Origin of the sequence: Bilifractor sp. LCP19S3_H10, assembly GCF_052119185.1 — a bacterium.
Lineage (GTDB): Bacteria > Bacillota > Clostridia > Lachnospirales > Lachnospiraceae > Bilifractor.
In genome coordinates, this window is sequence record NZ_JBQKFT010000009.1 from 1 (window position 1) to 115343 (window position 115343).

Genomic DNA, 115343 nt, shown 5'->3' on the forward strand with positions numbered 1-115343 from the left:
TTTGGAACGTGCGCCCGCCGGGCGCACCAACGAGATAAAACACGCTGCGCGAGTTTTATCTCGCTATCGCGACGCTCGCCGCACACGAATACTTCGCATTCGGCTGCGGCTGACTGTTCGCGTAAAAAGACTGCCGTATTATTCTCTATCTGAGAACAATACGACAGCCTTAAGTTTTCACTGGTTGAATTTGTGTCGGGTTATTTCGCGTAATCGGTTACGCGACTTTCACGAATTACATTGACCTTGATCTGTCCCGGATACTGCATACTGTCCTCAATCTTCTTGGCAATATCGCGAGCAAGCAATACCATGTCGGCATCGCTTACCTGATCAGGAACGACCATAACACGTACTTCTCTACCTGCCTGAATTGCAAAAGACTTCTCTACACCCTTAAAGGAATTGGTGATGTCCTCAAGGTCCTTTAATCTGTTGGTATAAGCCTCCAGGGTCTCGCGGCGAGCTCCTGGTCTGGCTGCGGAAATAGCATCTGCTGCCTGAACGATGCAGGCAATCAAGGACTGCGGCTCAACATCTCCGTGGTGAGATTCTACCGCATTAACGACAATGGCGGGTTCCTTGTATTTCCGGCAAAGATCCGCCCCGATCTGTACATGAGACCCTTCGACCTCATGGTCTATAGATTTGCCTATGTCGTGAAGAAGACCGGCTCTCTTGGCCATACGGATATCCAATCCGATCTCTCCGGCGAGAAGGCCGGAAAGCTGAGCAACTTCAATTGAGTGCTTCAACGCATTCTGACCGTAGCTTGTACGGAAAGTCATGCGGCCGAGGAGCTTTACAAGCTCCGGATGAATGCCATGGACTCCGACTTCAAGGAGTGCGGATTCACCTTCCTCACGGATTCGATTGTCAACTTCCTTCTTGGCTTTTTCAACGGTCTCTTCGATGCGTGCCGGATGGATGCGTCCGTCAACGATCAGCTTCTCCAGAGCGATCCGCGCTACTTCTCTCCGGATCGGATCAAAGGATGAAAGCACGACAGCCTCCGGTGTATCATCAATAATGAGATCTACACCGGTAGCCTGTTCGAGGGCCCGGATGTTTCTGCCCTCACGGCCTATAATACGTCCCTTCATTTCATCGCTTGGAAGCTCAACCACAGAAATCGTAGACTCGGATACATGATCCACAGCACATTTTTCAATTGCTGTCACTACATATTCCTGTGCCTTCTTGTCCGCGTCTTCCTTCGCTTTGTCTACATAATCCTTGTAGAGCTTTGCCGCATCAATCTTTACTTCGTCTTCAACAGATTTTAACAGAAATTCTTTTGCTTCTTCGGAGGTCATGCCGGAGATTTTCTCCAGCTCCTGTACGCGTTGGTTTTGTAATTCATCAACCCTTTTTTCTTTTTCGAGTAATTTCGCTTCCTTTGCTGAAAGATTTCCCTCGCGCCGCTCCAGATTATCTGCCTTTTTCTCGACAGATTCCTCTTTTGCGAGCACTCGTTTTTCATACTTCTGCAATTCCGCCCGGCGTTCGCGATTTTCCTTCTCTCTTTCATTTTTCAGCTTCAGGTTCTCCTCCTGAGCCTCGAGAAGGGCTTCGCGCTTTTTAGTTTCAGCAGTTTTCAGTGCCTCATCTATGATGCCTCGAGCCTGTTCCTCGGCAGTGCCAATTTTGGTCTGATCTTCGCGGACCTTTTTTGCGACTGCCAGTTTGCTGACTAGCGGAACTGCAATAAGCAGAGTAACAATCACAGCAATGACCGCGACAATCACATGGATGATTATCGGGTTAATCATTACAAATGTACCTCCTTATTTTGTTGTCACAGTTCAATACCAGTATTTATTTTATACATTTTTCACAATATTGTCAACGCTGTGATGGACGAATTGTCAAAAACTGACTGAATTGAATTGTCAGAAAGACATGCGGTGAGACTTGAAACTGATGAGTAATTGAAGCTATCTTCCGGATGCTTCCTGAAAGGTTCGGAGAGCCTTCCAGATTTCAGACGAAGGGAATCCCTTCCGTGCCAGAAAACCATACGTCCTGCGGAGCTCTTTGTCATCCATTGCATGAGGTTCTCCAGCCTTTTTGAGTATGAGCTGATCAATCAGCTCTTGCTCATCGTATGGCACTTCATCAAATGCCTGACTGATCTCCTCTTCCGTGACACCTCTATCCTCAAGCTCGCGCCGGATCATATTCCGGCTTTTGCGAAATTTCATGGATGAAATATAATTCTCCGCGTATTTTTCATCGTTAACATATCCGAATGACTGACAGTATTCGATCGCCTTGCTGGTCTGCTCCTCCGGAAAGCCTTCTTCCAGCAGCCGGGTTCGAAGCTCCTGCCTGGTTCTGCCCTTATACAGCAGAAGCTTCATTGCTCTTGCGGCTGCTTTTCTGGAATCATCGGTCAGTACAGGAGGCTTCGGGGAGTCCGGAAACTCTCCATTAAGATTGTTCGTAAAAGTTACAGCATTCCATTCTTTCATAAATCTTCTCCGCCTCCTGACAATGCGATTGGATTGTCTTACTGTTCTTCAGAATCTGTCGTTGCAGACGCAATGTCGGCGGGGGCTGTCTCTGAGGCTGCTCCATCCGTCGGAAGACCGTATGCCTCACGAACCTTGCTCTCAACTTCTGACATCACCTCGGGGTTCTGAGCCAGGAACTGCTTCGCATTTTCACGTCCCTGCCCGATCTTTTCGCCAAGGTAAGAATACCATGCACCACTCTTGTTGATAATTCCGAGATTAGCGGCAAGATCCAGGATATCTGCCTCTCGGGATATGCCCTTTCCGAACATGATATCGAACTCTGCTTCCTTGAAAGGCGGAGCTACCTTATTCTTCACCACTCTGACACGTGTATGGTTGCCGATTACCTCGCCGCCCTGCTTTAGAGATTCAATTCTGCGCACATCAAGACGAACCGAAGCATAAAACTTCAGCGCGCGGCCGCCGGTGGTTGTCTCTGGGTTTCCGAACATAACGCCGACCTTTTCGCGCAGCTGGTTGATAAACACGACAACACAGTTCGTCTTACTGATCGCCGCCGTGAGCTTACGACATGCCTGAGACATCATTCTTGCCTGCAGACCCACGTGGGAGTCACCCATTTCTCCGTCGATCTCAGCCTTCGGAACGAGTGCGGCAACCGAATCGACGATGATAATGTCGATGGCTCCGGAACGAACCATTGTCTCGGTGATCTCAAGTGCCTGCTCGCCGGAATCCGGCTGAGAAATGTACAGATTATCGATATCTACGCCGATGTTTTTCGCGTAAACAGGGTCGAGGGCGTGCTCGGCATCGATAAATCCTGCGATCCCGCCCCTCTTCTGCACCTCTGCGACCATATGAAGAGCTACCGTGGTCTTACCGGAAGATTCCGGCCCGTAGATCTCCACGATTCTTCCTCTCGGAATACCGCCGACGCCGAGAGCGATATCAAGACTCAGGGATCCTGTCGGAATCGCTTCGATATTCAGATTCGCGCCCTGGTCGCCGAGCTTCATAACCGCACCCTTTCCAAACTGCTTTTCGATCTGACCGAGAGCGGCGTCAAGCGCACGCTGCTTGTCCTGATTCTGATTTGAACTATTATTAGATGCCATGATAAAATCGTCACTGATAACGCAGAAAAAGGATGAATCCCGGGTCAGCCGGGCCGTCCTGTATCTGCCGTTTTCGAGTGGACTCTCCTTTCCTGTGAGATCATGTCCTGAGGGAATCAAACGTCAAAAACGAACATTTGTTCGCACACTGGTTATTATACTACACTACTTTCAAAACGTTGTCAATGCATTTAATTGTACAATGGAGTGCTAACGGGGCGTTAATAATACTAAGAAGAGAAAATGAAAGGTATAGACAGCTTAAGAGAAACAGGGATGCTGGATAACAAATGGAGATGAAGAAAAGAAAGCATGAATAAGATCATGCGGTTCGAGATGTGATTCTATTATATCTTTAGAAAACAACTTCGTCAATGTAAAAATAAGCTCTTCGAAAACGCTTTCCAGGCTCGTCGCACGCGAAGCGCACGAAAGAGCCTGGAAGCGATTTATCAGTAGCCGATGAGCCAGTCATAGAGCTCCTGATATTCCAGTGCGGAACGATACCAGGAGAAATCAGCAGCCATTGCCCGGTCGATGATTTTGTTCCACTCTCTTCGCTTGTCATAATAGATACGCTCTGCATACCGGATAGTTCCCAGCATTTCATGTGCATTGTAGTTTGCGAAGGAAAAGCCGGTTCCTGTGCCTTCATATTCATTATACGGCTCTACGGTGTCCTTGAGACCTCCTGTCTCGCGGACGATCGGTACCGTTCCGTAGCGCAGAGCCATCAGCTGGCTGAGACCGCACGGCTCAAAGAGCGACGGCATGAGAAAGGCATCACAGGAAGCATAGATCTTGTGTGAGAGGTCATTCGAATAATAAATGTTCGCGGATACCTTCTTGTCATACTTCCATGCAAAATGGCGGAACATGTTCTCATATTTCGGATCACCGGTTCCGAGAACGACGAGCTGAATGGCATCCTGGCAGATCTCGTCCATCATGTAAGCGATCAGGTCGAGACCCTTCTGGTCGGTCAGGCGGGATACAATTCCGATCATCATTACCTTCGGATCAATCTCGAGTCCAAGCTCTTCCTGAAGCGCGGTTTTATTCTTCTGTTTTTCCTTTCGGAAATTCTTTGCGTTATAATTCTGAACGATAAGCGAATCTGTTTCCGGGTTGTAAACGTCATAATCAATGCCGTTGACGATACCCCGCAGATCGTGCGCACGGGCGCGCATCAGGCCGTCAAGGCCCTCTCCGTAAAACGGTGTCTTGATTTCCTCGGCGTAGGTTTTGCTCACGGTGGTGATGGCGTCTGCATAGACAAGCCCGCCCTTCAGGTAGCTGCCGTCCTTGTTGTATTCCATTTTGTCCGGTGTGAAATAGTAGTCTGAAAGGCCCGTGATGCTCTTCATCGTCGCGGTATCCCAGATGCCCTGGAACTTCAGGTTGTGAATGGTCATCACGCTCTTTATACCACGGAAAAATTCGTTGCCCTGGAACCGTTCATGCAGATAGACGGGAATCAGTCCGGTCTGCCAGTCATGGCAGTGAATGACATCCGGGCGGAAATCGATGATCGGGAGGATTGACAGAACAGCCTTGGAAAAAAACGCAAACTTTTCAAGATCCCAGGGCATGCCGCCATAGATCTGATCACCTGCAAAATGCTCCTCATTATCAATGAAATAATAGGTAATGCCCTCGTATTCCATCTTGAAGATACCTACGTACTGCTGTCTCCAGTTGAGATCCATGTAGAAATTGGTGACATATTCCATCTGGCTGGAATATTTCTCGGCGATCTTTGTGTATTTCGGGATTACCACCCTGCAGTCGTAATATTCCTTGTTCAGACATTTCGGAAGAGAACCGACAACGTCCGCAAGTCCTCCGGTTTTGATAAACGGGACACACTCAGATGCTGCAAATAGTATTTTCTTCATCGCTTCTGAAAAACCTCCTCGGGCAATTGAATAATTTCCGGAATTCTCCTCTCGTCTGAGGGAAAATTCCGGATTCTGGGACGCGGCTGTTAATAGTAAAATGCGTCTGAACCAGAGCCTGCAGGAAAAATCATCATTATGCATGATATAATGCCGTGCAGTCTAAAAAGATTTGTATATTTTTATTATATCTGTTCTTCCTGTGAAAAACAACAGGACTTTGTGTCCTTTCCGGCATAGCTCTTCCGTATGGCTTCTCTTACGGGAAGTATCATGGACGGAGATACCGAAAGCTCATCAACGCCCATCTGCAGGAAGGTTTCGGTCAGGGAGGTGTCTGCACCGAGCTCACCGCAGATGCCGACCCAGGCGCCGCCGGCATGGCCATTCTCTATGACCTTCTGGATCAGCCGGAGCACTGCCGGATGATGCGGGTTATAGAAGCGGTCCAGTTTGTCATTCTGACGGTCCATGGCAAGTGTATACTGTGTGAGGTCATTGGTTCCGATGCTGAAGAAGTCCACCATCCTGCCAAGCTCATCGGATATGATCGCTGCGGCGGGAGTCTCGATCATAATACCTTCTTCCACATTACCAAAGGGAACTCCGTCGGCGGACAGCTCTGCACGTACAGCTGCCGAGATCTTCTTGATCTCTTCAACCTCCTCCGTGGAGGTGATCATCGGATACATCACGGAGATGGTTCCGTAGGCACTTGCACGGTAGATGGCACGGAGCTGAGTCTTAAAAATCTCCGGACGGGTCAGACAGATGCGAATGGCACGGAAGCCGAGCGCAGGGTTGTCTTCCTTATCGAGATGGAGATAATCCGCCTGCTTGTCGGCACCAATGTCGAGTGTGCGGATGATGACTTTTTTGCCGGCAAGTGTCTGCGCAACGGCTTTGTAGGCTTGAAACTGCTCTTCTTCTGTGGGCATGCTGTCACGCCCGATGTAGAGAAATTCACTTCGGAACAGTCCGACACCGCCTCCGTCATTTGCCAGAACAGAGGCAAGATCCTTAAGGCCTCCGATATTGGCGTACAGATTGATCTTCCTGCCGTCAACAGATACGTTATCCTTTCCCTTCAATTCCTGGAGAAGACGCCGTTCCTCCAGATCCTTGTCCTGTTTTGCTGTCATCTCATGGATAATTTCCTCATCCGGATCCAGGTAGAAGGTACCAGTATGTCCGTCAACGACGGCCATTCTTCCGTCCCAGGAAGGATCAACCGGAATATTGATGAGTGCGGGAATATTCATGGTCCTTGCAAGGATTGCAGTGTGGGAGTTCGCGGAGCCGAATTTTGTTACAAATGCGAGGACCTTATCCTTGTCCAGCTGAACGGTTTCACTGGGCATGAGATCGTCGGCAGCTATGATTACCGGCTGATCGAAGGTGGCCGTCGTATCTTTGCCGGAAAGCACAGAAATCACCCGCTCGGAGATGTCCTTCATATCTGCGGAGCGAGCTTTAAAGTACTCATCTTCCATTTCGGCAAACATTTTGGAGAAATTTTCGCCGGTAACTGCGGTCGCGTATTCGGCATTTACTTCTTCGTTTTCTATCATGTTGTGCACGGAATCGTTGAAGTCATCATCCTCAAGCAGCATTGCGTGAACTTCAAAAATAGCGGCATTCTCTTCTCCAACTTTCTTCACTGCGTCATCGTGAAGCTTTTTGAGCTGCTCGATGGCTTCCTTTCTCGCCTTATCATATCGCTCAATTTCCGCTGCGGTGTCCTCGATTTTGAAGCGTTTCACGATATTTTCCTTTTTTCCGTAAAACATGATTCTTCCGATTGCGACACCCTTGAAAATGGCTTTTCCCTCAAATTTTTCCATATGCCCCTATATCCTTTCTAAAACAAACCGGTCTTATGTCTGTTGAACGGTCATACCACACCACAGGCTGTATTCGTCTGTGACACAATATGTATAAAGCCAGCTGCACTCGTTGCATGGCAACTCTCGCAGCTGGCTTTATACATACTTATGAATTCCCGGGCAGACCTCTGCGAAGAGGAAGATTAAAGATTGTCCTTAAGGAATGCTTCCAGTCCGGAAGCAGCAGTTTCTTCATCCGCGCCTTCAACGATCACTTCGATTTCATCGCCCTGCTTCACACCGAGCCCCATCAGCTGGATCAGTTTCTTCGCTCCTGCCTGCTTTCCGTGTGCTTTGATGGTGATATCAGAGCTGTATTTCTTTGCTGCGGCAACCAGATCACCTGCCGGTCTTGCGTGAATTCCAACAGGATCCGTGATGACATATTTAAAACTTTTCATGGTATCTGAACCTCCTGAACGAATAATGAATAATAGAATATGAAACAGCCTCGGGTAATTTCTTTCATTATAACCTAAGACAGGATTATCGTTAAGCACTTTATATTAAAAGTTTATCGGGCACCTTAAGGCAGTTATACCAGATTCATATTGGTTTCCATCGTTTTCATCTTCCACCCGGTGACTGCGGCAAGATCGCAGCTGAACCTTACATTGAGATTCTGATGGTCTCCCGTGTATGCAGGGTAGAATCTCGATGTAATGACATACTCGCCATCGTTGACGTAGATTTCAAGCAGTGAGGAATCTACAAGAATTCTGAGGAATTCAATGTCCGGAATGATCACCTTGCGTTCCTTCCGCCCGAACCCTGCGGAATCGCTGATAGTGAGACGCAGCACATCCTCCTGGTATGACAGCACTGCTCCGTCTCCGAAACAGATACTCCAGTCCAGATCTCCGGTTCCTTCGAGAAAAGAAATCTCGAAATCTCCGGCTCCGTCAGGAAGAATCATGCTCCCGTGCGGCATTACCGGCGTCTCATCATACCGCAGATCCTTCAGCTCCTCGACGGGGTTCTGGTGAATGATTCCATTCTCAAAGGAGAGCTCTCTTGGAACGGTGAGGCAGTTCTCCCATCCTTTGCCCGCCGGCTCGGCGGTCGGATTGGCGTAAGGAGCATCCGGCATTCCTACCCAGCCTATGAAGAGACGGCGTCCCCGTTCATCGACAAAGCTCTGGGGCGCATAGAAGTCAAAGCCGTAATCCCATTCACGGAAATCATGAAGGTATTGGGCGTCATTGAGGGAACCTTCCACGGTGAAGTAACCGGACTGATAAATGTTCTGATACCGGTATTCTTCTTCCGGAAGCCCCTGGGGACAGAGTGAGAGGAAGGTCTTGCCGCCAAGGCAGAAGTAATCCGGGCATTCCCACATGTATCCAAAACGCTTCTCCGATGTGAGCGCTTTCAGAAAGTTCCAGCGAACACCGTCGTCACTCTGATAGAACAGTACCTCTCCGAAGTCAGTGTCGGCGGAGAGATCCGGCCCCTTGACCCTGGCGCCGAGGATCATATAGTATGTGTCCCCCTCTTTCCAGACTTTGGGGTCACGTACGTGACAGCTGCAGTTTTCCGGGTAGTCACGATTCGTCAGCAGACAGTTCTTCTCGCCGAAATTATTGCCGTCGGTTTCAACCAGAATCTCGTTGGCCTGTCTTCCGCTGTAAGTATAATCGTGATCCCCCGGCTCTTTTACATTGCCCGTATAGTAGAGGCGGATGTGATCCCCTTCCGTGAGAGCGGATCCGGAATAACATCCGTTACAGTCTATCGGATCTGTTGGCCAGAACGGAACGCCTGTGTATTTCAGATGAAGCAGATCTCTTCCGGCATAATGTCCCCAAGTTCTGGCAAATCTGCCATCCGGTCCCGGGGTGTTTGGTGAATACTGGAAGAAAATATGATAAATTCCCTGAAATTGACACAGGCCGTTCGGATCATTCAGCCAGCCGTCCGGAGGCATCAGGTGATACTGAAGCCTCCAGCCTTTTCTGTCTCTCAGCATACCTTGAGGACCTCATCTCCAGGCTTTACGGGACCGGTCTTCAGAGCCTTCACATCATTGTAATCGTCGCTGTTTGTGACAATAACAGGAATTGTGGTCTTGTATCCGGCAGCGCGGATCTTGTCCATGTCAAACTCGAGAAGAAGGTCGCCTTTCTTCACGGAATCTCCGGAATTCACATGAGCTGTGAAGCCCTCTCCTTTCATATTCACGGTGTCGATGCCGACGTGAATCAGAACCTCGACGCCGCTATCAGACGAAACGGCAACGGCGTGCTTTGTGTCAAATACCATATCGACGGTTCCATCGAAGGGCGCAAAGATTTTACCGGAAGACGGGCGGATCGCCATGCCCTTGCCGAGCGCCTCGGATGCAAAAGTCGGATCCTCTACCTCTGAGGATGGAATGGCTTCGCCTTCTGCCGGAGCATAGACAATGGTCTCCTTGACCGGAGATTCTACTGCCTGCTGCACATCCTTTTCCAGCGGATCGGCAGCCTTTGCGGCTTCAGGAGCAGCTTTTGCAACCGTCTCCGGGTCTTTATACAGAATGAAGGATATAATGAACGCTACCGCAAAGGATGCGATCATGACAATGGCATACTGCAGCCAGAAATCCGTGGTGATCAGGAACCCGAACAGACCGGTGATTCCGTATGCGGTTGCCTTGATTCCGAACAGAGATGCAATCATGCCTCCGATCGCGCCTCCGAAGCAGCCGGCGATAAATGGTGTGCGGTAACGGATGTTTACACCGAAGATTGCAGGCTCTGTAATTCCCAGAAACGCGGAAAGAGAAGCCGGGAGTGCCAGCGATTTTGTTTTTTCGCTTTTGGTCTTGAATGCGACAGCCATGGCTGCTGCTCCCTGTCCGACGTTAGCGGCGGTGGCAACGGGCATCCAGATATTTGCCGGAGGATCCTGGCTGACCATCTGTGCCTCAATCATATTGTACATATGATGGAAGCCGGCTACAACGGTGAACGCGTAGAAGAAGCCGATCAGCAGACCGCCGATTCCGAACGGAAGGCCGATCAGTGTCTGAGCCGCAAGGAGAATCCAGTCCTCGACCACCTTGAAGATCGGTCCGATGATTGTCATGGTCAGAACGCCGGTAACCAGTACGGTAACAAGCGGAGTTACGAAGAGATCGATGATCTCCGGCACATGTTTGTGAAGCCACTTCTCAAGCGTACTCATGAACAGGATGGCGATGATGACGGGGATGACATGTCCCTGATATCCGGTCTGCTGTATAGTCAGGCCAAATACCTTCCACACCGGGATATCAGCGGCCTTCATTGTAGCAACGCTCCATGCGTTAATCAGATTCGGGTGAATCATGATGAAGCCGATAACTGCGGCAAGATACGGATTGCCGCCGAACTTCTTCGCCGCGCTGACAGCAATCAGGATCGGAAGCATGGACAGAGCCGCGCCTGCGAACAGGTTGATCATGTTGTAATAATCGCTGCCCGCAAGGTTCGGGAATGCATTCGCGAGGCCGCCGAGAATACCGTTCAGAAGTCCGGATGCAACGATTGCGGGAATGATCGGAACGAAGACATCACCGAGAGTCTTGATCGCGCGCATGAACGGGTTCTGCTTTTGAGCAGCCGCCTCCTTCGCGGTCTCCTTCGTTCCTGCTTCAACACCGGAGATGCTGATGAATTCATCGAATACCTTGTTTACGGTTCCTGTGCCGAAAATGACCTGAAGCTGACCGGACGCCTCAAAGCATCCCTTCACGCCTTCTACATTTTCAACGGCTTCCTTGTTGACCTTGCTGTTGTCCTTGATGACAAGTCTCAGCCTCGTAGCACAATGAGCGGCGGAGGCGACGTTGGATGCGCCGCCGATATTGTCCAGAACGCCCTGCGCTGCTTTTCTGTAATCCAGTGCCATATTTCTTTCCTCCTTGTAGGTAGTGTGCGTCAGATCTGGGGCGGTGCAGCCGGCTAAACGTGTGTCCGGTTGGGTAATCTCCTGACATATTCTGCCGCCGTTAACAGACAGAAAACGGAAAGCGGAGTGCCCTGCCGCAGAGGCTGTGCACAAATGTGGAATCGTTCTCACATGCTTTCATTATATGGCTTTCTAAATTTTTTGTAAACTAAAACGGGAAAGAATTAATACATGAAAATAGAGGGACATTTTGGTGCAACTTTCACAGTCAGCAGTCGGTATTCGGGAGGCGGATGGATTCTCCGCTGGTGAGCTTGCATCCCATCCGGACAGCTCTGTTGTCCTGTTTGCTGCCCGAGAGAAGACCCAGGAGGAGTCGGGCGGTCTCCTTTCCGCTTGTCTTATAGTAATAGTGGACGGTGGAAAGGCGCGGTGTGACGACCTGTCCCTTCTCTGAATCGCCGATTCCGGTGATTTGAATATCTTCTGGAATGCGGTACCCTCTTTCACGGAGGCAGACCATGGCGCCGACCGCTATGCTGTCCGTGGCGCAGAAGATGGAATCCGGGTCCGGATAACGGCTGAGCAGTTCCTCGGCAGCCTCATAGCCGGATTGAATACGAAAGCCGGTTACAACCATCGCTTCAGGCGGAACAGCGATTCCGGCCTCGCTCATGGCGTCGAGAAATCCCGCTTTGCGGTTGTGTCCCGCTGCCTCATCCAGTTCAGTTACCCCGATGTATCCGATCCGTTTTCCGGTTCTGGCCAGAATCTCCGCCTGCTGCTTTGCGGCTTTGTAGTCATCAAAATAGACACACGAGCATGTGCTGCAGTGCTGTCCGAGAACAACTACGGGGAGCGGATACTCCCTGAGGATGTCGTCATGCTCCTTTGTCCATATCGTACCGATGAGTATGACCGCATCGACACTGCCGTTCGCGGCAAAAAGCTTCAGATATTTGATCTCCTCCTGCTCCTGGTTATTCGTATTGGCCAGAAGTACCTCATAGCCTGCTTTTGCGAGGACGGTCGTAATGCCGTCGATTTCCCGGCTGATCGAATCGGAATTCAATTTTGGGAGAATCACACCGATCAGATTTGTGCGCTTGGTTCTGAGCATCTGAGCCTGTCTGGAAGGCTGATATCCGGTCGATTCGATGACGGACCGGATACGGTCCGCTTTTTCCCGGCTTACATAGCCGTCATTGAGGTATCTTGATACGGTGGTTCTTGAAACACCGGCCATTCTTGCAATTTCATTGATTGTCATAAGCTGTCGTCCTTTAGGTAAGAGTAAGGCGTGGAATCCATTCCACAGAAAGATTATACCTTTAACCGCGTGTGGTATGCAATCGGGAAGCGAATAAATCTGAAATTCTTCCGCCTGCTGCATGTCCGGACAGTGCAAGGATCAGGAATTCTGCTGGATGTGGTTATTCGCCATTCAGAAATTTCCGGAGTTCAACAATTCGGTCACGCAGCTCTGCAGCCATTTCAAAGTTGAGCTCCGCTGCAGCCGCCTTCATCTGTTTTTCCAGTTTCCGGATGAGTTTCTCGATTTCAGAAGGAGACATGGATTCTGGGTCCTTCTCCAGCTTTTTCTCATCGGCGGCTACATCTCTGGCAATGCTGATCAGGTCGCTTACCTTTTTGTGAATGGTCTTCGGCGTAATGTGATGCTCTTCGTTGTACTTCTGCTGAATCGCTCTTCTTCGCCTGGTTTCATCGATGGCGCTCCGCATCGAATCGGTGATCGTGTCGGCATACATGATGACATGGCCCTCCGAGTTGCGGGCTGCGCGGCCGATCGTCTGGATCAGGGAGGTTTCCGAGCGGAGGAAGCCTTCCTTATCGGCGTCCAGAATTGCGACCAATGTGATTTCAGGGATATCAAGCCCCTCTCGCAGAAGATTGATGCCGACGAGAACGTCAAAAACATCCAGACGCATGTCACGGATTATTTTGGTCCGCTCCAGAGCGTCGATGTCGGAGTGCAGGTAGTTCGCCCGTATGCCTGCCTCCTTCAGATACGTAGTCAGATCTTCCGCCATCCGCTTGGTAAGAGCGGTTACCAGGACTTTGTGGTGGCCGCTGACCTCTTTTTTCACCTCGCTGATCAGATCATCGATCTGTCCTTCCACCGGCCGTACCTCAACCTCGGGATCCAGGAGACCGGTGGGACGGATGATCTGTTCCGCCCGCAGCATCTCATGGTTTGCTTCATATTCTCCGGGGGTTGCGGAGACAAACAGGATCTGATCAATTTTGTTCTCAAATTCTTCAAAACTGAGAGGACGGTTGTCCAGGGCAGACGGAAGCCGGAATCCGTAATCGACGAGTGTTGTCTTCCTGGAACGGTCTCCGGCATACATGGCTCCGATCTGGGGGATGGTCCGGTGAGACTCATCGATGATGATCAGAAAATCATCCGGGAAGAAATCCATGAGTGTATAGGGCGGTTCTCCCGGTTTCAGATTCGACATATGGCGGGAGTAATTCTCGATTCCGGAGCATACACCGGTTTCACGAAGCATTTCAATGTCGAAATTTGTCCGCTCCTCGATCCTCTGTGCTTCCAGGAGCTTATCCTCGCTTTTAAAGTAACGAACCCTTTCTTCGAGCTCTTTCTCAATCGCCTTTGTCGCACGGTTGATTGTCTCCTGGGGCATCACGTAGTGAGAGGCCGGAGCTATTGAGACAAAATTGAGCTCCTGCTTTACCTGTCCGGTGAGCAGATCAAAGCGTTTGATCGAATCAATTTCATCACCGAAGAATTCGACGCGGATACCGATATCGCTTTCGTCTGCGGGGACAATGTCGAGGACGTCCCCATGTACCCGGAAGGTGCCGCGGTGAAAATCGATTTCATTTCGTTCATACTGAATATCGATCAGTTTCCGGATGACGTCATCGCGGTCGATTTCCATGCCCGGGCGAAGGGGGATAATCATTTTCTCATAATCCGCAGGGCTCCCCAGACCGTATATACAGGAAACGGAAGATACTACAATGACATCTCTGCGTTCGATCAGTGAGGAGGTGGCAGAGAGACGCAGCTTGTCAATCTCCTCATTTCGGGAGGAATCCTTCGCAATATAGGTATCAGAGGACGGAACGTAGGCTTCCGGTTGATAATAGTCGTAATAGGACACAAAGTATTCCACAGCATTTTCAGGAAAAAATTCCTTGAACTCGCTGTAAAGCTGCGCGGCCAGCGTTTTGTTGTGCGCAATGATCAGTGTCGGTTTCTGAAGTTTTTCGATGACATTTGCCATCGTGAAGGTTTTTCCGGATCCGGTAGCGCCAAGAAGCGTCTCGCACTGATTCCCCTCCCGGAATCCTTTTACCAGTTTGTCAATCGCCTGCGGCTGGTCGCCGGTGGGCTTGTATTCAGAATGCAGCTTGAACTCGGGCATACGTATTTCCTTTCTGCAGTTTCTGCCTTTTTATAATTCTATTAATTATCCTGTATTTTTGTCGGGCGTTTCGCCGGAGAATTGATCAAATAGTTTTTCCGGTCTTCTTATGAGCGGGATGAGGTGTCTGATACATTCCCGTCTGCTGCGCCGGAGACGGAGGTAACATTTTCCGTACCATCCTGGTCCGGATCAGAACTGCTGTAGTTTTTCGTTGTTCCTCCGTTTTCCTTTATGACCTGATCTGCTGACTTTCCGGAGAGCTCTTCCCTGATTACAGCGGATGCCTTCTCGAGCTGAATGTCTGATGAGGTATCCTTATCCGCTTTAACGGTAATGTTCGGCGTGATGCCGTTGCCGTTTACGTCATGGTGGTCCGGTGTGTAATAATGTGTTGTTGTGATTTTCAGGACGCTTCCGTCCGAGAGTGTATAGGAGTCCTGTTCGATTCCCTTTCCATAGGTGACGGTGCCGACGGCAATGCCGACATTGTAATCCAGTACGGCTCCGGCAAACATTTCGGATGCGCTGGCGGTGTTTCCGTTGACCAGAAGAACAACGGGAAGACTCGTCCGGTGGTCCGTGTCATTGTCCCGCTGCCGCTCTTCTCCATTGCGATCCTGTTCATAGACCAGCGGTCCCTCCGGCATGAAGATCCGGAGTGTGTCGCAGCACGCGCTGACCAGTCCGCCGAGGTTGTCCCGAAGATCGATGATCAGTCCCTTCATGCCCTGCTGATTGAGGCTGTCGAAGGCATTCTGAAACTGGACGGAAGTAAGGCGGTTAAAGCTGGTAATCTGAATGTACCCAATATCGCCGTCCAGCATGCTGCCGGTCACGACATCGCGGGTCAGCGTTTCCTTCGTCAGAGTGACTTCTCTGGGATTCCCGCCTGACGCAGATACGACGGTCATAGTGACCTGATCGCTGTCACTGTTCTGGATCAGCGAGACCGCGTCTGAGGAGGTCATATCCTCCGTGCCTTTTCCGTTCAGCACGGTGATCAGATCTCCCTCTTGAAGTTCCGCCTTTTCAGCCGGAGAATTTTTCATCACAGATTCAATCTTTAAAGCTTTGTCCTCTTCACTTTTTGAGATTGTAATTCCGATTCCTTCCATCTTGCCATCGTTCGACATTTTTATTTTGCTGTATTGCTCCGCCGTGTAGTAGGTGGAGTATTTATCCCCGAGTCCGGTTACGAGCCCGAGATACATGGTGTCTGTCTCAGCCTGCTCGTCAATATCATTCAGATAATATCGCCGGATGATATCCTGGATCTGACGCGTTTTCCGGTAGGCGGAAAGGCTCGTGGGACTGGAGGGAGCGGCAAGTGGTCCGAGATTGAGATAAACGGAAAAGAAGACTGCCCCCGAGAGGACCGTTACCAGGACGCCTGCGAAGAAAGGCTTCCAATTTCTGTATAATTTTTTTAGAAGACGAGTTAAAAAAGAATGTGTATCCGGATGATTGCTGTTATTGTCTGCCATTTGTAAACCTGCCTGAATTTTTGGATTGCGTGTGATAGGAAAACCCCGTCTTTTTCCGTCCGGATTAATGAAAAATCAGATGGAAAAAGGCGGGGTGATATTGTGGCGGTCCGACTCTGCCTGAGATAGCGGCAGCGTCCGGGCATGATTATACTTTCAGATGCTTGTGGATCGCTGCCAGGGATCCGATCAGGGCGATTCCGACGCCCAGGATAATTCCGACCGGAAGGAGAATACGGTAAACGGAATTAACCGGAAGCAGTCCGTTCATAAAGCTGCTCAGTACGCTGAAACGTGAGAGTATGTAGCTCACCGCCTTATTGTATACAAAATATATAATCACAAGCGGAATGGCAGCGCCGATCAGCCCGATCAGGATACCTTCAAGAATAAACGGAAGCCGGACGAACGCGTTCGTCGCTCCGATCAGCTTCTGTATGGCGATCTCCTCTTTTCTGACATTGATACCGACGGTGACGGTATTGTTAATCAGGAATGCAGAGACAACGAGAAGCACAAGGATGATGATGATGGATATTGTAGCAATGAGACGGTTCATCGTTGACAAGGTCGTGGATGCCTGCTCACTCTGGTTGACCTGACGGACACCGTCCAGTCCCTTGATGTAGCTGACCAGCTTGTCCTGCTGCTCGATATTATTCGGGTAAACCTCGAAATGAGCGGAGTTCGCCAGAGGATTGTCGTTGTTATTTCTCCATCCCTCTGCAGCCTCCTCGTTGCCGCTGAAGTATCTGGCGGAAAAGCTTTCCCAGGCTTCATCCGCGGATACATAGCGCATTTCCTTGATCATATCCGTCTGGCTGCTGATCTCGGCGCCGATACGGTCAATTCCTGCCTGGTCCACATCCTCATTAAAGAAAACGGTGATGCCTACATTTGTCTCTACATTCCGGAGAATATAGGAGAAGTTCAATACGATCGAGAAAAATACGCCGAATATGAATATACATGCTGCCATTGTCGCAATGGAGGCCAGGGAGAACATTTTGTTTCTGACGATGTTCTTGGCACCCTGTCCGGCATTGTAAAAGATACTTCTAATCTTCAATATAACCACCTTCCTGTTCGTCGCTTACAATGACGCCTTTTCTCAATCGGATTACTCGTTTCTTCATTTTGTTAACGATTTCCCGGTTATGAGTAACTACTACAACGGTGGTTCCCCGCATATTGATTTCTTCAAGAAGCTCCATTATCTCAGCGGAATTCTTCGGATCAAGGTTACCGGTCGGTTCGTCCGCTAGTAGGATATCCGGACGATTGACAAGAGCCCGGGCAAGCGCAACTCTCTGCTGCTCTCCTCCGGAGAGCTCATTTGGATAGGAACGGTACTTGGTGGCAAGACCGACCAGAGTGAGAACCTCCGGCACACGCTTCTTGATGATGCGGTTCGGTTTCTCGATCACACGCTGGGCAAAAGCGACATTCTCATATACATTTCTGTCCTTGAGAAGACGGAAATCCTGGAATACAACGCCGATCCCTCGGCGATATTTCGCAATCCTGCTGCTTCTCATCCGGTTCAGATTGTGTCCGTTAATGGTAATCTTTCCGGATGTCGGACTGAGTTCCTTCAGCATCAGCTCGATCAGGGTTGTTTTTCCGGATCCGCTGTTGCCGACAATGAATACGAACTCTCCCTTTTCGATGTTCAGAGATATATGATCGATCGCAGGGTTCTGTCCTTTTTCATATATCTTTGTAACATTATCGAATGTTATCATTTATACTCCTCCTGCTGTGTGGCCGGAGAGCCGGACATTAGTAGTCCAGTGTCTCCATATACTTCATATACTTCACGACCATGAGCGCAATCTTGAATGTGATGGCATCCTCAAATACTCTCAGGTCAAGACCGGTGCTCTTCTGTAGCTTGTCCAGCCGGTATACAAGGGTGTTTCTGTGAATATAAAGCTGTCTGGATGTTTCTGACACATTCAGATTGTTCTCAAAGAACTTATTGATCGTGGTCAGGGTCTCCTCATCAAAATCATCCGGGGATTTATTTGCGAAGATCTCCCGAATAAACATCTTGCACAGAGGGATGGGAAGCTGATAGATCAGGCGGCCGATTCCAAGCTGATTATATGCGTAAACATCCTTTCCATCGGAGAAGATCTTTCCTACGTCCATGGCCATCTTGGCTTCCTTGTAGGATCTGGATACCTCCTTCAGTTCTTTGACGATAGTGCCAAACGCAATATGAACCTCTCCCTCCGGATCTCTTCCTACGGCGTCCAGAATGGAATTCGCGAACTTCTCTGCCTCCGGGTAGTCGTCATCCTCTTCCAGTTCCTTTACGATAATTATGCTCTTCTCATCAATGGCCGTGATGAAATCAGAATTCTTGCCATTTATGGTATTCCTGATATTTTCAAGATTTCCCGGATGATCCTTTTCCTGAGAAGCCTCCAGAATGTAGACCACTCTTCTGGCGTCAGGGGTGATATGCAGTTTTTTGGCGCGATTATAGATATCGACAAGGAGAAGATTGTCCAGAAGCAGATTCTTGATGAAGTTGTCCTTATCGAAGCGCTCTTTATATGCGGTCAGCAGACTTTGCAGCTGAAATACGGCCATTTTTCCGACCAGAAGGTTCTCGTCGCCGGATCCCTGGGCAAGCAGAATATATTCGAGCTGATGTTCATCGTACACCTTGAAAAACTGTACGCCGCGGATCGTCTGGGAATCTGCCTGTGACTGGGCAAAATCAAGCAGATCATCTTTTGCCGCGTCCGCCTGGGAGGATGTAGAGACCAAGAGCTTTCCGGCAGTATCATATACACCGAAATCCATCTTGGAGATGTTTTTGAGTCCCTCAATCGTGCTCTGCAGAATCTGGTTCGAAATCATTTTGCTACCCTCTTTCATTCTAAGCTGCCGGAAACCGCGCCTCTACTCATTTAATCTGATCAAAACGCAATTAAACAAGTACATTCTATAATAAATGACACAAAAATGGAAGCATATTTGTGCATTATTTTGGATTACGCGATTTTCAAGGTCCGACGGCCTAAAACCAACGTTCGAATTGTAACACTTTCGTAAATATATTGCAACCTTTACATGCAGAAGACAAAATATAGCGGGGTGGTGGTTCGTACAGATGGTCATGCGTGATTTCTCCGCCCCGCGAGAGGTATAAAGCCAGCTGCTGCCGCGCGGTTATGCGGCGGCAGCAGCTTTTATCCTGACTGTCATATGAAATTCAGACTCTTGCCTGTAGGAATTTATGAAACGCGGGCTTTTGACTCGGCGGTTTTATGAAAATCCGTCTTATACCTCGAAGAGAAGGTCTCCATAAGAGGGCATAGGCCAGAGAGATTTATCAACAATCTGCTCCAGTTCGTCGATCGGTCTGCGGAGAGCCTCCATCGCCGGAGTCACCTTGTCATGGCAGAACTTCGCCTGATCTCTTCCTCTTGCCATTGTATTCGCCTGTCCGTCCACTTCAGAAAGAGCCCGGAGCGCATTCATGCTCTCCCGAAGAAGAGTGCTGGTCTTCTGAAGCAGTTCGGTCTGCACAGAAACCTCATCGACACCGGCAGCACGCACTGCATTGATGGAATCCGCAAGGACGGTGGTATACCGTACGACAGCCGGAATCAGACGCTTGCTGGCGATGTTGATCATTGCCTTCGCCTCGATATTGATTGTCTTTGCGTAGTTCTCGTATTTGATTTCAGCACGGGACTCAAGTTCAGTCCTGGTGAAGACATGGAACTTTTCGTACATGCGGATCGTCTGCTCTGTGACGAGCTCCGGTATCGCGTCTACTTCGCAGGTGATATTGGGAAGACCTCTTCTGGCAGCTTCCTTCACCCACTCGTCAGAGTAGCCGTCGCCGTTGAAGATGATGCGCTCGTGCTCCGTAAAATTCTTCTTGATCAGATCGTGAACCGCCAGCTGGAACTGATCCGCTTTCTCCAGGATATCACAGGCGTCGGAAAAAGCCTCCGCTACGATCGTATTCAGTACGACATTCGGCTCTGCAATGGAATCCTGAGAACCAACCATGCGGAATTCAAATTTATTTCCGGTAAAGGCAAAGGGTGAGGTGCGGTTCCGGTCGGTCGCGTCTTTGTACAGGTCCGGCAGACTGGATACGCCTGTGGAGAGTCGTTCGCCTTTCAGACTTCGTTTTGCGTCTCCGGTGCTGATCAACTGCTCCACGACATCCTCGAGCTGTTCACCGAGGAAAATAGACAGAATAGCCGGCGGTGCTTCATTCGCGCCGAGTCTGTGGTCGTTTCCGGGATCTGCCGCGGATTCTCTGAGAAGACCTGCATGTTCGTCTACAGCCTTTACGATACAGGAAAGAATCAACAGAAACTGGATGTTTTCATGAGGGGTTTTGCCCGGATCCAGCAGGTTGATTCCGTCATCGGTGGTCAGAGACCAGTTGTCATGCTTTCCGGATCCGTTGACGCCCTCAAAAGGCTTCTCGTGCAGAAGACATTTCAGACCATGTTTTCTGGCAACCCGTTTGAGCGTCTGCATCACAAGGTGGTTGTCGTCCGTTGCTACGTTAGCCTCGGAATAAATGACAGCAAGCTCATGCTGTCCCGGTGCTACCTCATTATGTTCTGTTTTTGCTGTCACGCCCATTTTCCAGAGCTCAATATCGACGTCCTTCATGAAAGAAGCGATTCGGGGCTGAATGATTCCGAAATAATGATCATCCATCTCCTGCCCCTTCGCAGGCATGGTTCCGAACAGAGTGCGGCCGGTATAGATCAGATCTTTTCTCTGCAGGTATTTTTTCTCATCGACAATGAAATACTCCTGCTCTGCTCCGATGGAAGGAGTCACCTTTTTGGAGGTCGTATTGCCGAACAGTTTCAGAAGACGGAGAGATTCCCGGTTGATCACTTCCATGGATCGAAGCAGCGGCGTCTTCTGATCCAGAGCTTCTCCGGTATAGGAACAGAATGCTGTCGGAATGCAAAGAGTGGCTCCACCTGCATCCTGACGGATAAAGGCCGGAGAAGTGCAGTCCCACGCCGTATATCCCCTTGCCTCGAAGGTCGCGCGCAGTCCTCCGGAAGGGAAGGAGGAAGCATCCGGCTCTCCCTTAATCAGCTCCTTTCCGGAGAAGCTCATCAGGGTTTTCCCGGAAGGAAGCGGCGAAGTGATAAAAGAATCATGCTTTTCGGCAGTGAGTCCGTTCAGGGGCTGGAACCAGTGGGTGTAGTGTGTAGCGCCCTTCTCGATCGCCCACTCTTTCATTTCGTGTGCGATGACATCTGCGGTATCCAGATCCAGATCGCCACCCTCATTGATGATTTTCTTCAGTTTTGCGTAAACCTTTTTCGGCAGACGCTCCTGCATGGTTTCATCATTGAATACGAGTTCGCCGAAGATGTCGGCCGGGTTTACATAGGGATTATAATCGTCTGTCATGACTTCCTCCTGCTTGTCTGGAAATTGTTTCTGTCAGCTGCAGCCCGGGCAGTTACAGAAAATGATGACTGCAAAAAGACTGCCGCACTAATGCGGCTAGTGCGGCAGTCTTTGTATATACGCGAAATCTGAACCGCATCCCACCGCAAAGCGGCCGGGTGAGTCAGACATCGCGATAGAGAGATAAAAACCCGCACAGCGCGCTTTTATCCCATTTTTCATGCTTTGTCTACGGAACCGAAGAGTCTGATCTTCTCTTCTACCTTAGCGCAGATTGCCTCAGCGCCGGGTTTCAGGAGCTTTCTGGGATCGAATCCTTTACCCTGCTGATCCTTGCCGGCCTCAATGTATTTACGGGTCGCTTCCGCGAATACAATCTGGCATTCGGTATTTACATTGATCTTGGAAACGCCAAGAGAGATGGCCTTTGTGATCTGATCATCCGGAATACCTGTGCCTCCGTGAAGTACAAGCGGCATGTCACCGGTCTTTGCCTTGATCGCTGCCAGAGTGTCGAAGGAAAGTCCCGGCCAGTTTGCGGGATATACACCGTGGATGTTGCCGATGCCTGCAGCGAGGAAATCTACGCCGAGATCCGCAATTTTCTTGCACTCTTCTGGATCTGCACATTCGCCCATACCTACGACACCGTCTTCTTCTCCACCGATTGCTCCGACCTCAGCCTCAATGGAAAGGCCAAGCTTATGAGATACGGAGACCAGTTCCGTTGTCTTCGCGTAGTTCTCGTCAAACGGAAGGTGAGAGCCATCAAACATGATGGAAGTAAATCCGGCCTTGATGCAGGCGTAGCAGGCATCATAGTCGCCGTGATCCAGATGAAGCGCAACCGGAACCGTAATTCCGAGAGATTCATCCATTGCCTTAACCATAGCAGCAACTGTCTTATAGCCTGTCATGTACTTTCCGGCACCCATGGAGACACCGAGAATAACCGGGGAGTTCAGCTTCTGCGCTGTCTCAAGGATTGATTTCGTCCATTCCAGATTGTTGATATTGAACTGGCCTACTGCGTAGTGACCGGCCTGTGCTTTTTTAAGCATCTCAGCTGCGTTAACTAACATATCTTATCCTCCTTAGGATTACTGCGTACATTGTTACTGTGTACCGTTTTGATAGAAGAAGTAACACTGTCTGATTCTGACTCTGCGTGAGCTTGTATACAGACGGATACTGATCTTCTGACGCACCCATTATATACTAAATAGTTTGGCTATTGCAATAGCTTGTGAATTATATGTCAAAAAATGGCGACAGTTTTGCTGTTCAATGCTTCTCGGCCACATTGTTCTGGTCCGGATAGGTCTTGTTCCTGCGGTTCAGGAACAGATTAAGCTTCTTATAGCAGTTTTCAATATTGACATGGTTATGAGAGTCCCCATATTCGCCGTCCAAAGTCCAGGCAATCTCTTCAGATGAATCAATCACAATACGGTGTGCCTTCAGCTTGTCCACTAGGGGCGAGCTGTTCTCATTGATATTCAGAAGATTCTGGACGATCTCATTGACCTCGATGGGGTTTGTCGGTGTGCGCACAAGTGTCACCTCGAAGAGGCCGTCATTCATGTCGACCGATGTGCCGGTCAGATTCCGCATGCCGCCGACAACACGTGTGTTTGTGATCATTCCGTAGGTGTAGTTGCCCTCGATCCGGCGCCCATCTGCCTGAATGACCAGGTGATAGCTGGGGATCCGGAAGACCTCCTTACCTGCCTGCAGAAGATATGCGAGATGACCGAGATTGTTCTTCAATGTCTGATCGGTCTCATAGGAAACGTTTGTAAACATGCCGAATGCAGCGACATAAGTGAAAAACTTGTCGTTGAAAGCTCCGACGTCACACTGATACAGGTCGCCGAGAACAATATCGCGGGCGGCCTGGAGCATGTCACGCGGAATTGCCAGGCTGTTGGCAAAGTCATTTGTGCTGCCGGCCGGGATGTATCCCACGGGAAGTCCGGGTATTGTGTCCATTACACCGTCTACCACTTCGTCGAGGGTACCGTCTCCACCGCTGCAGACTACACAGTCACTCATAGCGGCGTAATTCCGCACAAATCGTGTGGCATCCCCCACCGCCTGCGTGGGGTGAGCAATCACATCATATCCGCCCTTCGTAAAAATATCGATGATGTCCGCGAGCCGGTCCTTGATCATTCCCTTGCCGGAATGCATATTGTAAACAAACAGGAGTTTCTTACCCATAAACAGTCCTTCAATAAAATATTCCTTGATAAATGATAACAGTAGGTTTTTAGTGACAGAACAATAGACAGCAGATCCATGAGAAGCGGAACGGAAACAGAAAGCTGACTGTAATGATCAGAATAAAACTGACAGCTGTATAGATCAGAATAATACTGACTGCTGTAATGATCAGAATTAAGCTGACATTTAAACAGATATCTGTAATTTTCAGGGAGAGATATTACTGTAAATTATAATAATAGCTATTTTACATCAAGAGGATTTCTGTTTCAATCAGTCATAAAAAGAGAAAAATTAAAAAACAATAAAAACGATAAAAAGACCGCATTCACAAGGAATGCGGTCAAAACAGCTGTTACGACGCAGCGTATTATACAAGCTCGATCAAAACTTCCATTGCTCCGTCGCCCTTGCGCTGACCGATCTTGATGATTCTGGTATAACCACCATTGCGGTCTGCATATTTCGGAGCGATTTCATCGAACATTTTTGCTGCCATGTCGACAGTCTTTGTATTGGCCTTTCTGCCCTTCGCCTCTGCCGGAACTTCAGTAATCGGATAGAATACCTTGTTCATCTGACGACGTGCATGAAGTCTGGAAGGAAGATCTTTCTTGAGTTCTTTCTGAACCTCAGTATAAACGGTAACCTTCTTTCCGTTCTCTACCTTCTTCACACGCTTGCCATCGGCGTCCTTCTGCGGAACTTTTGCGGTGACGGTAACGGTCTCAAAATTGTCCTTCTCACGAACCGCAAGAGCGATGAGGCTCTCCGCGATCTTGCGGATCTCACCGGCCTTGGTCTCAGTTGTGCGGATCTTTCCGTGATAAAGCAGGTTTGTAACCTGGTTTCTGAGAAGAGCTTTTCTCTGAGATGATGTTCTGCCAAGCTTTCTGTATTTAGCCATTTCTGTAATTCCTCCGTTATTTGTGGAACGGATGCTCACGCTGCTTTGGACTTACTGAACATCCGCTTTAATCTACAAATAGAACACGTTCACCCTGCACTTCCGGTCTTACGGGTTAACTGTATATCTGTAAAATAATAAATTGATTCTTACTGTTCTTCACTCGGGGCAAGGGACAGTCCGAGCTCATTCAGCTTCGCGAGAACCTCTTCAAGGGATTTACGTCCAAGATTCCGGACCTTCATCATATCCTCTGAGGTCTTGCTGCAGAGCTCCTCTACGGTATTGATACCGGCACGCTTCAGACAGTTATAGGAACGAACGGAAAGCTCAAGCTCGTCGATGTTCATCTCAAGAACTTTCTCTTTCTCGTTGCTCTCTTTTTCAATCATGACTTCTGCCGTCTTTGCATTCTCAGAGAGGTCGATGAAAAGCTTCAGGTGCTCACTGAGAACCTTTGCGGCAAGACTGACAGCCTCATCCGGACCGAGTGTTCCATCCGTGTAAACATCCAGTGTCAGCTTGTCATAATCGGTCACCTGCCCGACACGGGTATTTTCAACCGTCATGTTGACACGCTCAACCGGTGTGTAAATCGCGTCAACCGCAATTACTCCGATCGGCATATCATCGGTCTTGCCCTTGTCAGCGCCTACATATCCGCGGCCGTTTGTGATTGTGAGCTCCATGTAGAGCTTGCAGTCAGCACCGCCATTGAGATGCGCAATCACCTGATCCGGGTTCATGATCTCAATATCCTGGTCAACCTGAATATCAGAAGCGCGTACGACGCCTTCGCCTTCATACTCGATGTATGCGACCTTCGGCTCGTCGGAACTGCTGTTATTCTTGATGGAAAGGCTCTTAAGGTTCATGATGATTTCAGTTACATCCTCTTTTACGCCCGGAATGGAACTAAACTCATGCAGTACACCTTCGATCTTTACCTGGCTGACAGCAGCTCCCGGCAGGGACGAAAGCATGATTCTGCGAAGAGAGTTTCCAAGGGTCGTGCCGTATCCGCGCTCCAGAGGTTCAACGACAAATCTGCCGAATTTCTTATCTTCTGAAATCTCGCTAATTTCAATTTTGGGTTTGTTAAAATCAAACACCTTCAAGTCCCTCCTTCTTATACACGGTCGTCCGATTTCCTGCAAATAACTCTTTATTCATCAAGTGCATGTGTGATCAGTGAATTTCAGAGATTACTTGGAGTACAGCTCGACGATCTGCATCTCGTTAACCGGAACATCGATCAGATCACGTGCCGGAACCTGAGCAACTGTGCCCTGCAGAGCCTCTGCATTTACAGTCAGCCAGGACGGAACAACGCGTCCGGATGTTGCGTCAGCGATATCTTTCATCCGCTGGGTGGATTTCTTGCTTTCCTTGATTTCGATAACGTCTCCCGGCTTTACCTCATAAGAAGGGATATTTACAACCTTGCCGTTAACGGTTACGAACTTGTGATCTACCATCTGTCTTGCTTCTTTTCTTGTTCTTGCGAATGCAAGACGGAAAAGAACGTTGTCAAGACGAAGCTCAAGCAGAGCCATCAGGTTCTCACCTGTCTGACCCTTCATGCGGTCAGCCTTTGCATAGTAGTTACGGAAAGGCTTCTCAAGCACTCCGTAAATGAATTTTGCTTTCTGCTTTTCACGCAGCTGTGCGCCGTACTCGGAAATCTTGCGGCGGTTATTTCTCAGCTGACGATTGGATTTCTTATCAATTCCAAGATATGTCGGATCAAGTCCAAGGGATCTGCATCTCTTCAGGACCGGTGTTCTATCTACTGCCATTTATATATGACCTCCTGTTGTCAATCAGACTCTTCTACGTTTCGGCGGACGGCATCCGTTGTGCGGTACCGGGGTAACATCACAGATACTTGTAACTTCAAGTCCTGCTGCAGCCAGTGCGCGGATTGCCGCCTCACGGCCTGAACCAGGTCCCTTTACGAATACGTCAACACTCTTTAATCCATGAATAAGAGCTGCCTTTGTGGCAGTCTCTGCAGCCATCTGTGCCGCATATGGAGTAGATTTCCTTGAACCTTTAAAGCCAAGCCCGCCGGCACTTGCCCAAGACAGCGCGTTACCTGCAGTATCGGTCAGAGTAACGATTGTGTTGTTGAAAGATGCCTGAATATGAGCCTGTCCACGTTCAACGTTTTTCTTAACGCGACGCTTTGTCGCTTTCTTTACTGCTTTTGGCATAATAAAAACTAACCTACCTTTTCCAAATTAATCGCTTTATCTTCTGATTGTCAAAATGTTCTATCGGAACTGTCAGCAACAATTATTTCTTCTTGTTGGCAACTGTTCTTCTCGGGCCCTTGCGTGTTCTTGCATTGGTCTTTGTCTTCTGTCCGCGAACAGGAAGTCCCTGTCTGTGACGTTTTCCACGATAGCAGCCGATCTCCTGAAGACGCTTGATGTCCATTGCCGTCTGACGTCTCAGATCACCCTCAACAGTAACCTGAAGCTCTTCGATTGCGGCAGCAAGGTTCTTTACTTCTTCGTCTGTCAGATCTCTTACACGTGTATCCGGATTAACTCCAGCCTGCGCAAGGATACGATTGGAAGTTGTTCTTCCAATTCCATAGATATAGGTAAGACCTATCTCTACACGTTTGTCTCTTGGTAAATCTACACCAGCTATACGAGCCATGTGCGTTTCCTCCTTTGATTCTGACCAGTCATGATTTGCTGAAATTCAGCTGGTCTGGTTAATACCATCTTAAATGGGATGTCGGTATGATACATCCAGCTGCCCAGACGTCGGCAGCCTTTCCTTTCCCGGTCACGACGGCGCCGGTAAGGTTTTAAGCGATATTATAAGGGATCAATCCCGGAGCAAATACCCTGTTCCGGTGATGTCCGCCGGAGGTATCCTGACGCAGCCAGTCAGGTCTCACTTTATAATATCAGTTCCGCATAAGCAGAAGGTCAGATTGATTAAAGGGAATCAACCCTGTCTCTGTTTATGCTTTGGATTCTCACAAATGATACGAATACTGCCTTTTCTCTTGATAACCTTGCATTTCTCGCAGATCGGTTTTACAGAAGATCTTACCTTCATGAGTATCCTCCTTTCCTTTGATGAAAGCATAATTGATATTGCCTGTACCTTAGCGGCCGCCCTACGGTGGGTTAGTCCTTATAACGGCACAAAAAGATACGTATAGCATTGTATCATTGAGGCTAGATTTATGCAAGAGAAAATTACTGAAATTTAAAGGATTTTTTCGTGTGAAATGCCGATAGACAGGAAGCGGCAGTATCATCTTGAAATGCAAGAGAAGATAATAATGAAAGCAATGTAATAATGTGAAGAAGAAGGAACTGCCAAGATCAGGAAGCTGCAAAATTAGGGAACTGCACTAATTAAGGTAATATCAGATATTGTTTATAGACGAAAAACGGGGCTTTCTGCCGTGACGTCCGCCTGGACTGCTCCGTCAGAAAGGCCCCGCAGGGACGATTATTTATCTCTCCAGATAATTCTGCCCTTGTCAAGATCATAAGGGGAAAGTTCCAGTGTCACCTTGTCACCGGGAAGGATACGGATAAAATTCATCCGCAGCTTGCCGCTGATATGAGCAAGTACTACATGCTTGTTCTCAAGTTCAACACGGAACATCGCGTTCGGAAGTTTTTCGAGCACGACGCCTTCTACTTCAATTACATCTGCTTTTGACATTAAAGTTCCTCCTTGCATTTAAGTGCATCTCTGATATCGGTGTCGGTCAGGGTCTGCTGTCTCAGGATCATGGACTCCAGAGACGTCGCGGTTTGAAAACATGGCTGGATGTGTATCCGTTTCTTCTTTTTCGGATGAGCCAGATTCCTGCACGCTCCGTCCGTCAGCCAGATGTCGCCGCCTGATACTTTTGCTACGATGTACAGCTTTCCCTTGTCGTGTCCTGCAAGGCTTCTGGCATACATTCCTTCCTTCAGCTGTCTCATAAATTACCCCTTACTCATTTGATGAGAGAGTCAGAATCTCAGGCTCCCCCTCTGTAATGAGGATAGTATTCTCGTAGTGAGCCGCAAGTGATCTGTCTTTTGTTACAACGGTCCAGCCGTCGTCGAGCCATTCAACCTCATAAGACCCGGTGGAAATCATCGGCTCGATCGCGAGAGTCATGCCCGGCTGAAGACGAATTCCACGTGTCTTCTGGGCAAAGTTCGGAATCTGAGGATCTTCATGCATCTCTTTGCCGATGCCGTGTCCGCAGAGATCCCTGATGACTCCGTATCCTTTGCTCTCCGCATAAGCTCCGATGGCAGTACAGATATCATTCAGGTGAAGACCTGCTCTGGCATAACGAATGCCCTCGAAAAAAGACTGTCGTGTGACATCTATCAGATCCCTGGCCTCACTGCTGATTTCTCCGACCGCGTATGTTCTGGCTGCATCCGAATGGTATCCGTCATAGATCAGACCGGCATCCAGACTGATAATATCTCCCTCCCTGAGGATTCGTTCTCTGCTTGGTATCCCGTGAACAACCTCTTCGTTGATTGAGGTGCAGACGGATGCCGGATAGCCGGAATAATTCAGAAAGTTCGGAACTCCTCCCAGATCCCGGATCAGTTTCTCACCTGCCTCGTTGATCTCCCAGGTAGAAACGCCCGGCCGGATCATCTCCCTCAGCCCTGCGAAGACGTCCTGCAAAAGACGGTTTGACTTGCGCATTGCCTTAATTTCAATTGAATTCTTGATGGTTACTGACATAATCTGCCCCAACTGCTTTATTATACAGAATCAGCCCAGTTTTGCAACGATATCGGCAAAAACTTTGTCAATATCCTGTGTGCCGTCTACAGAGAACAGGACGCCGGCTTTTGAATAGTAATCGATCAGGGGCTGTGTCTGTGCATGATAGACGTTCAGTCGTTTCTGAACCGTTTCCGGTTTGTCGTCGTCGCGAAGTACGAGTTCTGCTCCGCAGTTGTCACAGACCCCTTCTTTCTTCGGCGGATTGTAGACAAGATGATAGGTGGCTCCGCACTTCAGGCAGGCGCGTCTTCCCGACATACGGCTGACGATGTTCTCATCCGGCACGGTGACATCAATTGCATAATCGATTTTCTCTCCGCGGGCCTCCAGAGCCTTGGTGAGAGCTTCTGCCTGAGGAATTGTCCTCGGGAAACCATCCAGAACGTATCCATTGGAAGCATCCGGCTGTGAGATTCTGTCCACAACGAGATCGCAGGTGAGCTCATCTGGTACCAGAAGTCCCTGATCCATGTACTCCTTTGCTTTTCTGCCCAGCTCTGTTCCCTCTTTAATGTTCGCACGGAAGATATCTCCCGTGGAAATATGCGGAATTCCATATTTTGCGGCGATTTTCTTGGCTTGTGTTCCCTTACCTGCGCCAGGTGCGCCCAACATGATGATTTTCATTACGTGTACCTCCCGGATATGATGGTATTATCTGAATTCTGTCTTTCTGCGCAGAAATCAGCGCAGACCGACCATTATTTTATTATTGTATACATTTTGCGAGAAGGCGTCAAGACAACGAGATAAAACACGCTGCGCGAGTTTTATCTCGCTATCGCGACGCTCGCCGCACACGAATACTTCGCATTCGGCTGCGGCTCACTGTTCGCGTAAGTAAAAGGAGCCGCAGATATCTGCAGCTCCTCCGAAAACTATTTTATGATTTCATTATTCTGAAAGGAATCCCTTGTAATTGCGAACAAGCATCATAGATTCCACCTGTGTCAGTGTCTCCAGAATGACGGATACGATAATGATCAGAGAAGTTCCGCCGAAAGATACATCTGCGTTGAACAGGCCATTAAATATGTAAGGAATCACACAAACGATAATCAGACCGACAGCGCCGATGAAGATTACATATTTAAGAACGGAATTCAGATAGTCTTCGGTAGCCTTTCCCGGCCGGATACCCGGGATGAAACCGCCCTGTTTCTTCATGTTGTCTGCAACTTCAATCGGATTGAAGGTAATTGAAGTATAGAAGTAGGCAAAGAAGATAACAAGCAGGACATAGAGCACGAGCCCCAGAGTAGAGAACCAGTCTGAAGTATCAAACCAGTTGCTTGAACTGAGCATCTTTATGATCTTGCCGCCCCATCCTGCAGGGGATTTTCCAGTAAAGGCAACGATGATTCCCGGGAAAGACATAATGGATGATGCAAAGATAATCGGAATTACACCACCGGTGTTTACTTTCAGGGGAATACTGGAAGACTGACCGCCAATAAGACGCCGACCGACCATTTTCTGAGAATACTGTACCGGTATTCTCCTTTCTGCCCCGTTCAGGATAAGCGTAAGAACGACAATTGCCAGGATAATAACCGCAATTACCACCCAGGCAACCGCTGCTTTCGCAATGGTCTTGCCCTTTACAAAGTTATCGTAAAGAGTGATCATATCCTGCGGAACGCGGGACAGGATGTTGATCAGAAGTACGATGGAGATACCATTTCCAACGCCTTTGTCATTGATCTGTTCACCGATCCACATCAGGAAACAGGAGCCTGCCGTAAGGCTGGCAACGACGACAATGACGTTTACGACATTAAGATCGAGGATCAGCTCATTGCCGAATCCGATACACATTGCGACAGATTCAAATAAGGAAAGAGCCACGGTAAGGTATCTGGTGATGCGGTCAAGCTTTTTCCTGCCCTCTTCGCCGTCCCTTGTCATCTCCTCCAGCGCGGGAAAAGCGATGGTCAGAAGCTGTACAATAATGGAAGCAGTGATATAAGGCGTAATACTTAACGCGAGGATGGAAAAGTTGGTAAATCCACCACCCGTGAATGCGTTCAGAAAGTTGAACGCATCCGTCGAGTTGCTGCTGAAATAGTTTGCAAAAAACTTGGTGTCCACACCGGGAACCGGAACCTGAGAAGCCAATCGTATGATGACAAGCATGAGAAACACATAAAAAAGTCTCCGCCGTATTTCCTTGATTCGGAATGCATCACGCAATGTCTTTAACATCAGATCACCTCAATTGTTCCACCGGCTGCTTCGATTTTTTCTTTTGCACTTGCGCTGGCTGCGGTAACCTTAACATTGAGCTTCTTTGTAAGCTCGCCGTTTCCAAGGATCTTAACACCATCGCGCGGATTGGAGACAATACCTCTCTCAACGAGTGAGGAGATTGTCACTTCTGAACCGTCTTCGAATCTGTTGAGAACATCTACATTAACGGCAACGATATCCTTGCTGTTTCTGCAGGTGAAGCCTCTCTTCGGGAGACGTCTGTATAAAGGCATCTGACCGCCTTCAAAACCCGGTCTCGGTGCTCCGGAACGAGCCTTCTGTCCCTTGTGTCCCTTACCGGCAGTTTTACCATTTCCTGAACCATGTCCACGGCCTCTGCGGAAGTTGTCGCTCTGTCTGGAGCCCTCAGCAGGGCTTAAATTTGATAAGTCCATTTGGTACCTCCTTCCAATTACTCTTCAACCTTGAGCAGATAGCCGACCTGACGAATGATGCCGCGAGTGGACTCGTTGTCAGGCAGCTCTACTGAGTGGTTTAATTTTCTGAGTCCGATTCCCTCTACGATCTTTCTGTGTTTCGGAACACAACCGATTGTAGAGCGAACCAGTGTAACTTTGATTTTCTTATCCGCCATCTTAACTGTCCTCCTTATGCCTGAATCTCATCAACAGATTTTCCGCGGAGTCTTGCAACTTCTTCAGGAGTCTTCAGAGCCTTCAGTCCCTCAAGCGTAGCAAGAACTACGTTCTGCTTGTTGTTGGAACCAAGACATTTGGTACGGATGTTCTGAATTCCGGCAAGCTCAACGACAGCACGGGCTGTGCCGCCTGCGATGATACCGGTACCTTCGGGAGCTCTCTTCAGAAGAACGGAAGCGCTTCCGTAATTTCCGATAAAGTCATGAGTGATACTGTTGTTCTCATCTCTTGCGACAGAGATCAGATGCTTTACAGCGTCCTCTCTTCCCTTGCGGATTGCCTCGGGAATCTCAACTGCTTTTCCAAGGCCTGCACCTACATGACCATTGCGATCGCCTACGATAACAAGTGCGGTAAAGCGGGAGTTACGACCACCTTTTACAGTCTTGGAGACTCTCTTGATGGATACTACATTATCTTCCAGCTCGAGCTGGCTGGGATCAATGATTACGTGTCTCATATTCTGTGTTCTTCTCCTTCCTTAGAATTTCAGTCCTGCTTCTCTTGCACCGTCAGCAAGGGCCTGTACTTTACCGTGATAAATATAACCGCCACGATCAAATACTACCTCGGTGATGCCGGCTTCGATTGCCTTCTTGCCGATCACTGTACCGAGATATTTTGCTGCAGCTACATCATTTGTCTTCTCAAGCTCGCTCTTGACATCCTTCTGAAGTGTAGAAGCGGATACAAGAGTTTTGCCCTGACTATCGTCAATGATCTGTGCATAAATGTTCTCATTGCTGCGGAAGACAGAAAGACGCGGTCTCTCGGAGGTTCCTGCGATGTGATTGCGCAATCTTCTATGTTTTTTCTGGCGAACCTGTGCTCTGGATACTTTACTAATCATAATCACACTCTCCTTTAATTATTTCTTACCGGTCTTGCCGACTTTACGTCTGATTACTTCATCCGCATATTTGATTCCCTTGCCCTTGTAAGGTTCAGGTGCTCTCTTGCCTCTGATCTCAGCAGCGTACTGTCCGACTTTCTCTTTGGAGATACCCTTAACGGTGATATTGTTGCCGTCAACAACAGTCTCAATACCATCCGGGTCTTCCATCTCTACCGGGTGAGAGTAACCCAGGTTCAGAACCAGTTTCTTACCCTGTTTTGCAGCACGATAACCAACACCGTTGATCTCAAGCTTCTTCTCAAATCCCTCGCTGACTCCGACTACCATGTTGTGGATCAGGGAACGGGTCAGTCCGTGAAGAGCCTTTGTTGATTTCTCATCGTTAGGTCTTGTTACTACAACTGCATCATCTTTTACTTCAATTGTCAGAATCGGTGCCATAGTTCTTACAAGCTCACCCTTAGCGCCCTTGACTGTAACTACATTGCCCTCTCCGACATTTACCGTTACCCCTGCAGGTACCGGCACTGGCATTCTACCAATACGTGACATTGCCAATTTCCTCCATTAACTTAGATTTTCGGGAAGCTCTGTGCGAGCCCCCTGTTTTCAGTTACATTTCGTAAAAGGTGTGTATAACCTGCTTACAAACATAATTCAATGCGGCAGAATGCCGCGTCCTGCATTACCATACGAATGCAAGAACCTCACCGCCGACCTTAAGCTTTCTGGCTTCCTTGTCGGTGATTACTCCCTGGTTGGTGGAAAGGATTGCAATACCCAGTCCGCCGAGAACCTTCGGAAGCTCATCCTTATTGACGTAAACACGAAGACCTGGTTTGGAGATTCTCTTCATACCAGTGATGATCTTCTCGTTTCTATCAGCACCGTATTTCAGTGTAATGTGGATGTTTTTGAACGCACCCTCGTCAACAAGATCATATTTCTCGATATATCCTTCGTTAACAAGAATATCAGCGATGGAAATCTTCATTTTAGATGCAGGAACATCAACAGTATCATGTTTTGCTGCGTTTGCATTACGAATTCTCGTAAGCATATCTGCAATCGGATCGCTTATTGACATTTTACATTTCCTCCTTTCTTTACCAGCTTGCTTTCTTTACGCCCGGGATCTCTCCCTTATATGCTAACTCACGGAAACAGATACGGCAGATACCGTATTTTCTTAATACAGAGTGCGGACGTCCGCAGATTCTGCAGCGTGTGTATGCTCTTGTGGAGAATTTCGGTTTCCGTGCCTGTTTGATTTTCATTGACTTTTTAGCCATGAATTCGATTCCTCCTCAATTACTTTGCGAATGGCATGCCAAACTGTGCCAGTAACTCACGTGCCTCTTCATCTGTCTTTGCGGTAGTAACAAAGATGATGTCCATTCCTCTTACCTTGTCGATCTTGTCATAATCGATTTCTGGGAAGATCAGCTGCTCTTTGATTCCCAGAGCGTAGTTTCCTCTGCCGTCAAAGGCATTCGGATTTACGCCGCGGAAGTCACGTACACGGGGAAGTGAGAGGTTGATCAGACGATCAGCAAACTCATACATACGCTCTCCGCGAAGAGTAACCTTGCATCCGATCGGCATTCCCTCACGGATCTTGAAGTTTGCAACGGATTTTTTCGCTTTTGTAACAACGGGTTTCTGGCCGGAAATCTTCTCCAGATCGGATACGGCAGAGTCAAGGAGCTTAGCGTTCTCCTTGGCTTCACCGACACCCATGTTGATGACGATTTTGGCGAGTTTCGGCACTTCCATGACGTTCTTGTAACCGAACTTCTTTGTCATGGCATCAACAATCGTATTACTGTATAACTCTTTATATCTGCTCATGTTTTATGCCTCCTCTCCTCAATCAATCACTTCGCCGGTCTTCTTGGCTACGCGTACTTTCTTGTCTCCGTCGAACTTATATCCGATACGTGTTGTCTTGCCGTCTTTCAGGTAAGCAACATTGGAAATGTCGATCGGAGCCTCTTTGTTGATGATGCCGCCCTGCTGGTTTGCAGCATTCGGTTTTACGCTCTTTGTGATCATGTTGATGCCTTCAACAAGCACGCGATGATTCTTTGCGTCAACAGAGAGAACTTTTCCTTCTTTGTCTTTATCTTTTCCGGCGATTACGCGGACGGTATCGCCTTTTCTAATCTTAACTGACATCGACGTCCTCCTTATAATACTTCCGGAGCTAAGGAAACAATCTTCATAAACTGTTTATCACGAAGCTCTCTGGCAACCGGTCCGAAAATACGTGTACCTGTTGGAGTTTTGTCATCCTTGATAATTACTGCTGCGTTCTCATCGAACTTGATGTAGGAACCATCCTTGCGGTGTACGCCCTTTACGGTACGTACAACAACTGCCTTCACTACATCACCTTTCTTAACAACGCCGCCTGGTGTTGCATCTTTGACCGAAGCAACGATGATATCACCAATATTTGCATATCTTCTGGTAGAACCGCCCATAACACGGATGCAAAGGATCTCTTTGGCACCGGTATTATCAGCAACTCTTAATCTGGTTTCCTGCTGAACCATTCTGGTAAACCTCCTTTAGCAATCCTGATTATTTCGCTCTCTCAATAATTTCAACCAGTCTCCATCTCTTGTCCTTGGACAGCGGTCTGGTCTCCATTACACGCACGGTATCGCCGATTTTGCACTCGTTATTCTCATCGTGTGCTTTCAGCTTGTATGTCTTTTTTACAATCTTGTGGTAAAGCGGATGCTCAACGTGATCCTCGATTGCAACTGTGATGGTCTTGTCCATCTTATCGCTGACAACCTTGCCGACACGTGTTTTTCTTAAATTACGTTCTTCCACGATCTGTCTCCTTTCAATCGTTACGAATTTCTGACCTGAAAAAATCAGTCAGCGGACTTCGCATTCTGCGCGATGATAGTTGAAATTCTGGCAATGTTTCTGCGAACTTCGGTAATACGTGCGGTATTATCGAGCTGATTTGTAGCATTCTGGAATCTCAGGTTGAAAAGCTCTTTCTTCGCTGCAACAAGCTCGTCATTCAGCTCGGCTGCGGATTTTGTTCTTAAATCTTCTACGTACTTTTTACTCTTCACTTGTTTCACCGCCTTCTACTTTCTCACGGGCAACAATCTTGCAGGTGCAAGGTAATTTATGCATAGCAAGACGAAGCGCCTCACGAGCAGCTTCTTCCGGAACACCAGCAATCTCGAAGATAACGCGACCCGGCTTAACAACAGCTACCCAGTACTCTACAGAACCTTTTCCGGATCCCATTCGGGTTTCAGCAGGCTTTGCTGTGACTGGCTTATCCGGGAATACCTTGATCCAAACCTTACCGCCACGTTTTACGTATCTGGTCATAGCTACACGGGCAGCCTCAATCTGGTTTGACTTAATCCAGCAGGGCTCGGTAGCAACAAGTCCATACTCACCCTGTGTTACGGCATTGCCTCTCAGGGCTTTGCCTTTCATAGAACCACGGAACTGCTTTCTATGTTTTACTCTCTTTGGCATTAACATAATTATTTATCGCTCCCTTCCTTATGATTCTTGGTTGGAAGTACTTCACCGTTGTAGATCCATGCTTTTACGCCGACTTTTCCGTATGTGGTATCTGCCTCAGCAAAACCGTAATCAATGTCTGCGCGAAGGGTCTGAAGCGGGATCGTTCCATCACTGTAGAACTCTCTGCGGGCGATATCAGCGCCGCCGATACGTCCGGAGATGCTGGTTTTGATTCCCTTTGCTCCTGCGCGCATTGTTCTCTGCATAGCGGATTTCATCGCGCGTCTGTAGGACATACGGTTCTCAAGCTGAAGAGCGATGTTCTCAGCAACGAGCTGAGCGTCGCGGTCCGGTCTCTTTACCTCTTTGATATCAACGACAAGCTTCTTGTCTGTGAACTGCTTGAGCTCTTTCTTAACTTTCTCGATCTCAGCGCCGCCTTTTCCGATTACCACACCAGGCTTGGAAGTGTAAACGGTGATTTTAACGCGGTCAGATGCTCTTTCGATCTCGATCTTGGACACACCGGAGGTGTACAGTCTCTTCTTCAGGTATGTGCGGATCTTGTAATCCTCTGCCAGGTTGTCTGCAAAATCAGCTTCTGCATACCACTTGGAATTCCAGTCTCTAATAATTCCGACTCTTAATCCGTTTGGATTTACTTTCTGTCCCATGCTTTCCTCCTCTTATCGCTCATCAAGGATAACAGAGATATGGCTTGTACGTTTTTCAATTCTGTACGCACGTCCCTGTGCTCTTGGCTGAATTCTCTTCATCGTCGGTGCCTTGTTTGCATAGCACTCAGCTACATAAAGATTTGTTCTGGAAAGACCGTTGTTGTTCTCTGCGTTTGCGACAGCGGATTCCAGCAGTTTCTTGATAACAGAGGAAGCATATCTCGGGCTGTAAGTCAGAATGCCAAGAGCGGTCTCGACATCCTTGCCGCGGATTGCGTCCAGTACGAAGCAGGCCTTCTGAACAGACATTCTTGCGTAAGAAAGCTTTGCGGACGGTCTGGTTTCTTTATTTTCATTTCTTTCACGTTTAATCTGGCTTCTATGTCCCTTTGCCATTTCAAATAACCTCCTTTCGATCTACAATTACGCTCCGGTTCTCTTCTCGGTCTTCTCATGTCCTCTGTAGGTTCTGGTTGCTACGAACTCTCCGAGTTTGTGGCCTACCATATCCTCGGTGATATATACCGGAACATGCTTTCTTCCGTCGTGAACCGCAATTGTAAGTCCAACGAAGTTAGGGAATATTGTAGAGCGACGAGACCATGTTTTAATGACTGTTTTGTCGCCGGACTCGACAGCCTTATTAACGGCTTTCAGTAAGCTCTCATCAGCAAACGGGCCTTTTTTTAATGAACGAGCCATCGTTTATCCTCCTTAATTATAACGTCTTACCGTTTCTTCTGCGAACGATCAGTTTGTTAGATGCTTTGTTTTTCTTTCTGGTCTTAAGACCCATAGCAGGCTTACCCCAAGGTGTGCAGGGACCCGGACGTCCGACCGGAGCCTTACCTTCACCACCACCGTGCGGATGGTCGTTCGGGTTCATGACAGATCCACGAACATGAGGACGAATGCCCATATGGCGGGATCTTCCGGCTTTACCGATATTTACCAGGTTGTGATCACCGTTTCCGATGATACCGATTGTTGCACGGCACTCAAGGGATACCATACGCATCTCACCTGACGGAAGTCGAAGGGTGGCATAGCCGCCTTCCTTTGCCATCAGCTGCGCTCCTACTCCGGCAGAGCGAACAAGCTGTCCGCCTTTGCCTTTGTGCAGCTCAACGTTATGTACCATAGTACCAACCGGGATGTCCTTCAGCGGCAGGCAGTTTCCGGGGCGAACTTCAGCGTTGCTTCCGTTCATAACCTTCATGCCGACCTTAAGGCCTTCCGGTGCGAGGATATATGCTTTTTCACCGTCTGCATAGCAGATCAGAGCGATGTTTGCGGTACGGTTCGGATCGTACTCGATCGCTTTTACAACTGCTGGAACATCATCCTTGAATCTCTTGAAATCGATGATTCTGTATTTTCTTCTGTTCCCACCGCCGTGATGTCTTACGGTGATTTTTCCCTGATTGTTGCGGCCAGAAGTCTTCTTCAGTGATACGGTAAGGGATTTCTCCGGGACGGTCTTTGTGATCTCCGCGAAATCCGATCCGGTCATATGTCTTCTGGAAGGTGTATATGGGTTATAAGATTTGATTCCCATTACAGTATCTCCTTTCGATGTTTGTTATCGCGCGTCGCCGCGCATAAACTGTATATTTACAGGCCCTCGAAGATCTCTATTTCCTTGCTGTCTTCGGTGAGTGTCACAACGGCCTTCTTGGTGGCAGCTGTCTTGCCGACATTCGTGCCGCGGCGTTTTGTCTTGCCCGCGTAGTTAACGGTGTTGACCTTCGCAACCTTAACTCCGTCGAACATTTTCTCAACAGCTTCCTTAACCTGAGATTTTGTAGCGTCCGGATGAACAAGGAAGGAATATCTCTTGTCACTCATCTGGCTCATGCTCTTCTCGGTGATTACCGGACGGATGATAACGTCATAGTACTGAACGGATGCCATTATGCGTACACCTCCTCAATTGCTGCTACACTGCTCTTTGTAGCAATTACGGTGTTGTATTTCAGAAGATCGAATACGTTGATGGTCTCAGGTGATGCGGTAGCAACGCCTGCAATGTTTCTTGCGGAGATAACTGCGTTATCGCTGTCATTTCCGACGATGATGAGAGCCTTCTCAACCTTGAGAGCATCCAGAACCTTCTTCATATCCTTGGTCTTCGGAGCGTCAAACTTCAGCTCATCCAGAACCAGGAACTTGTTCTCCTGAACTTTATCGGTAAGAACGGACTTCAGAGCCGCTCTCTTCTCCTTCTTGTTCATCTTGAAGGAATAGTCACGCGGAACCGGAGCGAATACCATTCCGCCGCCAGTCCACTGCGGAGCTCTTGTGGATCCCTGTCTTGCATGACCGGTTCCCTTCTGTCTCCAGGGCTTTGCGCCGCCGCCGCTTACCTCTGAACGGGTCTTTGCCTTCTGTGTTCCCTGACGGTTGTTCGCAAGATACTGAACAACTGCCTGATGGACAAGATTTTCTTTTATTTCAACGCCGAAAACGGCATCGGAAAGCTCAAGTGTTCCCACTTCGCTGCCTTCCATATTGTAAACAGATACGTTTGCCATCTGTAAGTTCCTCCTTTCTCGTTAGAGATTACTGAACTGTCTTGACAGACTCTTTGATTGTTACAAGAGACTTCTTCGGTCCCGGAACAGAGCCCTTGATAAGAAGCAGATTGTTTTCAGCATCTACCTTTACGACTTCCAGATTCTGAACGGTAACCTTTACATGTCCCATATGTCCGGGCATGTGTTTTCCCTTGAATACCCTTGACGGATCAGAAGAGGTACCGTTGGAACCTGCATGACGATGATATTTGGAACCATGAGCCATGGGTCCTCTGGACTGTCCATGTCTTCTGATGGCACCCTGGAATCCTTTACCCTTGCTGATTGCGGACGCATCAATATGGTCTCCCGCAGCAAAGATATCGGCTTTGATTTCCTGCTTTACTTCGTAGTCTTCCGCGTTGTCAAAACGGAACTCCTGAAGATATCTCTTTACCGGAGTCTCGGTCTTGTCAAACAGACCTTTTTTCGGCTTGTTGACGAGTTTCTCGCGGATATCGCCGAATCCTACCTGTACGGCACTGTAGCCGTCGTTCTCCTGGGTCTTTACCTGTGTGACAACACAGGGGCCTGCCTGAAGAACAGTTACAGGAATTGCCAGACCATTCTCATCGAAGATCTGAGTCATTCCAACTTTTGTAGCTAAAATAGCCTTCTTCATGATAAACCTCATTTCTACAGCGGAGCTTGATTTTTTCCAAGCTCATGTCAGCCTACAGCGGAGCATCCTGTCTGGGGAAGCTCATTATAGAGTTACGTGGTGTTACTTTGTCTTCATCTTAATGTCGATGTAGACACCAGCCGGCATTTCAAGACGAGACAGTGCATCTACTGTCTTCTGTGTCGGTGTTATGATATCAATCAGTCTCTTGTGGGTTCTCTGCTCAAACTGCTCACGGGAGTCTTTGTACTTATGTACGGCTCTCAGGATGGTTACTACTTCCTTCTTGGTTGGAAGCGGAACCGGTCCGCTGACAACTGCTCCGGTTTTCTTCACAGTGTCGATGATTTTTGCGGCAGATGCATCAACCAACTGATGATCATACGCTTTCAGGGTGATTCTCATTACTTGACTTGCCATAAAAAAAGTCGCCTCCTTATCGTACTTTTGATAGCACGGCGGTGGTGACTGTACACATTTCCGGGTGTGTCCTTAAACTGACATCCGGCGTTTCCGCTCTATGGCGGACTTTTCGATTGTACAGTGACGTTTCGCCTGTATCATGACTAGACATTTGCTCCGCATAAGTTACCAGCCGGGAATGCTGCAATCTTATGTTTCATCGCTTTTATGTCACAACAATGATGATTATACGAGCATGTAAGAAAAAATGCAAGAACTTTCTTCGGAAATTTTGTATAAATCTACCTGTCGGCAACCTGAGCCGGGCAAAAGTGTACAGCGTGGATAAGAAGCTGTGTGCAGTCTGTATCCGGAAGCTGTGTACTGTTTTTTATAGAAGGGAATATCCCGGCACTGCCCGTCCGGATAAAGAAAACGAGATAAAACACGCTGCGCGAGTTTTATCTCGCTATCGCGACGCTCGCCGCACACGAATACTTCACATTCGGCTGCGGCTCACTGTTCGCGTAAAAAAACGTCTTACGGTGATTCTGTTATAAAATCACCGTAAGACGGAAGAAATTCATCTCAGTTCTTACAGACAATCGGAGTAATCAACAAGTGTCACCCCGGTGATCTCATCATCCCTTACCTTGGGGTCAAGGCCATCGCTGTATGCCTTGGAGAGAAGCTCATCTGCTGTGTGGACAGGCATTGCAAGCTCGATTTCTCCCGTGGGTGCTGTTCCTGTGGCATCGGAATCCGAAGCGGTTTCCTCAGCCGGAATATTAATTCTGGATGTTTCCGCTGTGTGATTCAAGGGCTGGCTTTCCAGCGCAGCTTCCAGTGCCGCCTGAACATCCGGGAGGGAATCCGTTCCAAGATCCTTCTCCTCCGGTACTGCGCGGGGAATATCGTAGGAGGGTTCTGCGTCAGAGCCGGAGATCTCGGTCATCCCATTTGCGTTGTCGAAAGCGGAGGATGCAGGCTGTTCCTCTTCCGGACCATTTTTTGCCTGTTGTTTTTTCATCTGCGCAGCCTGACGATGCGCCGCATTTCTATTTAACTCCGCAGATACATCGGATTCTGCGTCCCGCTTCTTCTTACGTGCTGCAAGTGTGCGGTAGAATTCGTCTTCCTCCGGATCCTGTTCTTCCTCCTCTTCCTCCATTTCTACTCCCCTCCGAATGACCTCGGCTGAGATGAAAAGGAATATGACAAGCGCAAGAACAAGTGCAAGAGCAATGATTCCACCCAGTGACTGTGTGGCGATCATCAGAAATCCAATAAACGGAACGGTAAACATTACCTTGAGATATTTCGCAGAGACCTGAAAGGTCTGCTCATTTGTTCCGTCGCTCACAAGAACCGTCCCGTCTGAAGAACTGTACTTCTCAACCGTATAGATATTCAGCGAGTCCGTGCCGATTCCCAGAATTTTCTCGCCGGCTGAAATGGAGGAGGAATCGAGTTCCTTCGAGTAAACAGCACTTCCGACGGGAATATTTCCTGTCGTCTGCTGCTGCACAACCCGCATGTCATATCCGGCAAACGGCGGGATGATAAGAGCCGCTCCGGATGCTATAAATAGCGCAAGAATAATTCCCACAATGATCTTAAGTGTTTTTGACATATCGTACTCCCCTTGTAACATGCATACAAAACATGCTTTTTCTGCTCCGTAACGGGATAAAAGGTTGATAGTCCCGTACATACAGCGTAATTATAACCCAACAGAATTTTGAATGCAAGAAATTGTATATTATATAGAAGAAATGCCGTACAGGTCATTGAAGTTCGTGCAGCATCTATGCTATGCTCATATGGATGAAGCCGCAGGTGCGCGGTATAAGGCCATCCCGCAGCGTGTTATCGCATGGGGCTTATTGTGATCTCTGCGGGACCGCAGATGCGCACAGTGAAAGACGGTTTTTCGATAATAATGCAGGATGAATATCGTAAATTTCGCTATGTAAATGCTTACAGGATCATCGCGCGGGAAAGGTGCGGAAAAGATCGGGCGCGTTTACACTGATTCCGGAGGTTGCAAATGAATCCGTTGGTCAAAACAATTGAAGATTTATCACTGAATGCCTGGCCGTCCCATCAGATTGAGATCTATGACGGCTGGCTTCTGCGATTTTCCTATTTTTATACACACAGAACAAATTGCGTGGAACAGATCGGCGTATCGGAAATTCCGTTGGAAGAGAAACTCCGATACACTGAGAGCGTTTACCGGAAATGGGGGACCCCTTGTATCTTCAAGATCTCACCGCTCCTTGATGCCTCATTCGACACATTTCTGGAACATAACGGCTATGTGAGGGAACATGTAAACTATAATATGGTGATGGATTTTCCGGAACGGATGAATCTGAAGCCGGGCATCCGGACGGATGTCTCGCGCTTTATTCCTTCCTCCTGGATAGAAGGACTCTTTGCCCTGAAGGGGACGACAAACGTCATGCATCGGCAGGTCGTTCCCTCCATGTACCGCGCAATCCCGAAGGAGACGGTATGCGTTTCGATTCATGACGGTGAATCTATCATCGGAACGGGGCTTGGGATTCTGGACAGAGACTATATTGGTGTCTACGCCATTCATGTCCGCCAGGATTTTCGAAGAAGGGGCCTTGCACGCGCCATTGTGAGCACGATTCTGATGAACGGGAAGAAAATGGGCGCATCTCACGCATATCTTCAGGTGGTGGAAGGCAACACGGCAGCGATTCGTCTGTATGAGTCGCTTGGTTTCCGTTATCTCTATACGGATTCGTTTCGCGTGAAAAAGCTGTGCTGACCCCTGGCCGATCAGCAGGATTCTTCAGTGGATTCCGGTCCGCCGATAAAATCATTGATTTGCGCGACCATAAGATCTACCTGATCCGCGGTGATTCCATGAACACGGCAGGCCTGTTCCAGGGTCTCATGGACAGCGGCGCCGCAAAAGAGACAGCTCATGCCGTGTCCGGTAAGAATGTTGCTGATCATCGGGTCTACATTCAGAATTTCAGTAACGGTCATATTCTTATTTATCTTCATTTCTGTCCTCCACAGCCTATGCGGCTTATGATCATGTATCAAGCCAGCTGCTTTATAACTCTCGCAGCTTTTGAACCGCTAATGTTCCTGGTCCACTGGCGGGAAGACTCCCCCCGAGGGCGAGGAACATGCGACTGGTCTTATACAGAAAAACGCCGACGCAGCAGCGCCGGCGTTTTTCGTCATGTGTTATCCGGATTATTCAGCTTCGCTGATCGCTCCGGTCGGGCATGCAGCTTCGCAGGCACCGCAGTCAACGCAGGTATCTGCATCGATTACATAATGCTCATCGCCCTGAGAAATTGCTCCAACCGGGCACTCACCCTCACATGTTCCGCATGATACACAATCATCAGAAATAACACGTGCCATCTTAAAAATCCTCCTTAAATGAAAACTTTAATATCAAATAGAGAACTCGGCGGAACCCATCATCCGCCTTGTCAAGTTGTATTCTATACTATCTTCTCATTTAAAACAAGTACAAAATCAAGAACATCCGATGGCAGTACAAAATCAAGAACATCTGATACCCCATCTGACACATATGCTCACACTCTGATGTGTCTGACTGTCCAAATCATGCGTATAAATTTAACCTTTGCGCGGCGGCGATCAGTTTCCGTATTGATCCCGCGGTGCCGCATTTTCGAACTTTGTGAAATCTGGCAGCCAGACCAGATTGATTGTTCCGATCGGGCCGTTTCGCTGCTTTGCGATGATTATTTCGCAGATGCCCTTGTTCTCTGAATCCTTATGATAGTAGTCATCCCGGTAAAGGAACATGACGACGTCGGCGTCCTGCTCAATCGCTCCGGATTCCCGGAGGTCCGACAGCATGGGCCGATGATCCGGCCGGCTCTCAACGGCACGGCTGAGCTGGGAAAGAGCAACAACCGGTACATTTAGTTCACGGGCAAGCGCCTTCAATGACCGGGAAATATCGGAAATTTCCTGCTGGCGGGAATCGGATTTTCTGACACCGCTTCCGCTCATAAGCTGCAGGTAATCGATCATTACTATATCGAGCCCGTGCTCCAGCTTATATTTTCTGCATTTGGTGCGAAGCTCGCGGACAGTAATACCGGGCGTGTCATCGATTATGAGATTCGACTTGCCGATGACATTCGCGCTCTCGATCAGTTTTTTCCATTCATCGTCCTTCAGATTTCCGTTCCGGATGTTCTGTGATCCGACATGCGATTCCATCGACAGAAGACGGTTCACAAGCTGTTCCTTTGACATCTCGAGAGAAAAAATTGCGACGTGCTTGTCATGACGGAAGGCCATGTACTCTGCAATATTCAGCACAAAGGCTGTTTTTCCCATGGAAGGCCGGGCAGCCACAAGAATGAGATCCGAGTTCTGGAGACCCGAAGTCTTGTAATCCAGATCCGTAAATCCAGTCGCGAGACCGGTGACATTTCCTGTCGTCCGTGATGCCTTCTCTATTGTATTCAGGGCGTTCAGCACGACCTGCTTGATGGGCACAAAATCCGACGCGGTTTTCTGCTGAAAAAGCTGAAACATCTTCTTCTCGGACTCATCCAGAAGCTGTTCTATGGGAAGATCGTCCTGATAACAGCTGTTTTCTACTTCCTCTGAAGCCCGGATCAGCCGCCGTAGGAGTGCCTTCTCGGCTACGATTCCTGCGTAGTGCCGGATGTTGGCGGACGTCGGGACCGCCTTCAGGAGATCTCTCACATATTCCATATCTGAGATCTCCGGAGGAACCTTTTTCTCCCGCAGGCGGTTCTGCAGGGTGACAACATCAACGGCGACGCCCTCGTTATTCAGTTCTACCATGGTGTCAAAAATAATACCGTACTGCTGCTGGTAAAAATCGGCACCGGTCAGTGTCTCCGATGCCGCGGCGATCGCCTCCCGGCTCATGAGCATGGAGCCGATGACCGATTGTTCCGCCTCCTCGCTGTGCGGCAGTATTCTTTTAATTACGGATTCATCCATAAATCGTCACCCATTCTGTTCCAAATCACATATCAGGGAAAAATGCTTACTTCTCTTCTGTTACATTGACGGCAAGCTTTGCGATTACCTGCGGATGGAGGCGGACATCAACCTTAGTGGTTCCAAGCTCTTTCAGCGGTCCGTCCATGGAGATTTTCTTCTTGTCAATCTCATATCCCAACTGGTCTTTTGCGGCGTCCGCGATTTCCTTGGCGGAGATGGAGCCGAAAACCCGTCCGCCTTCTCCGGTGCGGATTTTCAGGGAAATGGATTTCTTTTCGATCTGTTCCTTCAGTTCTTTGGCGGCCTCCAGAGCCTCCGCGGCGAGCTTTTCCGCGTGTTTGTTCTGCAGCTTCAGGGTGTTGAGATTGGCGGGTGTCGCCTCAACGCCCTTCTTTTTCGGAAGCAGCATGTTGCGCGCGTAGCCGTCGCTTACATTTACAAGGTCGCCCTTTTTTCCAAGGGATTTTACGTCTTCAAGCAAAATAACTTTCATCAGATTTCTCCTCCGTCAAGCATGTTGTCCAGAACGTTCTTCAGTCTTGTCTTCGCCTCATCAACAGTCACCCTCGGCATCTGGGCTCCGGCCATGTTCAGATGGCCGCCCCCGCCGAGTCGTTCCATGATGATCTGGACGTTGACTTCGTCGATCGCTCTGGCACTGATATAGACAATATTTTTGTAGCTTGTGAGGACAAACGAGGCCCTCACGTTTTTGATATTCAGCAGCTGGTTTGCGGCCTGAGAACCGACGATCGTCGGACTCTCAACATTTTCACTCGGGCATTCCGCGATTACGAAATGCTCTCGGTAAATCTCGGCGTTGCTGAAGGTCTCTCCCTTTGCGCGGTAATCACCGAGGTCCTCGCGGAACATCTTCCTTACGCGGGTGACATCAGCGCCGCTTCGGCGCAGATAGGCGGCGGCCTCAAAGGTCCGCACGCCGGTCTTTGACATAAAGTTGTCGGTATCCACCATAATTCCGGCATAAAGAGAATCCGCCTCGATATTCTTCAGCTTTACGCCTTCCGCAAAATACTGAAGAATCTCGGCGACCATTTCACAGGTCGAGGATGCATACGGTTCTATATAAGAAAGGACCGCATTTCGGATATAATTGTTCCCCTGACGATGATGATCGAGCACGACAATGGTTTTTGTCTGGTGAAGCAGCTCTTCGCATTCGGTGTAATCCGGCTTATTGGTATCCACCACGACGAGAAGGGTATTTTCGTCGACCATTTCCTTTGCGTCATGAATATTCAGGAGCATTTTCGGATCATAATCCGGATTGTCCTCGAATTCCTGAATAAAGGGACTTGTAGAAGAAGTGGGACTGTCGATGACCACATAGGCTTTCTTGTTCAAGGTGCGGCAGGCGCGGTAGATACCGATCGAGGCGCCAAAGGAATCGATGTCCAGCAGCTTGTGGCCCATAACGACGACCTTTTCTTTGCTCTCGATAAATTCCTGGAGCGCGTGCGCCTTTACACGGGCCTTCACGCGGGTGCTCTTCTCTACTGCCTGCGACTTTCCGCCGAAATAGGTAATGCTGTCACCGTCCTTCAGCACGACCTGGTCTCCTCCTCTTCCGAGGGCGAGATCAATCGCCATCCTGGCGCAGTCAGCGTTCCGATTGTAGGAACCGTTATTGGCGCCGATGCCGATGCTGAGGGTTACGGCCATGTCATTTCCGATATTTACGGTCTTCACATCTTCAAGGATGTTGAATTTCATGGACTTGAGTTCATTGAGCGTGCTGCTTCGCATCAGGACGATATATTTGTCCTTTTCGTATTTCTTTACAATTCCGTCGAGGTCCTGAAAATACTTGTTAATTTTCCGGTCAATCAGAGCTGTCAGAAGGGAACGGCGGACCTCCTCGACACTTTCGAGCGCCTCGTCGTAGTTGTCCAGATAGATCATGCCGCAGACCATCGTCTCATCTTCGTATTTCTGGATATACTCGTTCAGCTCCGTATCATCGTACAGAAGAAATGCGTAAATATAGCTGCTTTTTTCCCTGGTTTCCCTGTCAATGAGACCGGAATCGTCGATTAGAGAATCGAGTACAACGCTTTTGATCTGGATTCGATAGTCACGTTTATTGTAAATAATCTCATAATCAGCTTCCTGATCTCTCGCCGGAAACTTGTCCGGGGAAAGGCCGTTGAAGATGCTGGCAATGGATTTGTAGAAATTCTTCCGGCTCTTACCGGTCAGATCCGCAAAGGCGTCGTTGAACCACAGCAGCCTTCCGTGGTCATCGGTGATGGCATAGGGAAGAGAGAGATCCATCATCAGCTGACGCTGGATCTGTCCGTACTGGGTGGCAAAGGTGACAAGTTCATTTGTGATCCCTGAACGCTGCCTCGCGTACACAACAGCGACAAAAACCACATAAATTGCGAGCCCGGCACTTGCCAGAAGACCGGCGTTCACATTGATAAAATAGATGGCAATGTTGAAGACGACCAGAAGAATCAGCAGCACCTGAGGGAAAAACAGAAATCTTCTCAGCTGACCGGTCATTTTTACTCTGCTCATATTTGATCCTCTTTACACACAGGGGCGGCCAGTGAAGAAGTTCAAAGGCCGCCCTTCCGGAATGCTGGTTTGTAACGATGTCCGATTACTTGAACGGAAGCTCCTCGTCAATTCCGTCCGGAATATTCATGAATCCGTCACCGGCCGCTTCGCTTCCCGCGTCTGAGCCAGCCTGCGGAGCAGCAGGAGCCGCGGATCTGTTGTACTGCTGAGAAGCAGCTGCCGCATTCTGCTGGCTTGCCGCTTTGCTCTCGGCAAATTCCTGCTCTTCCACGACGACGTCTGTCGTATAAACCTTGGTACCGTCCTGTCTTGTGTAGCTTCCGGTCTGAATCCGGCCGGTGATGGCGATCTTGATTCCCTGATGGAGATACTTCTCCGCGAATTCCGCCTGGCGGCCGAAGGCAACACAGCCGATAAAGTCGGCAGTCTGCTCGCTCCCTTCTCTTCTGAACCGCCGGTCTACCGCCAGCGTATATCTCGCGATCGCCTGTGAGTTCTCGCCCTGTGAATAACGGATATCGGGATCTCTTGTTAATCTTCCCATTAAAATGACTTTGTTCATCGCTTTACCTCGTATTTTGGTATTTTGAAAAAACTGTGTTTGTACTGTTCGTGATGTCCCGTCTCCGGGGCATGGCCCTGTACTGCGGCAGCATTTCCCGCGAAGGGGAACAGCCTATATGCCCGTCATCGCCGGCAACAGATGAGGAGCATGGCCGAAAGCCGTCTGAATATAATATTTCGACATGCCTATTTTAGCATATCTGCCAATTAAAGGGAACACCGGATTCTCTCACGGTTTCCGATACCTGTACAGCGGAGATACTTCCGCTTCATCACAGGGATCAGAATGACGCCGGAATTGGAATTCCGACGACATCACCGACTGTGCCGGACAGCAGGGGCGCTTATGTATCGGGATCTCTGAGACCGCGTGTATTTTTCTCTACCATCTTTCGGGGAACCATAATCTGATGCCCGCAACCCAGGCATTTCAGCCGGAAATCTGCGCCGACCCTGAGAATCTCCCACTCTTCGGAACCGCAGGGATGTTTTTTTCTGAGTCTGACAATCTGACCGACCTTATATTCCATAACGAAAACCTCCTGTGTCATGGCCTTCTGTGATCTGTTATGATCCGCTGCGATCTGTGTCTGCAATGCGCTGTGCCTGAACAACAAAACGATGTCCACTGTCTGTCGTGCAGGTGGAAAGGGTCAGGATTTTGCTTTCTGTTGTAAAGGAAAACTCACCGGTATCGATATCTGATGATGATTTCATTTTATTACACCAGTCCGTGAAGGTGTCATCCGTTCCCATGAAAAGTGTATATGTCTCATCCGAGATTGCAGCCTTTTTCATGCTGAAGATGCGGTAACAGTAATTTCCGTTTGGAGTCAGCATCCAGATATAGGGATCCTCTGCATATTTTTCCTCCAGATGGGAAAGTGTTCCAAACATGGACCCGTTTTTCATGTTGTGGCCGTAGATGATGGTATTCGGATCGTTGAAATCCGTGCTGTTCTGATACTCTTCAAAGATGGAACCCGCAAAATTGTCATTCTTTTCAAAGGTCCGGTGCAGATAGAAATCGTTATCTGTGTAATGTGTTACCGGATAGCTCAGTTTGAGCGCGCCGATGTAGATCCAGCCGACAATGTCCTGGTTAATGGATTTCAGAGAATTCCAGTCGACAGAGATCGGTGCCTTGAGTGTTTCCTCTTCCGGGTCACCGGAGACAGAGACTGCGTTCAAACTTTTCGCAATTGTGGAAGCTGAAGACCCGGAGACGCTTTCCCCGCCGTCTCCGCCGGAATCCTGCTGTGCGGTGGTGTATTGCCGCAGCTGGTTGTATTCCTCCTCTCCCTCACGGTACGCCATGGCTGTTTTTATGATCTGATAAAGGGAAAATGCCATGACTGCAAGACAGAGAATAATGCCGAAAACCAGCACCTTGTCGCTTACTTTTTTCTTTTTCTTATCAGGCTGTATCTGTGCCATTTCTGATTCTCCGTATCCTTATTATTCGAATTGCCGGCTGCATCCGGCAACGCGCGCGTATGATCCTGTGAGATCACCTGCAAAAAACCTGGACATTGGCGTCCGGCAATGCGCGCGTATGATCTTGTGATGCCGCTGCCGGCTTTGCCTGCCGCAGATGATCATCGTATGCGAGAATGCTCTCAGCGGCGGTTTTTCAGGTAGATGATGCGAAGGCCCTTCAGAAGCAGGTATTTGTCCAGAATGATCTTCTGCCTGCAGTACGGAATGATAGCCTCGGAGAGGCTTCCGGTCGCGATTACAGACGGCCTCTCCCCCAGTTCTTCTGCAATGCGGTCAATGATCCCGTCCAGCATCGCTGCGGTACCGAAAATGATGCCGCTTCTCATGCAGTCAACGGTATTTGTGCCGATCAGATGTTCCGGATGCTCCGTCAGGTCAATCTGCGGCAGCTGACTTGTTCTTTCGGTCAGTGCGTCAAGACTGATCAGGGTGCCCGGCATGATCATGCCTCCGATGTAATTGCCGTCGCGGTTGATGACAGAGAAAGTGCTCGCCGTTCCCATGTCAAAAATAACGATCGGAGCCGGATACAGGTTTATGGCAGCGACGCCCTCTGCGACCCTGTCGCTGCCGAGCTGAGCGGGGTTGTCAATACGGATTTTCAGGCCATTTTTCAGGCCGGGTCCGACGACCCTGCATTTTCTTCCGGTAATTGCGAGAACTGCGTCGTACAGTTTTTTCTTTAGGGACGGGACGACGGTAGAGATGATTCCGCCTTCTACATCGCCGGTAGAAATGCTGTGGATGTGCAGAAGCTCCCGAAAGAAAACCGCGTACTCATCACTCGTCTTGTGGCGGTCGGTTCTGAGCTGGCTGGCGAAGCAGACCGTTTCCTCATCCATTACGCTGAAGACAATATTGGTATTTCCTGCGTCAATTGCAATAAACATCTGTGTCCTCTCTATCTTTTGTTTCAGTATGTCTCTGTCTGATACGGATCCGGCACTCGGACGGAAGAGATCACGGACGAATAGTTTCCCTGTAGTTCCGGGCATTCTGACAGGTCAGGTAGATGATCTGATAATTTTCGGCAATCCTTGTCAGAAAATCCCGGGCGCCGGTCAGTTTCTGGTCGTCCAGGTTGACAAAGGGATCATCGAAGAGCAGGAACGGCTTCTCGTTCCTGTACATGATATCGATCATTGCCATTCTTCGGCAGAGTCCGATCAGGTCCTGATAGCCTTCGCTCAGATAACCGACATCCCTCGAGGCACCTGCCTCCCGTACCCGGATGTTCAGGTCCGCATCGAGGGTGTATTCCTTTCCGTCGCCCGGTGAAAGAAGCTGGTAGTATTTCATGTATTCTTTACGGACCGGCTCCATGAATTTCGCGGAGAAACGGGCTCTGGCCTCTTCAAGGTACCGGCGGGTTGCCATGAGAACCTGATAACGGTGCTCAAGCTTTTTCAGCTTTTGTTCGCCGAGGTCATGTGCATTTTCTGCGTCCGCAATTTCCTCGAGCCGGCCGTTGATTCGTTCGGAATCTCTCTGACAGGACTGGATTTTCGATTCAAGAACTGAGATCCTTTCGTGAATTTCCTCCTGGCGGGCAGAAATGGCTTCCAGCGTCTGTCCCTGCCTTCCGGAAGTATAGCTTGCGCCTGTTCCGGAGACTCCCGCCAGAATCTGTCCCATGTTGTGACGATCTTCGAACTGCTCGCGCGCTGTCTTACGGTTCTGATAGATTTCCTCAAGAGAGGAAAGCCGTCTCAGCTGATCCCGAATGCGGCTGAGCTGCTTCGCCATATCGCGTTCCGGCAGATAGCCGATGCTCCGCAGATATTCCCGAAGATCATTTTCCTTCCGGCTTCTGCGGTCGTCCGCGAGCCGCTGTTTTTCCCTGCGGTCGAGGAATTCACGGTATCGCCTGACATCATACTTCAGTTCCTGAAGCGACTGGCTCATGTCGGTGTCCTCATCGAGAGCGGGATAAAAGGCGGTCAGGAACCGGTACAGCTGATCTTCCATCTCTTTGATGTTCCGGTTTTCCTCGCCGGACCGGAACCTCTCGTCCCGGCGCTCAAGTTCCTGATACTCTCTCACCTTTCCGCGAAGGTCATAAAGCGTCTGATAGGTGTCTTCAGGCGGCACATCGATGCCGATTCGGTCGAAAACGGCCCGGGTCGTCTGTTCGATCTCGTCGATTTCTGCTTCATCTGCCCGGATTTCATAGGAAAGCTGTCGAAGCTCTTCCTCTGATGATTCCGTAAGAGAACTGTGCTGCGCACCGGAAGATACGGACGGGGAAGCAGAAGAGGCAGTGTCATCGGAATCTGTGGCTGTCTGTCGGGCAGGACGTCTTTTGGATCTCCCGCCTCCGCCGTTTACGAATTCCAGCCCAGAGCCGATGAGCAGACTGAGAATTCCGGCGCCCATCAGCGCGACAACAGGGATTCCGAAGCCTCCGGACGGACTGCGGCTGATGAAAAATCCCGCAGCAATCATCGCGATACCGCAGAAAATCAGAAAGATGCCGGCAAAGGAATGCGCAGGCCGTCGCGGCGATTCTTCTCCGGAGTTACGGTCCAGCATATTTTTCAGAAGACGCGCGTTTGCTTTTTTCTGCGGCAGCGCGCTCACAATGGCATTTCTCCGGTTCCAGCTCCGGATTGCCTCCGAGAGCTCATCACTTTCCGGAAGGTAACTTGAGAAAAAGTCCGCGTCCTCCTGACGTTTTTTCTCCTCTTCCGGGGAGAGACGGCTTCTGGACGCGCGATGAACAGCAATCTGAAGATTGCGGTTCAGCTCCTCCGCACGGGCAATCGCGGATTCCCCGGGAACCTCATTCCGAAAGGTGGAACGCAGATGGATATATTCCTGCTGCTGCTCCGGGGAAAGATCATCGTTTGGATCCGAAGCGTAAATGCGGTCCAGCGAACTGGCAGTCTCCAGCCACTCATCAACATCCGCGGGATCCGGAACCTCATCCGGAAACTGATTCCGCATGTCATCGCGATCCTTCAGTGCCGCAGCCTCCTCACGCCGGAAATTTTCATAGATTTCTCTTCTGGCGCCCAGATCCTTATCACGGCTCAGCGCACGCTGATCATTCTGCAGCTGCTCCAGCTGAGAGAGGAGATCCCGCTTCTCTTCCTGAAGAGAAGCGATCCGGAGATTATTCTGGTGATAAGCGGCTTCTTCTCCGGCTTTTCCGGAAATTGTGGCGGAAAGTTCCGCCAGATGAGTCTTCATCTGATGAATTTCACCCGTTTTTCTGGAGGGAGTCAGCCGGTCGGTCTCTGTCTTAAGGCGTTTCTGCGCTTCATCGTACATGCTCATATCGGCCTGCTCTCCGGTCAGATCTCCGATTTTCGCATGAATGCCGGCGGTTACATCTGTGTGGACCGACTGCTGTCCGATAAAGATCGTTCGTTCAAAGGATGGCCTGTCAAGAGAAAAAATATCCTCGCCGGGAACGGCAGAGAAGTCGCGGCAGACAAGGCCTGTGTCTGCATCGAACTGTGCCAGAACGTCTTCTTTTCCGTCCCTCGGACCGAAGGTCCGCTCCAGACGGTATTTCCGGTCGCGCCAGATGAAGGTGATGCTTCCTCCGTACACACCGTTCTGCCACGGAGCAAACCGCCTTCTTTCGTTCTCCAGGTCATTTTTCTTGCGCTCGTTTGCAAATCCATAGAACATGACCAGCAGAAAATGCGCAAAAGTGCTTTTCCCCCAGCCGTTTTCCCGGAGAATCGGATTGAGCCCGTCGTGAAATTCAAGGTCAAGATTATTGAGGCGGCCGAAATTTTCAATGTGGCAGCTGATTAATTTCATAGATCTGTATCCTCCCCCGCAAGCGCAAGGATTCCGCAGCGGATGATTTCTGCCTTTCTCTCCTCCGGGAGGTCCGGGTCCTCTTCTACGGTCCGCACGAATTCTCCCTTCAGTGAAGCGTCGAGCGCATAGGCGTTATAGTCCACCGCGGGTCTGGTCTGGTCCTCCAGGCGGAAGACAAAAAATCTGGCGTTAAAATAATTCTGAATCTGTACCAGATTTTTCTCACCGCTCACATCGGGAGTTCCGGTCAATATTGCCTTCACCAGATCCCCTGCCGGAAAATCAAGCTGCCGCTCCATCTTCGAGATGATCATCGGCGTGCTGGCGCAGTCTGTAATGTCTACGGATTCCTCATGAAAATGACGCTGGGGCACCGGAACAAAGCTTCCATTCAGGACAAATCCGCTCCCGGAAGGTTTGTGGCTGTTCGGTTCCGGAACCTCCTGCTGCCGTGAATCGTTCCTGTCCTCAATTTCAAGAAGAACATAGCCGTGTTCCCCGCACTCATCGAAGCCTCTTCCCTCAAGGCAGCCGGGGTAGCACCATGCGCCTCCGGGAGGAAGGACATCCTGATGATACCGGTGGACATGCCCAAGAGCCAGATAATCGATATTTCTGTTTGCGTACTGATGAAGGCCAATGATTTCCGGTCTGCCCTTAACGGGATAATCTGCCACCTGACCGTGCAGCATGACAATATTGAAATCTTTCGGAGAAAGACGAAGGCCTGCCGCCGCGACCGGCGCATTTGCCTCATTCAGTTCCAGCCCGCTGATCGTTATTCTTCCCCCGGCAGGATCATCATCCCCGGCCGGCTCCGCATGGGGCCTTCCGGCGCGATCCACACGGATGGTATAGGTTTTCCATCCCGGTCCGAACGTAAGCAGATTGTCCGGCCGGCGCGAAAGCCTGTTGAGAAAACCGTCGCGCTCATGGTTCCCCGTGAGATAGAAAAAAAGGATTCCCGGGTGCGTGAGGATCGTCTCGAATACCGTGTTTCTCGCGTTCGCGGAAATTTGCTCGGAGTCAAACAGATCTCCACTGATCAGGATGGCCTTCACGGAGCTTTCGCTTGCGCTCCGGACCATGTTCATAAACGTCTTCAGCAGATCCGCTCTTCTCTCCCGCGCCTCTGACGCGCTTAAAATAGAGGTCATCCTGGAATCAAGATGCAGATCCGCACAATGTATGATCTTCAATACTTTTCATCTCCTGTGATTATCCATGGACGCAGCCGTCCGGCATAAAGAAATGCCGAATAAGTGAGTGTCTTTTCTGTCAAATGCTGACACCGGAAAAGGGTGCGTCTGGAGCGTCAGCCTGTCCGCTGATGACGGAGGATATCCTTCCATTCATCGTTCTGTCAGGGTGATGAGACGGATGAAGCCGAGTCAGACGTGTCAGAGAGCGGCTCCGGATACCAGCTCATCTGATTGTCGGTATCTGTAAACAGTACAGTGACATCCAGGCTGTTTTTGCGGATCAGCTCTTCTGCCCGATCCCGGCCGAGCAGGATGCAGATGGTGGAAAGAGCGTCCCCGAGTACATCATCGGTTCCGATGATCGTGGCCTGGTTCAGGCCGGTATCTGCCGGATACCCGGTTTTCGGATCCAGAATGTGATGATAGAGCCTGCCGTTCTTCCGGAAATATCTCTCATACACGCCGGAGGATATCACACTGTCATCTGTGGCATTAATGGTGGTCAGAACACTTCCCCGGTCAGCGAACGGCTTCTGGATTCCGACGACAAACAGGCTGCCATCCGGCTTTTCGCCAAGGACGCTCACGTTGCCGCCCAGATTGATCAGAGCGGAGGTGCAGCCGTTATTCTTCAGATAGTTCTTTAATTTCAGTGAGATGTACCCTTTGGCGATTCCGCCGAGGTCGATCTGCGTATCCGGAGAATCAAAGGTTACCGTATTGCCATCGATGTGAGCCTTTCGATAGTCCACAAACTTAAGAGCCTTCTGGATATCTGCGTCGTCCGGAACCTCCGGATCATCGGTGTCTCCCTCAAAATCCCACAGCTCTTTTACCGGATAGATTGTGATGTCAAACGCGCCGTCGGACATCTCGCCGTACTGGAGTCCTCTGCGGATGCATTCCGCTAGGTCGTCCGAGACCTCAACGGTGGTGGCAGAGCGGTGGTTCAGCTTGTACAGCTCACTGGTCTCCTTCTGTGCGGAAAGGGTATTCTCCATCTCTTCACAGATGGAAAAGCAGCCCTTCAGCAGCTTTTCAGCCTGTTTCCCGTATACCCGGATGTCAATTACCGTGTCAAAGTATGTCCCGGCATCCTCAGCCATCTCCGCATCCGCGGAAGTCCCCTGGGCCGCTGAAGCTCCGGAGGGTATGCCGCATCCGGCGGATAAGCTGCCCAGAATGAGCGCGGCGCAGAGGACACAGGGGACGATCCGGGGATATAGCCGCCGACGTTGTTTCGCATGCGCGGTATATGACTGAATGCTCTGAAATTTTCTCATAATCGGTTTCTCCGTTGCTTTCATCTTCTGTCCGAATCGGAAGTCCGCGCGAACAGCGAGTTGCCGGTATCCGTGGAACTGATAAAAATGTTCCATCGAAGGCCCGCACAAACAGCGGGCTGATTTTTCATAAGTTCAGGGCTTTATTATACACTCTCTTATAATCAAGCGCAAATCTGCGCATCTGGGAGCCTTTCACACGGCGGCTTTAAACGAGTCCGGAAAATAAACGCAGCAGAATCTTAGATTTGCTTAGGAAAAGATGGAACTCTCAGGAGAACTGCCCAGACCGCAATGCCTATCAGGATTCCGGTAATGAGGCCGGCAATCATCAGGATCGGGAGATACCAGAGAAGGGGAAGATCGGGGGTGACAAGATATGCGACCAGAATCTGGCCGATGTTGTGCGCGGCTCCGCCGGCTGCGCTGATGCCGGTTTCGTGAAATTTTCCAGTGCGGATGAGCAGAACCATGACGAGAATGCTGAGCATGGCGCCGCCCATGCTGTACGCGATACTGAACAGATTTCCGAAGAGAAAACCGATCACCACAACTCTGGCGGCGGATACGAGTACGGCTTCCCTCCAGCTGAACAGCAGAAGCACGATCAGGATGACCACGTTGCAGAGCCCGAGCTTGATGCCGGGTATTCCGAAGCTGAAGGGAATAAGGCTTTCGATGTATCCGCAGAGAATGGCAAGTGCGGTCATAAGGCCAAGGTATGCTGCTCTTTTCGATTTGTTTCTCTGATCCATGATGCGTTCTGCCTTTCTTGTCCCGACGTGGTTATTCTGCCAGTGTATCAATTTCCGGAGAGGACGGCTCAGAATTTGTATCTTCTGTGGAAGAATCGGAGTGATCGGTCTCTTGTCCGGATACAGAGCTGTTTTTATCTGTTCCCTGACCGGATGAGGAATGGATGCCGGCGGTATCCTGCCCGGAGGAAATGTCTTTGCCTTCGGTGCTCGTACTCCGGGAAGCGTGCGAAGAGCCGGAACTATCGGCGTTTATAATTTTGAGAACCACCCGGTTCGGGAGGCAGACAATGCTGCCTCCACTCGCGGTGATCGGCACGGAATGGACACAGATCTGATCCGGACAGTCGGCAGAGATCATTCGCACGGCACCATCTTTGATTTCGCAGACATTTGTGTCATTAATTTTTATGACCGTGTCATGCTTCAGATCGTAAGTGCCAAATACTCTGTTGTCAACAGTGATCTCGAGCATGGGAGAATCTGCATGACTCATATACCGGGAATATGCGGCAAGCATCAGAACCGCGGCGGTGAAAATGCAGAGAATCAGGAGTAAATCATTTCGTCCGAAGTTTTTTCTGTTCATAAACAAACCTCTTGTCTGCACCGGAACAGGGGGATTGATGTGTCTCACTGTTCGGGTAAAAAGAGGCCGCCGTATGTGCGGCGGCCTCTGAAAGATATCTGAATATCACAATATTTACAGATGCAACGGTTCTGTGCGAAATTTACGGTACAATCGCAACGATTCTACCCGAAATTTACGGTACAGCACAATGGTTCTGTTCGAAATTCCGGAGCGGACGTATCAGACAATGCACTTGCGCGGGCAGTTTGCTTTGCATTCTCCGCAGTTTGTGCATTTGCCGTAATCGATGACCGGGAATCCGCCTGCCATCTCGATTGCCTGCTGCGGGCATGTCTTCACACATTTCTGGCAGGAGATACAGCCGATCTTGCAGTTGTTCATGACCGGCTTTCCCTTCTCCGGATTGACGCATCCGATATGCGATACGTAATGATACGGAACCTCTATGATCAGTCCCTTCGGGCAGGCAGCCATACATTTTTTGCAGTCCCTGCAGAGCTCCTCGTCCACATGCGCAACTCCCTTCTGAATAGAAAGCGCGCCAAATTCACACGCCTGGACGCACTCGCCGAATCCGGTGCAGCCGAAGCGGCAGGACTTCGGCCCTCCCGTCGGTGCGAACTTTACAACGTTACAGGACTTCGGGCCTGTGTACACGTAGTTCTCTGTTGTTTTCTCGCAGTCCCCGACACAGCGGACAAAGGCAACCTTCCGTTCGTCACTTCCGGCAGAAGTTCCCATGATCTCCGCGATTTTATCGGCAACAGGTTTCTGTCCCACCACGCAGGAATTGACAGGCGCGTTTCCTGACGCGATTGCAGCCGCCAGAGCGGAGCAACCCGAAAATCCGCAGCCGCCGCAGTTCGCCCCGGGCAGGACCTCTGCGATTGCCTGTTCCTTCTCATCAACAGGAACGGCAAAGACCTTACTGGCAAAGCTGAGGAAGATGCCGACGAATAAACCGACGCCGCCGACCATCAGCGTTGCCGCCAGTATAGTACTTACGCTCATAACCATAACCTCCTTTACGCTTTACTTCAGTGCCGAGAATCCGAAGAATGCGATCGACATCAGAGCGGCAGTAATCATTACGATCGGGAATCCACGGAAGGATTCGGGAACATCGTTGTTTACCATCTTATCACGGATATTTGCGAGAATAATGATTGCAATCGTGTAGCCGATCGCTGTGGCAAAGCCGTAAACGGTACCAGTGAGGATGCTGTAATCCTTCTGCACGTTGATCAGCGCAACTCCCAGTACCGCACAGTTTGTGGTAATCAGCGGAAGATAGATTCCGAGTGCGTCATAGAGTGCCTTTGCGAATTTTTTCAGGAACATCTCCACGAACTGAACCAGGGCCGCAACAATCAGGATAAATACAATGGTCTTCAGATATTCCAGCCCGAAGGGAATCAGAAGAAAATGGTACAGAATTCCGCAGACGAGACTGGAAAGAGTCAGTACGAAGGTCAGCGCCATTCCCATGCCGGCCGCGGTATCGGGCTTCTTGGACACGCCAAGGAACGAACAGATGCCGAGGAACTGGCTGAGAACGACGTTATTGATCAGGCAGGCATTTACAGCCAACAGAAGTAATGTCATGACTTAGTCGCCTCCTTTTTCTCAGATGAGGGAGCTGCCGTTTGGGCGGCAGACTTTTCGCCGGCAGGTGCCGCAATTGCATCCGCGACGGTTCCCTTGCTGCGCGCGATGGTCTGTGCGGGTGTTTCGGAGCAGGACTCCGGTTTTTCGTCACAGATTCCGAGCTTCATGCAGCTCAGACAATCGCCGCAGATTTTCTCGGTGGGATCCCAGTCCTTTTTCGGACGGCGGCCTGCGCCGATCTTCAGCTTGTTCATCACGGCAACAAGGAAAGCGTAAACCAGGAATGCGCCGGGAGCAAGGACGAAGATATTTACCGGAACGTATCCGGAAGGCATAACCTGCATACCGAACCAGGTGCCGGCACCGATGATCTCACGGATCGAGGCAATACAGAAAATTGCCACGGTGAAACCGATTCCCATTCCGAGACCGTCGAAGAAGGACGGGATCATTGGCTCCTTGCCGGCATACGCTTCAGCACGGCCCATGATGATGCAGTTCACGACGATCAGAGGGATATAGATGCCCAGTGATGCGTAAAGCGCAGGTGTGAATCCCTCCATCAGGAAGTCGACCATGGTTACAAAGGAAGCTATTACGACGATATACGCTGGCATCCGCATCCGCTCGGGAATGATCTTGCGCAGCGCAGAAATAATCAGGTTTGACAGCGCCAGAATCACGGTGGTAGAAAGCCCCATGCCGATCGCGTTCATTGCGGAAGTCGTCGTCGCAAGGGTCGGGCAGGTTCCGAGAACCAGAACAAATACCGGATTTTCGACGAACAGTCCGTTCCAGAGCCGTTCTGCCGGAGAGTTTTTCTTCAATTTCATGATGCACTGCCTCCCTCCAGATATTCCACTGCAGCCAGAGCACCGTTGACGGCCTTGGTTACAGCGTTTGTCGTTACTGTGCAGCCGCTGATCGCATCGATCTGGTTGTCCGCACTTTTTCCGGTCTTGGTATATTCAATCTCCGTGTTGTCGCCAAGGCTCAGATTGTTGAACTGGTTCTTGAATTCGTCATTTTCTGCTTTCATGCCCATGCCGGCGGTCTCCGAGATGGAAAGGAAGGAAATGCCGTTGATGGTAAGGCTTCCGGATTCATCTGCTGTAACGCCTACCATCAGCTCAATCGCACCGCCGTAGCCCTCGTTATTGGTCGCATCTACAACATATCCAAGCTTGTTTCCGTTTTGATCATCGGCTTCACTGATATCGCTGACCGAGGTCTTGTCCAGACCGGCCTTGTCGAGATATGACTGGAAATCGCTCTGGTCAAAATCCGAAACGGTCTTGAAGCTGTCCGCGTTTTCAAAAACTTCTTTCTGGGAAGCGGCTTTCTCGGATGCCTCCTGGGCAGCAATCGGTCCCGCAGTCACTCCGTGTACAGCGCCGAGGAGAAGACCTGCTGCCACGGTGATCACAGTAATGATGATTGTGTCATGAACGACAGATGTCTGTTTCTTGCTCATGCCTTTCCTGCCTCCTTCTGTTTCTTGTCTTTCTGGATGCCGAAGGCTCTCGGACGTGTATAACGCTCAATGAGCGGAACAATGCAGTTCGCGAGGATGATCGCGTAGGAAACACCTTCGGAGCTGTTGCCGATCATGCGATAGAGCCAGGTCATGACACCAAGGAACACCGCGTAAATTGCCTGTCCTTTCGGCGTGATCGGGGATGTGACATAATCCGTCGCCATAAACCATGCGCCAAGCATAATGCCTCCGGCACAGAGCTCTTCCGCAGTGAATTCAAGCGGATTGCTGTAGCCTCTGGCTGCCGCTGTAATCAGAACCAGTACCGCAAAGCTGCCCAGATAGATGACGGGGATCTTCCAGTCAATGATCTGCATCACCAGAAGGAAAATTCCTCCGGCGAGAAGGGCAATTGCGGAGGTTTCACCGATGACACCCTGAACATTTCCCAGGAAAAGTGCGCCGAGATCAAAATGAGCGCCGGTCTTGAGGTACGCAAGCGGGGTTGCTCCGGAGAGAGCGTCCGTGGTGGAAGCCACCTTTGTCACCAGCGAGGTGATCCCGTGACCGGCTGCATAGTTCGTCATTTCACTGGAGAAGGAAATGAGAAGAAAGCATCTGGCTCCGAGCGCAGGATTCATGAAGTTCTGTCCAAGTCCGCCGAAAACCTGCTTTACAACAATAATCGCGAATACTGATCCGATGACCGGGATCCACCACGGAATCTGCGGCGGCATATTCATACCGATCAGAAGCCCGGTGACGACTGCGGAGAGATCTCCGGTGGTGACAGGTTTCTTCAGGATCCGTTCGTAGCAGTACTCGGCAGCGACCGAGGACGCCACGGAAAGGCACAGAATCAGCAGGGCATACGGCCCGAAATTCAGGACTCCCACGATGCTGGCGGGGAGCAGTGCAATGATCACGAAAAGCATGATCTTCCGTGTAGAAATACTGTCTCTTACATGAGGTGAGACAGAAACCTGATATTTTTCATTCATTCTCCTGAACCTCCCTCATTTTTTCTTCCTTTTATTGGCAAGTACCGTCTGGCGCATCATATTGATCTCCGCGGCAAGCGGGCGCTTTGCCGGGCAGGAATAGCTGCAGGAACCGCAGTTCACACATTCCAGTCCGTAGTATTCTTCAAAGGATTTTGCGTCATTATGCTCCGCAAAGTCTGCCAGCCTGCAGGGAAGCAGTCTTGCGGGACAGCCCTTTACACAGCGGCCGCAGTTGATACAGGCGGAAGGCGTCGAACGCGAAACCTCATCCTGCAGGAAAGCGGTAATCGCGCCTGAGGTCTTCGTAACCGGGATGTTCAGGTCGTAGAGAGCGAATCCCATCATGGGACCGCCGGAAATTACCTTTTCGGGCGTGGACTTGAAACCGCCCTCCGCCTCAATGATCTCCGCGTAATTCATGCCGACAGGAACGCGGAAGTTCCTCGGATTCACAGGCGCATCGCCAGAAACGGTGAAGACGCGGTCGATGACAGGCCTTCCGTATTTTACCGCCTCATACACAGCAATGACGGTATCGATGTTATCGACGACACATCCGGCGTCTGCCGGGAGCATTCTGGAATTGACATAGCGGCCGGTAATCGCGTTGATCAGGCATCGCTCCGCTCCCTCCGGATATTTTGTCTTCATGACGGCAACGCTGATCCGGCTTTTGCCCGCTGCTGCCTTCCGCATGACCTCTATTGCCTTCGGCTTGTTGTCCTCAATGCAGATGACTCCTTTGCATTCCGGCTTGAACAGCTTCAGAATGATCTCCAGGCCTCCGACGATTTTCTCCGGGTACTCGAGCATGCATCTGTAATCCGAGGTCAGGTAAGGCTCACATTCCGAACCGTTCACCAGGATATGATCCACGACAGACGGATCCTTCGGAGAGAGCTTAACGGCTGTCGGGAAGCCTGCGCCGCCCATCCCGACGACTCCTCCCTCCCGGATTCTGTTCAGGATTTCCTCCCTGGACAAAGCTTCCGGGTCAGCCTCCTCAAAGCTGACGCTTTCATACAGATCATCATTTTCGATGACGATAGCATCGACATAACCGCCGGTGGCATTCTTCCTCTTTTCGATTTTGCTTACCGTACCAGATACGGATGCATGAATCGGAGCAGAGACAAAGCCGCCCGCCTCGGCGATTTTCTGCCCGACAAGAACCCGGTCTCCCTTTGCAACGATCGGTTTTGCCGGAGCACCAATGTGCTGTGACAGCAGATAGACTAATTCTTTTCCGGGTTTTATGGCTTCAACCGGTTTCTCCGCTGACAATTCCTTGCCTTCATACGGATGAACGCCACCCTTAAAGGTAAATAATCCCATCTACCCATCCTCCTTCCTTTGCTTACAAATAACATAGATATTATAATACACCGTTTCGAAAAGTGACATTCAATTTCCTGCTAAATCGATATATGTTTCAAAAAAAATGCATGGCGGAAGCCCGTTATATTGAAATTTTCCGGTATCAAACGAGATAAAACACGCTGCGCGAGTTTTATCTCGCTATCGCGACGCTCGCCGCACACGAATACTTCGCATTCGGCTGCGGCTCACTGTTCGCGTAAAAAAGACAGGCTCCCTTGTCGCCGGGCGGCCTGTCTGAAATATCGTCAAAATCTTTTGCTTTCTTATTTCTCGTAATGATGTGCTTCCTCGAGCATCATATCCTTAACCTTCATCAGACGGACCTGCGTGCTTCTCTCGTTCTCGTCGAGTTTCATCGTAATGTACCGGATCCCCTCTCTGGTTTCCGGGATAATCACATGCTCCAGAGCGTTCACTCTCCGCCGTGTCTTTTCGATCTCCGATGCCATCAGCTGACAGGATTTTTCAACCTCCGCAAGGCGCAGCATGTCCGGCAGTATATCAGAAAGTGACTGCACGGCTCCATCCAGGTCACTGGAGGTATAAGCAAATCCGTAGGAGAAGATGTCGTTCTGATCGGCGGTGCGTGTACGGGCACTGAAAACCGGAAGGTTCACACTCATGACATTTCTGGTGGTTTCTTCAAGAAAAACCTCCTGACGCGGAACCAGCATGGCTGTACGGAGTGTCTGTTCGGACATACCGGCCTTCGCCAGAACAAATTCGGCATTTGCGTTTCGGATGCCTTTTTCCACCTTTATGCGAAGATCCATATCCTCGCGGACCAGGTCAAGAAACTGACGCATCAGTTCATCCCGTTTATCCTTCAGGAGACGGTGTCCCTTCGTTGCAGTCACCAGCTTCTTCTTCAGGCGGGTCAGCTCCATTCTTGTTGGATTTACATGTGCTCCGGACAATCCGCATCCTCCTCTCAGATTAATATTCGAACGGCGGCGGGCCAGAAACTGTTCCTGACAACGATCGATTCGACGCTCCAGACAACCGTTTCTATCCGGACAGCGGCGCGGCAGAAACCGCTGCCTGCAAGCTGCGGGTACCCGTCAGGCTTCGCGCACGGATTCCCTGCAGCCGGGCAGTTTTCGTCAGGCAAGGTTTTCAGAACCCGTTTCACCCTTGTAATATTCGTCAAGCACAGCATCGGGAATCCGCTTAAGCTCGGATCTCGGCAGCAGGCGAAGCAGTTTCCAGCCAATTTCAAGTGTTTCCTCGATGCTGCGGTTTGTGGTGTATCCCTGGGATACATATTGCTTTTCAAACGCATCCGCAAATTGTGCGTAGAGCAGATCAATATCCGTGAGCGCTGCCGCTCCGAGAATGGTCATCAGCTCTTTGGCGTCCTTACCGCGCGCATAGGCAGCGAACAGCTGGTTCATGACGGCGGCGTGATCCCCCCGGGTCTTTCCCTCTCCGATTCCCTTGTCCTTCAGACGGGACAGGGACGGTAGAACGTCAACGGGAGGTTTGATGCCTTTCCGGTACAGTTCCCTGGACAGAATGATCTGCCCCTCCGTGATATATCCCGTAAGGTCGGGGATGGGATGTGTCTTGTCATCCTCGGGCATCGTCAGGATCGGAATCAAGGTGATGGATCCGCTCTTTCCTCTCTGGCGTCCGGCGCGCTCGTAAAGCTGGGCGAGGTCGGTGTACATATAACCGGGATACCCGCGGCGGCCCGGGACCTCCTTTCTTGCCGCAGATACCTCACGCAGTGCATCCGCGTAGTTTGTGATATCGGTCATGATCACGAGGACATGCATGCCTTTTTCAAAGGCAAGGTATTCCGCCGCCGTGAGAGCCATCCGCGGTGTGGAAATTCGTTCTACCGCGGGATCATTCGCAAGGTTGATGAACAGGACGGTCCGGTCAATGGCGCCGGTTTCCCGGAAGGATTCCTCGAAAAAATGCGCCTCCTCGAAGGTGATTCCCATTGCGGCGAAAACAACGGCGAACGGTTCGTCGGTTCCGCGGACCTTTGCCTGTCTGGCAATTTGTGCGGCAAGCTGCGAATGCGGAAGACCTGAGGCGGAAAAAATAGGGAGCTTCTGTCCCCTGACCAGCGTGTTCAGCCCGTCGATGGCAGATACGCCGGTCTGTATGAATTCTGACGGATAGGCGCGGGCTGCCGGATTCATGGGAAGCCCGTTGATATCCATCCGCCTGTCGGGTAGAATCTCAGGACCGTCATCGATGGTGCGGCCCATCCCGTCAAATACTCTTCCCAGCATATCTTCAGAGACACCGAGTTCCATTGATCTTCCGAGGAATCGCACCTTGCTGTTCGAGAGATTGATTCCGGTTGAATCCTCAAAGAGCTGTACCAGTACATTCGGGCCGTCCACCTCCAGAACACGGCATCTCCGCGTTTCTCCGTCCGCAAGGATGATTTCGCCCATTTCGTTGTATTTTACGCCTTCGACACCCTTTACCAGCATCAGAGGACCGGCAACTTCCTGAATTGTGCGATATTCTACTGCCATTCCGATCACTCCTCCTTTGCTGCCGCTTCCGCGGTCTCGGAAGCAAGTTCCGCAAGTGTGTCCTCGTACGCGCGGCCGATGGCCTTCTCGTCGATGTATTTGTAACGGCCGATCTGTTCCCGTACAGGCATACGGACAAGGTCATTGATATCCGCGCCCTCCTTCAGGGCTCTGACGCTGTAGGCATAGTAGGCATATACCAGTTTCATCATGTAGTACTGCTTTTTCAGAGAGGTATAAGTATCTGTCTCGTCAAAGGAATTCTGATGCAGGAAGTCCTCACGGATAGATCTGGCCGCCTCCATCTTCAGGCGGTCTTCCGGAGAGAGCGCATCCATGCCCACCATTTTTACAATTTCATTCAGAGATGCCTCATCCTGAAGCAGGCTCATCAGATTCTGCCGGATATCCATCCAGTCCGGTTCTACCTTCCGGTCGAACCATTTTCCCATGGTTTCGAGGTAGAGACTGTAGCTCGTCAGCCAGTTGATGGCCGGAAAATGGCGCTGGTATGCGAGATCCGCGTCCAGTGCCCAGAACACCTTGACAATCCGCAGCGTGGCCTGTGACACCGGCTCGGAAATATCGCCGCCTGGCGGAGAAACGGCGCCGATTGCGGAAAGCGCGCCCTCTCTTCCGTCCTTTCCGAGTGCGATGACGTGGCCCGCGCGCTCATAGAACTGTGCCAGACGAGAACCAAGGTAAGCAGGGTAGCCCTCCTCACCGGGCATTTCCTCGAGCCGGCCGGACATTTCACGGAGCGCCTCTGCCCATCTGGATGTGGAATCGGCCATCAGCGCAACGGAATATCCCATGTCCCGGAAGTATTCAGCAATCGTAATTCCGGTATAGATCGATGCTTCACGCGCCGCCACCGGCATATCCGATGTATTTGCAATCAGGATAGTCCGCTGCATCAGGGACTCACCCGTCCGGGGGTCTGTAAGCTCCGGAAATTCATTCAGAACATCGGTCATTTCATTTCCGCGCTCGCCGCAGCCGATATAGACAACGATATCCGCGTCAGCCCATTTGGCCAGCTGATGCTGAATTACTGTTTTGCCGGAGCCGAAAGGGCCCGGAACTGCAGCGACGCCGCCCTTCGCGATTGGAAAGAAAGCATCGATTACGCGCTGGCCCGTGATCAGCGGCATCTCCGGCGGCAGTTTCCTGGCATAGGGGCGTTCTCTTCGCACCGGCCACTTCTGCATCAGTGTGAGGTTTACTTCGCCGGCTCCTGTCTCCACAACAGCGACCGTGTCATCGATGCGGAAGGATCCGGACCGGATCTCGCGTATGCTGCCGCTGATTCCATTGGGAACCATGATCCTGTGCGTGACGACCGTGGTTTCCTGAACGGTACCGATGATGTCGCCTGCGGAAACCTCGTCCCCCGCCCTGACGGATGCGGTAAATTCCCATGTCCTTTCATGATCGAGCGCCGGGACTTCTACTCCTCTGGAAAGCAGATTGCTCCCGGTGATCTCCATGATCTTGTTCAGGGGGCGCTGAATTCCGTCGTAGATGGAACCGATCAGTCCGGGACCCAGTTCCACAGACAGCGGCTCTCCGGTAGATTCCACCGGCTCGCCCGGACCAAGGCCCTGTGTCTCCTCATAAACCTGTATGGAAGCCCTGTCGCCGTGCATCTCGATAATTTCACCGATCAGTCTTTCTCTGCTTACACGCACCACATCATACATATTTGCATCACGCATGCCTTCGGCGATCACGAGAGGGCCGGCAACTTTTCTGATTGTACCTGTGCTCATTCGATATGCTCTCCTTCTGTTTCCTGTTTCATCGGACCTGCGGGACGTGCGCGGACCATGGGCATGCGGTCCGCTGAATCATCATACTGGGTAAAGACTTCAGCCGGAAAACAATATGTCGCTTCCGACCGCCTGTTCCACGGATTTCTTCACTGAGGATACGCCTTCGCCGGTATTTCCCCGGATCCCCGGTATCAGGATGATTGCGGGGAACAGTCTGTCCCGGTATCTGCTGATTTCGCCGGCAAGGACGCCGGCCAGCTCTTCTGTGATGTAGATGACGCCGAAACCGTTCTCCGCGAGATTCTTCAGGATTTTTGACCCTTCTGCGGCGTTGTTGTTCCGAATCGGAAATGTGGACAGCCCGATGGCCGCAAAGCCATAGATGCTGTCATAATCGCCCATGACTGCTATTTTAACCATACATCTTCCTTATCCGTTTACGTATATTCTCTACGGAAAAGCCATTGGCCTTCGCCGTCAGAAGAATCCGCACCATTCGTATCTCATTCTCTCTGGCCAGATAATAGGCGATCAGAGGTCCGGCTGACACACTGTTTCTCTTCTGCGGAAGAATAGCTTCAATAATACGGTTGTCGCACCAGCACTCAAAGGCGGAAGGGGAATCCTTCAGCGCCTCACAAGCTTCCGCGAATCCATGACTGTTGAGATAATCATTGAGGGAAGCTTCTCCCGAGACAGCCGCCGCTGCCAGAATATCGATATTCAGAGTGCTGCACGGGGAGAGCGCCTCCTTCAGAAATTCCAGATCCTTACCGGTTCTCTGTGCGCGCACAGCTATTTTGATGTCTGTGACAGCTACTGAAGATTCTTCGTAATCCTTCAGAAGCCGGTTTTTGGACCGGCGTCCGGCTCTCCCGCAGGCATCCAGACATCCCCGATCGATGATCAGATCGCATTTCTGACCATTCTGGGTGCGGATCATCGTCTCCAGTGCCCGCTGTGCCGGCTTTCGCATATGCTCCGGGAGCGCACCGTAATCTTTTTCTCTGAGAATTCTGCGGATTTCCTCTTTTCCAAAACCCTCGATGTCATAATACAGATGATCCGGGTGATCCGTTGTGCAGAGCTCCCGGATTCCGGCCTTCAGATTGTGATACAGCCGTGGGTAGGAAAGCACCCGGAAAATACCGGGATCCGCCTTGAGCTCCTTCATCAGATCCGCAGTTTTCTTCTCTTCTGCTTCCAGTATCTGTACACCGTCATCCTCTGGGGGTGAACCGTCACCCCATCCCCGGTCAGACAGGAACTGCAGGATCTCCCTGCAGTCCTTCATTTCGGACATTCTCCGGATATCCTCGTCCGAGAGCAGAAGCTTCTCTTTCACCCGGATTCTGGCAACCGCGTATATGTAGTCCAGGTCACTCATATCGTTTCTCCTGTCGGAACAGCATCTCATGAACCGCATCCTGCAACAGATCCATCTTCTCCTCAAAGAGCGCTTTCAGAGTACAGTTCTCGTCAATTCCTCCGTATCGAAGCAGAAATCCATTTTCGATATCCGCCGGATTCCTGGAAATCTGAAGCGATCCACCGGCGTCCCCTGCGATCCGGTTGAGCCGGTCTTCAAAGCCGGAGGGAAGTCTGTGCAGATCTCTCTGTCCAAACAGGATCTCTCCGTTTTCCGCCCGGATATATCTGCGTACAAGGTTCTCAATCATCCTGAAATACTGGCTGTCATCTCTGTCTGCCAGTTCATGGCAGGCTTTCTGTATGGTCTCATGTATGATTGCCTGCTTTTCCGAGAGAAGTGCCTCCCGTGTTTTTCGCGCAGCCCGGGAGGCAATCGATGCCGCATAGGTCTCCGCGTCGCGTTCTGCCTTCTGTCTGGTCCGGACAAGCAGGTCTGTGCGTTCGTTCTCTGCCCTCTTCAATATTTCTTCCGCGTCGTCCTGTGCCTTCCGGAGAATGGCGGAAGCCTTCTCCCCGGCCTCCTGAAGGATACTCCCGGTAATCTTTTCTAATCCTTCCATATCTGTCTCCCCCTGTCATCCTCTTTTCTGCAAATCTGCTGACACTTTCTCCGGCACAACGGATGTTCATCAGATTCCGCTCACTGAAAGGATGGAAATCAGAAGCGCCAGGATAGCGTAAGTCTCAACCATCGCGGGGAACAGCATGGCTTTTCCGAACTGATCAGGCTTCTTTGCGATAAGTCCGATGGAGGCCACAGAGGTTCTTCCCTGATGATAGGCGGAGATCAACCCTACGAGGGCAATCGGCAGGCAGGCGAACAGATAAAGCATGCCGGTCGCGGTATCTGTTACAGGGCTGCCGCCGAGAATCCCGATGCTGGAGAGTGTGATAAAGGCTACCAGCAATCCGTAGATACCCTGTGTGCCCGGGAGAAGCTGAAGCAGAAGAACCTTTGCGAACTGCTCCGGATCCTCCGACACAACTCCCGCGGCAGCCTGACCGGCGATTCCGACTCCCCAGGCAGATCCGATGCCCGGCAGTGCTGTCGCCAGTGCAGCGCCCATGAGTGCAAAAACCATTCCCATATTCATAGTTACTTTTCCTCCTTGATCTGGATGTATTTTGTCATTGTATGGAAAGGAGCGAAGGGTCTGCCCCCTGCCTCATAGAACTTGCCGAAGAATTCTACGTACTGAAGCCGGTTTGTATGAACATATGCCCCAAGTGCGTTGATCGCGATATTCAGGGTATGCCCCAGCAGAAATACCACGATGAAAATGATTATTTTCGCGGGCCCTGAACCGAACATGGAGCCCATCATATTGATAACATTCGCGATGACGCCTGTTGCCAGCCCTAGAGCCAGAAGCCTTGAATAAGACAGAACATCGGACAGCCAGCTGGTTACTCCGTAGAGATCATAGGCGCCGAGCGCGATACGGATCGCCCAGTTCTTTCTGGAACGTCCCGACATCAGAAGGATCATCAGAGCGCCCGCTGCCGCACAAGCCCTTGCCGAAACGGAGACTCCGTCAGAAAACACAAAGGTCATTCCCGAGATGGAATGGAACAGATCCGTCGGCAGGAGCATCAGGATCAATCCCGTCAGAAACAGGTACCAGGACACCACATCAGAGAAAAAACCAGTAATGTCGCGATCCCTCAGCATCTCAAAACCCTTGATGCCGAGACCGGTGTACAGGTGTATGATACCGAAGAAAAGACACCAGATCAGAAGCCGCATCGGATTGTTGAGCGGGGCAAACCACAGAGGCTTAAGAACAACGGTATCCGCCGGAACTCCCATCCATGTATGAGCGACGACATCAATCACGTCCCCAAAGAATCCGCCGTACATGAACCCCCAGAAGGCTGTGGATATTCCGCAGAAGAAAAAAAGCTTCAGAAAGCGCTTCAGCCCGCGGTCCAGATTTCTGTGTTTCAAAAGAAGGATGCTGCAGATGAGTGCCATGACGATCCCGTACCCGGCGTCTGAGAGCATCATCCCGAAGAAAAACACATAAAACACGGACATGACTGCCGTCGGATCCACCTTGCCATGCTGGGGCAGGCCGTAAGATTCCAGAACTCCCTCTGCCGATTCGGCAAAACGGTTATTTTTCAGAAGTGTCGGCTCGATTTCGTCCTCCCGCTTCTCTTCGGTCTCCACAAAGGCACCATACTTCTCGGACAGAAACTGCCCGATACGTTCAGCCTGGGCAGCAGGAACCCATCCTTCCAGAAAGAACACGTTTCTACTCATGGGAATCTGACCGAGAAGCCGGTACTTCTCCGCGCGGGTGCGATAATAATCCGCCATGATCCGGAAGTTTTCCCTCTCACCCGCATAGGAAGCGATCCGATCCTTCAGATTCTCAATCTGCTGCTTCTGCTCACGAATTTCGTTCTCGCATCCGGCAATCACCTCTGCCGGGATTCCGGTCACCGGAAGCGACGGACGGACAAACCCCGCTGACCGGAGGCTTTCCTCCACAGAGCGCTCCTCATCGGCCAGACAAAGCACCCAGATGCAGGTCATTTCATTTTCGGAGGACAAAATCTCACAGAAGACCGCGGCTGGTTCCGAAAGGCTGCCGGAAGCGGTCGCGAGAACCTTTTCCGTGCTCCAGATTCCCGGAAGCGTCCCGATCAGAACAGATGTTTTCCTGGTTCCGGTCATGCTCATCGGTATGTCGAGATTCCTCCACGGGGTAAGGCTTTCTTTCAGATTTTCGTCCTTCTGTATGATAACGCCGCATTCCTGGATTTTTCTCTCCGCTGACAGAAGGTCTGCGACCTCGACATTGAATTGATGACGGTTCCGGATGGCTTCCTGGTAGACGGAGCGTTCCAAAGCCTCCTTTCCTGAAAAAAGTCCGCCGGTCTTTCCTCCGGGGTACTGTTTCAGGAGGGTGAGTGCATCCTCAAAGCAGGCAGCGCGCTTCTCATATTTGGATCTGGCTGCCTGTGTGTCTTTCTCCGACAAATCGGAGGTTTCGCCCAGATCCTCAAGACGCATCTCCATGATCCCCATCGACTGCAATGTCTCAAGAATGGCCTTTCTGTTGCGGTTCAATGCGCAGATGCCAAGCTTCTGCATTTTTACAATTGCCATTCAGATTCCACCTTTATTTATCCGCCAAGTACAAGGCGTATCACGTTCTCTATTGCCGCCGGTTCCTGTTCCGCTGCCTTCTGCCTGAGCCTTGCGCATTCCTGCCCGGCTGCTGCAGAGGCTTCCCTCAGCAGCTGCTCTCCGGCTTCCTTCGCAGCTTCCATCGCCTCTGAATAATCTGCGGCGGCTTCCTGCTCCGCATCTTTCCGGATCCGGTCCGCATCCATGCCTGCCTGTTTTACGATGGATGCGGCGCGGTTCTTTGCTTCAATGATCCGGGCTTCGGCCTCCGCTTCCGCGTCTTTCACAGTCTGAATCGCATCGGACAGCATACTGTCACCACCTCTTTTCTGCAAAAATAAAAAATCACCGGCATTACGGTCACGAATATAGGTCAAGAATATAGGTGCGTTGTCAGTGATATACGTTTGAGATGTTATCCGGCTTCTCTCCGCCGGCCTGTGCAATTGGCTGGTATTCCACTTATGAAACGCAACGTTCTGCATATCGAAGAAGCGACAAATCGCGACGGATTGCGTGTCATAAAAGATCTGTGTGGATTCATCCGTTGTCTGAAACTGATGATAACAATATTATAGACATCTGTTCCGCGTTTTTCAATCATTTGTGTATAAAATTCGCAGGATTACGATAAAATATCTTTAGACCATGATTATTCGCAAACCATATGGCAGAAAGATATATTACGCATACATTTGCACAAAATCAGAAAATCCGGATTATGAATAATAGCGAAAGTCATCTGTGGATCCGGCTTATCGTTCGCAGGATCTGAAAATTAGATGGAAATATTGATTTAGATCGAGAAGAGAGAATAAGAACGGAGAGAAAAAAGAAGGATGGTCAACTGCACACAGCATGACATGATCGCAGAGAGCTCCCGCGTTCAGCAGACGAAAGGTTTGTATTTCAGGAAGAGAGGACAAGGAAGAGGAAAAGAAAAACAGGAAAGAGGACAAAAAAATGGGCTGTTCCGCTTTCTCGTCACGAAACAGCCCTTTTAATGAATTTCTAGAAGTTTCACTTTATAACCTCCTTTTCTATATGCTGTTATTTCATCAAGATTCCTTCCTGTCTCCTGAATTTGAAAAGCCTTTCACCCTGGGGTTCCAGATCTTATTCCTGAGATTCCGCCGTTGTTTCCGAATTCTGTATTCAGTGCTGACTTTTGAATTCTCTCTTCCTTTGAATCACTCATCTTCTGTCTTCAGAAGCATTTCGCGTTCCTGGAATCGTCATTTCTGCAACCTGCTGCGCAGGTTCACCATAAGCATCTGCTCTCTCGAATTCATTCTCTTCCGAGAACCATCCACTGACAGTTCCGGGAAGGTTTCTCTTCTGTGGAGTTTCTGCACTATCTTCTGTCAGGAACTCTTCAAAGGGAAGAAAAGAGGAAACTTCCGGTTCGGAAAGATATCTTGTTGTTACTTATATAATACTGATATATCTTCACTTTGTCAAGTGTTATTTGATAATAATTTATGAATATAATTATATTCAGAATATTGTGCAAGGCCACGAGATAAAGCACTCTGCACGAGTTTTATCTCGCTATCGCGACGCTCGCCGCACGCGAATACTTCGCATTCGGCTGCGGCTCACTGTTCGCGTAAATAAAATACCGGTACAATTTTTGCGGAAGGATAAACAACTTCGTCGTATTGTACCGGTTAAAGGAAATTCTTTTTCAGGTTAGAAAGGCCTGTGGTTTTCATCGTAATTGATGCCGCAGATCTGGTCTATCCGGATCAGCTCCTCATCACTGAAATCGGTGTGACCGATAATTTTTACATTTTCCGCAATCTGCTCCGGTCTTGAGGCACCGATCAGAACTGAGCAGACATGATCATCCTTGAGGATCCACGCAAGCGCCATCTCAGCAAGCGTCTGTCCTCTCTCGCCGGCGAGCTTATCGAGTGCCCTGATCTGACGCAGCCTGTTCTCGGTGAGGTCGGAGGCATGGAGAAATCTTCCGTCCTTCGCGATCCGGCTGTCATCCGGAATCCCGTTGATGTACCGGTTCGAGAGCAGCCCCTGCGCGAGAGGGCTGAAGGCGATGATGCCCATTCCGTTTTCATAGCAGAAATCCTTCACGCCGTCTTCTTCGATGGTACGGTCAAAAATGGAATAACGCCGCTGATTAACAATCAGCGGGAGATGAATCTCTGCTGCAATCTCAATCGCGCGTTCGGTGTGCTCTCTGTCGTAATTTGAGATTCCGGCATAGAGCGCCTTGCCACTTCTGACGATCTGATTCAGCGCGTCCATTGTCTCTTCCAGAGGCGTTTCGGGATCCATTCTGTGATGATAAAAAATGTCAACATATTCCAGTCCCAGACGCTTCAGGCTCTGATCAATGCTGGCGGTAAGATATTTTTTGCTTCCCCAGTTTCCATACGGGCCTTCCCACATATCATAGCCCGCTTTAGTTGTAATGACGAGTTCATCCCGGTACGGCATGAAATCCTCGCGCAGGATTCTTCCCGCATTTGCCTCGGCGCTTCCGTACACAGGGCCATAATTATTTGCAAGATCAAACTGGGTGATGCCAAGATCGAAGGCGGTCCGGCACATTGCCTTCATGTTGTCGTAATTGCCGTTGCTGCCGAAGTTGTGCCAGAAGCCGAGAGAAACCGCGGGGAATTTCAGCCCGCTGGCTCCGACGTGGTTGTAAGTCATACCGGAGTATCTTCCCGGATCTGCAATGTAAACGTCCTTTTCCATTCCTGTCTTCTTACCCCTTTCCTTTGGGTGATGCGTAAAATCTGCGCTCAGATATTCCGGCAGGTATCAAGAATGTACTGATACAGGGTCCGCACAGCCGGAGCCATTAACGCAGGATTCAGACACGCCAGGCCGATCTCCCGGTATGCGTCCGGATCCATGCGATATCGTCTGACATTATAGGGAATGTCGTTCATGACGAGTTCAGGCATGATACAGATTCCAAAGCCCTTCGCGACCATGATGACCGTAGAAAGGTCATCCAGTACGTGATAGCGAATCTGCGTGGAAAAATTATTCTGCCGCAGATAATTCTGTATATCGGCGTCGGTGGACTCTCTCTGCGCCACGAAATGATGGTGGCTCATCTCCTCAATTCCGATGGTATCGCCCTCGGACTTCTTCTCAAAGTCGGCGGAGACAATACAGAGCAGAGGATCCTTGTAAAAAATCTCAATCGGAATATCTCCGGCGCTCGATGCCGAAAGAAAACCAAAATCAACGATTCCATTCTTGATCCAGTAACGGACATCATCGTAGGTCCCCTCAAAGACCTCAATTCGGATTGCAGGATACTGCGCCTCAAAAGAATGGATGATATCCGGGATCCAGTTGGTGCAGGCACTTGAGAAACAGCCGATCTTCACAGTTCCGGTCTTCAGGCCCTTGTACTCCGCCACGACCTGCTGCAGACGCTCATCACTGTTCAATACCGAATTCACGTAGGGAAGAATGTGTTCTCCGTAATTGGTCAGGGTGACTCCCGATTTGTTGCGGGTAAGAACCGCAAAACCAAGCTCCTTCTCCATCGCGGAGATCGAATGACTGATAGCGGACGGCGTGAGGCCGAGTACATCAGCTGCCTTGTGGAAACTTCCCATCTCTGCAACAGTTTTGAATACCTGATACGTAAGTAGTGTCATCGATTCCCTTTCTTTATACGGATTTCTGTTCCTTGATATGAATCTCTGCGCGGAGGATCTCTGAAAAGTCCTGCCGGCCATATCTATTGACTATATCTATTGAAATGATAGCACAATAACATAAATAGGGTAACATATTTATGTGCGATATGGAAGCCCCTCTGCTGCGTCCGTTTTTGCCGTTAATTTTCCGAATTCAGGAGTATTCAGAAGGCAGGAGCTCAGTATCGCGAACATCTGTACTGGAGGTCCTCCCATCGCTTGTCCACTTCATTCTGAAAAACCTGGATCAGGTGTTCATTCTCCGGTTTGAACAGATGGCGGAATCTTCCCTGCGTTCTCAGAAAGTCCTCGATCGGAAGCTTGTGCTTTGGTACATAAGAAAGCTTCCAGACGCCGTGATCCACCTCGAAGAGCGGCCAGTAGCAGGTCTCGACCGCAAGACGGCAGATCTCCATGACATCCTCTGTCGGATATCTCCATCCGCGGGGACAGGGGGTCATTACATTCAGGAAAGACGGACCTTCTGTATAGATTCCCCTCTCCGCCTTTCTGTGCAGATCCTTGAAGTCTCTGGTCAGGGTAGTCTGTGCGGCATAGGGGACATAGTGCTCGGCAATGATGGCGGTAAGGTCTTTGCGGTACTGTACCTTGCCGGCTGATTTTGTTCCGGCCGGAGTGGTGGTAGTATCCGCAAACATCGGCGTCGCGGAGGACCGCTGGATACCGGTGTTCATGTAGGCTCCGTTATCATAGCAGACGTAGAGCATGTCGTGTCCTCTCTCCATCGCGCCTGACAGGGACTGGAATCCGATGTCGTAGGTGCCGCCGTCACCCCCGAAGGTGATAAATTTGAAGCAATCCTTCTCCCCGAGACGATGTTTTCTTTTTAAAACTTTATAGGCGGTCTCAACGCCGGACAGTGTTGCTCCGGCGTTCTCAAAGGCGTTGTGGATGTAGCTGTCCTCCCAGGAAGTGTATGGATACATAAAGGAGGAAACCTCAAGACAACCGGTGGCATTTCCGATCACAGCATGATCTTCCGGCTTCAGTGCGCGGAGAACGGCGCGGACGGCGATGGTTGCCCCGCAGCCGGCACACATTCTGTGGCCCGGTGCAAGCCTCTCCGGCCTGGCGAGCATCGTTTTTAAGCTATAGTCATTACTCATTTCTGATTATCTCCTGTTTATGAGGGTATATTCGGGTTCTGATATCGTGTTTATCCGCGCAGATTCACATATTTGTGCTGCTGCACAGGTGTGCCTTCCTCCACAGCAGCCCGGAGCTCGGCAAATACTTCCTTTACATGATCTGTGGTAAAATCTCTTCCTCCAAGACCGTAGATATAATTGACCGCTTCAATGAATACCCGGTTTCGGTACAATCCCGCCGTCACCTCACTGCCGAGAGGCCCGCCGTTTCCGTTATAGCTTTCGCAGCGGTCCATGATTGCGACCGCCTTACAGTTCCGAAGTGCCTCCGCGATTTCCGCTTCAGGGAAAGGGCGGAAGACACGTAGTTTCAGTACGCCTGCCTTCCATCCCTCTTCGCGGAGCTCGTCAACCGCCTCCTTTGCCGTCCCGGCAGCGGAACCCATGATCAGCATGATGTAGTCTGCGTCTTCCGTCCGGTATTCCTCAAAAAATCCGTACGTTCTTCCGGACATCTGTTCAAACTTCTCCGCGACCTCCAGGATGACCTGGCGCGCATTTTCCATGGCGGTCTCCTGATTTTTCTTTGCCTCCATCTCATAGTTTGAGATCGAATAAGGACCGACGGAAACCGGCTTTCCGGGATTCAGCATGAACTCCTCCGGCTCGTAGGTGCCGGCGAATTTCTTCACGCTCTCATCCTCCAGAAGACAGATGTTCTGCACGGCATGGCTTGTGATGAAGCCATCCTGGCAGATCATCACGGGCAGGTGAACTCTCGGATCTTCCGCAATCGGATATGCCTGAATATAGTTGTCGTAAACCTCCTGGTTGTCTTCCGCATAGATCTGAATCCAGCCGGTATCTCTCGCGCCCATGCCGTCGGAATGATCGCAGTTGATGTTAATCGGACCGGAAAGCGTGCGGTTCACCAGGGTCAGAACGATGGGCAGCCGGTTGGATGCCGCCAGCAGCAGCTCCTCCCACATGAGAGCCAGCCCAGCGGAGGATGTCGCTGTCATGGTTCGTGCTCCCGCTGCCTCAGAGCCGATAGCGGCAGACATTGCGGAATGCTCGCTCTCGACCGGAATAAAATCGGTGTCCATCTGACCATTCGCGATGTAGGCCGAGACCATCTGCGGTATTTCCGTGGACGGTGTTATGGGAAATGCCGGCATGACATCCGGCTCAACCTGCCGGATCGCATAGGAGACCGCTTCATTTCCGGACATCCTCTCCTTGATTTCTCTGCTCCTGATGATTTCCAAATTACTCATGGTTCAATGCCCTCCTTCATGACAATTGCGTCAAAAGGACAAACCTTTGCGCAGATGCCGCATCCCTTGCAGTGCATATAGTCAAAATCCAATCGCCTGCCGTCCTGAAAGGGGATAGCTCCGTCCGGGCAGACCGGACAGCACAGAAGACACTGTCTGCATTTTTCCTTCATATAAACAGGGGTATTTGTCCTCCATTCTCCGGTGTTGAACTGTCTGGAGGTTCCGCCCGCAAAAATCTGCATGCCTTCCGTAAGACCGCCGCAGGGCGTCTGTTCGTTGATTTGTGATATATCGGTACGCATAAAAAATCCTCTCTGGACATTCGCTTCGCGCGAAATCCGTAAAATCGCTGATCTGTCTGTAACTTCTGGCCTATCAGATATACACTGCATACCGGCTCATAATGCACGCCGGCACACTGACCGGCGGTTCAATCACCGACCGCTCTGAAGGCATCCTCCAATGCCCGCATGTTTCCATCGATGACCTCCGGCTTTTTCGCGAATTTGTGCTGAAAGGATTCCCGCATGTTGGCGACAAAAGAATCCTTATCCATGACCCGGCTGACCGCAACTGCTGCTGCAAGCATCGGTGTATTCGGGAAATTCTTTCCGAGTGCTTTTTCTGAAATCTCTCTTGCGTCGACAGTGACTACTCTGCCCTGATATCCGCGAAGCAGCGGCCGGATCTCATCCGGGGTTTTCGGCGTATTTACAATGATGGCGCCCTCTTCCTTCAGACCGTCAGTCACATGAACAGCGTGAAGAAGAGTCTCGTCTACGACAACCACATAGTCCGGATCATAAATATTAGAATGCACCCGGATCGGCATCCGGCTGATGCGGTTAAACGCGGTGATCGGCGCGCCCATCCGCTCCGGACCATATTCCGGAAAGCCCTGCACATACGCGCCGGTCTTAAAGCAGACATCTGCCAGAAGCAGCGCTGCGGTTTTGGCGCCCTGGCCTCCCCGGCCATGCCATCTGATTTCAACTGTGTTCTTCATTGCAAAATCCTCTCTGAATTTCTGCGGCTTCATACCGTATGCGGCAATGTTTCTTGCATAATCATTTTTATTCTGTTTGATATTGTTCATCTTTATGTTGATTTACACTCAACTTTTACTATTATACAGAAAACCCCGGAATTGTAAACAATTTTTGTTTATGTATATTCACAAGAATGATGAAACTATTTCATCATTCTTCCAACGAGATAAAACACGCTGCGCGAGTATTACCTCGCAATCGCGACGCTCGCCGCACACGAATACTTCGCATTCGGCTGCGGCTCACTGTTCGCGTAAAAAAATGAGCGGTCCCGGAGGCCTCAGCGCAGAGATGATTCGCGCAAAGGTCCCGGGACCGCATCAGACCATATTTAATTTTACACCTCGGAATGTAGTTATAACCGTCTCAGCGTTCAAAGGCAAAATAGACAATTACTGCCTCTGCGTCTCTGTGAATCCAGACGCTCGTGTCCTCGCCGCTGTCGCTCTCTAGGTTTCCCGGATAACAGCCGTACTCGTGACCGGCTTTTTCGTCCTTTCCTCTGTCGGGAGCTTCCCCGAAGTCTCCCTTCTGGAACCGTGTCACATAATGGATGATTGTCTGAAATTCACTGCCGACGAAATAGATTTCACGGATACCTGCGGACAGATAGATGGTCTCTCCGTTGATCGTTCCGTAATACGCGGTTCCGTATCCCTTTTTCTTCCCACTGATGTATTTCTTCAAGTCGCTCAATTTCTCCATAGACGGGACCTCCTTTTGACTCATTTTACCGCGGCATGAGGCAAACGGCAATGAGAAAACGTATGCGAACGGTCATTGTCCGCAGGTAATTCCGCGCAAAACGGGGCGCCTGTTCATCAGAGAAGCGTTACACCGTGGTCCGCTGCGTACTTCAGATCTTTCTCCGGCCACAGGGAGACCTGAACTTCTCCGATATGCGCCTTTCTGAGGAAGAACATGCAGATACGGGACTGTCCGATTCCGCCACCGATGGTGTACGGAAGCTTCTTCTCAAGAATTGCTTTCTGGAAGGGAAGCTCCGCTCTCTCCTCACATCCGGCTTCCTTCAACTGAAGTTTCAGAGAATCCTCATCCACCCGGATGCCCATTGAGGAAAGCTCCAGAGCAATATCAGTGACCGGATAATATACAATGATGTCACCGTTCAGAGACCAGTCGTCATAATCCGGCGCTCGTCCGTCGTGCTTCTCGCCGGACTTCAGTCTTCCGCCGATCTGCTCGATGAAGATCGCACCGTGAATTCTGGCAAACTTGTACTCGCGGTCCTTCGGGGAGTCATCCGGATACATATCTTCAAGCTCCTGGGAGGTCACAAAGGTGATCTGCTCTGGCAGGATGCAGTGCACATATTCAAATTTGTTCTCGACATACTTCTCTGTCACATGGAGGGCTTCGTAAACATTCTTTACAATCCTGTGAAGCGTCTCGCGGTTCCGCTCCTCCTTTGTGATGACGCGTTCCCAGTCCCACTGATCCACATAGATAGAATGAATGTTGTCTGTGTCCTCGTCCCGACGGATCGCATTCATATCCGTGTAGAGTCCCTGTCCCGGCTGAAAGCCGTAGCGCCCCAGAGCGTATCTCTTCCATTTCGCGAGGGATTGAACGATTTCAGCCTTTCGTTCATTCTGCTCTTTAATTCCGAAGCTGACAGGTCTTTCCACCCCGTTCAGGTTATCGTTCAGGCCGGATTCCGGATCTACAAAAAGAGGCGCTGACACACGCTGAAGATTGAGCTCCGCGGCCAGCTGGTTCTGGAAAAAATCTTTAACTTTCTTTATCGCAATCTGTGTTTCCTTCAGATCAAGTTCCGAATGGTAGCCGTCCGGAATAAAAATGCTGCTCATGGTCTATTCCTCCTGTGGTTCTTCTAAAGTAGGTCAAGTACTTCTGACTTAGCTACAATAGCACATTTTTCACCGACGAACAACAAATTATGAATGAAAACAAGCACATCGCGCCTATGGAATACTTAAAATTCAGACGGCTTTTGCCGGCGTGTGCTTTGAAATAAGACGAGAGATCTCCCGGCGTCGATGCTTCCGGTCTGTTCTGACACATACCCGCAAATTATGACTCATAGATCTTTGGATTTGATTTGAAATCTATTTTTCTAATGCTATGATGTCTGCTAAAGATGGAGACGTTTCCATATTGTATGTGGGATCGATCCCATCCCGAAACTGTGCCCGGGATTGAAGCCGGACCTGCTTTGTAAGCATGAAGGAGAGTGAGAGTATGACTCGTTACATCGTAAATATTCCTTCCGTTGAGGAAGCGTCTGTTTTTTCTGCGAGAATCCAGAAAATGCCTTTTGATGTTGATCTGCACAGCGGCAGAACCGTGATCGACGCCAAGTCGGTTCTTGGTCTGATCTACTTTGGGGTAGGTCGGAACGCTTTTCTGGAGGCGCATACCGATCGCAAGGCTGATCAGGAAATGCTCGAGGAGGCAGTACGGGATTATCTGGTGCAGGACGATCAGATGGTCCGGGTAATATAAACAGCAGCCGGCATATCCTCCTTTTTTCGTGAGGGTGACAGGGAAACCTGGTAACTGGTGCATTGTACCGCGACGGTATGAGCCGTCAGGCTGCTTTGGGTTCCGCAAAGCCGCAGGTGTAAAAGCCTGCGGCTTTTTTTACGGTGCGCCGCAGCCGAATGCAAAGTATTCGTGTGCGGCGAGCGTCGCGCTAGCGAGATAAAACTCGCGCAGCGTGTTTTATCCCGTTAACCGTTTTCCGTACAGATACATGCCTGAAAAATGCCTGAAAAACGTAATTGAAAAAATAAAAAAACGCTTGCTTTTCTCATTGAATTTGATACAATGTAATTGCGCAAAGATTTTACGCAATGTTATTGCGCTCAATTTAGTAAAAACATACGATATATTTTATGCCGCCGTCAGATCATGGCCATCTGCAGAGGAGAATGATTCACAGATGATGACGCCGGCGGAACAGCAGAAAGGACGACAGAATGAGTATTTATGATTATTCGGTAACAACTCCTCAGGGAGAGGAAGTTTCACTTGGACAGTTCAAGGGGAAGGTTATGCTGATCGTGAACACCGCGACCGGCTGTGGATTTACTCCGCAATACAAAGATCTGGAGGAAATTTACGAGGCCTTTCATGATAAGGGACTTGAAATCATCGATATTCCGTGCAATCAGTTCGCCGGACAGACTCCGGGAACTGATGAGGAAATCCATCAGTTCTGCACCCTGAAATACAACACACAGTTCCCGCAGATGAAGAAATCGGATGTGAACGGTGAGAATGCTCTCCCGCTCTATAAATATTTGAAGAGCCAGCAGGGATTCCATGGATTTGGCAAGGGTCCCACCGCTCTGATGATGAGCGCCATGCTGAAGAAGATCGACAGCGATTACAAGAACAACCCGGAAATCAAATGGAATTTCACCAAATTTCTGGTGGACCGCGGAGGAAATGTTGTGGCGCGTTTTGAGCCCACGGAAAAAATGAAGGATGTAAGCGCGGAGATCGAAAAACTGATTTAAAGGGAAAGAAACAATGAAGATCTGGACGGATTACACTGATCTGATTTCTGATCCAGAATGTAATTGCCCGGGGCCGGAGAATTTTCCGGTTCCGGGCAATTTCTGCTTTTTACGCGAACAGTGAGCCACAGCCGAATGCGAAGTATTCGTATGCGGCGAGCGTCGCGATAGCGAGATAAAACTCGCGCAGCGTGTTTTATCTCGTTACGGGTCCTCTGCTTCCCGGGTGTCGAGCCAAACATCATACCAGTCCAGACATTTTTCAGTCCAGACATCTCTCGCCTCTTCGCGTTGATGATAGTTTATGGAATCGGCATTCATGTACTCATCCAGCGTTTCCGGAATCTGACTCTGTTCCTTTTCCATCCTTAGGCAGATCTTCCGGAAGGCTTCCCCGGAGGTCTCCAGCTCCGGTCGTATCAAGCCGAAACGCCAGTCAAGTGTCGCTTCTTCAGTGGAAAATTCCCGAAGGCGGAAGTGCTCTGCCTTCGGAACGGCCTTTAATTCCTCAATTAACCGCTGATCCTCAGCGGTCCGCAGCGCGGCGATGTCTGTTCCGCTTTTCGCGAGCTCCCTCTGTTCCATATAGTGGTCATATCCGAACGGATAGTAGTGGATTCCGGTTTCACCGGAATCAAACAGTAAGAGAGAGTCCGCCACGCGGCTCAGAAAGTATCGGTCATGAGAGACAAAAAGTATGGTTCCTCTGTAGCATCGAAAGAGAGATTCCAATGTTTCCTTTGCGGGAATGTCCATATTATTTGTCGGTTCATCCAGAATCAGAAAATTCGGGCGGGGATACAGCAGAGCGGCAAGCACCAGGCGCGATTTTTCCCCGCCGGACAGTTTTTCCACCGTTTTTCCGAGGTCTCTGGCGCGAAACAGATAACCAGCCAGAAAATCACGAATTTCTTTCTCGTTCATCGAAGGATAACGGTCATGGAACCATTCCAGAACATTTCTTTCTGCCTCTTCTCCGGCAATTTCGGCGGAGAACTGATCAAAATAGGCAGATTCGATGTGTGCGCCGCTCTTCCGCTCTCCATCCAGAGGGGACAGAAGACCCGCGACGGTCTTGAGAAAGGTTGATTTTCCGGACCCGTTCGGCCCGATTACACCGATTTTCTGTCCTCTGCGAATCCGGAAAGAGATTTCCTTGAGCGGGCGGTCCTTCTGGTAACCGATCTTCATATGTACGCATTCAAAGACCCACTTGCTGCCCGGGCGCACGGGAAGCAGGTCTCCGGTGTGTATGAAAGCATCGTCCGTTCGCGGCTTTTCCACAGGATTCATCCTGTCAAGGATTTTTTTTCTGGAGCGGGCAAAGGCAGCCTTCCTGGGTTTGTTCCTGAATTTCAGGATCAGTTCTCTTTCTCTCTGGATCTCCGCCTGCTGCGCCTCATATGCCTTCAGCTGTCTCTGGTATCGCCTTGCCTTTTCTTCCGTATAGGCGGTGTACCCTCCGGAATACCGGGTAACTTGTCCGCCTGCCACCTCCCAGATCACATCAGCGGTCCGGTTGATAAAATATCGGTCATGCGATACCAGGATCACCGCCTTCGGGTAGCGGCGGATATAATGTTCAAGCCATTCTACCGATTCCAGATCCAGATGATTGGTGGGCTCGTCGAGGATCAGAACATCGGGTTCGGCCAGGAGGAGCCGGATCAGCATGATCTTACGCTGTTCTCCGCCTGAAAATTCACAAAGTTTCCTGGTCTTGTCACTCTTGGCGAGCTCGAAGCCCGTGAGCATCCGGTCATAGAGCTGTTCATAGTAATAACGGTCCCTGGAATATCGGTATCCAGCCGGTTTACCGGACATCACCGCTTCCAGAACTGCCTGCTCAAGGGTTTTGTCCGGATCCCCGGCAAACCTCTGATCCATCATCCCCGTCGTAAAAGCCCGTGAGCGGGTGAGCCCCGCGTCCGGATGCTTTTCATCGGTATCCAGGTCCAGCTTTCCGGATATTACGTCGAGCAGTGTCGTCTTTCCCGCGCCGTTCCGGCCGACAACTGCTGCCTTCTCCGTTCCCCGGATCTCAAAGGAAAAACGGCTGAGTACCGGGATGCCGTCACGGCTTACTGTCCCGTCTTTTATTTCAAGAAGCATTTCTTTGTCTCCTTAAGTTTTGACCTGCTGCCAGATAAACGATGATCCGGGCAGTGAACCTCCCGACATTTTCCCCCTGATTGCAGCTGTGATTGCAGCGGTCAATTTCGGCTTGATTGCGTCTGTGACTGCGGCAGCCAGTTTCGGCTTGATCCCGGCTGTGATTGCGTCTGCCAGTGGTTTCAACGGGGAAAACACCAGAATCAGATAGACAGAGGTACACAAGAAGGCGACAAACATCAGCCAGTTGACGACGCCGTCCGAGCGAAACATTTTTAGAGAAAATCCACGTTTTGACGGCCACAGAAGCAGCTCCCACTGCCGGTTCAGAAGATCTGTGAGCAGGTGGGAGAGGTATCCTGCGGCAAAATAACAGGTGATCTGGGGAAAGATGACGTTGACACAGAGGCAGAAAAGGATCATCGCCGCAAAGGAATGCATAAAGCTCCTGTGATGTGTCCTCCTCCCGATGACGCACAGAAGGAGAAAGGCTGCGATTCCGGCGATAACACGCGATGTGCTGCTCCGGGACATCAGTGACTGATAGATACCGATATGGAAGAAATAATCGGCCAGTATGATCAGGGATACTGCCGCGGTGCATACCCCGATGATTTTCTCAGTCTCTCTTGAGGCCCCGGACGTTCCGGCGTCTATATCCGGCAGAATTCCTCCCATGGCTGCGGCCCCGGTTCCTGCCACAAGTATCGGCAGGGAGGACGGCTCAAAAATCGCCAGTGCTGTCGTGATTCCAATAAAAAAATGCGTCCTTCCAAGCATGTGTGAATGATCTTCTTCCCTGATATTTTTTCTGCGACTATTATAATGGATCACTGTTTTTTCGCAAGGGGCACCTCGGAGAGCAAAGCTGCCCTGCCCGGACACATCGCAGGTGCTTTTTCCGGGGTGACCATCAGGTTGCCTCAGAAGCGGGGGTTCCCCGGCCGGAAAGATCGCAGGTGTTTTTCCGGGGTGCCTGTCAGGTTACCTCACAGGCAGGTCTTCCCCGCTGAGGCAGGCGCCGTAATATGCCTGCCCGAGCGCGATCCCTCCGTCGTTTGGGGGAACCAGGTGATGCGTAAGCACGTGGCAGCCGTTCTTTTCGAGCAGATTCTGCATCATCTCGAGAAGGAGCGTGTTCTGAAAGCATCCGCCGGATAAGGCAACGGTGTCGGGCAGACGGCAGTCCAGCCTGCGGAGATGAACGAGCAGACGGCAGGTCTCTCTCGCGAGCAAATCATGAAATAACCAGGCAAGCCGGTCCGGATCTTCTCCGGAAAGCTTACCTAGAATGATCCGTCTGACAATCCTTCCGGTGGGAATCCGGAATATCCCGGAACCGGAAATCTCAGTTTCCGGTTTGGCGTTTTTTTTCACCGCGGCTTCTGGCATGTAGTATGGATCTACATTAGAGAATTGCTTGTTCGATAATTCCATATTATAGGAATCTATATTACATGAATCTGTATTACATGAATCTATATTATATGAATCCCGGTTATTCAGATCCGTGTTGTATGAATTCTCTGTGTCACAATGGTTCTTCTGGTACTGCAGGGCGCGGTACATTAAGGTGGTAGAGGCTTCTCCTTCGAAGGTTGATGCTCTGCGGATACCAAGGATTGCGCTGACTGCGTCGAAGATTCTCCCGCAGCTCGTAGATACGACGGCATTCAGCCGCTTTTCGTGCATTTTTCGCATAATTCCGGCCTCTGTCGGAGAACAGAGATCAAGCGCTGTCATGATCTCTTCCGGCGACAGATGATCGATTTCATTCCGGCTCCACGGAGGAATTCGTTCCCCCTGTGATAATGGGCTGCCGCCCTGATCCGGGAGCGTGAAAATACCGCAATTGTCACGGAATTCATGTCCTCTGTCATTATTCGGGAACGGGAGAACCGCGCAATTGTCACGGGATCCATGTCCCCGGTCATTCTTTCCGAACAGGCTTATGATCAAGGATGCGGCGATCCGCCAGCCCTCTCGTGAGGCGGTATCTCCGCCGATATGCAGGAAGGGTTCCACACTTCCAAGTCTTCGGAAACCATGCGTGTCCGCAAGCAATACTTCTCCGCCCCAGATCGTGCCATCGGTTCCGTAGCCGGTGCCGTCGAAGGAGAGGCCAAGCACGGGATCCGTCCGGTCATTTTCCGCCATACAGGAGAGAATATGGGCGTAGTGGTGCTGGACATGCACCAGCGGGACGCCGGCCGCAAGTTCTCCGGCGATTTCCGTGGACCGGTAACCGGGGTGGAGATCACAGACAACCAGATCCGGCTTTGCCTCAAGCAGAGTTTCAAAGCGTCCGACTGTCTCCCGGAGTGCCTGCGCGCTGCGGACATCTGCAAGATCTCCAATATAAGATGATGGATAAAAAAGGTTTCCTTTCCCGATGCAGAAGGTGTTCTTCAGTTCGCCGCCGATTGCCAGAACCGTCCGTCCGGGGGCCGGTCCCTCAGTGACCATGTATGGGAGCGGCGCGTAGCCTCTGGATCTTCGGATCATGTACGGGTTGTTCCGGTAGAAATCCATGACGGAGTCGTCACAGCGGATATTGATTGCGCGGTTGTTCGACAGGATGATATCTGCGATGGTGGAAAGCTCTTCAAGTGCCTCCCGGTCGTTGTGACAGATCGGCGCTCCGCTGACATTTCCGCTTGTCATGACCAGCATAGGCGTCATGGAGCGGCCATCATCATATTGGAAGAGAAGAATCTGAACCGGAGCGTAAGGGAGCATAACGCCGACGCTGGGATTATCCGGGGCCACTGCTGGCGACAGTCGGATGTTGTCTTTCTTTTGCAGGAGAAGAATCGGCTTCTGGTGACCTGTCAGGATGGCTTTCTGTTCCTCTGTCAGGAAACACTCAGCCTGCACACAGGCTTCGTCCCGCATCATCACCGCAAAAGGTTTCGACGGCCGGTGCTTCAGCTCCCGGAGACGCCGGACGGCCTCTGTATTGGAGGCGTCGCAGCAGAGATGAAAGCCGCCGATGCCCTTGACTGCCGCGATGCCGCCATCGATCAGGATGCGCCGGGTCTCCAGGATTGCCTCTCTGCCGGTGATCGAGGCCGCACTCCCGTCTTTTGGAAGGATGTAAACATGGGGACCGCAGTCGTTGCAGCAGACAGGCTGGGCGTCATATCTGCGTGTGGACGGGGTGACATATTCGTGACGGCATTCCGGACACATGGGGAATACCTTCATGGATGTCCGCTCCCGATCATAGGGAAGAGATTCAAGGATCGTAAGCCTCGGGCCGCACGAGGTGCAGTTGATAAAAGGATGCAGATATCTCCGGTCAGACGGATTCAGCAGCTCCGCCCGGCATTCGTCACAAATGGCGATGTCAGGGGACACGAAGATCTCTCCTTTTGTCTTCCGGCTTTCAATAATTGAAAAACCCGAAAAATGTGGCGCTGTTTTCAGTGGACGGACATCCATCTTCAGAATCACTGCCCGTCTCGGCGGCTGTTCGCGGACCAGACGGATAAACGCGCTGATTTTTGCGTCGGTTCCCTCAGCAATCACCTCGACGAACGAACCCTTGTTGCAGACAGTGCCACGGATGCCGCAGGCAGCCGCATGTCGGGAAACTGTCGGCCGGAATCCGACCCCCTGTACAATGCCGTATATTTTGATCTGTCTGATGATGTCTGCGGTGTCTGTCATTTTCTATATCCTCCTGGCTGTAAGACTCCTCCGGTTTTTCACAGCCTGTGGTCTGTCGTAATGCGCGGTTTCCTGTAGCCGATACGGTTTCAGGCTTTCCTGTTTCCCGCTTCTCTCGCACCGCTGGAAACGGAAGCAACAGGCAATAATTCCTATCTCACAGCTGCCCGTTCTCCGTCTCCCCCGCACCGCCCGAAACAGAAGCGACAGGAGATGATTCATGGTTCACACCTGTCTGTTTCTCCGCTGCACCGCGAAAGTCGGGGTGATCGCCTCTGGATATCACAACGTGGCAGCCGGTTGTTTCGATCCGCCTCGCCATACACGCCCTGCATTCCGCAGCCTCGTCCCCCGTACAGATTTTTCCGTCATAGAGCATATATTTCGCCCGGACTCCCTTTGGAGACAGGTTTGGCATGACAACATTTGCGCCGGCAAGTATTCCCATCTCTCTACCCCTGGGATGAATCGTTCCGAGTGCCGTGGTCGCCGGGAGAAGCGACGCTGGAAACATTAGTCTCAGGATGCTCAGAAGATGAAGTGTATCCTCCAGTGTTCCGTCCGGTTCATAGCGGAACGGAGTATCCTTGTGGTGAATAAACGGGCCGATTCCGATCATCTGCGGCTGCAGATCCCGCATATACATAAGATCAGCAATCACATTGTCCCAGGTCTGATAAGGGCTTCCGACCATGATCCCGCAGCCGACCTGATATCCGATGGATTTCAGGTCGCTGAGACAGCGCTTGCGGTTCCGGATGGAAAGCTCCGCCGGATGAAGTCTGGCATAATGCGCCGGATCTGAAGTTTCCTGGCGCAGCAGATACCGCTCTGCTCCGGCGTCAAAGTATGCCTGATATTCTTCCCTGGTTTTCTCGCCGATCGAAAGAGTTATCGCGCAGTCCGGATGCTTTCTGCGGATGCTGCTGACAATATCACAGATATCCTCGGTGCTGTAGGACAGGTCTTCACCGCTCTGGAGCACGAAGGTTCGGAAATCCAGCTGATATCCGATGTCAGCGCATTCGAGAATCTGTTCACGGGTCAGGTGATAGCGCTGGGCCTTCGTATTGCTTTTCCGTATTCCGCAGTAATAGCAGTCGTTTTTGCAGTAGCTGGAAAATTCAATGATCCCCCGCAGGTAAACTTCATTTCCGTAGTATTGTTCCCGGACTTCCCTGGCGTTCCCGGCCAGAAAGTCTTCCTCCGCCGGATTCATCGTTGTAAGCAGAGCCTTGAAATCATCCCGGGGAAGTACCTTCTGTTCCCGGAGCTGCAGGATTCTGTCTTTATTGTTCATAAAATTCTGTCTCCAAGCCTTTCTTAAACAGCCATGCTGTAAACAGCGTCACATACCGCATAAAGCCACATGCTCCGCTGCTTTATCACTTCCGGGGAAGCTGGCTTCCGGCTGCCGGAAGCTGTTTTCAGACAGTTGGAAGTTCTGCCGCAAGCTCCGCGAATTCCGGGAGCATGCGAAGGGACCTGCCGAGGATTCCCCGCATATAGGAAACCGCGATGCCGTAATTTGTAATCGGTGTGCCCTGACGGATGGCGTGATCGCGCCGTGAAGCCATCTCCCGGTCGTTGAGCACACACCCGCCACAGTGGATCACGAGCCGGCAGGAGGACAAGTCTTCTTTCATCGTGCTGCCTGAAGACAGTTCGATGTTCAGTTTTCTGCCGGTGTATTTTTTTAAAAGCGCCGGAATCTTTACGGATCCGATGTCTCCGCAGGTCCGGCGATGTGTGCATCCCTCAGCCACAAGAACCGTGTCTCCGTCCGTCAGTTTTTCTATTTCCCGTACGCCTTCAACAGCCGCTTTAAGATAGCCGCGGTACCGGGCCATCAGAATGGAAAAAGAGGTGAGCGGAACGTTGTCCGGAACGATATCCTTTACCCGATAAAACGCCTGGGAGTCGGTGATGACCAGGCGGCAATCCGGGTTCTGGTTCAGGACATCTGCCAGTTCTTCCGTCTGGCACACACAGGCGGAAGCGTGGTGGAGCAGAATCTCATGGAGAACCATCTGCTGAGGAAGAATAATCCTTCCCTTCGGGGCCTCCGCGTCCATGGGAATAACCAGAATGACAGTATCATTTTTCGTTATAAGATCATCCAGCATTCCCGCTGTCCGGATCTTCTCTTTCGCCCGGACCCGGATGGCATGCGTCAGCTCATCAAAACCGTATCCGGTCTCTGCTGAGACCTGGACCGCATCCTCCGGCAGCGAGACGGGCAAACCGAGATCCTGCTTGTTGAAGCACAAGATGACAGGAATATTCTTTTTTGCAAACCGGGTCTGAAGTTCCTTCTCATCCGGAGATATTTTCCCATCCCCGATTACAATGACGGCAAGATCAATACGATCCATCATGTCCCTTGTCTTTTGGACCCTCAGCGCTCCGAGCTCTCCCACATCGTCAAGGCCCGCGGTGTCAATGACCACACAGGGTCCGAGCCCGTGGATTTCCATGGCTTTCCGGACCGGATCAGTTGTCGTGCCGGGGACATCCGATACCACGGAAAGGCTCTGTCCGGTCAGACGGTTGATTACACTGGATTTTCCGGCATTCCTGCGCCCGAAGAATCCGATCTGCACTCTTTCTGATGAAGGTGTTTCATTCATGCTCATAACGGTTTCCTCCTGATGTCCTGAATTTATGTGTATCCAACAATTTCATACGCAAATTGCCCTGTCTGAGGATTCTGTGTCAGGATGCATCCTTCCTTGTTCCCGGTATTAATGTTTATAGAGAAAGGAAAATGCAGAGATGGCAGAAATCAACCTGAGAGCAGAAGGCGAACCAGTCTGTCTGAAATGCCGCTGTCAAAATAGTTGACGAAATGATTCCGGTAGATTCTTCCGGAAAGCGCAAGCGTCGGAAGAAAAATCCGGCGTATGCGGTCGGGTTCCGGGAGGATATGGTCATACATGGGATCACAGACGAGATCCGCATCCGGAAAGCGCGTCAAAAATGCCTCGATTTCCTCTTCGCCGAAGTGAGCCGCATCAACGCCAGGGATTCGGACGGACGGATCGGTTTCCAGCGGGTCGACGACGATGGTTTTTCGTCCGGTTCTCCGGCGGACCATCGAAGCAAGCGATGTGCCAAGTACCGGCTCTGTGAGAAAAATTACCGGCGGGCGGGAGTCCGGTGCCTCATTTTCCGGCTCTTTTTCCCGTAAAGCTGCTCCCTTAAATCTTGCAGTCACAAGCTGCTGCAGAGTGGGATCGTCCTCATCGTCAAGCGGAACGCCGATCACATATGGGATGCCGTATCTGTCGCTCAGATATTTTGCCGGAGGAAGCCCTGCCTTTGAGAGAACCAGCGAGACGTCCGCCTCCGCCATGTCGGGAAGGCGGCGGAAGCTGCAGGTATTACCGTCCGCCAGAGCGGTCCGGATCCGTAATCCTCGTTTCCGGAGAAGCTTTTCCAGAGAAAGTGCGGATCCCTCTGCCGCAAAATCCAGCGGCATCATACCGAACACATTGACAGAAATGGCCTCTCCCTCTTTTCTTCTGACGCAGGCCTTCGCCGCGGTGTTTTTTCGTTCTCCGAGAAACTTCTGAAGAAGTCTCTGCCAGGCGAGGCCTGCTCCCCGCGCGTAGTCATGACATCCGTTTGAAGGGACATAGAACGATGGTATTCCGGTCTTTCGTTCCAGAATGCCTGCAATGGCTTCGAAATCCGTTCCATTCAGCCATGGCACCGGTGAATTACAGAGCGCGATGAATTCCGGACGCGACGGAAGAGCGTTCTGAGCATCCAGGATATCCCGGATAAACCGTTCATCGTTTCCCAGAACGGCGTCCTTCATGTTAAGCCCGGAAATAAAAATATTTGAAGGTTCCCGGTACCAGCGCAGTTCATCATGCGTATTATAGGTGGAATTACATCCGGAGGGGTCATGGATGACCGTCATTCCTCCGAATTCATATAGAGCTCCCGCAATGCCGGATACATCTCCGGCCCAGACCGGAAGCACTCTGTAGGTCTCTTTCATCGTCCGATTCTCTCTCCCTGTCAGCGGCTCGAAAGTGCGAATATGTGCGGGCAGTGAGCCACCTCCGCTCATACAAGATTTGAAGCGATGGGTCAACGCCGCGGCCGACCGACGAAATCAGTCACCTGTAAGACTGCGAGAGTGCGAAGTACGGAGCAATCCGCAGCTTTTACGGGTTATGGCATATTGTTCAGGTCAGAAAAAACGTGCCCTTCTTCGTGTGCTCTCCGCATTGTGAATCCCAGACACCGGGAAGGCCAAGGCCTTTTCCCGTTACAATCTCGGGGTTTTTCGGTTCCCGGAGCGCATCGCACATCAGCCGCAGCATGTGCCGGATTCCCATGTATCCGGTGGCACCGTCGGCTTCTATCGCGTTGACGAAATACGGGCTTCCTGTAAAAAACGAGGCTTTCGGGCCGACCGCGAGGACTTTTTCGGGTGCTGATCCGGATTCAGAGTGCACCGGGCGATACTGCGCGTTGAATCGCTCCCGTTCATACAGTGAATCTGCGGCGCCTGTAGACATCAGCTCAATATCTGGATACATTTCTTTCAGTGCGGCCAGGTCGGCAGCTTCCTCCGGACTCACCTGATCCGCCAGGATGCGCACGACATTGAGATGATGCTCCAGAAGAATCCTGGCGAATCCCACGGGCCTTGGCTCGCAGATGTAGTCCAGCACAATCGGCGTGTCACCGATGACAGCTCTTGCCTCCCGGAAGGCCGTTTCCGTCAGCGCGCGCTGCTCTCTGATCCGGACCGAGAGCTTCTCTCCGGCTTCCGCCCGTGATCTGCCGCTCGCTTCACACAACAGATTCATAAGAGAGCCGAGCTGATCGTCGATTTCGTCATAATTCACAGCAGCGGGGAGATAGAGGCTCTTTCTCCCGCCAAGAGACGACGCCCTTTCCAGACCATATCTGGACAGCGGTGACTTCGTGATCCACAGAAAGGAGCGTCCCATCGCAAGATATTCATCATACGTCCGGCAGTCCTGCACCTGCAGGATCCGGAACCCCTCCTGCTGAAGGATTTCCAGGAAGTCACTGTCCCTCGTCCGCAGATTCTCTCCGAGTATGCTCACGCTTGAAAAATCTGCCGGTACGTTCTCTTTTGCGAGCACCTTCATCATCTGAAAACGCTGCCGCTGTTCCGGTGTGGTCGTCAGCTTCTGCCGGATCGGGTCCATGAAACACTCCATGAAGTCAATCTCCGGGAATGCCTTCTCCACCTGATCGAAGATGTATCGCATATCGCATCCGATGAAATGATGCATGCAGACCGGAAAAAGCTGAACCGCCCGCGGCCGCTCCGGCAGCTTTCGGATCACATCCTTGATCCCGCGTATGGTGATCTCCTCCAGTCTTCCGTCGAAGATTTCCGTTTCGTCCGGCATGACGGATGAAATGCGGTCGGCGGCATCCATCTCATCTGCCGTCATAATGACGCCGCGCAGACAATTATCTGTGCAGACATAGATCTGATGACATTCCGGAATCAGCATGCCGGTGTGGACAATATTCCAGTGTTCATGCACGGGACAGTTATATTCCAGCCCCCAGGGAAAGGTACGTCCCGTGGCAGCATCCCGGATCTTTATGATGTTGTTTCGGCCGTTTTCCGGCGTATTCAGCGAATGAAGCATAGCCACCTCGAATAGGACGGTTAAATGTTGGAGTAAGCGGTTTTCACGCTGACGCCGTCAATGGTTCCGAGCTTTCCGGAAATTCCGCTGATAACCGGCTGCGGCGCATCCAGAACAATGCTGATGATGTTAATTTTTCTCGCACGGTAGGGAATTCCCATTCTCCCGATGATGAAACCGCTTCCCTCGTGAAGAATCCGGTTGACTTCGGGTACGACGTCCGGATTCTCAACAATAATTGAAATGACTGCTACCCGTGTTTCGCTATCCATTTGTCCTTCCATCCTCCGATTTGTATCAATGCGCATCCCCGTTACAGACGATCATAGAATGACGACCGGCGGCAGCTGTTATCCGGAAAACGCCCGTACGATAAAATTGTGCCGCAAGCTGTATAAACTGCGGACTGCTGCCCCGTCTCATGTATATTGTGTCAGCAGATTCTTGGTAGCAGCTCGTTTCCGGGTTCCGGGAGATAGGTTTTTGCGCCGATTTCGGTCTGCATAATAACTCTTCCGCTGTTCTCGGCGGTTACTGTACCGATGACAGCTGCTCCGGAGGTATATTTCTGTCCGCGCAGAATGTTCAGAGCCTTGCCGGTCAGATTTTCCGGCACAAAAAGTACCATGGTCCCCTCACAGGCAAGGTAAAGAGGTTCAAGGCCAAGCATTCCTGTGACGCCTTTTACTTCTTCTGCGACGGGAATTTTGTTCCTTTCGAGGGAGATACCGACACCTGCCTCCCTTGCAATCTCGTAGAGAACAGTGCCGACACCTCCTCTCGTAGCGTCACGGATCACGTGAACACCGGGAACCTCCTGAAGAAGCGCGTGAATCGGATGCCACAGCGGCGCACAGTCAGTCGTCACATCCGCATCAATTCCATAGTCGTCCCTGGCAAGGAGAATTGCCGTGCCGTGACGTCCGATATCTCCGGTTACGATCACAGAATCTCCGGGAGCCGCAAATTTTCCCGATGTCGATACACCGTCAATAATTTCACCGACTCCGGTCGTCGTGATAAAACATCCGTCTGCCTGCCCCTTTCCCGCGACCTTGGTATCCCCCGCGACCAGATTAACTCCCACCTCAGCCGCTGTCTTTTCCATCGAGGATACGATCTTCTCCAGATCGTTCATGGAAAATCCCTCTTCTATGACAAAGGCACAGGTCATGTAAAGAGGTCTGGCGCCCATGCACGTCAGATCGTTGACCGTTCCGCAGATTGACAGCTTGCCGATATTTCCGCCAGGGAAAAACGCCGGGGACACAATAAATCCGTCCGTCGTCATTGCCATCTTCCCGGAGGGCGCCGGGAGTACGGAGGCATCATCGGATGTGAAATACCGGTTTTGAAAATGTTTTCTGAAAACGCGGTCGATCAGCTCGGCCGTCTGTTTACCGCCTGCGCCGTGCGCAAGTGTGACTGTATCGTTCATTATTATCAGCTTATCCTTCCTTCTGGGTAAATGTCTCCAAAATATGTCACGAACAGGGCTGCTGCTGTTTCATGCTCTGATCGGAGCGGTGATTTCATGGCCCCCTGCCGCCCGCGGAACGGCTGCGGCAAAAGTACAGATATTTCTCTCGATCAGAGAAGCGTCTGATGGGATCCGTAAAGATAGTATGCGCTGCACGCTCCCTCGGAGGATACCATACACGCCCCGGCCGGATGCTCCGGCGTGCAGACTTTTCCGAACAGTGGACACTGCCCGGGCTCGATCCTGCCCTGAAGCACGGATCCGCATCTGCATCCGTTATTTGTTCTGCCCTGCATGGGAGGAATCTGGTATCGGCTTCTGGCGTCATATTCCGCGTATTCCGGCCTCAGCCTCATTCCGGAGCCTTCAATCCGGCCAATTCCCCGCCACAGATCATCACAGGGTTCCATCATGGAATCAACGAGCCGGATCGCCTCCGGCTGTCCCTCCTCCCGGACAACTCTGGGATAACAGTTCACGAAAAAATATCCGCCCTTTTCGAAGTTGGTTACGGCGACTGCAAGAGCGGTCACCAGCTCCCTTGCCGTGAAGCCGGCACAAACGCCGGATACCTGATGAGTATCCGCGAGCATACGCGGTATGGAGAGCCCGGTTATCGCATGTACATGGCCTGGGTAGAGGAACAGATCGGTAGAATCCTTCATCGCCTCATACGCCATGGGCATCGTTTTATTGGCGGTGAGGAGACTGAAATTCCGGATTCTATCGCGAATCGCATTTTTTACCGCGATACAGGAACTGGGCGTGGTCGTCTCGAATCCGACCGAGAGAAAAACGCATTCCTCCTCCGGGTGTGCGGCCGCGTATGCTTCACCGTCCTGTGGAGAATACACCGTGCGGATCTTTGCGCCTTTTGCGCGCGCCTTCTGCAGAGATTCCCTGGAGCCGGGGACACGAACCAGATCTCCAAAAGTGAGAATGGTGCATCCCTTTTCTTCCGCCAGCCACAGCGCCTCATCGATATAGCCCGTCCCGGTCACGCAGACCGGACATCCGGGTCCGGAGATCATGTGAATCGCCGGAGAAAGAATGCCGCGTATGCCCTGACGGAAAATCTCGTGGGTATGGGTGCCGCACACTTCCATAATCCGCACCTCCGGTCCGTCATATCCACGGAGGATGCTTATTGTTCTGTCCATCTGGTTCATCTGAGGTCCTCCAGCAGAGAATCCGTCTCCTCCTCATCGTCATCGGTGATCTTCGCGATCGCCGATCCCGCGTGCACCATCACATAATCTCCAGGATTCAGGTCGGTAAGAAGCTCGGAGGAAACGGTCTTCTTTGCGCCGCCGGCATCTACAATCGCGACGCCGCCCTTGATACTGACCACTTTAGCGGATATTCCAACACACATGTCTGTTTACTTCCTTTCTGATGCATTTGCTGCAAATTTCTTCAAGGCTCTCCTAAAAAGCCTTCTAAAAAATTATGATCAAAAAATTCTTCAAAGTTCTGCACAAATATGATAAAACACGGTTTCTGTTCTTGTGGCTGATGCCCTCTCAGGTAAGAATTCTTTTCCCCGATATGGCAAAGCTCGGGAATGAAATCAGGGATGCCCCTCCCGCCGGAATTTTCGCGATGGCGGGATCGGCAAAGATATAATCGTAGGTCATCTCGCGCAGCAGCGACAGAAGGTCGTTTTCCTCCCGAAGGGACACATCCGGCTTTACCGTCACACCGCTGACGGTATATGAATCCTGTTCACAGGCTTTTCCCGCAAAAAAGGATGCGCAGTCTATTCTGATCTTCTCTCCGGGAAATTTCTCCAGAAGAGCAGCCTTCAGCGAAGCCGCTGCCACAGGGTCGTGCAGAATCAGGATTCTTGCGGTACCTGTGCGGCAGGTGTCTTCAAAACCGGACGGCAGGTTCCTGAGATACCAGGCGATGCCCGGATATCCGACTTCAAAAGGAGTGCCGAAGGTTTCCCGCAGATATTCGGCGGATCGGATTCCTGCTCCCGACAGGACAAAATTCCTGACGTTCTCCCCGGCGTTTTCATAATCCTGCCGGTCTGCGTCAGAGCCGTAGAAAACAACTCTTCCGTATCCTCTGCTCTTCAAAAGATCCCGGATTCTTTTCTGGTCCGCGATGTCCACGAATTCCAGCGGAGTGCACCCGATCACGCCGGCAGTTCCGGACGCCTTTGCCGGGTGACCAGACAAAGCTGCTCCGCTCTGCGAATGGCCAGACAGATTGCCATCTGAAGAGGAATCTTTCCCTTTCCCGGAAAAAGAGCGGAATAAGGTCAGATACGTCTGCTCCAATCCGGATTCGCAGGTTTTCATTCCGCAGGTCGGTATGCTGATGACCGGACAGCCGCATTTTTTTTCGAGCATCCGCTCAAGCGCCCGATAATCCGTTCCGATAATGGAAGGCACCGGGGTTCCGACCAGGGCGATGAACGAGCATTCCGTTCCGGAAAATGCAGAGACAGCCTTCTGAACAAGCTCCCGGTCTCTTCCCATGATGGCATCCATGTCGCGGAGTCCCGCGGAGAAGACAGCTGCCTTGTGGTGCTGCCATCTGGGCTCATCGAATCCGAGAATGTTGCCGGTGCATCCTCCCGCGTCCAGAATGACGATCATTCCATCGAGTGAATAGAGCGCAGAGACAGCGCCGGACTGATCCGGGGCAAAGGGAGTCAGGTACATATCGAGTCCCTTTACCGGTCCGGCAAGTGCCCTCTCAGGTGCCATCGGGACTGACGCCTCCTCTTGCGCGGATAATTTTTGCGGCATAGTTGAGCCCTCCCGTGCAGGTGATACCTTCTCCCGGACGAGTTCTCCAAGCCTCTCCCAGAGATACCAGGCAGCTTCATAGCCGAAGGGCTGGGAGTCCTCATTGAAATTCAGATGGAGGGCGTCCGGATGATAGTATGCGGCATCCTTTCCGATGGTGATATGCGTGCCGCTGGTTCCTTCTGCACTGCGGATTTCATAGCTGAGCATCGACGGATCTGTGTTGGAATACACCCGGATGTCGGGACACAGGGCGGCGATGCGGTCGATGTAGGGATAACAGTCAGCAGCAGGGTTTGCAAAAATTTCGGTTACCCTCCAGCCCATCCGCAGAAGAGCAAGCGCCAGCTCAAAAGGATTGGCGTTTACAACCTCTCCTATGCTGAATGAGAGATCCGGGTATTCTGCCCGGAGCGCCTCCCCCGCACTGTCCGCCCTCTCCTTTGTCATCGCATTCACGTTCTCCGGAACAGTCATGCCCAGTGCCGCAAAGAATGCCTGATACTGATGCCCGGTCAGATCCGTCTCGTAGAAACGGGTGAGCTCGATGCTGGGAATGCCCAGCCGGTTTGTGAGTGCTTCAGCTGCTCCCCTCGCTTCGGGATTCAGCACAAGATTGAAGTTTGCTTCTCCCATTCTGTAAAAATCATTCACATCCTTACAGGTTGAAATCTGACGGATTTTCCGGATTCCCGCAGATTTTAAGAGAGAGAAGAGCTCGCTCTCGGGATGAAGCGGAGCAAAATATCCAAGAAGATTCACACTGGTGCTTCTCTTCTTCTGACGGGGAAGCATGGAGTACAGCGATTCCCGCACATATACCATCGGCGGCTTTCTGCCCTCTCTCGTCAGCGCATACATGTAGCACGGGCGGACGGGAAGGTTCACTTCCTTTTCTGCTCTGCGGCATACCCGTTCCAGATCCGTGCCGAGGAGAGCATCCGCACAGGTGATGCAGATCATGATCACGGACGGCTTCACCGGAAGAGATCCGGCGATCCGGCGGACCGCAGCCGGTATCTTCTTCAGATGCCGCCCTGTAACCAGATCCGTCTCATCCATCTGAAGATAGAAAAAACGATCCTCATAGCCGCGGATTCTCGTGATTTCAGCGGTGTTTCTGCCGCAGCATCCCGGCGATACGATCAGCATGACCGATCCGGGAACGGACAGCCCAGCCCGCTTTACGCCAAAGCCCTCGGCCCCCGGTGAATTGTAAGCCAGTGTGGCCGGAGAAGAATAGATCAGGTGACGTCCCGTCTGATAGAGATCGGGAATATGATCTTTTCCCGCCCTGGAAAGCTCGGCGGCAGTATAGTAATTCGGTTCGATTTTAAAGTCCTTCTCAGATTTATTTTTCAAAGCAATCCTCTGTCAGCTTATTTTTCCGGAAGAGTCTCTGACGGCCTGGCTTCCAGACAATGCTGTGTCAGCTTGTTTTTACAGACAATCCTCTGCCGGCAGGCAGAATCCCATGACTGTATACCGTTTGCAGCCGTTCCGTTTGCGGGGCAAGGGATGATCAGGTTCCCCGGTCAGGATCTTCTGACTTCCCGGGAATCGGTCAGCAGTTACAGTCATACAGTCTGGAAAAATGAAAACGTTCAGCCTGCCCGGCTTCTTGCGAGTCCACATCCGGAGCTGCCCCGGAGAGAAGGTTTCTGGCGAGATCCATAAATTTTCCGGCGATTTCCGAATCCGGAAACTTCTCAATCACGGTCTTGCCGAGATCCTCCGCCTGATTGATCAGGTCGGACCTGGGGATATCCGCGATGACATCGATGCCCTTCTTTGCGGCAAAGGAACGGACCCGCTCCTCCTCCTCCGGAACATTCCGACGGTTCAGGATGATTCCCCCGACCGAAGCATATCCCCTGTCCTCAAAATTTTTCACGGCAGTGGAAATGTTGTCAGCTGCATAGAGAGCCATTTTCTCTCCGGATGTCACAATAAGAACCGTATCCGCATATCCCTCCCGAATAGGAGCCGCAAAGCCCCCGCACACGACGTCACCGAGGACATCAAAGAGGACCACATCCGGCTTCTCCGTTTCCAGGAGCTCCAGCTCATCCAGAAGGTTGAAGGTCGCAATGATTCCTCTTCCGGCACAGCCGAGTCCGGGGGTCGGACCCCCTGTCTCGATACAAAGAACATTGCCGAAGCCCCTTCGGGAAATCTCCGAAAGACTTGAGGGATCCTCCTCATGCTCCCGCAGATAATTCATAACGGGAATCAGAGGCTCTCCCGACAGGAGATTCGAGGTGGAATCCGCCTTCGGGTCACATCCGATCTGGATCACCTTCCTGCCAAGAACAGCAAACGCTGCCGCCAGATTGGAGGTCATCGTGGATTTCCCGATGCCTCCCTTGCCGTAAACTGCGATTTTTAACATATAAAACCTCCGGAAACTTTATCACCGATTCCCCGGATACCGGCCGGTGGTGTAACGGCATGTGCAGGATGTGAAATTCCTGCTTTTTCCGCCGGGCATGAGTGACAACGAGATAAAACACGCTGCGCGAGTTTTATCTCGCTATCGCGACGCTCGCCGCACACGAATACTTCGCATTCGGCTGCGGCTCACTGTTCGCGTAAATAAAAAAAGGCCCGCAAAAGGGGCCTTGAAAAGATCAGATGATCTTCCGGCCATTCTGTTTTTCAGAAATAGAATGGCCGGCTTTCTTCTTCACGGACCCTTTCCCACTCAGAAAAAGCCGGTTTCCCTCACCGATTGTGCGGACAGTTCCGGGAAACGGTACGTTAACTTTGCAGTCAAGTCTGATATAAATCAGTATACTCTGTTTCCCCTTCCGGGGAAAGGGATGCACGCCAAAAAGTACACATTCATCTGTCAAAAATAGTGGTACGTCTCCCGCTTTCTGATCAGGAACAGAACAGATATGATAAACGCAAATACATTGGACGCCGTGACCGCCCACCAGATACCGTCCGCGCCGAACAATCCCGGAAGCAGAAGAACACAGGCACCCTGAAAAACCAGTGTCCGCAGAAAAGAAATCGCGGCTGAGATCTTTCCATTGTTCAGCGCGGTGAAGAAGGAAGATGCATAAATGTCAAATCCGGACAGCAGGAAACCAAGACAGAAAATCCGGAACGCGTGTACCGTCAGCGCATACAGTCCCGCATCATATCCGACAAAAATCCTGGAAACAGGATCTGCCAGAAGGAAGGCAGCAACGGTCATCAGGACACCCGTGACCCCCATGATTACTGAGCTCTTTCGCAGCATGTTTTTCAGCTCGTCTGTATTGCCGGCGCCATAATGATAGCCGACAATCGGAGCAGAGCCGACCGAATATCCGATGTCAATGGCGACAAAGATAAAGCTGACGTACATCAGCACTCCGTATGCGGACACTCCGTCTTCGCCGAGCATCCTGATCAGCTGGAAATTATAGAGCATGCTTACAATGGATGAGGATATGTTGCTCATGAGCTCGGAAGATCCGTTGCCGCAGGCTTTGAGAATCGGAGAAAGCTCAAGCTTCGCCGGTTCGAGGCGGAGCCGGCTTGAATTCGCCCGGGCAAAATAGAACAGAGGCAGAACTCCTCCGACAACCTGACTGAAGCCGGTTGCCCACGCGGCGCCCGCAACACCCATGCGGAACACGCCGACGAGCAGCGCGTCGAGGATCATATTAGTGAGGCCGGCTGCAATCGTAACATAGAGCCCGAGCCGCGGCTTTTCTGCGGTTACAAAGAAACTCTGGAACAAATTCTGAAGCATGAAAGCCAGATTAAAGCCGTTCACGATCCATCCGTAGACCAGACAGTCATGCATCATCTCCTCGGTTGCGCCAAGGAACAGTGCCATCCTTTCCATGGCGAGATTACCGAGTATGGAAGTGAGCGCGCCGGTTATCACCGTAAACAGGATCATCATGGAAAACAGCTGATTTGCGCGCTGTCTCCTGCCCTGTCCCATTGTCATGGAAACAAGAGCGGAACCACCCGTTCCGATCATGAACCCTAACGACCCCATCACCATCAGGTACGGCATGATTAGATTAATGGCAGCAAAGGCAGTTTTTCCCGCATAATTTGAGACAAATAACCCGTCTACGACACCGTAAATGGACGTGAAGACCATCATGATCACAGGCGGCAGTGTAAAACGAAACAGTTTGCGGTATGTAAAATGATCCGAAAGACGGATCGCTTCGGTTTTCATCAGGAACCTCCTTGAGAATCGTGCTTGATTTTTCGTTACGGAGAACGCTCCCTGTCGCAGTCGTACCCGTCTGTATCCCGGCCATGGTTCATCTTTTCCTCATTCACCGACTGCTGAAGTCCGGAAATATATTTTCCAAACAGCCTGAGCAGCTGCGCTCTCTCCTCCTCTTCCATCTTACAGAGGCTCGACGCCTCGGCACAGATTACCCGATCCGCGGTTCTCCGGGCAAGTGCCTCTCCTGTCTCCGTCAGAGTGACGGTCTTCCTTCTGCCGCTCCCCTCCCGGGACAGAGAGATGAGGCCCAGAGCCTCCATTTTCTTGATGCTGGAATTGATTGTCTGCTTCGGCATAAAGGTTGCGTTCACGAGGTCGGCCTGCGCCATCCTGCCGCCACGAAGCCGCATCTCATAGAGCGTCCACAGCTGCCCCTCCGGTATGCCATATACTCTTGACAGATTCCGATAGCACTCATCGTACTCCTTGGCAATCCGGTTCAGCTCTGTCTGCTGTTCTAGCAGCAGATCATTTTGCAATTTCTCTCTGTTCATTTCGGCGGATCCTCTCTGCAAAATAGAAGGAAAACGAGATAAAACACGCTGCGCGAGTTTTATCTCGCTATCGCGACGCTCGCCGCACACGAATACTTCGCATTCGGCTGTGGCTCACTGTTCGCGTAAATAACATGTCCGAAATCGGACTTATAATTTAAATTATAGTCCGATTTCGGACATGTGTCAAGGGCTGAGAAATAGAGAAGGATGGCCTGAAAAATAGAGAAGGACAGACCGGTACTGCATGGATTGTAGAAGAGAATAAAACAGAGGTGCGGACATGTGAGGTCGGGACCTTCTGTCATGGACAAGGGTGATGGTAATATTCTGTGAAAGGTGTGGAAAGCCGATGACTGAAAGTCAGGAGAAAAGCTGATGAGCGAACGATAGAAAAAGAGCCGCAGCAAGTTGCGGCTCTTCTGATCAATCTGTTCAATTGCTGCGAGATGATCTTTCCCACTCCGGGGATCCTGCAGACCGGATCAGGACGCGCTGGTGTCGGTGCTGTCTGCATCCTCTTCCTCAAGCAGCGCACGATCCTCCGCCTTGATGTGACGATGCTCCGATACGTGAAGAACACTGGTATCCAGCGGCGTCAGGATGTGGATTCTGTCATTTTTCGCAATATCAAGATCCTTTACCTGAAGCTCCGTGTTGACCGGATAATCTGCAACGTTGATGACAATATGATCGACAATGTCTGCCGGATATGCTTCATATTCAATTTCATTGCAGTTGCTGGTAATGAATCCGTTTGCGCGGTCCTCATTCTCCAGAATGATCTCGGCCTCACCTTTTACCTTTTCATCAGCCTGAAGCTGCTGGAAGGTCATATCAATAAAATGATTGGTCAGAACGCTGAAGTCAGCGCTCTTGATCATTGTCATATACTTTGTGCCATCGACATCCACAAGAGCCTTACTTCCGACCGTGTGATGAAGCATGAACTGCTTTACATTCTTCTCGGGAATCTGAAGGCTGATGGAATGTTCCAGCTTTTTACCGGAAATTGACCCGGTGATGAAGCCCTGTTTTCTCAGCTGTCTTCCCTTCTTGCTCATGTCTCTTGCGTTTGCCATTAATGTTTCCATACCTGTACCTCTTTCTCCGGGCCGCTTAACCCGGCTGAATCATGTATACGTCCGCTATGCGGGGCGCTGGACAGAAACATCGTATTACATCCTTATCGTCATCCCGCGAAAGATGAATGCGATTGTTGACTACGCTTTTTACTATACCGCAGTTGGCACGAAATGATTCACCAAAATTCGCGGTGCAATTCAGGAAAAGATTCCCCTTGATTTTTACAGAAGAACACAGATATTTCACACTTTCAGAAAAGCTGCACAAGATGCGCTCCCGGAAAACTGCAAAAGTTCCGCTCTCAGAAAAACTGCAAAAGTTCCGCTCTTCTGCGGATCCATTCATCGAGCGTCAGGGGACGGTAATCAGAGTAGCCGCAGAAGCAGTTCACCAGGTTGCAGATCACCGGCTCCGCTCTTCCACCAGCTGTTGTGACGGTCACCTGCGCAGCCCTTCGCTCAAAATCATAGAGAAGTTCCGCCTCCCTGGTATCATGAACATGGCCGTGGAGCATGAAGGTCCTGAGATTTCCGTTTTTGTCCCTCATGTGATTCATGCCATAGAAGGGCATGGGATAATGACTGAGGATGACATTTCTCTCCGTATCACGAATTTCCGCGTAATGGCGGATCCATTCGAAACGTCCGCTGTCTATGTCAGGCCGGTCAAACCACTTCAGATCATGGTTGCCGATGATCAGATAAATTCTGCCATTCAGCCGGTGCAGCACTGCATTCAGCTTTTCAGGGTCACGACCGGTTCCGGACCAGGAAAACATGTCACCGATGACATAGATTTCATCATCACTTTTCACCGTATCGTTCCAACGGCGGATCATACATTCGTTCATATCCTCTACGTTCCGGAACGGCCGGTGATCGAGCTGCAGCATGACGTCATCATCATAGAAATGCTGATCTGAGATATACCGTTTCATCAGGTACCTCCTTCCCGGAGAAATTCCATTTTTTTTACGCGAACAGTGAGCCGCAGCCGAATGCGAAGTATTCGTGTGCGGCGAGCGTCGCGATAGCGAGATAAAACTCGCGCAGCGTGTTTTATCTCGTTGTCAGAGCCTGGTTTTCAGTGAGTTTTTCAGGTTAGTTCTTTCTTCCTTTGATTCCGCCAGCCGTTTATCGATCTCTTCACGCTGTTTCAGCAGTTCCTCATCGGAAAGCGTGCGGAGCATCAGATCATTCGCGATGTTCTTTACGCTGCTGCTGCGGTCTCTGTATTTTACACTGAAATATCCGATCACGCTGAAGGCGACCGCACCGATAAAGTTGACGATGAGGTCCTTCATGGTATCGATGATTCCGATGTCAAGATAACCGCCGTTGATGGTGTAGGTCTTACCGTCCGCCGTGTCGATGATCGTCTTTGTGATGTGGGAGATCCTGACTGGTATCTGGGAGTGTGTCGGATCCAGAGTTACGGAACCGATGGTCTTTACAATAAAATCCTTCTGCATATCCAGGAAAAAAAGCTGATCCAGGGTAAATTCAACGAACTCCCAGATTACGCCAATCGTCATGGAAAAGCAGAAAGCGACAAGGGCGAGATACAAAGGTGAGAGGTTGAGCCTCCGGCTCTTCCAGTTCATGATATCAACGAGAGAAAACCCAATTGCCGCGCACAGAAATCCGTTCAGTGTGTGAAGCATCGTGTCCCAACCGGGTATCGCCGTGTAATAGTGGTTTACCTCTCCCAGAATCTCTGCCGCGTAGATAAACAGATAGATGATGCCCTCAAAAAGAGGCGGTATTTCCAGCTTCAGCTTTTCTTCGAAAAATGATGGGAGCAGGAAAAGGATCAGCGACAGAAGACAGAGCGCGAAGCCTTCGTAATTCTGTGTCAGGAAGCACCGCACGGCAGTCAGAATGACAAGAATACGGAGCACCGTATACAGAAGAAAGGTTTTCCGGTCCAGACGGATTCTTTCACGAAGATATTTTGCCTTTTTCCAGATGTTTTTCATACCATTCACTCTTTCTGCGATGAAACGGCATCGTTCTGCCGTAAAAATCCGTCACTTTCTTGAATTCTTCCGATTATTGAAGTAATGTGGCAGCCATTTGTGCAGAGATGCCGTGGATCCCGGTCATGATCTGTTGTTACGGCTTAAACTTGCGGAAAAATTCGTACCCCATCCGGTTGATGTGCCGGATGTGACGAAGCAGAGTCCCCTCAATCGCATCACGCGCATCGATCGACAGGCTCTCATACTCCGCGAGTCGGGGAGAACGGAGCAGCTCGCGGTCTTCCACTTCGTCATAGCGCCAGCCGGCGGAAATCATCCTTATCCTCCATCCCTCATGGAGCAGCTGGCAGAGATACCGGAGATCTTCTCCCTCCGGCTCATGCAGCGTATCCGGCGCGTCCGGGATGATATGGCGGATACCGATTCTGGATCGGGGATCCATCAGATGCTCTCCCACGAAACGGATGATACTGCGGTAATTCTCTCTTCTGTCCTCCCCGACCAGATTCCAGTGGGGCGGTTCGGAAGCGTCTCCAGCCTCATCCTCATTACCGATCTCGTAGAGAGCTTTTGCGGTCGCCTCCATTCCGGCGCCGATGAACTGCTCGAACATGATCTTGTCGCGGAAATCACGAACATCGAGATGGATATCCAGCTGTTCACTGGGCGGAAGAGATGCCGGGGTGAATTTTTTCTCGCCGGAGAGCTTCGACATTGCCAGGATAAATTCCAGCGAACGGGAGCCGTGACGGTACTCCGACACCCTCAGAAGCGCTGAGAGAAGGCCTCGCGAGATATTGATCTGACCGGAATTCTCATCATAGATTGCGGGATATTTCCGGATGATCAGGTTGCGGAACAACAGCGCTCGGCGAATGATGCTCGTTCGGTCGGTCGGGCTCGTAGGATTCGGTCCCTTGATATCAAGCATGCCCTTCAGGCGGCTTACGAAATCCGGTCCCTTCAGATTGCGGAATTCCGCCCGTCTTTCCTCGGTCTGCGGGAGAAATTCAGCGAATGATCCTGCGGTTCCGCCCGCGAACACGAAGACCGCCGCATCAATCGTCATCGTCTTTTTCTTGAGCGTATATTCACCATCCTGCATGGGCGCAAGGAAATATTTCAGCCATCCGCGCTCCGTCCCCTCAAAGGTGGAGTCAAATTCATCAAAAAAGATCAGCGGGATGCTTCCGTCCTCTGATTCTGTAAGCTCCCGGTGCAGAGCGAGAAAAAGTGCCTCGGTCGTGCGGAACTGGGAGCAGTTGATTGTTGCAATCCGAAAGCGTCCGACACTCCCGGCGATCTCTTTGATACCGAAGGACTTTCCGGAACCGGGAGCGCCGAATACAGCGATGGACAGAGGCTGAATCGGAGCGGCGGACGTCCGGTGATCGTACTGGTAGGCATAATCCTGCATAAGCGCGCGGATTGTACTGTAGCTGTCAATCTCAGATACATCAACGGTCTTCAATGCGCCACAGGAAAGCACCGGAACATTCTGGTACAGCTCCTGCGGGCCGTTTACGACGATGTTCTTTGCCACAGTCAGAAAACCGCCCCGGTGAAGGGCTGCGTACTCATCGAGGATACTGTATTTCTTTGCTCCCATCAGGAGAGAGCGTTCACTGTATACCGGAAGAAAGATACGGACCATCCGTCCCTCCTCCACCTGCTTCAGCATATCGATATATACAGGGTACAGCCGGGTCTCCGGGCTGAGTGTCTGGTTTTCTGTCGTTCCCGGAGTAAAGAGGAAGGCCCAGACCCCGCTGTCGCGGACAAGGGCTCCTTCATTATCCAGAAGTACAACCATGTCCTGTCGCTCTTTCAGAGAACGCATCGATTCGTTCAGATAGAGCTGCTGAAAAAATGCATTAATCGTATTTTCATAGGAGAGCCCGCGCCCGATCATAAAATCGAGCTGACGCAGATGCTCCATCTGCAGAAGCGGAACCTTGTCCTCCGGAAATGCCGCGTTCAGAGACAGCCCCGGCCGGTATTGAGCGAAGCTCTCTTCCTCCAGTCGTATACTCATAGACTACCTGCTTTCTTTTACACCACCCGTACGCCTGACCTTTGAAAATCGTCTGTATTTTCCGGGCAGCACTGAATTGTCCAAAACCGCCGGAAGCGGCCTTTGTTTCCACGATCCCTTCCGGTATCGGAGCGTACTCATTGCTCCGGATGAAAAAAATCAATGATCTTTGAGATCGCGAGATCCATGATTCCGGGGTCTGAGAACGGATGATCTGCGTTTTCCATGCGGATCAGTTCAATGACGTTGTCTTCCGCAAACTCCCGGACGGTATCAAAGGGGATGAACGCATCCTTTGTGCCCTGGAGGATCAGCATATCATCGGCAAAATCGAAGTATTCTCTCTTCCGTACATCGGCTGCGCGGAGCTGATCAAAAAATTCCGAGGTGAGACGGATCTTTCGTGTATATCCTCTGACAATTTCCTTTCCGCGGTCCAGTTTCGTCTGCTCGTCCGGTGTGATGTCAGCCATCATGATATCATAGAGATTGATCGCGGGACAGCGAAGAGCAATCTTCCGGAAAGGGTTGCCGTACTCTGTCAGATAACGGAGCGTGATATACCCGCCAAGGCTGGTTCCGTATGCATACAGATTCTGAGCGTTCATTTCCTTTCGGGCGTAGTTTACGGCCAGATCAAAGTAGATCACACATTCATCCGGGAGGAATCTGTTCAGGGAATCCGCGCCGTGAGCAGGCCAGTCAAAGACAACGACTCCGAAATGCTTGTATTTCGAGATCAGTCTCTCCGCGAATTTCTCGGTCGCGCTGTTATCCTTATTGCCGCCAAACCCGTATGTCGCGATCACGATATCCGTCACGGAATGCGGGTCCTTTCCGCAGTAGTATTTACAGCGGATGCTGTATTTCTGTTCATTGATGTCAAAATTTTTAACCATGTCGGTATCCACTTCTTTCTGTCTCGTCAGTCCAGTGCCGTATCAGACGCCATTATCTCTCTGTCCTTTCAGCCCAGTGCCAAATTGATCTCGATCATCTCCCTGTCTTTTCAGCCCAGTGCCACATCAAGTGCCATCATCAAAGTGAAGCCCAGGGAAAACATGATCACTCCGAGATTGGAGTGCCTGTCTGCGGACATCTCGGGGATCAGCTCCTCCACAACCACATACATCATTGCTCCCGCCGCGAAGCTGAGCAGATAAGGCATGACAGGGACAAAAACAGAGGACGCGGCGATCACAAGTGCTGCGCCGACCGGTTCGACTGCTCCTGACAGAACACCCGCCGCAAAAGCCTTTCCCTTTCCCTTGCCCTGCGCGTGCAGAGGCATGGAAATGATAGCCCCCTCCGGAAAATTCTGGATGGCTATTCCCACAGATAAGGCGAGTGCGCTTCCTGCTGTTATCTCGGCAGATCCGGTGAGAAATCCGGCGATGACGATTCCGACCGCCATTCCCTCCGGAATATTGTGAAGCGTAACGGCAAAAACCATCATGGTTGTTTTTGCGAGATGGCTTTTGGGGCCTTCAGCCTGTTCCGCGTTCAGGTGAAGATGCGGGATAACATGGTCCAGAAGCAGCAGAAATAGTGTTCCGAGCCAGAATCCGATGACGGCCGGCAGGAATCCAAGCTTCCCCCATGAGTTGCTCTGCTCCATAGAAGGAATCAAAAGACTCCAGACGGATGCGGCTGTCATAACTCCGGCGGCAAACCCGGTCAGCATCCTCTGAACCGGATTGCTCAGTTCTTTTTTCATGAAAAGGACGCAGCCGGATCCGAGAGCCGTCCCGGCAAACGGTATCAGCACGCCCTGAATGGCCTGTAGTGTCTGCGTGTTCAACAGATATCCTCCCTATATTATGTAATGATATTGCTGCGTAATGATTGTTGTGTAATGTGATGCTGCACTTGTAACCGGACATACCGTGAGACGGCTGTTTGTTTTCATCTTAAACGAAATCGCAGACACACACAAGGTGTAAATGAATTTCACACACGGAGATATAAATGAATTATACACACGGAGAAGATTGCATGCAGGAAATGGATGAAGGCGGCGCTCCGGAAAAAATAGAAAACGGCCTCTCTGATGATGCTTCTTGCCTTACGGCTTTCCGGAAAGTACCGAAATGCCACAAGGAAAGCATCGAAATCAGAAAAGCCGCATGCATAAGGCAGTCAATCAAAAAGTTACATCGTTATCCGTCAATGATCTCTCCGTTCGTGAGTTTCAGGATAACTTTTTCGTCCTCCTGCCCTCCGGTGTGAAGGACGGCATAGGTTCCTTTCCTGTCGTATCGTCTGGATCTGGTCAGACTGCCCGGATTGATCAGAAGAACGCCTTTTTCTTTCCTGATCAGAGGAACATGCGTGTGACCAAAGCAGATGATATCCGCATGGTTTCGGATACCTGCTGCCGACAAAAAGTCCGTGTCGTCATTTACATAATGATGGTGACCATGAACAATCAGTATCGTATGATCGCCAACCTGCGAGGTCCGTTCTTCCGGAAATGCGGAGCGGAAATCGCAGTTCCCGCTTACGGCAAGGAGCCGGAACTCCGCACGATGCTTCAGAACGAGATCAAGGCTGCACTGCGCGTCCCCGCAGTGAATGAGCACATCAAACGGCCATTCCGCCTCAATGATCTGATTCATGGTGAGAACATCGCCATGATTGTCCGAAAAAATCAAAACCTTATTATTCGTCTTGTTCATGTCCGTTCCTCACAACATGTTTCTGTCATCCTGTTTCTCTGACAGTTCACTGAATGCCCGGCTTTGTGTCAGACCCACGCGCAGGTACTGCCGGGACAATCTTCCTGCGTGCGCCGGTCAGCTTATCCTCCGCATCAGACCCACGTGCCGGTACTGCCGGGACAATTTTCCTGCGTGCGCCGGTCAGCTCATCCTCCGCATCAAAGCCACGCGCGGATCTGGCCATATACACCTTCTCCGTCGAGACGGTACTTGTGGAGAAGCTCCACAGCCGGTCCGGACTCGCCGAATACGTCGTTGACTCCGATCCGGAGCACCGGAACCGGTGCCTTCGCGGAAAGTGCCTCGCAGACAGCCCCGCCGAGTCCTCCGATCACAGAATGCTCCTCTGCGGTGACGACCCGCCCGGTCTTCTTCGCGGACGCAAGGATCAGCTCCTCATCCAGCGGCTTGATCGTGTGGATGTTGATCACTTCTGCGTCGATGCCATCCGCCGCAAGCTTCTGTGCGGCCTCAAGCGCCGACTGCACCTCCAGTCCTGTCGCAACGATGGTCACATCCTTTCCCTCACGAAGGGTGATGCCTTTTCCGATTTCAAACCGGTAGTCCGGTCTGTCATTGATCACCGGAACCGCCAGACGTCCGAACCGCAGATATACCGGTCCCTTGTACGCATATGCTGCCTCGACGGCCGCCCGCGCCTCGATGTCGTCCGAAGGAACGATGACGGTCATTCCCGGGATCACGCGCATCAGAGCGATATCCTCCAGGCACTGGTGGGACGCTCCGTCTTCTCCGACAGAAATTCCAGCGTGTGTCGCGCCGATCTTTACATTCAGGTGGGGATAGCCGATGGAGTTTCTGACCTGTTCATAGGCGCGTCCCGCCGCGAACATGGCAAAGCTGCTCGCGAATGGAACCATTCCCGCAGCGGCAAGTCCCGCCGCAACGGCCATCATGTTGCCCTCGGCAATTCCGCAGTCAATATGGCGCTCCGGGAAAGCCTTCTTAAAAATTCCCGTCTTGGTCGCTCCCGCAAGATCCGCGTCCAGAACCACCAGGTCGTCGTGCTTCTTTCCGAGCTCCACCAGAGCGTTTCCGTAGCTCTCCCGGGTGGCGATTTTCTTTACTTCTGACATAATGCTTCACCTGCTTTCTTCAGTTCTTCCATTGCCTGCGCGTACTCCTCGTCATTCGGTGCCTTGCCGTGCCAGCCGCAGTTGTTCTCCATATAGGAGACACCTTTTCCTTTCACGGTTCTGCAGATGATCGCCGTCGGCATGCCCTTGATCTGTGCTGCCTCGCGGAAAGCAGCGCGGAGCTGATCAAAGTCGTTTCCGTCCGCCACGGAGATGACGTGAAAACGGAAGGACTCAAACTTCCGGTCGAGCGGAAGGGGTGAATTGACCTCCTCCAGGGTTCCGTCGATCTGGAGATTGTTGTAGTCCACCATTACAGTCAGGTTGTCCAGCTTCTTATCGCCCGCGAACATCGCGGCCTCCCAGACCTCGCCCTCCTCGCACTCACCATCTCCGAGCAGTGTGTATACATGATAGCTTTCTCCGGACAGCTTCGCTGCGAGTGCCATTCCACAGGCGACAGAAACGCCCTGTCCGAGCGATCCCGTGGACATGTCCACACCTGGAGTGTCGTTCATGTTCGGATGTCCCTGCAGATAGGAGCCCACATGACGGAGGCTGACGAGATCCTCCTTCGGGAAGTAGCCCCTCTCCGCCAGAGCGGAATACAGTCCCGGCGCGCAGTGGCCCTTGGAAAGCACAAAGCGGTCACGGTCCGGCTTCTTCGGATCGTGCGGATCAATGTTCTTCAGCTCCTCAAAATACAGATAGGTAAAAATATCCGCCGCTCCGAGAGACCCGCCCGGATGACCGGATTTCGCGGAATGTACGGCAGTTACGATGTCCTTGCGGACTTCATTTGCGATTTTCTGTAATTCCAGATTTTCCATTTCTTTCATTGTCTCCTGTAATAAATGTCATATGGCAGTGACAGCGATGTGGTAAAGATTATTTCCATCAAAAATACACGGTAACGGTAATGACCATCAGCCGGAAGCGACAAGGTCACTGCTGTTTCTGTACAAAAAAACAGCACCGTGACCCAATAGCCTGAATGATCACGGTGCGGCCCTGTGTGGGAATCCGAGACTGATTAAGTCTGTGGCACCAGGTATCTCATGTCTGCTTACTCTCCAAAGACAGCCTTGTAATCGTTCTGGAATTTTACAATTCCCTCATCGGTAAGCGGATGATGGATCATCTGCTTGATTACCTTAAACGGAACGGTTGCGATGTCTGCGCCCGCGAGTGCGCAGTCCGTAATATGCATGGGGTTGCGGATCGATGCGCAGATAATCTGGGTGTCGATATCATCGGCAACAGCAAAGATGTCGGAAATCTCCCGGATCAGATCAACGCCTCTCGTGCTGATGTCATCAAGACGTCCAAGGAAGGGAGATACATATGTCGCGCCTGCTCTTGCTGCAAGAAGCGCCTGATTTGCCGTAAAGATCAATGTGCAGTTCGTCTTGATGCCTTCCGAGTGAAGAACCTTGATCGCTTTCAGCCCCTCTGCCGTCATCGGGATTTTTACAACCATGTTCGGATGAATCGCGGCAATCTCCCGTCCTTCTTTGATCATTCCTTCCGCATCCGTTGTGGTAGCCTTTACCTCTCCGGAGATCGCTCCATCAACAATCGTGGTGATTTCCTTCAGAACAGTCTTGTAATCGCGGCCTTCCTTTGCGATCAGAGACGGGTTTGTGGTAACGCCGCAGATAACTCCCATGTCATTTGCCTCACGGATTTCATCTACATTTGCTGTGTCGATAAAGAATTTCATGATTAAGGTCCTCCTTAAAAATAAATGATATCACATCTTACATTGAAACCAATGAATGGATGAGCAAAGTTCTCAGAAGCCTGATGGCATATATCTTTGCTCAACATATAGATTAATTCGATTAATACATGAAGTCAATATTAAATTTGTCTGTGAGGCACGGGCAGTCCAAATCTTATACCGTTTGTCGCACGATTTGTCGCATGGTTGTTTGGTTTACAAAGATTACTGATCTTCCACATTCATGGTCCGTCACGATCTTACAGTGAAGGCTCACACGAATAAAGTCACGGGAATGCGGCAGCATCATATGCAACAGGCGCTGCCGGAATGGATCACTCGCCTTTCTTTTGCGTGTCACTGAAAAAATCAGCCGGATGACGGAAAATATCCGTGATTGCCACTATAGCAGCGCCATTCACCATCGAGTCATGTTCAACGACGGAAAGACTGATATTTGTGCTTTCGAAAATTGCCGGGATTGTGCGCTCCCGCACCCTCTGCCGCACCCTCTGAAGCATCAGATCCGGTGCCACGTGGGACATTTCATCTCCCAGCATGAGGTATTTCGGATTAAAGCTGTTAATGATATTGACGACGCCGACCGCCAGACGGTCGCAGCATTCCAGATAGACCGCCACGGCATCCTCATCTCCCTCACGGACCAGTTCTGCTGCCTCCCGGAATGTCAGCGCCCTGTCTGTTTCCGGCGAACCGGAAGAACTGTCTCCGGAGGAATTGCGCCTGCGTCTCCGCTCATTGAGGAATCTCGTAAACGCAATGGATGAGCAGTAATTCTCCAGGCATCCTCTGTTGCCGCAGATGCACTTTGGCCCATTCATATCGATGGAGGTATGTCCGATTTCTCCGGCGGTGCCGATGCTGCCGCGGACGAGTTCTCCGTCACTGATGATGCCGGCACCGATGCCCTGCCCCGCAGCAACATAGACAAGGAGATCATCGTCCAGTTTGTCGCGATTATACCAGTACTGCGCAACAGCCGCAGCGTTTGCGTTCTGTTCGATATAGATCGGAATATGGTACC

Annotated in this window: 117 protein-coding genes (1 of these 117 running past the window's edge); 3 read left to right on the plus strand and 114 right to left on the minus strand. The window is 50.8% G+C overall.

What is annotated here, in order from left to right; genetic code table 11:
• Positions 1–200: 200 nt before the first annotated feature.
• The 50 genes from rny to ACTQZS_RS08705 form a co-directional block, all read right to left on the minus strand.
• Positions 201–1772 (minus strand): ribonuclease Y, encoded by a 1572-nt coding sequence (rny, locus tag ACTQZS_RS08460; RefSeq protein WP_441475437.1) that lies wholly within the window; start codon positions 1770–1772, stop codon positions 201–203.
• Between the two features lie 165 nt (positions 1773–1937).
• The gene (locus ACTQZS_RS08465) at positions 1938–2474 is read right to left on the minus strand and encodes a regulatory protein RecX (RefSeq protein ID WP_441475438.1); all 537 of its coding nucleotides are present in this window, start codon (positions 2472–2474) and stop codon (positions 1938–1940) included.
• A 38-nt stretch (positions 2475–2512) separates the two neighbouring features.
• Positions 2513–3598, minus strand: a complete 1086-nt coding sequence (recA, locus tag ACTQZS_RS08470) for a recombinase RecA (protein WP_441475439.1) — start codon at positions 3596–3598, stop codon at positions 2513–2515.
• Positions 3599–4050: 452 nt separating this feature from the next.
• Positions 4051–5496, minus strand: coding sequence for a glycogen synthase GlgA (gene glgA, locus ACTQZS_RS08475; RefSeq protein ID WP_441099012.1), 1446 nt, complete (start codon positions 5494–5496; stop codon positions 4051–4053).
• A 185-nt stretch (positions 5497–5681) separates the two neighbouring features.
• A complete protein-coding gene (ptsP, locus tag ACTQZS_RS08480) occupies positions 5682–7340 on the minus strand; it encodes a phosphoenolpyruvate--protein phosphotransferase (protein WP_441475440.1) in 1659 nt (552 codons plus the stop codon).
• 185 nt (positions 7341–7525) lie between these two features.
• On the minus strand, positions 7526–7783 hold the full coding sequence (locus ACTQZS_RS08485) for an HPr family phosphocarrier protein (protein ID WP_441099014.1): 258 nt from the start codon (positions 7781–7783) through the stop codon (positions 7526–7528).
• 134 nt (positions 7784–7917) lie between these two features.
• A complete protein-coding gene (locus ACTQZS_RS08490; RefSeq protein ID WP_441475441.1) occupies positions 7918–9351 on the minus strand; it encodes a glycoside hydrolase family 32 protein in 1434 nt (477 codons plus the stop codon).
• Positions 9345–11255 carry a glucose PTS transporter subunit IIA gene (locus tag ACTQZS_RS08495; protein ID WP_441475442.1) on the minus strand — a complete coding sequence of 637 codons (1911 nt, stop codon included), beginning with the start codon at positions 11253–11255 and terminating at the stop codon, positions 9345–9347. The genes ACTQZS_RS08490 and ACTQZS_RS08495 overlap by 7 nt, the downstream gene beginning before the upstream one ends.
• Positions 11256–11523: 268 nt before the next feature.
• The gene (locus ACTQZS_RS08500; protein WP_441475443.1) at positions 11524–12525 is read right to left on the minus strand and encodes a LacI family DNA-binding transcriptional regulator; all 1002 of its coding nucleotides are present in this window, start codon (positions 12523–12525) and stop codon (positions 11524–11526) included.
• A gap of 163 nt (positions 12526–12688) precedes the next feature.
• Positions 12689–14671, minus strand: coding sequence for an excinuclease ABC subunit UvrB (gene uvrB, locus ACTQZS_RS08505; RefSeq protein WP_441475444.1), 1983 nt, complete (start codon positions 14669–14671; stop codon positions 12689–12691).
• 107 nt (positions 14672–14778) lie between these two features.
• Positions 14779–16158 (minus strand): S41 family peptidase, encoded by a 1380-nt coding sequence (locus ACTQZS_RS08510; protein WP_441475445.1) that lies wholly within the window; start codon positions 16156–16158, stop codon positions 14779–14781.
• Positions 16159–16306: 148 nt separating this feature from the next.
• The gene (locus ACTQZS_RS08515; RefSeq protein WP_441099020.1) at positions 16307–17227 is read right to left on the minus strand and encodes a cell division protein FtsX; all 921 of its coding nucleotides are present in this window, start codon (positions 17225–17227) and stop codon (positions 16307–16309) included.
• The gene (gene ftsE / locus ACTQZS_RS08520; RefSeq protein WP_441099021.1) at positions 17217–17903 is read right to left on the minus strand and encodes a cell division ATP-binding protein FtsE; all 687 of its coding nucleotides are present in this window, start codon (positions 17901–17903) and stop codon (positions 17217–17219) included. The genes ACTQZS_RS08515 and ftsE overlap by 11 nt, the downstream gene beginning before the upstream one ends.
• A gap of 37 nt (positions 17904–17940) precedes the next feature.
• The gene (locus tag ACTQZS_RS08525) at positions 17941–19032 is read right to left on the minus strand and encodes a PucR family transcriptional regulator (protein WP_441475446.1); all 1092 of its coding nucleotides are present in this window, start codon (positions 19030–19032) and stop codon (positions 17941–17943) included.
• A gap of 423 nt (positions 19033–19455) precedes the next feature.
• Positions 19456–21582, minus strand: coding sequence for a glutamine synthetase III family protein (locus tag ACTQZS_RS08530; protein WP_441475447.1), 2127 nt, complete (start codon positions 21580–21582; stop codon positions 19456–19458).
• Positions 21583–21800: 218 nt separating this feature from the next.
• Complete coding sequence (gene fba / locus ACTQZS_RS08535; protein ID WP_441099024.1) at positions 21801–22664, minus strand: class II fructose-1,6-bisphosphate aldolase; 864 nt, start codon at positions 22662–22664, stop codon at positions 21801–21803.
• Between the two features lie 202 nt (positions 22665–22866).
• Entirely contained in the window at positions 22867–23805 is a 939-nt protein-coding gene (locus ACTQZS_RS08540) for a diacylglycerol/lipid kinase family protein (protein ID WP_441475448.1), read from the minus strand.
• A 373-nt stretch (positions 23806–24178) separates the two neighbouring features.
• The gene (gene rplQ, locus ACTQZS_RS08545; RefSeq protein ID WP_441099026.1) at positions 24179–24715 is read right to left on the minus strand and encodes a 50S ribosomal protein L17; all 537 of its coding nucleotides are present in this window, start codon (positions 24713–24715) and stop codon (positions 24179–24181) included.
• 149 nt (positions 24716–24864) lie between these two features.
• Positions 24865–25827, minus strand: a complete 963-nt coding sequence (locus ACTQZS_RS08550; RefSeq protein ID WP_441099027.1) for a DNA-directed RNA polymerase subunit alpha — start codon at positions 25825–25827, stop codon at positions 24865–24867.
• Positions 25828–25920: 93 nt separating this feature from the next.
• Positions 25921–26514, minus strand: coding sequence for a 30S ribosomal protein S4 (gene rpsD / locus ACTQZS_RS08555; RefSeq protein ID WP_441475449.1), 594 nt, complete (start codon positions 26512–26514; stop codon positions 25921–25923).
• Positions 26515–26538: 24 nt separating this feature from the next.
• Positions 26539–26931: a 30S ribosomal protein S11 gene (gene rpsK / locus ACTQZS_RS08560; protein ID WP_441099029.1), complete on the minus strand. Its 393-nt coding sequence runs from the start codon at positions 26929–26931 to the stop codon at positions 26539–26541.
• A gap of 82 nt (positions 26932–27013) precedes the next feature.
• A complete protein-coding gene (gene rpsM, locus ACTQZS_RS08565) occupies positions 27014–27385 on the minus strand; it encodes a 30S ribosomal protein S13 (protein ID WP_441099030.1) in 372 nt (123 codons plus the stop codon).
• Positions 27386–27682: 297 nt separating this feature from the next.
• A complete protein-coding gene (gene rpmJ / locus ACTQZS_RS08570; protein ID WP_003022746.1) occupies positions 27683–27796 on the minus strand; it encodes a 50S ribosomal protein L36 in 114 nt (37 codons plus the stop codon).
• A gap of 402 nt (positions 27797–28198) precedes the next feature.
• A complete protein-coding gene (gene infA, locus ACTQZS_RS08575; protein WP_441099031.1) occupies positions 28199–28417 on the minus strand; it encodes a translation initiation factor IF-1 in 219 nt (72 codons plus the stop codon).
• Positions 28417–28683 carry an RNA-binding protein gene (locus ACTQZS_RS08580; protein WP_441099032.1) on the minus strand — a complete coding sequence of 89 codons (267 nt, stop codon included), beginning with the start codon at positions 28681–28683 and terminating at the stop codon, positions 28417–28419. The genes infA and ACTQZS_RS08580 overlap by 1 nt, the downstream gene beginning before the upstream one ends.
• A gap of 10 nt (positions 28684–28693) precedes the next feature.
• Complete coding sequence (map, locus tag ACTQZS_RS08585) at positions 28694–29455, minus strand: type I methionyl aminopeptidase (RefSeq protein ID WP_441475450.1); 762 nt, start codon at positions 29453–29455, stop codon at positions 28694–28696.
• Between the two features lie 30 nt (positions 29456–29485).
• Positions 29486–30127 carry an adenylate kinase gene (locus ACTQZS_RS08590; protein WP_441475451.1) on the minus strand — a complete coding sequence of 214 codons (642 nt, stop codon included), beginning with the start codon at positions 30125–30127 and terminating at the stop codon, positions 29486–29488.
• A gap of 267 nt (positions 30128–30394) precedes the next feature.
• The gene (gene secY / locus ACTQZS_RS08595) at positions 30395–31705 is read right to left on the minus strand and encodes a preprotein translocase subunit SecY (RefSeq protein ID WP_441475452.1); all 1311 of its coding nucleotides are present in this window, start codon (positions 31703–31705) and stop codon (positions 30395–30397) included.
• On the minus strand, positions 31705–32145 hold the full coding sequence (rplO, locus tag ACTQZS_RS08600) for a 50S ribosomal protein L15 (protein WP_441475453.1): 441 nt from the start codon (positions 32143–32145) through the stop codon (positions 31705–31707). The genes secY and rplO overlap by 1 nt, the downstream gene beginning before the upstream one ends.
• Before the next feature lie 17 nt (positions 32146–32162).
• Positions 32163–32345 carry a 50S ribosomal protein L30 gene (rpmD, locus tag ACTQZS_RS08605; RefSeq protein WP_441099037.1) on the minus strand — a complete coding sequence of 61 codons (183 nt, stop codon included), beginning with the start codon at positions 32343–32345 and terminating at the stop codon, positions 32163–32165.
• 14 nt (positions 32346–32359) lie between these two features.
• Positions 32360–32869 (minus strand): 30S ribosomal protein S5, encoded by a 510-nt coding sequence (gene rpsE / locus ACTQZS_RS08610; RefSeq protein ID WP_441099038.1) that lies wholly within the window; start codon positions 32867–32869, stop codon positions 32360–32362.
• Positions 32870–32890: 21 nt separating this feature from the next.
• Positions 32891–33259, minus strand: coding sequence for a 50S ribosomal protein L18 (rplR, locus tag ACTQZS_RS08615; RefSeq protein ID WP_441475454.1), 369 nt, complete (start codon positions 33257–33259; stop codon positions 32891–32893).
• An 18-nt stretch (positions 33260–33277) separates the two neighbouring features.
• The gene (gene rplF / locus ACTQZS_RS08620) at positions 33278–33817 is read right to left on the minus strand and encodes a 50S ribosomal protein L6 (RefSeq protein WP_441099040.1); all 540 of its coding nucleotides are present in this window, start codon (positions 33815–33817) and stop codon (positions 33278–33280) included.
• 133 nt (positions 33818–33950) lie between these two features.
• A complete protein-coding gene (gene rpsH, locus ACTQZS_RS08625; protein WP_441475455.1) occupies positions 33951–34352 on the minus strand; it encodes a 30S ribosomal protein S8 in 402 nt (133 codons plus the stop codon).
• Between the two features lie 19 nt (positions 34353–34371).
• Positions 34372–34557 (minus strand): type Z 30S ribosomal protein S14, encoded by a 186-nt coding sequence (locus ACTQZS_RS08630; RefSeq protein ID WP_441099042.1) that lies wholly within the window; start codon positions 34555–34557, stop codon positions 34372–34374.
• 19 nt (positions 34558–34576) lie between these two features.
• Positions 34577–35116, minus strand: a complete 540-nt coding sequence (rplE, locus tag ACTQZS_RS08635; protein WP_441099043.1) for a 50S ribosomal protein L5 — start codon at positions 35114–35116, stop codon at positions 34577–34579.
• Positions 35117–35134: 18 nt separating this feature from the next.
• Entirely contained in the window at positions 35135–35443 is a 309-nt protein-coding gene (rplX, locus tag ACTQZS_RS08640) for a 50S ribosomal protein L24 (protein WP_441099044.1), read from the minus strand.
• Positions 35444–35454: 11 nt separating this feature from the next.
• Positions 35455–35823, minus strand: coding sequence for a 50S ribosomal protein L14 (gene rplN / locus ACTQZS_RS08645; RefSeq protein WP_441475456.1), 369 nt, complete (start codon positions 35821–35823; stop codon positions 35455–35457).
• A gap of 28 nt (positions 35824–35851) precedes the next feature.
• Entirely contained in the window at positions 35852–36109 is a 258-nt protein-coding gene (rpsQ, locus tag ACTQZS_RS08650) for a 30S ribosomal protein S17 (RefSeq protein ID WP_441099046.1), read from the minus strand.
• Positions 36110–36153: 44 nt separating this feature from the next.
• The gene (rpmC, locus tag ACTQZS_RS08655) at positions 36154–36363 is read right to left on the minus strand and encodes a 50S ribosomal protein L29 (protein ID WP_441099047.1); all 210 of its coding nucleotides are present in this window, start codon (positions 36361–36363) and stop codon (positions 36154–36156) included.
• Entirely contained in the window at positions 36353–36790 is a 438-nt protein-coding gene (gene rplP, locus ACTQZS_RS08660) for a 50S ribosomal protein L16 (RefSeq protein ID WP_441099048.1), read from the minus strand. The genes rpmC and rplP overlap by 11 nt, the downstream gene beginning before the upstream one ends.
• Positions 36791–36792: 2 nt before the next feature.
• Complete coding sequence (rpsC, locus tag ACTQZS_RS08665) at positions 36793–37449, minus strand: 30S ribosomal protein S3 (protein WP_441099049.1); 657 nt, start codon at positions 37447–37449, stop codon at positions 36793–36795.
• A gap of 12 nt (positions 37450–37461) precedes the next feature.
• Complete coding sequence (rplV, locus tag ACTQZS_RS08670; protein WP_441099050.1) at positions 37462–37848, minus strand: 50S ribosomal protein L22; 387 nt, start codon at positions 37846–37848, stop codon at positions 37462–37464.
• Positions 37849–37875: 27 nt separating this feature from the next.
• The gene (rpsS, locus tag ACTQZS_RS08675; protein ID WP_441099051.1) at positions 37876–38154 is read right to left on the minus strand and encodes a 30S ribosomal protein S19; all 279 of its coding nucleotides are present in this window, start codon (positions 38152–38154) and stop codon (positions 37876–37878) included.
• Between the two features lie 16 nt (positions 38155–38170).
• Positions 38171–39010, minus strand: a complete 840-nt coding sequence (gene rplB, locus ACTQZS_RS08680) for a 50S ribosomal protein L2 (RefSeq protein ID WP_441099052.1) — start codon at positions 39008–39010, stop codon at positions 38171–38173.
• 56 nt (positions 39011–39066) lie between these two features.
• Entirely contained in the window at positions 39067–39366 is a 300-nt protein-coding gene (gene rplW, locus ACTQZS_RS08685; RefSeq protein WP_441475457.1) for a 50S ribosomal protein L23, read from the minus strand.
• A complete protein-coding gene (gene rplD / locus ACTQZS_RS08690; protein WP_441475458.1) occupies positions 39366–39986 on the minus strand; it encodes a 50S ribosomal protein L4 in 621 nt (206 codons plus the stop codon). Before rplD ends, rplW begins: the two co-directional genes overlap by 1 nt.
• Before the next feature lie 28 nt (positions 39987–40014).
• Positions 40015–40650, minus strand: coding sequence for a 50S ribosomal protein L3 (gene rplC / locus ACTQZS_RS08695; RefSeq protein ID WP_441475459.1), 636 nt, complete (start codon positions 40648–40650; stop codon positions 40015–40017).
• A 102-nt stretch (positions 40651–40752) separates the two neighbouring features.
• Positions 40753–41070: a 30S ribosomal protein S10 gene (gene rpsJ / locus ACTQZS_RS08700; RefSeq protein ID WP_441099056.1), complete on the minus strand. Its 318-nt coding sequence runs from the start codon at positions 41068–41070 to the stop codon at positions 40753–40755.
• 577 nt (positions 41071–41647) lie between these two features.
• On the minus strand, positions 41648–42685 hold the full coding sequence (locus ACTQZS_RS08705) for a hypothetical protein (protein WP_441475460.1): 1038 nt from the start codon (positions 42683–42685) through the stop codon (positions 41648–41650).
• Between the two features lie 417 nt (positions 42686–43102).
• On the opposite strand from ACTQZS_RS08705, the gene ACTQZS_RS08710 reads away from it, so the two are divergent.
• Positions 43103–43855, plus strand: a complete 753-nt coding sequence (locus ACTQZS_RS08710; protein ID WP_441475461.1) for a GNAT family N-acetyltransferase — start codon at positions 43103–43105, stop codon at positions 43853–43855.
• Positions 43856–43866: 11 nt separating this feature from the next.
• On the opposite strand, the gene ACTQZS_RS08715 is transcribed toward ACTQZS_RS08710, so the two are convergent.
• The 37 genes from ACTQZS_RS08715 to asnA form a co-directional block, all read right to left on the minus strand.
• Positions 43867–44097 (minus strand): DUF1858 domain-containing protein, encoded by a 231-nt coding sequence (locus ACTQZS_RS08715; protein WP_441475462.1) that lies wholly within the window; start codon positions 44095–44097, stop codon positions 43867–43869.
• 198 nt (positions 44098–44295) lie between these two features.
• Positions 44296–44469 carry a DUF362 domain-containing protein gene (locus ACTQZS_RS08720; RefSeq protein WP_441099060.1) on the minus strand — a complete coding sequence of 58 codons (174 nt, stop codon included), beginning with the start codon at positions 44467–44469 and terminating at the stop codon, positions 44296–44298.
• Positions 44470–44712: 243 nt separating this feature from the next.
• The gene (gene dnaB, locus ACTQZS_RS08725) at positions 44713–46065 is read right to left on the minus strand and encodes a replicative DNA helicase (RefSeq protein ID WP_441099061.1); all 1353 of its coding nucleotides are present in this window, start codon (positions 46063–46065) and stop codon (positions 44713–44715) included.
• A 46-nt stretch (positions 46066–46111) separates the two neighbouring features.
• Positions 46112–46561 carry a 50S ribosomal protein L9 gene (gene rplI, locus ACTQZS_RS08730; RefSeq protein ID WP_441099062.1) on the minus strand — a complete coding sequence of 150 codons (450 nt, stop codon included), beginning with the start codon at positions 46559–46561 and terminating at the stop codon, positions 46112–46114.
• Positions 46561–48612 (minus strand): DHH family phosphoesterase, encoded by a 2052-nt coding sequence (locus ACTQZS_RS08735; protein ID WP_441475463.1) that lies wholly within the window; start codon positions 48610–48612, stop codon positions 46561–46563. The genes rplI and ACTQZS_RS08735 overlap by 1 nt, the downstream gene beginning before the upstream one ends.
• An 85-nt stretch (positions 48613–48697) precedes the next feature.
• Positions 48698–49177, minus strand: coding sequence for a single-stranded DNA-binding protein (locus ACTQZS_RS08740; RefSeq protein ID WP_441099064.1), 480 nt, complete (start codon positions 49175–49177; stop codon positions 48698–48700).
• Between the two features lie 346 nt (positions 49178–49523).
• Positions 49524–49709: a DUF951 domain-containing protein gene (locus tag ACTQZS_RS08745; RefSeq protein WP_441475464.1), complete on the minus strand. Its 186-nt coding sequence runs from the start codon at positions 49707–49709 to the stop codon at positions 49524–49526.
• 37 nt (positions 49710–49746) lie between these two features.
• Positions 49747–50616 (minus strand): class B sortase, encoded by an 870-nt coding sequence (locus tag ACTQZS_RS08750; RefSeq protein WP_441475465.1) that lies wholly within the window; start codon positions 50614–50616, stop codon positions 49747–49749.
• 182 nt (positions 50617–50798) lie between these two features.
• Positions 50799–51569, minus strand: a complete 771-nt coding sequence (locus ACTQZS_RS08755; RefSeq protein WP_441475466.1) for a type III pantothenate kinase — start codon at positions 51567–51569, stop codon at positions 50799–50801.
• A gap of 70 nt (positions 51570–51639) precedes the next feature.
• Positions 51640–54453, minus strand: a complete 2814-nt coding sequence (locus ACTQZS_RS08760) for an AAA family ATPase (protein WP_441475467.1) — start codon at positions 54451–54453, stop codon at positions 51640–51642.
• A complete protein-coding gene (locus ACTQZS_RS08765) occupies positions 54450–55655 on the minus strand; it encodes a metallophosphoesterase family protein (RefSeq protein ID WP_441475468.1) in 1206 nt (401 codons plus the stop codon). Before ACTQZS_RS08765 ends, ACTQZS_RS08760 begins: the two co-directional genes overlap by 4 nt.
• A gap of 164 nt (positions 55656–55819) precedes the next feature.
• Positions 55820–56941: an FAD:protein FMN transferase gene (locus ACTQZS_RS08770; protein ID WP_441475469.1), complete on the minus strand. Its 1122-nt coding sequence runs from the start codon at positions 56939–56941 to the stop codon at positions 55820–55822.
• 242 nt (positions 56942–57183) lie between these two features.
• Entirely contained in the window at positions 57184–57696 is a 513-nt protein-coding gene (locus ACTQZS_RS08775) for a Gx transporter family protein (protein ID WP_441475470.1), read from the minus strand.
• A gap of 31 nt (positions 57697–57727) precedes the next feature.
• Positions 57728–58285, minus strand: coding sequence for a NusG domain II-containing protein (locus ACTQZS_RS08780; protein WP_441475471.1), 558 nt, complete (start codon positions 58283–58285; stop codon positions 57728–57730).
• A 222-nt stretch (positions 58286–58507) separates the two neighbouring features.
• Positions 58508–59299 (minus strand): RnfABCDGE type electron transport complex subunit B, encoded by a 792-nt coding sequence (locus ACTQZS_RS08785; RefSeq protein WP_441475472.1) that lies wholly within the window; start codon positions 59297–59299, stop codon positions 58508–58510.
• A gap of 21 nt (positions 59300–59320) precedes the next feature.
• Positions 59321–59893, minus strand: a complete 573-nt coding sequence (locus ACTQZS_RS08790) for an electron transport complex protein RnfA (protein ID WP_441475473.1) — start codon at positions 59891–59893, stop codon at positions 59321–59323.
• The gene (rsxE, locus tag ACTQZS_RS08795) at positions 59890–60729 is read right to left on the minus strand and encodes an electron transport complex subunit RsxE (protein WP_441475474.1); all 840 of its coding nucleotides are present in this window, start codon (positions 60727–60729) and stop codon (positions 59890–59892) included. Before rsxE ends, ACTQZS_RS08790 begins: the two co-directional genes overlap by 4 nt.
• Complete coding sequence (locus ACTQZS_RS08800) at positions 60726–61370, minus strand: FMN-binding protein (RefSeq protein WP_441475475.1); 645 nt, start codon at positions 61368–61370, stop codon at positions 60726–60728. Before ACTQZS_RS08800 ends, rsxE begins: the two co-directional genes overlap by 4 nt.
• A complete protein-coding gene (locus ACTQZS_RS08805; protein WP_441475476.1) occupies positions 61367–62374 on the minus strand; it encodes an RnfABCDGE type electron transport complex subunit D in 1008 nt (335 codons plus the stop codon). Before ACTQZS_RS08805 ends, ACTQZS_RS08800 begins: the two co-directional genes overlap by 4 nt.
• A gap of 15 nt (positions 62375–62389) precedes the next feature.
• Positions 62390–63712 (minus strand): electron transport complex subunit RsxC, encoded by a 1323-nt coding sequence (gene rsxC, locus ACTQZS_RS08810; RefSeq protein ID WP_441475477.1) that lies wholly within the window; start codon positions 63710–63712, stop codon positions 62390–62392.
• 308 nt (positions 63713–64020) lie between these two features.
• On the minus strand, positions 64021–64674 hold the full coding sequence (locus ACTQZS_RS08815) for a V-type ATP synthase subunit D (protein ID WP_441475478.1): 654 nt from the start codon (positions 64672–64674) through the stop codon (positions 64021–64023).
• 186 nt (positions 64675–64860) lie between these two features.
• Complete coding sequence (locus ACTQZS_RS08820) at positions 64861–66255, minus strand: V-type ATP synthase subunit B (protein WP_441475479.1); 1395 nt, start codon at positions 66253–66255, stop codon at positions 64861–64863.
• Between the two features lie 5 nt (positions 66256–66260).
• Complete coding sequence (locus ACTQZS_RS08825; RefSeq protein WP_441475480.1) at positions 66261–68027, minus strand: V-type ATP synthase subunit A; 1767 nt, start codon at positions 68025–68027, stop codon at positions 66261–66263.
• A gap of 99 nt (positions 68028–68126) precedes the next feature.
• Entirely contained in the window at positions 68127–68450 is a 324-nt protein-coding gene (locus ACTQZS_RS08830) for a V-type ATP synthase subunit F (protein ID WP_441475481.1), read from the minus strand.
• Positions 68443–69417, minus strand: a complete 975-nt coding sequence (locus ACTQZS_RS08835; protein ID WP_441099083.1) for a V-type ATPase subunit — start codon at positions 69415–69417, stop codon at positions 68443–68445. Before ACTQZS_RS08835 ends, ACTQZS_RS08830 begins: the two co-directional genes overlap by 8 nt.
• Positions 69410–70021, minus strand: coding sequence for a V-type ATP synthase subunit E (locus ACTQZS_RS08840; RefSeq protein ID WP_441475482.1), 612 nt, complete (start codon positions 70019–70021; stop codon positions 69410–69412). Before ACTQZS_RS08840 ends, ACTQZS_RS08835 begins: the two co-directional genes overlap by 8 nt.
• Before the next feature lie 69 nt (positions 70022–70090).
• On the minus strand, positions 70091–70555 hold the full coding sequence (locus ACTQZS_RS08845) for a V-type ATP synthase subunit K (RefSeq protein ID WP_441475483.1): 465 nt from the start codon (positions 70553–70555) through the stop codon (positions 70091–70093).
• Positions 70556–70557: 2 nt separating this feature from the next.
• Positions 70558–72579, minus strand: coding sequence for a V-type ATP synthase subunit I (locus ACTQZS_RS08850; RefSeq protein ID WP_441475484.1), 2022 nt, complete (start codon positions 72577–72579; stop codon positions 70558–70560).
• A gap of 17 nt (positions 72580–72596) precedes the next feature.
• Positions 72597–72911 (minus strand): hypothetical protein, encoded by a 315-nt coding sequence (locus tag ACTQZS_RS08855; protein WP_441475485.1) that lies wholly within the window; start codon positions 72909–72911, stop codon positions 72597–72599.
• A 1381-nt stretch (positions 72912–74292) separates the two neighbouring features.
• The gene (locus ACTQZS_RS08860; protein ID WP_441099088.1) at positions 74293–75324 is read right to left on the minus strand and encodes an aldo/keto reductase; all 1032 of its coding nucleotides are present in this window, start codon (positions 75322–75324) and stop codon (positions 74293–74295) included.
• Positions 75325–75371: 47 nt separating this feature from the next.
• Positions 75372–76247: a LysR family transcriptional regulator gene (locus tag ACTQZS_RS08865; RefSeq protein ID WP_441099089.1), complete on the minus strand. Its 876-nt coding sequence runs from the start codon at positions 76245–76247 to the stop codon at positions 75372–75374.
• A 221-nt stretch (positions 76248–76468) separates the two neighbouring features.
• The gene (locus ACTQZS_RS08870; RefSeq protein ID WP_441475486.1) at positions 76469–77416 is read right to left on the minus strand and encodes a thiamine pyrophosphate-dependent enzyme; all 948 of its coding nucleotides are present in this window, start codon (positions 77414–77416) and stop codon (positions 76469–76471) included.
• A gap of 50 nt (positions 77417–77466) precedes the next feature.
• On the minus strand, positions 77467–78675 hold the full coding sequence (locus ACTQZS_RS08875; protein ID WP_441475487.1) for a transketolase C-terminal domain-containing protein: 1209 nt from the start codon (positions 78673–78675) through the stop codon (positions 77467–77469).
• Positions 78672–78980, minus strand: a complete 309-nt coding sequence (locus ACTQZS_RS08880) for a 4Fe-4S binding protein (RefSeq protein WP_441099092.1) — start codon at positions 78978–78980, stop codon at positions 78672–78674. Before ACTQZS_RS08880 ends, ACTQZS_RS08875 begins: the two co-directional genes overlap by 4 nt.
• A gap of 128 nt (positions 78981–79108) precedes the next feature.
• Positions 79109–79684 (minus strand): 2-oxoacid:acceptor oxidoreductase family protein, encoded by a 576-nt coding sequence (locus ACTQZS_RS08885; protein WP_441475488.1) that lies wholly within the window; start codon positions 79682–79684, stop codon positions 79109–79111.
• A 409-nt stretch (positions 79685–80093) separates the two neighbouring features.
• Positions 80094–80432, minus strand: a complete 339-nt coding sequence (locus ACTQZS_RS08890; RefSeq protein ID WP_441099094.1) for a hypothetical protein — start codon at positions 80430–80432, stop codon at positions 80094–80096.
• Between the two features lie 116 nt (positions 80433–80548).
• A complete protein-coding gene (gene asnA / locus ACTQZS_RS08895) occupies positions 80549–81559 on the minus strand; it encodes an aspartate--ammonia ligase (protein WP_441099095.1) in 1011 nt (336 codons plus the stop codon).
• 391 nt (positions 81560–81950) lie between these two features.
• Between asnA and ACTQZS_RS08900 the strand changes: the two genes are divergently transcribed.
• Positions 81951–82214, plus strand: coding sequence for an HPr family phosphocarrier protein (locus tag ACTQZS_RS08900; RefSeq protein WP_441475489.1), 264 nt, complete (start codon positions 81951–81953; stop codon positions 82212–82214).
• Positions 82215–82690: 476 nt separating this feature from the next.
• Complete coding sequence (locus ACTQZS_RS08905) at positions 82691–83233, plus strand: glutathione peroxidase (RefSeq protein ID WP_441475490.1); 543 nt, start codon at positions 82691–82693, stop codon at positions 83231–83233.
• Positions 83234–83437: 204 nt separating this feature from the next.
• Here ACTQZS_RS08905 and ACTQZS_RS08910 read toward each other — a convergent pair whose 3' ends face one another.
• The 27 genes from ACTQZS_RS08910 to ACTQZS_RS09040 all read right to left on the minus strand — a co-directional run.
• Entirely contained in the window at positions 83438–85345 is a 1908-nt protein-coding gene (locus ACTQZS_RS08910; protein ID WP_441475491.1) for an ABC-F family ATP-binding cassette domain-containing protein, read from the minus strand.
• A gap of 12 nt (positions 85346–85357) precedes the next feature.
• The gene (locus ACTQZS_RS08915; protein WP_441475492.1) at positions 85358–86125 is read right to left on the minus strand and encodes a metal-dependent hydrolase; all 768 of its coding nucleotides are present in this window, start codon (positions 86123–86125) and stop codon (positions 85358–85360) included.
• Between the two features lie 204 nt (positions 86126–86329).
• Complete coding sequence (gene hypF / locus ACTQZS_RS08920; protein WP_441475493.1) at positions 86330–89017, minus strand: carbamoyltransferase HypF; 2688 nt, start codon at positions 89015–89017, stop codon at positions 86330–86332.
• Positions 89018–89174: 157 nt separating this feature from the next.
• Positions 89175–90317: a [FeFe] hydrogenase H-cluster radical SAM maturase HydE gene (gene hydE / locus ACTQZS_RS08925; protein WP_441475494.1), complete on the minus strand. Its 1143-nt coding sequence runs from the start codon at positions 90315–90317 to the stop codon at positions 89175–89177.
• 127 nt (positions 90318–90444) lie between these two features.
• Positions 90445–91653 (minus strand): [FeFe] hydrogenase H-cluster maturation GTPase HydF, encoded by a 1209-nt coding sequence (gene hydF / locus ACTQZS_RS08930; protein WP_441475495.1) that lies wholly within the window; start codon positions 91651–91653, stop codon positions 90445–90447.
• 149 nt (positions 91654–91802) lie between these two features.
• Positions 91803–93026 (minus strand): nitrogenase component 1, encoded by a 1224-nt coding sequence (locus ACTQZS_RS08935; protein WP_441475496.1) that lies wholly within the window; start codon positions 93024–93026, stop codon positions 91803–91805.
• A 190-nt stretch (positions 93027–93216) separates the two neighbouring features.
• Complete coding sequence (locus tag ACTQZS_RS08940) at positions 93217–94671, minus strand: nitrogenase component 1 (RefSeq protein WP_441475497.1); 1455 nt, start codon at positions 94669–94671, stop codon at positions 93217–93219.
• A gap of 20 nt (positions 94672–94691) precedes the next feature.
• Positions 94692–94943: a TM1266 family iron-only hydrogenase system putative regulator gene (locus ACTQZS_RS08945; protein ID WP_441099105.1), complete on the minus strand. Its 252-nt coding sequence runs from the start codon at positions 94941–94943 to the stop codon at positions 94692–94694.
• A gap of 161 nt (positions 94944–95104) precedes the next feature.
• Complete coding sequence (hypE, locus tag ACTQZS_RS08950) at positions 95105–96109, minus strand: hydrogenase expression/formation protein HypE (protein ID WP_441475498.1); 1005 nt, start codon at positions 96107–96109, stop codon at positions 95105–95107.
• A gap of 152 nt (positions 96110–96261) precedes the next feature.
• Positions 96262–97320: a hydrogenase formation protein HypD gene (gene hypD, locus ACTQZS_RS08955; protein ID WP_441475499.1), complete on the minus strand. Its 1059-nt coding sequence runs from the start codon at positions 97318–97320 to the stop codon at positions 96262–96264.
• On the minus strand, positions 97317–97526 hold the full coding sequence (locus ACTQZS_RS08960; protein WP_441099108.1) for a HypC/HybG/HupF family hydrogenase formation chaperone: 210 nt from the start codon (positions 97524–97526) through the stop codon (positions 97317–97319). The genes hypD and ACTQZS_RS08960 overlap by 4 nt, the downstream gene beginning before the upstream one ends.
• A 148-nt stretch (positions 97527–97674) precedes the next feature.
• Entirely contained in the window at positions 97675–100275 is a 2601-nt protein-coding gene (locus ACTQZS_RS08965; RefSeq protein WP_441475500.1) for a nitrogenase component 1, read from the minus strand.
• A gap of 202 nt (positions 100276–100477) precedes the next feature.
• A complete protein-coding gene (locus tag ACTQZS_RS08970) occupies positions 100478–101305 on the minus strand; it encodes a nucleotide-binding protein (RefSeq protein WP_441475501.1) in 828 nt (275 codons plus the stop codon).
• Between the two features lie 459 nt (positions 101306–101764).
• Entirely contained in the window at positions 101765–103105 is a 1341-nt protein-coding gene (locus ACTQZS_RS08975; RefSeq protein ID WP_441475502.1) for an MATE family efflux transporter, read from the minus strand.
• A gap of 35 nt (positions 103106–103140) precedes the next feature.
• On the minus strand, positions 103141–103656 hold the full coding sequence (locus tag ACTQZS_RS08980; RefSeq protein WP_441475503.1) for a MarR family winged helix-turn-helix transcriptional regulator: 516 nt from the start codon (positions 103654–103656) through the stop codon (positions 103141–103143).
• A gap of 485 nt (positions 103657–104141) precedes the next feature.
• Positions 104142–104750 carry a hypothetical protein gene (locus ACTQZS_RS08985; protein ID WP_441475504.1) on the minus strand — a complete coding sequence of 203 codons (609 nt, stop codon included), beginning with the start codon at positions 104748–104750 and terminating at the stop codon, positions 104142–104144.
• Between the two features lie 293 nt (positions 104751–105043).
• Positions 105044–105679 carry a phosphoesterase gene (locus ACTQZS_RS08990; protein ID WP_441475505.1) on the minus strand — a complete coding sequence of 212 codons (636 nt, stop codon included), beginning with the start codon at positions 105677–105679 and terminating at the stop codon, positions 105044–105046.
• 132 nt (positions 105680–105811) lie between these two features.
• Positions 105812–106720 carry a hypothetical protein gene (locus ACTQZS_RS08995; protein ID WP_441475506.1) on the minus strand — a complete coding sequence of 303 codons (909 nt, stop codon included), beginning with the start codon at positions 106718–106720 and terminating at the stop codon, positions 105812–105814.
• Positions 106721–106856: 136 nt separating this feature from the next.
• Positions 106857–108758 carry a RyR domain-containing protein gene (locus ACTQZS_RS09000; RefSeq protein WP_441475507.1) on the minus strand — a complete coding sequence of 634 codons (1902 nt, stop codon included), beginning with the start codon at positions 108756–108758 and terminating at the stop codon, positions 106857–106859.
• Between the two features lie 137 nt (positions 108759–108895).
• On the minus strand, positions 108896–109657 hold the full coding sequence (locus ACTQZS_RS09005; RefSeq protein ID WP_441475508.1) for an alpha/beta hydrolase family protein: 762 nt from the start codon (positions 109655–109657) through the stop codon (positions 108896–108898).
• A 110-nt stretch (positions 109658–109767) separates the two neighbouring features.
• Positions 109768–110559 (minus strand): ZIP family metal transporter, encoded by a 792-nt coding sequence (locus tag ACTQZS_RS09010; protein ID WP_441475509.1) that lies wholly within the window; start codon positions 110557–110559, stop codon positions 109768–109770.
• A 358-nt stretch (positions 110560–110917) separates the two neighbouring features.
• Positions 110918–111436, minus strand: a complete 519-nt coding sequence (locus ACTQZS_RS09015) for a metallophosphoesterase family protein (protein WP_441475510.1) — start codon at positions 111434–111436, stop codon at positions 110918–110920.
• 46 nt (positions 111437–111482) lie between these two features.
• Positions 111483–111662: a hypothetical protein gene (locus ACTQZS_RS09020; RefSeq protein WP_441475511.1), complete on the minus strand. Its 180-nt coding sequence runs from the start codon at positions 111660–111662 to the stop codon at positions 111483–111485.
• Positions 111637–112575, minus strand: a complete 939-nt coding sequence (locus tag ACTQZS_RS09025) for a transketolase family protein (protein WP_441475512.1) — start codon at positions 112573–112575, stop codon at positions 111637–111639. The genes ACTQZS_RS09020 and ACTQZS_RS09025 overlap by 26 nt, the downstream gene beginning before the upstream one ends.
• Positions 112563–113414 carry a transketolase gene (locus tag ACTQZS_RS09030; RefSeq protein WP_441475513.1) on the minus strand — a complete coding sequence of 284 codons (852 nt, stop codon included), beginning with the start codon at positions 113412–113414 and terminating at the stop codon, positions 112563–112565. The genes ACTQZS_RS09025 and ACTQZS_RS09030 overlap by 13 nt, the downstream gene beginning before the upstream one ends.
• Before the next feature lie 227 nt (positions 113415–113641).
• Complete coding sequence (fsa, locus tag ACTQZS_RS09035) at positions 113642–114298, minus strand: fructose-6-phosphate aldolase (protein WP_441475514.1); 657 nt, start codon at positions 114296–114298, stop codon at positions 113642–113644.
• A 335-nt stretch (positions 114299–114633) separates the two neighbouring features.
• On the minus strand, positions 114634–115343 hold the 3' portion of the coding sequence (locus ACTQZS_RS09040) for an ROK family protein (RefSeq protein WP_441475515.1). It continues 547 nt past the right edge of the window; 710 of the gene's 1257 nt are visible here — the last part of the coding sequence; its start codon lies off the right edge, out of view — the gene reads right to left on this strand; it ends in the stop codon at positions 114634–114636.

Bases quoted from the DNA above. Each gene is read 5' to 3' on its own strand.
- rny (WP_441475437.1), bottom strand. From the start codon at position 1,772: ATGATTAACCCGATAATCATCCATGTGATTGTCGCGGTCATTGCTGTG.
- ACTQZS_RS08465 (WP_441475438.1), bottom strand. From the start codon at position 2,474: ATGAAAGAATGGAATGCTGTAACTTTTACGAACAATCTTAATGGAGAG.
- recA (WP_441475439.1), bottom strand. From the start codon at position 3,598: ATGGCATCTAATAATAGTTCAAATCAGAATCAGGACAAGCAGCGTGCG.
- glgA (WP_441099012.1), bottom strand. From the start codon at position 5,496: ATGAAGAAAATACTATTTGCAGCATCTGAGTGTGTCCCGTTTATCAAA.
- ptsP (WP_441475440.1), bottom strand. From the start codon at position 7,340: ATGGAAAAATTTGAGGGAAAAGCCATTTTCAAGGGTGTCGCAATCGGA.
- ACTQZS_RS08485 (WP_441099014.1), bottom strand. From the start codon at position 7,783: ATGAAAAGTTTTAAATATGTCATCACGGATCCTGTTGGAATTCACGCA.
- ACTQZS_RS08490 (WP_441475441.1), bottom strand. From the start codon at position 9,351: ATGCTGAGAGACAGAAAAGGCTGGAGGCTTCAGTATCACCTGATGCCT.
- ACTQZS_RS08495 (WP_441475442.1), bottom strand. From the start codon at position 11,255: ATGGCACTGGATTACAGAAAAGCAGCGCAGGGCGTTCTGGACAATATC.
- ACTQZS_RS08500 (WP_441475443.1), bottom strand. From the start codon at position 12,525: ATGACAATCAATGAAATTGCAAGAATGGCCGGTGTTTCAAGAACCACC.
- uvrB (WP_441475444.1), bottom strand. From the start codon at position 14,671: ATGCCCGAGTTCAAGCTGCATTCTGAATACAAGCCCACCGGCGACCAG.
- ACTQZS_RS08510 (WP_441475445.1), bottom strand. From the start codon at position 16,158: ATGGCAGACAATAACAGCAATCATCCGGATACACATTCTTTTTTAACT.
- ftsE (WP_441099021.1), bottom strand. From the start codon at position 17,903: ATGATAACATTCGATAATGTTACAAAGATATATGAAAAAGGACAGAAC.
- ACTQZS_RS08525 (WP_441475446.1), bottom strand. From the start codon at position 19,032: ATGATTTCGAACCAGATTCTGCAGAGCACGATTGAGGGACTCAAAAAC.
- ACTQZS_RS08530 (WP_441475447.1), bottom strand. From the start codon at position 21,582: ATGACAGACGATTATAATCCCTATGTAAACCCGGCCGACATCTTCGGC.
- fba (WP_441099024.1), bottom strand. From the start codon at position 22,664: ATGTTAGTTAACGCAGCTGAGATGCTTAAAAAAGCACAGGCCGGTCAC.
- ACTQZS_RS08540 (WP_441475448.1), bottom strand. From the start codon at position 23,805: ATGGGTAAGAAACTCCTGTTTGTTTACAATATGCATTCCGGCAAGGGA.
- rplQ (WP_441099026.1), bottom strand. From the start codon at position 24,715: ATGGCTAAATACAGAAAGCTTGGCAGAACATCATCTCAGAGAAAAGCT.
- rpsD (WP_441475449.1), bottom strand. From the start codon at position 26,514: ATGGCAGTAGATAGAACACCGGTCCTGAAGAGATGCAGATCCCTTGGA.
- rpsK (WP_441099029.1), bottom strand. From the start codon at position 26,931: ATGCCAAAAGCAGTAAAGAAAGCGACAAAGCGTCGCGTTAAGAAAAAC.
- rpsM (WP_441099030.1), bottom strand. From the start codon at position 27,385: ATGGCTCGTATAGCTGGTGTAGATTTACCAAGAGACAAACGTGTAGAG.
- rpmJ (WP_003022746.1), bottom strand. From the start codon at position 27,796: ATGAAGGTAAGATCTTCTGTAAAACCGATCTGCGAGAAATGCAAGGTT.
- infA (WP_441099031.1), bottom strand. From the start codon at position 28,417: ATGTCAAAAGCAGATGTAATTGAAGTAGAAGGCGTCGTGCTCGAAAAA.
- ACTQZS_RS08580 (WP_441099032.1), bottom strand. From the start codon at position 28,683: ATGAGACAGCTGAAGGAAGGAATGTATGCCAGAAGCCTTGCAGGACAC.
- map (WP_441475450.1), bottom strand. From the start codon at position 29,455: ATGTCAGTAACCATCAAGAATTCAATTGAAATTAAGGCAATGCGCAAG.
- ACTQZS_RS08590 (WP_441475451.1), bottom strand. From the start codon at position 30,127: ATGAAAATCATCATGTTGGGCGCACCTGGCGCAGGTAAGGGAACACAA.
- secY (WP_441475452.1), bottom strand. From the start codon at position 31,705: ATGTTAAAGACATTGCGTGATGCATTCCGAATCAAGGAAATACGGCGG.
- rplO (WP_441475453.1), bottom strand. From the start codon at position 32,145: ATGGACTTATCAAATTTAAGCCCTGCTGAGGGCTCCAGACAGAGCGAC.
- rpmD (WP_441099037.1), bottom strand. From the start codon at position 32,345: ATGGCGGATAAGAAAATCAAAGTTACACTGGTTCGCTCTACAATCGGT.
- rpsE (WP_441099038.1), bottom strand. From the start codon at position 32,869: ATGAGACACGTAATCATTGATCCCAGCCAGCTCGAGCTGGAAGATAAT.
- rplR (WP_441475454.1), bottom strand. From the start codon at position 33,259: ATGATTAGTAAAGTATCCAGAGCACAGGTTCGCCAGAAAAAACATAGA.
- rplF (WP_441099040.1), bottom strand. From the start codon at position 33,817: ATGTCACGTATTGGTAGAATGCCAGTGCCGGTACCTGCAGGGGTAACG.
- rpsH (WP_441475455.1), bottom strand. From the start codon at position 34,352: ATGTCAATAAGCGATCCGATTGCAGATATGCTTACGAGAATTCGTAAT.
- ACTQZS_RS08630 (WP_441099042.1), bottom strand. From the start codon at position 34,557: ATGGCTAAAAAGTCAATGAAAATCAAACAGGCACGGAAACCGAAATTC.
- rplE (WP_441099043.1), bottom strand. From the start codon at position 35,116: ATGAGCAGATATAAAGAGTTATACAGTAATACGATTGTTGATGCCATG.
- rplX (WP_441099044.1), bottom strand. From the start codon at position 35,443: ATGTCAGTTAAGATTAGAAAAGGCGATACCGTCCGCGTAATCGCCGGA.
- rplN (WP_441475456.1), bottom strand. From the start codon at position 35,823: ATGGTTCAGCAGGAAACCAGATTAAGAGTTGCTGATAATACCGGTGCC.
- rplP (WP_441099048.1), bottom strand. From the start codon at position 36,790: ATGTTAATGCCAAAGAGAGTAAAACATAGAAAGCAGTTCCGTGGTTCT.
- rpsC (WP_441099049.1), bottom strand. From the start codon at position 37,449: ATGGGACAGAAAGTAAATCCAAACGGATTAAGAGTCGGAATTATTAGA.
- rplV (WP_441099050.1), bottom strand. From the start codon at position 37,848: ATGGCAAAGGGACATAGAAGCCAGATTAAACGTGAAAGAAATGAAAAT.
- rpsS (WP_441099051.1), bottom strand. From the start codon at position 38,154: ATGGCTCGTTCATTAAAAAAAGGCCCGTTTGCTGATGAGAGCTTACTG.
- rplB (WP_441099052.1), bottom strand. From the start codon at position 39,010: ATGGGAATCAAATCTTATAACCCATATACACCTTCCAGAAGACATATG.
- rplW (WP_441475457.1), bottom strand. From the start codon at position 39,366: ATGGCATCCGTTCAGTACTATGACGTTATCATCCGTCCGGTAATCACC.
- rplD (WP_441475458.1), bottom strand. From the start codon at position 39,986: ATGGCAAACGTATCTGTTTACAATATGGAAGGCAGCGAAGTGGGAACA.
- rplC (WP_441475459.1), bottom strand. From the start codon at position 40,650: ATGAAGAAGGCTATTTTAGCTACAAAAGTTGGAATGACTCAGATCTTC.
- rpsJ (WP_441099056.1), bottom strand. From the start codon at position 41,070: ATGGCAAGTCAAGTAATGAGAATCACCCTGAAAGCGTATGATCATCAG.
- ACTQZS_RS08705 (WP_441475460.1), bottom strand. From the start codon at position 42,685: ATGTCAAAAACACTTAAGATCATTGTGGGAATTATTCTTGCGCTATTT.
- ACTQZS_RS08710 (WP_441475461.1), top strand. From the start codon at position 43,103: ATGAATCCGTTGGTCAAAACAATTGAAGATTTATCACTGAATGCCTGG.
- ACTQZS_RS08715 (WP_441475462.1), bottom strand. From the start codon at position 44,097: ATGAAGATAAATAAGAATATGACCGTTACTGAAATTCTGAATGTAGAC.
- ACTQZS_RS08720 (WP_441099060.1), bottom strand. From the start codon at position 44,469: ATGGCACGTGTTATTTCTGATGATTGTGTATCATGCGGAACATGTGAG.
- dnaB (WP_441099061.1), bottom strand. From the start codon at position 46,065: ATGGATGAATCCGTAATTAAAAGAATACTGCCGCACAGCGAGGAGGCG.
- rplI (WP_441099062.1), bottom strand. From the start codon at position 46,561: ATGAAAGTTATTTTGCTTGAAGACGTAAAATCCCTTGGAAAAAAGGGC.
- ACTQZS_RS08735 (WP_441475463.1), bottom strand. From the start codon at position 48,612: ATGAGCAGAGTAAAAATGACCGGTCAGCTGAGAAGATTTCTGTTTTTC.
- ACTQZS_RS08740 (WP_441099064.1), bottom strand. From the start codon at position 49,177: ATGAACAAAGTCATTTTAATGGGAAGATTAACAAGAGATCCCGATATC.
- ACTQZS_RS08745 (WP_441475464.1), bottom strand. From the start codon at position 49,709: ATGGAATATAAGGTCGGTCAGATTGTCAGACTCAGAAAAAAACATCCC.
- ACTQZS_RS08750 (WP_441475465.1), bottom strand. From the start codon at position 50,616: ATGGCACAGATACAGCCTGATAAGAAAAAGAAAAAAGTAAGCGACAAG.
- ACTQZS_RS08755 (WP_441475466.1), bottom strand. From the start codon at position 51,569: ATGTTTATTGCAATTGACGCAGGAAATACCAATATTGTCTTCAGCGTA.
- ACTQZS_RS08760 (WP_441475467.1), bottom strand. From the start codon at position 54,453: ATGAAATTAATCAGCTGCCACATTGAAAATTTCGGCCGCCTCAATAAT.
- ACTQZS_RS08770 (WP_441475469.1), bottom strand. From the start codon at position 56,941: ATGAGAAAATTTCAGAGCATTCAGTCATATACCGCGCATGCGAAACAA.
- ACTQZS_RS08775 (WP_441475470.1), bottom strand. From the start codon at position 57,696: ATGGATCAGAGAAACAAATCGAAAAGAGCAGCATACCTTGGCCTTATG.
- ACTQZS_RS08780 (WP_441475471.1), bottom strand. From the start codon at position 58,285: ATGAACAGAAAAAACTTCGGACGAAATGATTTACTCCTGATTCTCTGC.
- ACTQZS_RS08785 (WP_441475472.1), bottom strand. From the start codon at position 59,299: ATGAGCGTAAGTACTATACTGGCGGCAACGCTGATGGTCGGCGGCGTC.
- ACTQZS_RS08790 (WP_441475473.1), bottom strand. From the start codon at position 59,893: ATGACATTACTTCTGTTGGCTGTAAATGCCTGCCTGATCAATAACGTC.
- rsxE (WP_441475474.1), bottom strand. From the start codon at position 60,729: ATGAAATTGAAGAAAAACTCTCCGGCAGAACGGCTCTGGAACGGACTG.
- ACTQZS_RS08800 (WP_441475475.1), bottom strand. From the start codon at position 61,370: ATGAGCAAGAAACAGACATCTGTCGTTCATGACACAATCATCATTACT.
- ACTQZS_RS08805 (WP_441475476.1), bottom strand. From the start codon at position 62,374: ATGAATGAAAAATATCAGGTTTCTGTCTCACCTCATGTAAGAGACAGT.
- rsxC (WP_441475477.1), bottom strand. From the start codon at position 63,712: ATGGGATTATTTACCTTTAAGGGTGGCGTTCATCCGTATGAAGGCAAG.
- ACTQZS_RS08820 (WP_441475479.1), bottom strand. From the start codon at position 66,255: ATGGCAGTAGAATATCGCACAATTCAGGAAGTTGCCGGTCCTCTGATG.
- ACTQZS_RS08825 (WP_441475480.1), bottom strand. From the start codon at position 68,027: ATGAGCACAGGTACAATCAGAAAAGTTGCCGGCCCTCTCGTGATCGCC.
- ACTQZS_RS08830 (WP_441475481.1), bottom strand. From the start codon at position 68,450: ATGGTTAAAATAGCAGTCATGGGCGATTATGACAGCATCTATGGCTTT.
- ACTQZS_RS08835 (WP_441099083.1), bottom strand. From the start codon at position 69,417: ATGAGTGACCTGGACTACATATACGCGGTTGCCAGAATCCGGGTGAAA.
- ACTQZS_RS08840 (WP_441475482.1), bottom strand. From the start codon at position 70,021: ATGGAAGGATTAGAAAAGATTACCGGGAGTATCCTTCAGGAGGCCGGG.
- ACTQZS_RS08845 (WP_441475483.1), bottom strand. From the start codon at position 70,555: ATGAATATGGGAATGGTTTTTGCACTCATGGGCGCTGCACTGGCGACA.
- ACTQZS_RS08850 (WP_441475484.1), bottom strand. From the start codon at position 72,579: ATGGCAATTGTAAAAATGCAGAAGCTTGGCATCTGCGCATTGAACCGC.
- ACTQZS_RS08855 (WP_441475485.1), bottom strand. From the start codon at position 72,911: ATGCTGTCCGATGCGATTCAGACTGTGAAAGACGCGGAAGCGGAGGCC.
- ACTQZS_RS08860 (WP_441099088.1), bottom strand. From the start codon at position 75,324: ATGGAAAAGGACGTTTACATTGCAGATCCGGGAAGATACTCCGGTATG.
- ACTQZS_RS08865 (WP_441099089.1), bottom strand. From the start codon at position 76,247: ATGACACTACTTACGTATCAGGTATTCAAAACTGTTGCAGAGATGGGA.
- ACTQZS_RS08870 (WP_441475486.1), bottom strand. From the start codon at position 77,416: ATGAGTAATGACTATAGCTTAAAAACGATGCTCGCCAGGCCGGAGAGG.
- ACTQZS_RS08875 (WP_441475487.1), bottom strand. From the start codon at position 78,675: ATGAGTAATTTGGAAATCATCAGGAGCAGAGAAATCAAGGAGAGGATG.
- ACTQZS_RS08880 (WP_441099092.1), bottom strand. From the start codon at position 78,980: ATGCGTACCGATATATCACAAATCAACGAACAGACGCCCTGCGGCGGT.
- ACTQZS_RS08885 (WP_441475488.1), bottom strand. From the start codon at position 79,684: ATGAAGAACACAGTTGAAATCAGATGGCATGGCCGGGGAGGCCAGGGC.
- ACTQZS_RS08890 (WP_441099094.1), bottom strand. From the start codon at position 80,432: ATGGAGAAATTGAGCGACTTGAAGAAATACATCAGTGGGAAGAAAAAG.
- asnA (WP_441099095.1), bottom strand. From the start codon at position 81,559: ATGAGCAGCATTTTTATTCCGGACGGCTACCATTCGGAACTTGATCTG.
- ACTQZS_RS08900 (WP_441475489.1), top strand. From the start codon at position 81,951: ATGACTCGTTACATCGTAAATATTCCTTCCGTTGAGGAAGCGTCTGTT.
- ACTQZS_RS08905 (WP_441475490.1), top strand. From the start codon at position 82,691: ATGAGTATTTATGATTATTCGGTAACAACTCCTCAGGGAGAGGAAGTT.
- ACTQZS_RS08910 (WP_441475491.1), bottom strand. From the start codon at position 85,345: ATGCTTCTTGAAATAAAAGACGGGACAGTAAGCCGTGACGGCATCCCG.
- ACTQZS_RS08915 (WP_441475492.1), bottom strand. From the start codon at position 86,125: ATGCTTGGAAGGACGCATTTTTTTATTGGAATCACGACAGCACTGGCG.
- hypF (WP_441475493.1), bottom strand. From the start codon at position 89,017: ATGACAGACACCGCAGACATCATCAGACAGATCAAAATATACGGCATT.
- hydE (WP_441475494.1), bottom strand. From the start codon at position 90,317: ATGAACAATAAAGACAGAATCCTGCAGCTCCGGGAACAGAAGGTACTT.
- hydF (WP_441475495.1), bottom strand. From the start codon at position 91,653: ATGAGCATGAATGAAACACCTTCATCAGAAAGAGTGCAGATCGGATTC.
- ACTQZS_RS08935 (WP_441475496.1), bottom strand. From the start codon at position 93,026: ATGAAAGAGACCTACAGAGTGCTTCCGGTCTGGGCCGGAGATGTATCC.
- ACTQZS_RS08940 (WP_441475497.1), bottom strand. From the start codon at position 94,671: ATGCTTCATTCGCTGAATACGCCGGAAAACGGCCGAAACAACATCATA.
- ACTQZS_RS08945 (WP_441099105.1), bottom strand. From the start codon at position 94,943: ATGGATAGCGAAACACGGGTAGCAGTCATTTCAATTATTGTTGAGAAT.
- hypE (WP_441475498.1), bottom strand. From the start codon at position 96,109: ATGAACGATACAGTCACACTTGCGCACGGCGCAGGCGGTAAACAGACG.
- hypD (WP_441475499.1), bottom strand. From the start codon at position 97,320: ATGAACCAGATGGACAGAACAATAAGCATCCTCCGTGGATATGACGGA.
- ACTQZS_RS08960 (WP_441099108.1), bottom strand. From the start codon at position 97,526: ATGTGTGTTGGAATATCCGCTAAAGTGGTCAGTATCAAGGGCGGCGTC.
- ACTQZS_RS08970 (WP_441475501.1), bottom strand. From the start codon at position 101,305: ATGTTAAAAATCGCAGTTTACGGCAAGGGAGGCATCGGGAAATCCACG.
- ACTQZS_RS08975 (WP_441475502.1), bottom strand. From the start codon at position 103,105: ATGAAAACCGAAGCGATCCGTCTTTCGGATCATTTTACATACCGCAAA.
- ACTQZS_RS08980 (WP_441475503.1), bottom strand. From the start codon at position 103,656: ATGAACAGAGAGAAATTGCAAAATGATCTGCTGCTAGAACAGCAGACA.
- ACTQZS_RS08985 (WP_441475504.1), bottom strand. From the start codon at position 104,750: ATGGAAACATTAATGGCAAACGCAAGAGACATGAGCAAGAAGGGAAGA.
- ACTQZS_RS08990 (WP_441475505.1), bottom strand. From the start codon at position 105,679: ATGAAACGGTATATCTCAGATCAGCATTTCTATGATGATGACGTCATG.
- ACTQZS_RS08995 (WP_441475506.1), bottom strand. From the start codon at position 106,720: ATGAAAAACATCTGGAAAAAGGCAAAATATCTTCGTGAAAGAATCCGT.
- ACTQZS_RS09000 (WP_441475507.1), bottom strand. From the start codon at position 108,758: ATGAGTATACGACTGGAGGAAGAGAGCTTCGCTCAATACCGGCCGGGG.
- ACTQZS_RS09005 (WP_441475508.1), bottom strand. From the start codon at position 109,657: ATGGTTAAAAATTTTGACATCAATGAACAGAAATACAGCATCCGCTGT.
- ACTQZS_RS09015 (WP_441475510.1), bottom strand. From the start codon at position 111,436: ATGAACAAGACGAATAATAAGGTTTTGATTTTTTCGGACAATCATGGC.
- ACTQZS_RS09020 (WP_441475511.1), bottom strand. From the start codon at position 111,662: ATGGCCAGATCCGCGCGTGGCTTTGATGCGGAGGATGAGCTGACCGGC.
- ACTQZS_RS09025 (WP_441475512.1), bottom strand. From the start codon at position 112,575: ATGTCAGAAGTAAAGAAAATCGCCACCCGGGAGAGCTACGGAAACGCT.
- ACTQZS_RS09030 (WP_441475513.1), bottom strand. From the start codon at position 113,414: ATGAAAGAAATGGAAAATCTGGAATTACAGAAAATCGCAAATGAAGTC.
- fsa (WP_441475514.1), bottom strand. From the start codon at position 114,298: ATGAAATTCTTTATCGACACAGCAAATGTAGATGAAATCCGTGAGGCA.